Source organism: Paenibacillus jiangxiensis (genome assembly GCF_046098255.1).
GTDB lineage: Bacteria > Bacillota > Bacilli > Paenibacillales > Paenibacillaceae > Paenibacillus > Paenibacillus jiagnxiensis.
Genome location: NZ_JBJURI010000017.1, coordinates 57672 through 149964, shown reverse-complemented (window position 1 = coordinate 149964; position 92293 = coordinate 57672). Strand labels below are relative to the sequence as shown.

The 92293-nt window shown below is 48.1% G+C and carries 82 protein-coding genes and 3 pseudogenes (1 of these 85 running past the window's edge); 61 read left to right on the top strand and 24 right to left on the bottom strand.

What is annotated here, in order from left to right:
* Window positions 1-576 precede the first annotated feature (576 nt).
* On the bottom strand, window positions 577-2937 hold the full coding sequence (locus ACI1P2_RS17450; RefSeq protein ID WP_355321127.1) for a helix-turn-helix domain-containing protein: 2361 nt from the start codon (window positions 2935-2937) through the stop codon (window positions 577-579).
* A gap of 274 nt (window positions 2938-3211) precedes the next feature.
* Here ACI1P2_RS17450 and ACI1P2_RS17445 point away from each other — a divergent pair, with 274 nt between their 5' ends.
* The gene (locus ACI1P2_RS17445; protein ID WP_355321126.1) at window positions 3212-4216 is read left to right on the top strand and encodes an ABC transporter substrate-binding protein; all 1005 of its coding nucleotides are present in this window, start codon (window positions 3212-3214) and stop codon (window positions 4214-4216) included.
* 2 nt (window positions 4217-4218) lie between these two features.
* The gene (gene fhuB, locus ACI1P2_RS17440) at window positions 4219-6303 is read left to right on the top strand and encodes a Fe(3+)-hydroxamate ABC transporter permease FhuB (RefSeq protein WP_355321125.1); all 2085 of its coding nucleotides are present in this window, start codon (window positions 4219-4221) and stop codon (window positions 6301-6303) included.
* A gap of 25 nt (window positions 6304-6328) precedes the next feature.
* On the opposite strand, the gene ACI1P2_RS17435 is transcribed toward fhuB, so the two are convergent.
* Complete coding sequence (locus tag ACI1P2_RS17435; protein WP_355321124.1) at window positions 6329-7453, bottom strand: VanZ family protein; 1125 nt, start codon at window positions 7451-7453, stop codon at window positions 6329-6331.
* Between the two features lie 307 nt (window positions 7454-7760).
* Between ACI1P2_RS17435 and thrC the strand changes: the two genes are divergently transcribed.
* A complete protein-coding gene (thrC, locus tag ACI1P2_RS17430) occupies window positions 7761-9155 on the top strand; it encodes a threonine synthase (RefSeq protein WP_355321123.1) in 1395 nt (464 codons plus the stop codon).
* A 568-nt stretch (window positions 9156-9723) separates the two neighbouring features.
* On the top strand, window positions 9724-10740 hold the full coding sequence (locus ACI1P2_RS17425; RefSeq protein WP_355321122.1) for an ABC transporter substrate-binding protein: 1017 nt from the start codon (window positions 9724-9726) through the stop codon (window positions 10738-10740).
* A gap of 121 nt (window positions 10741-10861) precedes the next feature.
* Here ACI1P2_RS17425 and ACI1P2_RS17420 read toward each other — a convergent pair whose 3' ends face one another.
* The 7 genes from ACI1P2_RS17420 to ACI1P2_RS17390 all read right to left on the bottom strand — a co-directional run bounded on the left by ACI1P2_RS17420 (window position 10862) and on the right by ACI1P2_RS17390 (window position 17753).
* Entirely contained in the window at window positions 10862-12145 is a 1284-nt protein-coding gene (locus ACI1P2_RS17420; RefSeq protein ID WP_355321121.1) for an MFS transporter, read from the bottom strand.
* Between the two features lie 22 nt (window positions 12146-12167).
* Entirely contained in the window at window positions 12168-13316 is a 1149-nt protein-coding gene (gene dgoD, locus ACI1P2_RS17415) for a galactonate dehydratase (RefSeq protein ID WP_355321120.1), read from the bottom strand.
* An 18-nt stretch (window positions 13317-13334) separates the two neighbouring features.
* Entirely contained in the window at window positions 13335-13967 is a 633-nt protein-coding gene (locus ACI1P2_RS17410; protein WP_355321119.1) for a bifunctional 4-hydroxy-2-oxoglutarate aldolase/2-dehydro-3-deoxy-phosphogluconate aldolase, read from the bottom strand.
* A 32-nt stretch (window positions 13968-13999) separates the two neighbouring features.
* Window positions 14000-14953 carry a sugar kinase gene (locus ACI1P2_RS17405; protein WP_355321118.1) on the bottom strand — a complete coding sequence of 318 codons (954 nt, stop codon included), beginning with the start codon at window positions 14951-14953 and terminating at the stop codon, window positions 14000-14002.
* Between the two features lie 24 nt (window positions 14954-14977).
* The gene (locus ACI1P2_RS17400) at window positions 14978-15730 is read right to left on the bottom strand and encodes an IclR family transcriptional regulator (protein WP_355321117.1); all 753 of its coding nucleotides are present in this window, start codon (window positions 15728-15730) and stop codon (window positions 14978-14980) included.
* A gap of 254 nt (window positions 15731-15984) precedes the next feature.
* The gene (locus tag ACI1P2_RS17395; RefSeq protein WP_355321116.1) at window positions 15985-16308 is read right to left on the bottom strand and encodes a DUF3817 domain-containing protein; all 324 of its coding nucleotides are present in this window, start codon (window positions 16306-16308) and stop codon (window positions 15985-15987) included.
* 89 nt (window positions 16309-16397) lie between these two features.
* Entirely contained in the window at window positions 16398-17753 is a 1356-nt protein-coding gene (locus tag ACI1P2_RS17390; protein WP_355321115.1) for an amino acid permease, read from the bottom strand.
* Between the two features lie 195 nt (window positions 17754-17948).
* Here ACI1P2_RS17390 and ACI1P2_RS17385 point away from each other — a divergent pair, with 195 nt between their 5' ends.
* From ACI1P2_RS17385 to ACI1P2_RS17335, 11 genes are all read left to right on the top strand, one after another.
* A complete protein-coding gene (locus ACI1P2_RS17385; protein WP_355321114.1) occupies window positions 17949-18608 on the top strand; it encodes an alpha/beta hydrolase in 660 nt (219 codons plus the stop codon).
* 87 nt (window positions 18609-18695) lie between these two features.
* Window positions 18696-19454 (top strand): exodeoxyribonuclease III, encoded by a 759-nt coding sequence (locus ACI1P2_RS17380; RefSeq protein WP_355321113.1) that lies wholly within the window; start codon window positions 18696-18698, stop codon window positions 19452-19454.
* 77 nt (window positions 19455-19531) lie between these two features.
* Complete coding sequence (locus ACI1P2_RS17375; protein WP_355321112.1) at window positions 19532-20548, top strand: LacI family DNA-binding transcriptional regulator; 1017 nt, start codon at window positions 19532-19534, stop codon at window positions 20546-20548.
* A 56-nt stretch (window positions 20549-20604) separates the two neighbouring features.
* Window positions 20605-22698: an amylo-alpha-1,6-glucosidase gene (locus ACI1P2_RS17370; protein WP_355321111.1), complete on the top strand. Its 2094-nt coding sequence runs from the start codon at window positions 20605-20607 to the stop codon at window positions 22696-22698.
* A gap of 34 nt (window positions 22699-22732) precedes the next feature.
* Window positions 22733-23986, top strand: coding sequence for an ABC transporter substrate-binding protein (locus ACI1P2_RS17365; protein ID WP_355321110.1), 1254 nt, complete (start codon window positions 22733-22735; stop codon window positions 23984-23986).
* A 23-nt stretch (window positions 23987-24009) separates the two neighbouring features.
* Window positions 24010-24909, top strand: a complete 900-nt coding sequence (locus ACI1P2_RS17360; protein WP_355321109.1) for a carbohydrate ABC transporter permease — start codon at window positions 24010-24012, stop codon at window positions 24907-24909.
* 13 nt (window positions 24910-24922) lie between these two features.
* Window positions 24923-25750, top strand: coding sequence for a carbohydrate ABC transporter permease (locus tag ACI1P2_RS17355; protein WP_355321108.1), 828 nt, complete (start codon window positions 24923-24925; stop codon window positions 25748-25750).
* 185 nt (window positions 25751-25935) lie between these two features.
* On the top strand, window positions 25936-27774 hold the full coding sequence (locus tag ACI1P2_RS17350) for an HSP90 family protein (RefSeq protein WP_355321107.1): 1839 nt from the start codon (window positions 25936-25938) through the stop codon (window positions 27772-27774).
* A 2-nt stretch (window positions 27775-27776) separates the two neighbouring features.
* Window positions 27777-28829, top strand: a complete 1053-nt coding sequence (locus ACI1P2_RS17345; protein WP_355321129.1) for a hypothetical protein — start codon at window positions 27777-27779, stop codon at window positions 28827-28829.
* Between the two features lie 186 nt (window positions 28830-29015).
* Window positions 29016-30035 (top strand): SPFH domain-containing protein, encoded by a 1020-nt coding sequence (locus ACI1P2_RS17340; RefSeq protein WP_355321106.1) that lies wholly within the window; start codon window positions 29016-29018, stop codon window positions 30033-30035.
* Window positions 30036-30056: 21 nt separating this feature from the next.
* Window positions 30057-31007, top strand: coding sequence for a diacylglycerol kinase catalytic domain-containing protein (locus ACI1P2_RS17335; protein WP_355321105.1), 951 nt, complete (start codon window positions 30057-30059; stop codon window positions 31005-31007).
* 125 nt (window positions 31008-31132) lie between these two features.
* Here the strand turns inward: ACI1P2_RS17335 and ACI1P2_RS17330 are convergent, their stop codons facing one another.
* Window positions 31133-31870: an SDR family oxidoreductase gene (locus tag ACI1P2_RS17330; RefSeq protein WP_355321104.1), complete on the bottom strand. Its 738-nt coding sequence runs from the start codon at window positions 31868-31870 to the stop codon at window positions 31133-31135.
* Between the two features lie 250 nt (window positions 31871-32120).
* Here ACI1P2_RS17330 and ACI1P2_RS17325 point away from each other — a divergent pair, with 250 nt between their 5' ends.
* A complete protein-coding gene (locus tag ACI1P2_RS17325; protein ID WP_355321103.1) occupies window positions 32121-32765 on the top strand; it encodes a VC0807 family protein in 645 nt (214 codons plus the stop codon).
* A 124-nt stretch (window positions 32766-32889) separates the two neighbouring features.
* Here the strand turns inward: ACI1P2_RS17325 and ACI1P2_RS17320 are convergent, their stop codons facing one another.
* Complete coding sequence (locus ACI1P2_RS17320; protein ID WP_355321102.1) at window positions 32890-33069, bottom strand: hypothetical protein; 180 nt, start codon at window positions 33067-33069, stop codon at window positions 32890-32892.
* Between the two features lie 155 nt (window positions 33070-33224).
* Window positions 33225-33896: an O-methyltransferase gene (locus ACI1P2_RS17315; protein WP_355321101.1), complete on the bottom strand. Its 672-nt coding sequence runs from the start codon at window positions 33894-33896 to the stop codon at window positions 33225-33227.
* Between the two features lie 130 nt (window positions 33897-34026).
* On the opposite strand from ACI1P2_RS17315, the gene ACI1P2_RS17310 reads away from it, so the two are divergent.
* The 19 genes and pseudogenes from ACI1P2_RS17310 (at window position 34027) to ACI1P2_RS17220 (ending at window position 55517) form a co-directional block, all read left to right on the top strand.
* Window positions 34027-34923, top strand: a complete 897-nt coding sequence (locus tag ACI1P2_RS17310; protein ID WP_355321100.1) for a LysR family transcriptional regulator — start codon at window positions 34027-34029, stop codon at window positions 34921-34923.
* A gap of 296 nt (window positions 34924-35219) precedes the next feature.
* Window positions 35220-35807: an RNA polymerase sigma factor gene (locus ACI1P2_RS17305; protein ID WP_355321099.1), complete on the top strand. Its 588-nt coding sequence runs from the start codon at window positions 35220-35222 to the stop codon at window positions 35805-35807.
* The gene (locus tag ACI1P2_RS17300; protein ID WP_408976259.1) at window positions 35788-36528 is read left to right on the top strand and encodes a DUF4367 domain-containing protein; all 741 of its coding nucleotides are present in this window, start codon (window positions 35788-35790) and stop codon (window positions 36526-36528) included. The genes ACI1P2_RS17305 and ACI1P2_RS17300 overlap by 20 nt, the downstream gene beginning before the upstream one ends.
* Window positions 36529-36599: 71 nt before the next feature.
* Window positions 36600-37028 (top strand): hypothetical protein, encoded by a 429-nt coding sequence (locus ACI1P2_RS17295; RefSeq protein ID WP_355321097.1) that lies wholly within the window; start codon window positions 36600-36602, stop codon window positions 37026-37028.
* Between the two features lie 400 nt (window positions 37029-37428).
* Window positions 37429-37941 carry a hypothetical protein gene (locus ACI1P2_RS17290; protein WP_355321096.1) on the top strand — a complete coding sequence of 171 codons (513 nt, stop codon included), beginning with the start codon at window positions 37429-37431 and terminating at the stop codon, window positions 37939-37941.
* Window positions 37942-38070: 129 nt separating this feature from the next.
* Window positions 38071-38481, top strand: a complete 411-nt coding sequence (locus ACI1P2_RS17285) for a BlaI/MecI/CopY family transcriptional regulator (protein ID WP_408976258.1) — start codon at window positions 38071-38073, stop codon at window positions 38479-38481.
* The gene (locus ACI1P2_RS17280; RefSeq protein WP_355321094.1) at window positions 38474-40294 is read left to right on the top strand and encodes a M56 family metallopeptidase; all 1821 of its coding nucleotides are present in this window, start codon (window positions 38474-38476) and stop codon (window positions 40292-40294) included. The genes ACI1P2_RS17285 and ACI1P2_RS17280 overlap by 8 nt, the downstream gene beginning before the upstream one ends.
* A gap of 363 nt (window positions 40295-40657) precedes the next feature.
* Window positions 40658-41758: an amidohydrolase/deacetylase family metallohydrolase gene (locus tag ACI1P2_RS17275; RefSeq protein ID WP_355321093.1), complete on the top strand. Its 1101-nt coding sequence runs from the start codon at window positions 40658-40660 to the stop codon at window positions 41756-41758.
* Complete coding sequence (locus ACI1P2_RS17270; protein ID WP_355321092.1) at window positions 41736-42839, top strand: DgaE family pyridoxal phosphate-dependent ammonia lyase; 1104 nt, start codon at window positions 41736-41738, stop codon at window positions 42837-42839. The genes ACI1P2_RS17275 and ACI1P2_RS17270 overlap by 23 nt, the downstream gene beginning before the upstream one ends.
* Before the next feature lies 1 nt (window position 42840).
* Window positions 42841-43596 (top strand): 2-dehydro-3-deoxy-phosphogluconate aldolase, encoded by a 756-nt coding sequence (dagF, locus tag ACI1P2_RS17265; RefSeq protein WP_355321091.1) that lies wholly within the window; start codon window positions 42841-42843, stop codon window positions 43594-43596.
* On the top strand, window positions 43589-44605 hold the full coding sequence (locus ACI1P2_RS17260; protein WP_355321090.1) for a sugar kinase: 1017 nt from the start codon (window positions 43589-43591) through the stop codon (window positions 44603-44605). The genes dagF and ACI1P2_RS17260 overlap by 8 nt, the downstream gene beginning before the upstream one ends.
* Window positions 44606-44614: 9 nt before the next feature.
* Window positions 44615-45334 carry a GntR family transcriptional regulator gene (locus ACI1P2_RS17255; protein WP_355321089.1) on the top strand — a complete coding sequence of 240 codons (720 nt, stop codon included), beginning with the start codon at window positions 44615-44617 and terminating at the stop codon, window positions 45332-45334.
* Window positions 45335-45538: 204 nt separating this feature from the next.
* Window positions 45539-46507, top strand: coding sequence for a LacI family DNA-binding transcriptional regulator (locus tag ACI1P2_RS17250; protein ID WP_355321088.1), 969 nt, complete (start codon window positions 45539-45541; stop codon window positions 46505-46507).
* Window positions 46508-46683: 176 nt separating this feature from the next.
* Window positions 46684-47634 carry an ABC transporter permease gene (locus ACI1P2_RS17245; protein WP_355321087.1) on the top strand — a complete coding sequence of 317 codons (951 nt, stop codon included), beginning with the start codon at window positions 46684-46686 and terminating at the stop codon, window positions 47632-47634.
* Between the two features lie 12 nt (window positions 47635-47646).
* Window positions 47647-48543 (top strand): carbohydrate ABC transporter permease, encoded by an 897-nt coding sequence (locus tag ACI1P2_RS17240; protein WP_355321086.1) that lies wholly within the window; start codon window positions 47647-47649, stop codon window positions 48541-48543.
* 120 nt (window positions 48544-48663) lie between these two features.
* Window positions 48664-50286: an ABC transporter substrate-binding protein gene (locus ACI1P2_RS17235; protein ID WP_355321085.1), complete on the top strand. Its 1623-nt coding sequence runs from the start codon at window positions 48664-48666 to the stop codon at window positions 50284-50286.
* Window positions 50287-50333: 47 nt separating this feature from the next.
* A pseudogene (locus ACI1P2_RS17230) lies at window positions 50334-51830 on the top strand (glycoside hydrolase family 32 protein); the annotation flags it as partial.
* A gap of 26 nt (window positions 51831-51856) precedes the next feature.
* Entirely contained in the window at window positions 51857-54079 is a 2223-nt protein-coding gene (locus ACI1P2_RS17225) for a GH32 C-terminal domain-containing protein (RefSeq protein WP_408976260.1), read from the top strand.
* A 13-nt stretch (window positions 54080-54092) separates the two neighbouring features.
* On the top strand, window positions 54093-55517 hold the full coding sequence (locus ACI1P2_RS17220) for a glycoside hydrolase family 32 protein (protein ID WP_355321083.1): 1425 nt from the start codon (window positions 54093-54095) through the stop codon (window positions 55515-55517).
* Window positions 55518-55842: 325 nt separating this feature from the next.
* Here the strand turns inward: ACI1P2_RS17220 and ACI1P2_RS17215 are convergent, their stop codons facing one another.
* The 6 genes from ACI1P2_RS17215 to ACI1P2_RS17190 form a co-directional block, all read right to left on the bottom strand.
* A complete protein-coding gene (locus ACI1P2_RS17215; protein ID WP_355321082.1) occupies window positions 55843-56841 on the bottom strand; it encodes a LacI family DNA-binding transcriptional regulator in 999 nt (332 codons plus the stop codon).
* A gap of 44 nt (window positions 56842-56885) precedes the next feature.
* Window positions 56886-57974 (bottom strand): glycoside hydrolase family 172 protein, encoded by a 1089-nt coding sequence (locus ACI1P2_RS17210; RefSeq protein WP_355321081.1) that lies wholly within the window; start codon window positions 57972-57974, stop codon window positions 56886-56888.
* A 23-nt stretch (window positions 57975-57997) separates the two neighbouring features.
* The gene (locus tag ACI1P2_RS17205) at window positions 57998-58831 is read right to left on the bottom strand and encodes a carbohydrate ABC transporter permease (RefSeq protein WP_355321080.1); all 834 of its coding nucleotides are present in this window, start codon (window positions 58829-58831) and stop codon (window positions 57998-58000) included.
* 1 nt (window position 58832) lies between these two features.
* Window positions 58833-59708: a carbohydrate ABC transporter permease gene (locus tag ACI1P2_RS17200; protein ID WP_355321079.1), complete on the bottom strand. Its 876-nt coding sequence runs from the start codon at window positions 59706-59708 to the stop codon at window positions 58833-58835.
* A gap of 99 nt (window positions 59709-59807) precedes the next feature.
* Window positions 59808-61142, bottom strand: a complete 1335-nt coding sequence (locus ACI1P2_RS17195) for an ABC transporter substrate-binding protein (protein ID WP_355321078.1) — start codon at window positions 61140-61142, stop codon at window positions 59808-59810.
* Between the two features lie 24 nt (window positions 61143-61166).
* Window positions 61167-62630, bottom strand: coding sequence for a glycoside hydrolase family 32 protein (locus tag ACI1P2_RS17190; RefSeq protein ID WP_355321077.1), 1464 nt, complete (start codon window positions 62628-62630; stop codon window positions 61167-61169).
* Between the two features lie 190 nt (window positions 62631-62820).
* Here ACI1P2_RS17190 and ACI1P2_RS17185 point away from each other — a divergent pair, with 190 nt between their 5' ends.
* The 6 genes from ACI1P2_RS17185 to ACI1P2_RS17160 all read left to right on the top strand — a co-directional run bounded on the left by ACI1P2_RS17185 (window position 62821) and on the right by ACI1P2_RS17160 (window position 68214).
* Window positions 62821-63693 carry an ROK family protein gene (locus ACI1P2_RS17185; RefSeq protein ID WP_355321076.1) on the top strand — a complete coding sequence of 291 codons (873 nt, stop codon included), beginning with the start codon at window positions 62821-62823 and terminating at the stop codon, window positions 63691-63693.
* Window positions 63694-64030: 337 nt separating this feature from the next.
* Complete coding sequence (locus tag ACI1P2_RS17180; protein WP_408976257.1) at window positions 64031-65389, top strand: collagen-like domain-containing protein; 1359 nt, start codon at window positions 64031-64033, stop codon at window positions 65387-65389.
* A 229-nt stretch (window positions 65390-65618) separates the two neighbouring features.
* The gene (locus ACI1P2_RS17175) at window positions 65619-66200 is read left to right on the top strand and encodes a hypothetical protein (protein WP_355321074.1); all 582 of its coding nucleotides are present in this window, start codon (window positions 65619-65621) and stop codon (window positions 66198-66200) included.
* A 268-nt stretch (window positions 66201-66468) separates the two neighbouring features.
* A complete protein-coding gene (locus ACI1P2_RS17170; protein ID WP_355321073.1) occupies window positions 66469-66921 on the top strand; it encodes a hypothetical protein in 453 nt (150 codons plus the stop codon).
* A gap of 339 nt (window positions 66922-67260) precedes the next feature.
* Window positions 67261-67578 (top strand): hypothetical protein, encoded by a 318-nt coding sequence (locus tag ACI1P2_RS17165; protein ID WP_355321072.1) that lies wholly within the window; start codon window positions 67261-67263, stop codon window positions 67576-67578.
* Window positions 67579-67791: 213 nt separating this feature from the next.
* On the top strand, window positions 67792-68214 hold the full coding sequence (locus ACI1P2_RS17160; RefSeq protein ID WP_355321071.1) for a hypothetical protein: 423 nt from the start codon (window positions 67792-67794) through the stop codon (window positions 68212-68214).
* A gap of 696 nt (window positions 68215-68910) precedes the next feature.
* On the opposite strand, the gene ACI1P2_RS17155 is transcribed toward ACI1P2_RS17160, so the two are convergent.
* Window positions 68911-69243 (bottom strand): helix-turn-helix domain-containing protein, encoded by a 333-nt coding sequence (locus ACI1P2_RS17155; protein WP_355321070.1) that lies wholly within the window; start codon window positions 69241-69243, stop codon window positions 68911-68913.
* Window positions 69244-69412: 169 nt separating this feature from the next.
* Here ACI1P2_RS17155 and ACI1P2_RS17150 point away from each other — a divergent pair, with 169 nt between their 5' ends.
* From ACI1P2_RS17150 to ACI1P2_RS17130, 5 genes are all read left to right on the top strand, one after another.
* The gene (locus ACI1P2_RS17150; protein ID WP_355321069.1) at window positions 69413-69589 is read left to right on the top strand and encodes an aspartyl-phosphate phosphatase Spo0E family protein; all 177 of its coding nucleotides are present in this window, start codon (window positions 69413-69415) and stop codon (window positions 69587-69589) included.
* 26 nt (window positions 69590-69615) lie between these two features.
* Complete coding sequence (locus ACI1P2_RS17145) at window positions 69616-69933, top strand: hypothetical protein (RefSeq protein ID WP_355321068.1); 318 nt, start codon at window positions 69616-69618, stop codon at window positions 69931-69933.
* Window positions 69934-70882: 949 nt separating this feature from the next.
* Complete coding sequence (locus ACI1P2_RS17140; protein WP_355321067.1) at window positions 70883-71560, top strand: hypothetical protein; 678 nt, start codon at window positions 70883-70885, stop codon at window positions 71558-71560.
* Between the two features lie 255 nt (window positions 71561-71815).
* The gene (locus ACI1P2_RS17135; RefSeq protein ID WP_355321066.1) at window positions 71816-72232 is read left to right on the top strand and encodes a hypothetical protein; all 417 of its coding nucleotides are present in this window, start codon (window positions 71816-71818) and stop codon (window positions 72230-72232) included.
* Window positions 72233-72512: 280 nt separating this feature from the next.
* Window positions 72513-73007, top strand: coding sequence for a hypothetical protein (locus ACI1P2_RS17130; protein ID WP_355321065.1), 495 nt, complete (start codon window positions 72513-72515; stop codon window positions 73005-73007).
* A 347-nt stretch (window positions 73008-73354) separates the two neighbouring features.
* On the opposite strand, the gene ACI1P2_RS17125 is transcribed toward ACI1P2_RS17130, so the two are convergent.
* A complete protein-coding gene (locus ACI1P2_RS17125) occupies window positions 73355-74911 on the bottom strand; it encodes a recombinase family protein (protein ID WP_355321064.1) in 1557 nt (518 codons plus the stop codon).
* Between the two features lie 293 nt (window positions 74912-75204).
* On the opposite strand from ACI1P2_RS17125, the pseudogene ACI1P2_RS17120 reads away from it, so the two are divergent.
* Window positions 75205-75314: pseudogene (locus ACI1P2_RS17120) on the top strand (helix-turn-helix domain-containing protein); the annotation flags it as partial.
* Window positions 75315-75429: 115 nt separating this feature from the next.
* On the opposite strand, the gene ACI1P2_RS17115 reads toward ACI1P2_RS17120, so the two are convergent.
* Window positions 75430-76833 carry a helix-turn-helix domain-containing protein gene (locus tag ACI1P2_RS17115; RefSeq protein ID WP_355321063.1) on the bottom strand — a complete coding sequence of 468 codons (1404 nt, stop codon included), beginning with the start codon at window positions 76831-76833 and terminating at the stop codon, window positions 75430-75432.
* 277 nt (window positions 76834-77110) lie between these two features.
* On the opposite strand from ACI1P2_RS17115, the gene ACI1P2_RS17110 reads away from it, so the two are divergent.
* The 4 genes from ACI1P2_RS17110 to ACI1P2_RS17095 all read left to right on the top strand — a co-directional run bounded on the left by ACI1P2_RS17110 (window position 77111) and on the right by ACI1P2_RS17095 (window position 79536).
* Complete coding sequence (locus tag ACI1P2_RS17110) at window positions 77111-77608, top strand: hypothetical protein (RefSeq protein ID WP_355321062.1); 498 nt, start codon at window positions 77111-77113, stop codon at window positions 77606-77608.
* A gap of 17 nt (window positions 77609-77625) precedes the next feature.
* Complete coding sequence (locus ACI1P2_RS17105; RefSeq protein ID WP_408976256.1) at window positions 77626-77994, top strand: hypothetical protein; 369 nt, start codon at window positions 77626-77628, stop codon at window positions 77992-77994.
* A gap of 162 nt (window positions 77995-78156) precedes the next feature.
* The gene (locus ACI1P2_RS17100) at window positions 78157-78735 is read left to right on the top strand and encodes a GNAT family N-acetyltransferase (protein ID WP_355321060.1); all 579 of its coding nucleotides are present in this window, start codon (window positions 78157-78159) and stop codon (window positions 78733-78735) included.
* A 171-nt stretch (window positions 78736-78906) separates the two neighbouring features.
* Window positions 78907-79536: a YfbR-like 5'-deoxynucleotidase gene (locus ACI1P2_RS17095; protein WP_355321059.1), complete on the top strand. Its 630-nt coding sequence runs from the start codon at window positions 78907-78909 to the stop codon at window positions 79534-79536.
* A 27-nt stretch (window positions 79537-79563) separates the two neighbouring features.
* Here ACI1P2_RS17095 and ACI1P2_RS17090 read toward each other — a convergent pair whose 3' ends face one another.
* A complete protein-coding gene (locus tag ACI1P2_RS17090; protein WP_355321058.1) occupies window positions 79564-80169 on the bottom strand; it encodes a YjgB family protein in 606 nt (201 codons plus the stop codon).
* A 766-nt stretch (window positions 80170-80935) separates the two neighbouring features.
* On the opposite strand from ACI1P2_RS17090, the gene ACI1P2_RS17085 reads away from it, so the two are divergent.
* From ACI1P2_RS17085 to ACI1P2_RS17060, 6 genes are all read left to right on the top strand, one after another.
* Window positions 80936-81946 (top strand): ABC transporter permease, encoded by a 1011-nt coding sequence (locus ACI1P2_RS17085; protein WP_355321057.1) that lies wholly within the window; start codon window positions 80936-80938, stop codon window positions 81944-81946.
* 28 nt (window positions 81947-81974) lie between these two features.
* A complete protein-coding gene (locus tag ACI1P2_RS17080; protein WP_355321056.1) occupies window positions 81975-82880 on the top strand; it encodes an ABC transporter permease in 906 nt (301 codons plus the stop codon).
* A 37-nt stretch (window positions 82881-82917) separates the two neighbouring features.
* Window positions 82918-84507 carry an ABC transporter substrate-binding protein gene (locus tag ACI1P2_RS17075; protein ID WP_355321055.1) on the top strand — a complete coding sequence of 530 codons (1590 nt, stop codon included), beginning with the start codon at window positions 82918-82920 and terminating at the stop codon, window positions 84505-84507.
* Window positions 84508-84658: 151 nt separating this feature from the next.
* Window positions 84659-85921, top strand: a complete 1263-nt coding sequence (locus tag ACI1P2_RS17070; protein ID WP_355321054.1) for a M20 family metallopeptidase — start codon at window positions 84659-84661, stop codon at window positions 85919-85921.
* A gap of 93 nt (window positions 85922-86014) precedes the next feature.
* On the top strand, window positions 86015-87004 hold the full coding sequence (locus ACI1P2_RS17065; protein WP_355321053.1) for an ABC transporter ATP-binding protein: 990 nt from the start codon (window positions 86015-86017) through the stop codon (window positions 87002-87004).
* Window positions 86988-87968: an ABC transporter ATP-binding protein gene (locus ACI1P2_RS17060; RefSeq protein WP_355321052.1), complete on the top strand. Its 981-nt coding sequence runs from the start codon at window positions 86988-86990 to the stop codon at window positions 87966-87968. The genes ACI1P2_RS17065 and ACI1P2_RS17060 overlap by 17 nt, the downstream gene beginning before the upstream one ends.
* A 122-nt stretch (window positions 87969-88090) precedes the next feature.
* Here ACI1P2_RS17060 and ACI1P2_RS17055 read toward each other — a convergent pair whose 3' ends face one another.
* Window positions 88091-88810 carry a hypothetical protein gene (locus ACI1P2_RS17055; RefSeq protein ID WP_355321051.1) on the bottom strand — a complete coding sequence of 240 codons (720 nt, stop codon included), beginning with the start codon at window positions 88808-88810 and terminating at the stop codon, window positions 88091-88093.
* Between the two features lie 68 nt (window positions 88811-88878).
* On the opposite strand from ACI1P2_RS17055, the gene ACI1P2_RS17050 reads away from it, so the two are divergent.
* Window positions 88879-89145, top strand: coding sequence for a hypothetical protein (locus ACI1P2_RS17050; RefSeq protein WP_355321050.1), 267 nt, complete (start codon window positions 88879-88881; stop codon window positions 89143-89145).
* 831 nt (window positions 89146-89976) lie between these two features.
* On the opposite strand, the gene ACI1P2_RS17045 is transcribed toward ACI1P2_RS17050, so the two are convergent.
* Window positions 89977-90696 (bottom strand): hypothetical protein, encoded by a 720-nt coding sequence (locus tag ACI1P2_RS17045; protein ID WP_355321049.1) that lies wholly within the window; start codon window positions 90694-90696, stop codon window positions 89977-89979.
* A 92-nt stretch (window positions 90697-90788) separates the two neighbouring features.
* On the opposite strand from ACI1P2_RS17045, the gene ACI1P2_RS17040 reads away from it, so the two are divergent.
* The 3 genes and pseudogenes from ACI1P2_RS17040 to ACI1P2_RS17030 all read left to right on the top strand — a co-directional run.
* Entirely contained in the window at window positions 90789-91187 is a 399-nt protein-coding gene (locus tag ACI1P2_RS17040; RefSeq protein ID WP_408976255.1) for a hypothetical protein, read from the top strand.
* 162 nt (window positions 91188-91349) lie between these two features.
* Window positions 91350-91637 (top strand): annotated as a pseudogene (locus ACI1P2_RS17035) (manganese catalase family protein); the annotation flags it as partial.
* A gap of 277 nt (window positions 91638-91914) precedes the next feature.
* Window positions 91915-92293 carry the beginning of a dockerin gene (locus tag ACI1P2_RS17030; protein ID WP_355321047.1) on the top strand. It continues 545 nt past the right edge of the window, so 379 of the gene's 924 nt are visible here — the first part of the coding sequence; it begins with the start codon at window positions 91915-91917; the stop codon falls past the right edge of the window.

Below are 92293 nucleotides of genomic sequence, written 5' to 3'. Positions count from 1 at the left end.
GTGAAGGAATACATGGATTTTTACAACAACCGGAGGATGCACCGAAGTCTCGGTAAACGATCTCCCGCTTCGTTTATAGAGTGGGCCAGGGAAGCACCGGCTGAATTAAAAAAATACGAATGTGCCGTGTGAACGAGCAAAGTCGAGCTATTCTACGGCTGAGCATCTTTTTTTCGGCATCTCTCCAAAATTAGGGGGTCTGACCGAATAGACGGATTTTTCAGCAATAAGAACTTTCCAGTCCGAACTTCATACACACACTGGACTATGGAATAGGGGAGGGGAACAGGGGGATATCCTGTCCCTAGCCAAACGGGAAATTGTGGAGATTGGTGATTTCTTTCCGATCATTTTGAAGTAGGGTTAAGCACGGAGCAGCGGAGAGAACGAAGCAATTCCGGAAAAGCGGCAGCGCTCGCCTTTGACCCCGGATTTTTACCACTAAAATTATAATAATATGAAATTCGGGGTCAACAGCGATTGTAGGAATGGTTCGTTTTCGGAGCGTCTCATAACACACAAAGAAGTGCCCCAGATTCAATGGTTTTTTGGGTCACTCTCGTGTTATCGACTCTCCTATTTTGTCCCTGAGTGGGCCGAGCCTGAGGCGGTGTGATCCGTGTCCGGATACGTGTCCGCATACAGCTTCCGGTATTGGCCCGGTGTGCAGCCGGTTTCTTTTTTGAACTTGCGGATGAAATTTGGGGTGTCCAGATAGCCGACCCGCTCGATAATGTCCTTTAGAGGATCGTTGGTGGTGAGCAGCAGTCTGATCACTTCATTCATGCGCAGATGCCAAATGTACTGTGAAAAGGTAGAGCCCGTTTTTTCTTTAAAGCAGCGGCTCAAATAGGAAGTGGATATGGAATACTTTAACGCCAACTGCTCCAGACTCAGCGTGTAATCGGCGAACTGCCGGTCAACATAGCTGACAATATCGTCCACCAGCGAGCTCTGCTGCTGCTCCGCCTTGCGTTCGACCTGCGCGCAAATCTGCATGGCCAGCATTTCCAGAGTGCTTTCCAGTTCTTCGAGCGTTTCGAAGGAGGTAAATCTGGGAATATCGCGGATGACACTGGTCATGCCGGACTCGGATGCAATTTTGAGCAGGGAATTCAGCAGGTCAAAGCAGATGCACCGCAGCAGCGCCGCCGATACCGGTTGGTTGCGGATGTCCGCGATAATGGAATCGATCATCTGCACGGCCACGGATTCGTTCCCCTGTTTAAGGCTCTGCTCCAGCTTGAGCAGCGACTTTTTGGAAATCCAGAAGGCTTCGGGCGATGAACTGGTCAGATTTTCAAAGAAAGTAATGCTCCCCTGTCCTCCCAGCATGCGGAATTCCAGAGCAGTGGCCGCTTCAATGAACGACTGGTTGATTTCTCCCAGAGAACTGTAAGGTGTTCCCACTCCGATGGAAGGATGGAGGGAGAAGGATTCAACCACCTTTGCCCGTACCGAATCGGCGGTCCCCTGGATTCTTTCGTGCAGCGTAGCGCCTTCATCTTCCGCAATGCTGACGATCAGCGCGAAGGGATCGGCAGGTGAAAATTCAATGCCATACACACGGGCTTTCACTTCCGGAAGCTCCAGGTCGCTGAACAGCTTGTAAATCATTCTGCGGTCCAGTCCCGACTTGGAGGAGGCTGCCGGGAATTCGTCCCAGGTGAGCAGCATGACAAAATAACTGCCTTTCGTCTGTGGGAACTGCAAGCCCATGGAGCGGATAATGGAGTCCAGTCCTTCGTCACTCGGATTTCCGTGCTTGAGCAGTGTCAGCAGGAAGTGGTTGCGCACATAGGGCTCTTGAATATCAATGCGCACGCTGTAGTCATGAATGGTCTGGCGAATCCACTCCCATTCTCCGCCGGATTTAACCGTATCCAGGGATTTGGTGCCAGTTTTCACCCTTGCAAATTCGAGCAGATCCTGAATCGGGTGATACTGTCGTCTTGCAAGCATAATGGCGGCGGTGACTCCGGTCAGCGCTACGGCAGCGAATACGATCAGAATCAGAGTCTGCACGTGAACGATCCGGCTGAAAAATTGGCTGCTCGGCATGGTGGTCATGTAGGTCCACCCATTTTCCTCAGACCGCACAGCCACAATGGACTGCTGCTCATCATTCAGCGTCAGGCTGTGAATGCCTGGCCCCAGAGCGACCAGTTTATCCAGTTCATCTGCGGGAATGGCTGCCCCGTGGCTGTTGGACGTCAGGATCTGCCCTTTTTCATTGAAAATATAGCTGTTGCCTGAAAAGTTGTTCAAAATGGAATCCATCATGCCCGTAAGCTTGGATTCCTCCATCAGGTAGATTACTGTGGCATAAGGATAAGGATCATTTGGTTTGATCGGGATAAGGAGCGAGAGGACCGATTCCTGCCTGGAATTTACACTTACCCGTTCTGCTGGGCGCATCAGCGGATGTATCACTTCGTTCAGGTCGCGGCGCAGCTCCTCCGGGCTCCAGTTGCTGAACTTGTATTTTTGATTAAAGACAACCTCAAGATTCGTATGACCGGTAGAGGAATAAATCACAGGGTCGCCGCGAAAATAGAGAAACAGATCGTCCAGGATTTGACTGTTCGCTTTGTAATTGGCCAGTGCGTTGATGGCTTCACGGCTGTAATATGGGTGACGCGCCATATAATGGGTCAGATGCTCGTCATAGGCGATGCGTCCGGCGATATCCTGCAGCTCCGCCATACGGCTGTCTATGGTCATGCGCACCTGATTCAGTTGATTGACGTTGGACTGCTCGATTTCCGAGCGCAGGCTCGCAATCGCGCTGTTGTAGACGAGCACGGTAACGCCAGTGAGCGGGATCAGAAAAATAAGGATATAAGACAAGGTATACCTCAGCAACAGCTTTGATTTGAAATCATTCCAGTTCATTCTGCCCGGAACGAGCTTCGGCAGCTTGGAAATTCTGTTCATGATGCTCCCTGCCCCCAATCTTTATTTTTTATGCAATTACATCAAGTGTAAGCTTTGAAAGCGTTTTAATTTCGTTTTTCTCATTATGCACTAAAATTTGACGATGGGGAAGGAAATAGCAGGAATTTGCGAAATTGAACAAAAAAACAACAGAGAATGAATTGACAGCCTTAATGAGAACGATTATCATAAAACGGATATATGATAATGATAATCTTTATCATTAATCAATGCGGGGCTTTTTTATTACATACAGCTTAAGGGGGAAGTATCATTGCGTATTGTAAAATCTTCTGCTTTTTTGATCATGTTATTGTTCGCTGTCATTCTATCCGCTTGCGGCGCTCAGAACACCGCTACTGAAGGAGGAGGGACGGCTGCGGAGGCATCGAATGGCACGCCGCAGGAAACACGTACCTTCAAGGATGCCATGGGAGATATATCGGTGACAGGTGTTCCCAAACGCGTGGTCGTGCTGGATTGGACGGCTGCGGAGGATGTGCTGGCGCTCGGCATGCAGCCCGTAGGCATTACCGATATCGAAGGAATGAAAAAATGGGTTGACATACCGGTGGAAATAAGCGCGGACGTCACGGACATTGGCGACCGCAGCGCTCCCAACATGGAATTAATCGCTTCCCTGAAGCCGGATTTAATCCTGGGCTTGAAATCCCTGAATGAGGCAAACTACGACGCATTAAAAGCGATTGCGCCAACACTGCTGTTCAATCCTTACCCGGAAGAGGGGCAGGGAGACCAGTACGAAAATATGGAAACAACGTTCCGGACCATCGCCGATGTGCTGGACAAGAATACGGAAGCGCAGGCTGTGCTGGATGATCTGCATCAGACGTATGAAACGGCCAAAAAGCGGATCGCGGAAGCCGGCGCGGATCAGAAGCCGTTTATTCTTGCCATGGCCTTTACCAACCAGAATGCTGTCACGTTCCGTATATCTACGGATAACTCCCTGTCTGTCAAGACATTGGAGCATCTCGGTCTTAAAAATGCGTACAAATCGAAACAATTTGAGATTTACGGATTCACAACTGCAGACGTTGAGGCACTGCCCGCGCTGCAGGATGCCAATTTCATTCATATTACCCAGAATGACGACAATGTCTTTGAAAATCAGCTGAAGGATAATCCGGTCTGGAACGGCCTTAATTTTGTAAAAGAAAACCGCATCTATGCATTGGGCGGAGATACCTGGCCGTACGGAGGCCCGCTGGGAGCCAAGGTCATGGCTGAGAAGGCTGCCGATCTGCTGACCAAGTAACCATGGGCATCTTCAACAGAAATCTAACACCTTTACAGCCGGAACAAGCCGCACGAACCGGGACAGGCCTGCGTACCATCGGGATGCTGCTCTTAGGGCTTGCGGCTGTGCTCGTCATTTCGTTTATCAGCCTCACTCAAGGGCTGGCTAACATCTCTCTGACGACCGTCCTTCAAGCCATTACGGCTCCGCAGGATCTGCCCGATCACCATCTCATCCGTGGCGTGCGCATGCCGCGGACCGTGATCGGACTGCTGTCCGGTGCGGCGCTTGCCGCAGCCGGTGTGCTCATGCAGACGGTCACCCGCAATCCACTCGCTTCGGAGTCAACTCTTGGTGTCAATGCGGGCGCTTATTTGGCGGTTGTATGCGGGATGCTCTTTTGGCCGGTATTGCAGGGACACTACTCCCTTCTCTTTGCTGTCATCGGCGGGACGGCAGCTGCACTCGCTGTTCATGCGCTGGCAGGCGGATCCAAGGGCACTCCGCTGCGCATCGCCCTGTCGGGGATGATTGTGACGCTTATCCTTTCCTCCGTAACAAGCGCATTGGTGCTGCTGAATGAGCAAACCACCCAGGGCATATTTCTGTGGGGCTCGGGATCGCTTATTCAGAACGACTGGGACGGTGTCGTTTTTGCCTGGCCGTGGGTTGCCGCCGGACTGCTCGCTGCGATGCTCTTTGCCCGCCAACTGGACATGCTGCTGCTCTCGGAAGAGACTGCCCGTTCGCTGGGCCAGCGTGTAGGGCTGGCAAGATCCGCTGCAATGGCGGCGGCCGTTCTGTTAGCCTGTGTGACCGTCAGTGTCGTAGGGCCCATCGGTTTTATCGGCCTGGTTGCGCCCCATCTGGTCCGTTTAACAGGCATTACGAAACATGCCGGACTTGTGCCGCTTGCTGCCGTATGGGGGGCCGCCCTCCTGACAGGCGCCGATACGATCGCCCGGATATTCGTCAATTCGTACGGTGAACTGCCGGCAGGCGCCATTACGGCCATGATCGGCGGGCCCTGGCTGATCTGGCTTGCCATGCGCGTCTCGCGCAGGATCGAAGGCGGGCCGACCACTTCCATGGCTGCTGGGGGTAGACTCAGTTGGGGATCTTTCCGCCTGTGGGTCGTCCTTTTCAGTCTCCTGCTGCTCGCCGTGTGGACGCTCAGCCTGATGAGCGGAACGCTCCAGATTCCCTTTACAGAGGTCATAGCGGTATTATCCGGCGGGGGAGAAGACATGTACCGGCAGATTTTGCTGGAATTCCGCCTGCCTCGTCTGCTTACAGCCGGCCTGGCTGGAATCGCACTGGCGGTTAGCGGCAGCCTTCTGCAGAGCGCTGTCCGTAATCCGCTCGGTGACCCGCATATCGTGGGCGTTACGAGCGGCGCGGGAGCGGGAGCCCTCTTCCTGATGATCCTGCTGCCGCAGCTGCCTGTGAGCTGGGTGCCGGCTGGAGCCGTCATCGGCGGGATTGCCGCCGCAGCGCTGGTCTATGCAGTCTCCTGGAAAAGGGGGCTGAACCCGACCATTTTGACACTTGTCGGGATTGCCGTGGCCGCCGCGGGCTCGGCGTTGATCAATCTTATGATCATCCACGCCAAGCTGGCCGTCGCCCCCGCACTGGCATGGATGGCCGGCAGCACCTACGGCCGCGGCTGGGCGGAGGTGCTGCAGCTTGCGCCAGCCCTCGTCCTGCTGCTGCCCTTGGCCTGGTGGCTTGGCCGCAGAGTCGATCTGCTGGCGTTCGGCGACGAAAGCGCGGCCGGTGTCGGCCTGCATGTCCGCAATACCCGGCTGTATACCGGCATCATTGCCGTTCTGCTGGCCTCCATCGCAGCAGCCAGCGTTGGCTCGGTCGGTTTTATCGGACTGCTGGCTCCCCATGCCGCACGTTTGCTTACAGGTTCGAATCACCGGCAGAACATGGTGCTTGCCGCCCTCATTGGCGGCGTGCTGCTGGCCGCTGCAGATTGGCTCGGCAGAATTGTAATCATGCCCAAGGAGCTTCCGGCCGGCATCGTAACCGCTCTGCTCGGAGCGCCTTATCTGTTGTTCCTGATGTGGCGCTCATCCAGAATGACCAGGATGAATTAGAGACGGCGGCAAGAAAGCCTGCAAACTACATCGGTGTAGTCTGCAGGCTTTTATTGTTGCGGTGCTTGTCCGGCCAGGTGATGGCATGGGAGGTTCTGCTCAGCTTCTCGTAGAACAGAAGCGGGTCCTTTTTCAGGATACGGGTCATGATATGGACGACAAATGCCACCATCACAACGAATACTACAAATGCGGCCATGACAAAGGTCAGATCGGAGACCCGCAGGGATAAGACGGGAAACCAAATACTGATTCCACCTAATATCCAATAGAGAATACCGTAGCGGACGATCAGCGCCGGCAGGGAGACCCTGCCGCTTGCACCAACCACCTTAATGCGGACCGTCCATTTGCCCACTGTTCGTCCGCCCGTCAGAAAGGGAAGGAGCATAAAATACAACCCGCTGGATATCCAATAAGCTGCTGTTGTATGGTAGTTCATCAACAGGGCATAAATGATCAGCCATACCCCAAGGTCGATCAGCCAGGCGACGCCCCGCCTTGTGTAGGATACGCGTTTGGCGGACAGGTCGACCTTCTCATCCAGGCGGTCCATGCGGGGAAGGTGGGCTGCAGGCCAGCCTGCGAGCAGGAAGCCGGTGATGCCGCCAAGCGTATTGGCAATCAAATCATCCACATCAGCCACTCTGTAGGGATTGTCATAATACCCGAAATTGGCCGACAGCTGAATCCCCTCAAACGTGAGCGAGAGCAGCAGAGACAGGAAGATGCACAGCAGCCACCCTGTACGGAAATAGTAGCGCAGAAACATGCCAAATGGCACCGTCAGCGCGATGTTCAGCACAACCTGCAAGAAGGCGCGTTCCTGCAGCAGATGCCAATAGGTTGAAGGTTCATCCGCAACGACTTTGGTTTCCCGGATAATATCCTGAATAAAATGGAGCGGAACCAATTGTAAATTGCCGCCCGCGAGCGGCGCATTATGCCGTGTTTCGGGAAAGGGCAGCAGAATAAGATAAAATATATTCATCAGATACAGCAAAAAAAGATACAGCATAAATGCTCTTGCCTTGTGGATATAGCCGTGTCTGCGGTACTGCACAATAAGAAACGGCAGTGTGAACAGCAGTGCGGCGATCGGGAAGGTCAAAAACGCATATGAGATCGGAAACAAGTAGAATTTCAGCATGTTTTATATCACCTGTAGTTTGAGCCTATCGTTCCATACTATTGTAGCATCCAGCCTTGCCATTGTATCATTTTAAGAGGTTCTATGCTCCCCTGGAGCTGCGATTTGTTCAGTTCCTGGAGGTATATTTTGCGAAAACAAAAATAATGCTTGGTTACAGCCACATGTCAGGTTAATATAGACAATAATTAAAAAAAAGTATACCGATGTACATTTAAGCAAAGAGTCCACGTCCGGTGGATTTTTTTCTAAAATCGTTTTTTCTTAACAGATTAAAATATTTACGTTTAATGGGGGAAAGTGGACAATGCAGTATATTAGCACAAGAGGACAAGTGGAACCCAAAGGATTCATTGACACGGTACTAATGGGCCTGGCAGATGACGGGGGACTGATGGTGCCTGTTGAAGCTCCGGTCGTTACGGAGGAGACGCTGCAGAAATGGAAGCAGCTCAACTACGAGGAACTGTTCCTGGAAATTTTCTCATTGTATATCAATGATGAGATTCCGCAAGAGGACCTGCGGGAACTGGTCCGCCGCAGCTATTCCAGCTTCCGGACGCCGGAAGTGACACCTGTGCATCAGCTGAATGACTCCTTGTATATTCTGGAGCTGTTCCACGGACCTACTTTTGCATTCAAGGACGTTGCCCTGCAGTTTATGGGTGAATTCTATTCTTATGTATCGAAGAAACAGAACAAGATCATCCATATCCTTGGAGCGACCTCCGGTGATACCGGCGCGGCGGCCATTCAGGGTGTGCGCGGCAAGGAAGGCATCAAGATCTGCATCCTGCATCCGCATCAAAAGGTGAGCAAGGTGCAGGAGCTGCAGATGACGACGGTGGATGATGAGAATGTGCTGAACCTGTCCGTCAAAGGCAACTTTGACGATTGCCAGAAGGTCATCAAGGAGCTGTTTGCAGATCTGGATTTTAAGAGCAAATACCATTTGCGCGCCATTAACTCCATTAACTTTGTGCGGATTTTGGCCCAAACCGTATATTATTTTTATGCATACCTGCAAATCAACAAGGGAGAGAAGCTTCCGAAAATCAATTTCTGTGTGCCTTCCGGCAACTTCGGCAATATTTTCTCCGGTTATTTGGCCAAACGAATGGGGCTTCCGGTCAATAAACTGATCATTGCCACCAACGAGAATAATATTCTGGAGCGCTTTGTGAAGACGGGAGAATATAAGCCGGGTGATTTCAAAATGACCCACAGCCCGTCGATGGACATTCAAGTGGCCAGCAACTTCGAGAGATACCTGTACTATTTCCTGGGCGAGGATTCAGAGAAGGTGTCCGCATATATGAAGGAACTGCAGCAAAACGGCAAGATTACAGTCAGCCCTGAGGATCTGGTCAAGGTGCAGCAGGACTTCGCGGCCCATGGAGCCAGCAATGAGCAGTGCCTGGAAGTCATCGTAGCTTACAAGAAAGATTATGACTACCTTCTCGATCCGCATACAGCCTGCGGCATTGCGGCATACGAGGCAGAGGCCGGTGAAGGGGAAGTCACAGTAACCTTTGCAACGGCGCATCCGGCGAAATTTGATGAAGCGGTGCGGCTGGTGGATATCAAGCAGCAATTCCCGCCACAAATCGAGCAGCTGTTCACGCTGCCGCAGCATCAGAAGGTTGTCGAGCATGATAAAGCTGAAATCGTGCGGGAGCTGGAGGTTTTTTATAAACTATAAGGCAGGCTGAGCCTTCCTTACACTCAAGCAGACCAAGGAGTGAACTAACCTTGTGTCTGCTTTTTTTTCTTAAAGCCCAAATGTCTTCTGAGTGTAAAAAAGGAGTGGTAACTTCGCCGGTTGGGTATATAATATGTAGTAAGCGGTACCAAAAGATCAATCGTGAGGAGGAATTCCCATGAGACATGAAGGAGATTTTCGGGTAGGCCTGTTGTGGGCAACGCTGCTCAGCATTCCGTTGTATCTCTCGATATGGGGGTGGATCCAGTTGGTAAGCGATTTGTTTTAAAGTAAATTGTAAGCGCATTCACAAAGAAAATATATGTAAAACTCAATTCTAACAGGAGGTATTACTCTTGCGGTCAATGCAGCACAATACGGAAATGGTTCATCTTTAAACGGGCGGGTCACACTTCAGTGGACTTGGCCCGTTTTGTGTTTCCGGAATTCCTCTCAGGAAGTCGTTAAAAAAGGCTGGACGGCAGGGAAATGTCTTGCTATTATCATTTATATGATAATGATTTTCATTATCATATATTTAGTGCTAACTGTAGGGGGATACAGGAAAATGAGGCGGAAAAAAGAATTGCCTGCAATCAGCATTCTGCTGCTTATGTTTACGATGATTCTGTCTGGATGCGGGGCGGTGGGCGGCTCTGGAAACACGGCGGCAGGAAAAACGGAAGAGAGCACGGGTAGCACTGGAACTGCTGCAAATGAAACGCGGGTTTTCGAAACAGACAAAGGACCGATCGAGATTCCTGCCAAGCCGCAGCGGATCATAACCGATTATTATACAGGCGCGCTGCTGTCCGTCGAGACGACTGTAGTGGGCTCAGGAAGTGATGCTTTCAAAAATCCTTATATAGAAGACCAAATGAAGGACATCAAGGATGTGGGAACGCCGATTAACGCGGAATCCGTTTTGGAGCTGCAGCCTGATCTGATCGTGGTCATGTACGATGATCAATATGAGCAGCTGTCCAAAATCGCGCCGACTGTACATATTCCGTTTGATGCGGAAAGAGACATTTATAAAACGGTCGAGCTGTTTGCGGATTTAACGGGCCATCCGGAGAAAGGTAAGCAGTTTATCAGCAAATATGAAGAAAAAGCGGCCGCCGGACGTGAAAAAATCAAAGGTATTATCGACGAAAACGCAACCTTCGGCATATACGAGCTGACCCCGAAGAATGAATTGTATGCATTCGGGGACAATGCCGGTCGCGGCGGGCAGGCCCTCTATAGTGCCTTGGGGCTTAAAGCGCCAGCGTCCATACAGAAGGAACTGTTGCAGGGAGGCGAAGGAACCAAGCTGCTTTCCCTGGAGGCGCTGCCTCAATATGCGTCGGATTATATATTTTTGACCAACTATGATCCGGACGGGTCAAGCGAAAGCCTTGAAAAGCTGAAGAAATCCGGTGTCTGGAGGAATCTTGATGCCGTGAAGAACAACCGGTTTTTCTCGAATGATTTTGATACGTTTTACCCTTACGACCCGATCGCGATCAGCGAGCAGATCGACCTGTTTGCCGACATGCTTATTCAACGGGAAGAAGAGAACAAGAGCGGATCAGATAAGTGAAAAAATGAGCCAGGGACCTACATCCCCGGCTCTCTTTTTTTTGCGCGCACCTAACCAAGTTAGGCGCAACTAGCCGATGCGAGTTCGGTCGAGGTGAGAGCCAACTTGTTTAATTATTCATTTAACGGTCAGGCACTCTCTCTATTTTCCCAACCAAGAAGATATAAGATAGTGCCCCGGCTAAAGTTACACAAGCAATAAATGTAAGTGCTGGTGCAAAATCACCGCCTTTTGCTAATACACCAATCACGATAGGAATAATAATAGACGCTGTACCACCTATGAAGTTAAACACACCTCCAGCGATACCAATAAGTCTTTTTGGTGCCAGCAGGGAAACAAATACCCAAGTGATGGACGCGAAACCGTTTCCAAAAAACGCAATGGACATAAATAGAACGACCAAATTAGTACTTTCAACATAGTTAGCCCCGATGATTGATGTGGCTAATAATAAACCAGTAATAACAGGGACTTTCCTTGCAATGTCTGCTGAGACGCCTTTTTTTGCAAGGTAATCCGAAAGGAAGCCGGCTGATATAACCCCTACAAATGCTGCTAAGAACGGTAAAGAAGCCAGAAAACCGGTCTTAATAAATCCTAACCCTCTGTATTGAACAAGATAAGTGGGAAACCATGTTAAGAAGAACCATAACGTAGAAGCTACTGAAAATTGTCCAATGTATATTCCCCATAACTTTCTGCTTTTTAATACGACTGCAAAATCTTTTAATCCTGTTTTAGGTTTTGCAACTTTTTCAGCAGCAGCTGAATCAAAAATGGCTCCACCCTCACGAATATAGTCTAATTCTTCTTTATTCGCACGTTTACTGTGTTGAGGATCTCTGTATAAAATGTACCAGAGCATAGCCCATGCAATTCCAATAATACCTGTAAGAATAAATAGTCCTCTCCATCCCAACCATTGCTGGAGCGCTATTAATGTAGGCGTTAAAAATGCCAATCCAACGAACTGTCCTGATGTATAAAGGGATACTGCTCTAGCTCTTTCATTTTCCGGGAACCAGGCAGCTGCAACTTTACTGTTCGTTGGAAATGCTGGTGCCTCGAAAGCTCCCAGACCAACTCGCAGAAAGAATAACCCTGAAAAACCACTAACAAACCCTTGTAACAGTGTTGCAACAGAGAAACCAGTAATTCCAAGAGCATGCGTCTTTCTATTTCCTAACTTATCTAAAAGCCATCCGCCAGGAATTTGCAGAGCACAATAGGTCCAACCAAAAGCCGAGAAGATTAAACCCATTTTTACTGGATCTAAACCTAAGTCTTTAGTAATAAGAGGGGCTGCTATTGAAATATTACTTCGATCCATGTAATTAATGATTACTGTAATAAACAAAAGTATCACTACACCATAACGAACACTTGTTGCTTTCTGGTTCATATTACTTCTCCTCTTTTGTTTTTTACCACTCTGCTATACTTCCATCTGCATGGCGCCATATCGGGTTTTGCCATTGATGTCCAACCTTTGCCATTTTGCGTACATGCTCTTCGTTAATTTCAATGCCCAGTCCTGGTCCTTGTGGGATTTTGACATAACCATTATTGTAATCAAACACACTTGCATCTTTTACATAATCCAATAAATCGCTGCCTTGGTTATAATGAATCCCTAAGCTTTGTTCTTGGATAAATGCATTATGTGCAGTTGCATCTACCTGTAAGCAAGCAGCTAATGCAATCGGCCCCAGCGGACAATGTGGAGCTGCTGCGACATCAAATGCTTCTGCCATGCTAATAATTTTCTTACACTCTGTAATACCACCCGCATGCGAAAGATCAGGTTGAATAATATCAACATATCCTCCAACTAATAATGGTTTGAAGTCCCATCTTGAGAACATGCGCTCACCAGTTGCAATTGGAATAGAAGTTAATTGAGCGATCTCTTTTAAAGCTTCGTTATTTTGTGGTAATACCGGTTCTTCAATAAACATAGGATTGAATTCTTCAAGTGCTTTCGCTAAAATTTTAGCCATTGGTTTATGCACGCGTCCGTGGAAATCCAATCCAATTCCGACATGTTTACCAACTGCCTCTCGAACAGCTGCTACATTTTCTAATATTTTTTCTACTTTTTCAAAAGAATCTACGTAGTGCAGTTCTTCTGAACCGTTCATTTTGACTGCTTTAAATCCTCTATCAACAGTTGCTTTAGCTGCCTCAGCCACATCGCTGGGACGATCACCGCCTATCCAGGAGTACACTTGAATCGAATCACGGCAAGCGCCGCCTAAGAGCTGATACACAGGTGCGTTAAAATATTTACCTTTGATATCCCATAGTGCCTGGTCAATACCTGAAATTGCACTCATTAGGATAGGGCCTCCTCTATAGAAGCCTCCTCTGTACATTAAATTCCAGTTATCTTCAATTCTTAATGGATCTTTCCCGATTAAATACGTCATTAATTCTTCAACCGCAGTTTTTACGGTTGCTGCTTTTCCTTCTATTACAGGTTCTCCCCAGCCAACAATCCCTTCATCTGTCTCAATCTTGAGAAATAGCCAACGAGGCGGTACTATAAATAATTCATAATTAGTAATCTTCATTACGGGATCGCTCCTTTTTTAATGATTAGTTTTGACAGCTGAAATAAATTGCTTTGCTTTTTCCGTTAATTGAACCAAATACTCTTCTGTGATCTCTTCTTTTGTATTTACAAGAGAACTCCCGATTCCAAATCCAACTGCTCCTGCAGCCATAAAGTCCTTGATATTATCCAGCCCTACACCGCCTGTTGGCAGTAACGGAATTTGCGGAAGTGGCCCCCGTATATCCTTTATATAGCCAGGTCCCAGTGTTGCAGGAAATACTTTAATAATATCTCCGCCATTTTCATAAGCCTCCAAGATTTCTGTAGGGGTAAAAGCACCCGGGATGCTTACTGCTCCATACCTTTTTGTCATTTTAATGGTTTCGACCTTAATGGTAGGGGATAGAATGAACTCAGCTCCGGCGAGTATAGCGCTGCGGGCAGTTTCAGGATCGAGGACAGTGCCTGCTCCTATGGTCACTTTTCCGCCAAACTCGTCTGCCGCTTTTTCAATAACAGATAGAACTTTCGGAGAATTCATTGTAATTTCTACTATTTTTACTCCGCCCTCATAAAGTGCTTTTATAATTTTTGGAACATCCTCAGGCTTAGCATTACGTATAATTGCGATCACTTTATGTTCTAAAATTTCAGATAATGTACTCATGTTCTTACCCTCCTAAGTAATAATGGGGAAATTCATCGGGAAACCTCATCAGATGAAGACGATCGAATAAATGCTTCTAACGCATCTCGATCAGGCAGACCTTCTACATCACCATTCACAGTTGTGACCATAGCTCCGACTGCACATGCTCTTGCAACTGCTTGCTCCATTTGTAAATTGTCAAGAAGCCCTGAAAGAAGCCCTGCTGCAAATCCATCACCAGCCCCAACTGGATCCACAACATGTTCGATTTTCACTGCTTGAATGAGACCGTTTTCATGATCGGTCGAATAATATGCGCCTTGTTCTCCAAGTTTAACGACAACCACTTTTGCACCAAGCTGATGAAATAATTGGGCAATCTCTTTATGATGATTTACGTTAAATAAAAATTCACCTTCGCTAATGCCCGGCAGGATAATATCAGATTTTTCAGCAATTCTTAGTAATGTCTTTCTGGCTAATTCATCATCCCACAGTTTACGGCGAACGTTTGGATCAAATACAATTTGTACACCATTTTTCTTTGCAATATCCATTGCATAGAATGTCATATTCCTGCATGATTCACTTAAAGCCGGTGTGATGCCTGTGATGTATAAATATTTTGATTGTGCAATGTAATCTTCATCAATATCTTGAGGAGCCAATAAACTTGCTGCCGAATCTTTCCGATAATAATGAATACGTACATTCTTTTCACTAACGATTTCTTTAAAAAAGATCCCGGTAGAGGCATCAGTAGTTTGTTTCACTCGAGAAATGTCTACTCCCTCACCACGGACAAATGAAAGAATGGACGAGCCAAATTCATCCTTTCCAACTCGACTAATCCAGCCTGCTTGATGCCCGAGTTTGGCCAGACCGATTAGGGTGTTTGTTTCTGCCCCTGCAATTCTGGAAGAAAATTGTTTGGCATATCTCATTTGGCCAGTTGTTTCGGGAGTAAACAAAACCATCGTTTCTCCAACACTTACAACATCCATATTGTTCCTCCCTTTTCTCTCTAACTAGTTGGATGTGTGTCCAATGCTTTCTGAGATTTGTTTTGATGTGCGAAGTAATTTGTCAGTAATAAAATCCTTACGTGTAAGCATCCTTTCTTTCGGACCAGCTACACTGATGGCCGCTTGAATCGTTCCATCCGCTCCAAATACGGGTGCTGCAAGACAAAACAACCCTTCTTCGTTCTCCTCATCATCAATGGAATATCCTGCATCAATAAATCTTTCCAGCTCCTTCTCCAACTTCTGTCTATCTGTAATGGTTTTATCCGTAATCGAAATGAGCGGTGTTTTATCCAATATCTCGCTTCGCTTTTCTCCTGGTAAGAAAGCTAAAAATGCTTTTCCTAATCCTGTACAATATAACGGTTTTCGATAACCTGGCTGAGCAGTTGTGCGAATCGAACGATTGTTATCTATTTTTGCAACGTATACCAACTCATCATCAGATAGTAAAGCCATAAAAACGGTTTCTTGCACTTCTTCCATTAATTTTTTAAGGAAAGGCTGTCCTTGAGAGGAAATATCCAACGATTCCATGGCAACCGTTCCAATCTGAATTAACTTAGGTCCTAATTTATATTTCTTAAGAGCATCTTGACTTAAATATCCTTCTTCAAACAAAGTCTTAACAAGAGTGGATGTGCTGCTTTGAGGAAATGAAAGCAGTTCACTAACTTCTTTTATCGTTAATCCTTCTTTATGAAGAGCTAACAACTCAAATACCCTTAAAACACGCTCAGCAGATTTAACTGACATTTGGCTCCTTTCCATCAAAATCACATATGTGATTTTGATTCATATATATGATTTTTAGATCTGACTTTATTATATTCATTATTTCATTTTAATCAATAGTCTTATGGGAAGAAGAACATCGGAAAGCCGAACGAGGGAAAACCGCACGTAAGTTTTGATGAAGGGGGAGCTGAAAAAGAAAAAGGAGGGCATGCGCCCTCCCAAATGAAATTTCAGTTCTACATTCGATTATGTGTTTTGGATTGAATATGTTCTTATGCTTTGGGATTGACAGGCTCGGCAGGGATACCGCCTTTGTTCAGCACTTTGCGGTCGAATACGAAAGGACCGAAAGGCAGCAGTGAGGCGATGAAGCCGAGAACGGCCTGCTTGAATGTCAATTTCCGCACCAGCAGTGCCGCGAGAATGGCCACCACATACAGGATGAATAAAACGCCGTGAATCATGCCGACCACGCTGACCATGGAAGGCTGATCCGCCAAATATTTGAGGGGCATTGCGATAAAAACGAGCAGCAGATACGATACCGCTTCAAAATTACCGACGATGCGCAGCAGCTGTAAGACGCGTCCGGACAAGTGGATACCCTCCTACTAATAGTTTTATTTTAATATAGCTGAAATAAAGCATTTGCAGTCATTCGGGAAGTTACAAAAAATTGAATATTTCAATTTTGATTCGCTTTAAATCTGATCAGCGACCAAACCGCCAGCAATGCAAGTACGGCAAGACATGCACCGATGCTGATGCGGTTCTGGGCATCAAACAGAAAAACGACTGCAATGATGCACAGACACAGGACCGTCAATCCGGTGATGTATGGGAAACCCCATACGGTGAAAAACGGCTTCTTTGGATAAAGCCTGCGCAGCTTCAACTGCGCGAGACAGATCGTGATCCAGACGATGAGCACGACAAAGCCGGGCACTGCCATCAGCACCCGAAACAGGCTGTCCTGTGCGGCATAAGCCAGCATGGAGCCTCCGAGAAGCACGAGGGCGCACAGCAGCAGGCTGTTCCGTGGAACGCCGCGGCCTGTGGTACGAACGAGCAGATGCGGCGCTTCACCGTTCATGGCCATCGAGTGCAGCATGCGGGTAGCGCCGTAAATGCCAGAATTGGCGGCTGACAGAACGGCGGTGATCAGGATGAAGTTCATGACATGCGCCGAACCGGCAAGACCGGCCGCTGACAACACCTGAACGAACGGGCTGGATTGATCGCTTAGCTGATTCCATGGAATCAAGCCGCAAATCACGAGAATCGGCAGAGTATAAAAGAGCACGACTCGCAAAATGAAGTTTTTCACGATACGCGGCATGACCTGGGCGGCGTTCTCCGTTTCCGTCAGGGTAAGGCCGATCAGCTCGGACCCGCCGTACGAGAAGGTGACGACGAGCAGCGCCGGGAAAATGGCCGTCCACCCGTTCGGAAAGAAACCGCCGTGCTGAACATAGTTGGACAGATAGGGCGTATGTGCCGAAGGCAGGATGCCGAACAAAAGGCAGGCCCCCAGAATAATAAACACCACGATCATTGTAATTTTGATGCCTGCCAGCCAAAACTCCAGCTCACCGAAACGCCCGACACTCATCATATTCACCGCAATAATAAAAGCAGCGCAGATCAGACTCAGCAGCCACAAGGGAACATCCGGCAACCAGTACTGCAGGAAGCTGCCGGCGGCGAGCACTTCTATGACACAGACAGTAAGCCACATAAAGCAGTACATCCATCCGATAATAAAGGAAATGCGTTCTCCTAAGGCTGTGCGGATAAAATCCTTCATATTGTGGTTGGGATATACGGTAGCCATTTCCGCGATAACTCCCATAACGACGAGCAGCAGGAGTCCCGCTAATATATAGGAGAAAATAACGCCTGGGCCGGCCAGGCTGATCGTTTCCGCACTCCCCTTAAAAATGCCCGTCCCAATGACCCCGCCCATCGCCATAAAGGTAATATGGCGGGGGAGCAATTTTTTCTGCAAGGACGGTTGTTCCGCTTCTTTCACTGTAATCATATCCTCCTTCGCAGAGCGTCTGGATATATAGTCTTCCTATTCATGCTTCCGTATTTTTGGCAGTCTCATACTACCGGAGAATGAAGAGGGAAGCAAGCTTTGATGAAGAATAGGCAGGGTGAGCCCATTTGGTTATACCCAGGGCCATGCTTTAAAATGATATGTACAAATAGACAACACAGGAGCTGAGCCGCGATGACCGTTTGTTTGCTGATTCATGGCTTTACCGGAGGGGAGCATGAGGTTGCGCCTTTGGCCGATTATTTGCGGCAGCATGGCTGTACGGCACGTACTTTTACCTTGAAAGGTCTCACGGGAACGCGTGAGGAAATGCTCGCAGCCGGAAGAAGGGACTGGATCAGCCGCGCGGAGGAGGAACTGGCGGGCCTGCTGGCACAGCACTCAACGGTCCACTTGATCGGCTTTTCGACAGGTGCGCTGATTGCTGTTCACTTGGCGGCCAAATATGGTGAAAGGATCGGCAGGCTGATCCTCCTGTCCACTCCCGTATTTCCCTTGAACCCGCGCGAAATTATGAAGACACTGCTTCGCGCCGAAATGCTGAAGGCTTATATCAGAAACGCGATTAAGACACCGCCATGGGCTACGCGTGAATATTATCGGCTGGTGCGCGAAACGTTTGAGATTTATGGGCAGGTCAGGCAGCCGGCGCTTATTGTGCAGGGCACGAACGATCATCTGGTCAGAGACCGCAGCGCATCTTACTTGGTTGCTCATCTCGGGTCACCGGATAAAAAGCTGCTGATGATCGAGAATAGCGGCCATCTGGTGTGCCATTGCAGCGAAAAGGAGCTGCTCTTCCGCGAAGCATTGGATTGGATCTGCAATCCGTGAAGATTGCATGAAACCGGGAAGCAGACAGGCCAAATTCGGCTCGGTATGTTAAACTGGGTCACAGGAAACAGGTGAGGGGAGTTTGACATGAAGCTGGTATCTTGGAATGTAAACGGATTGAGAGCATGCGTGAACAAAGGTTTTACGGATTATTTTCATGCGTCGGGTGCGGATATTTTTTGCGTGCAGGAAACGAAGCTGCAGGAGGGACAAATCAGTCTGGAGCTTGGCAGCGAAGTATATTCATATTGGAACTATGCCGAGAAGAAAGGATACTCCGGAACCGCCGTATTTACGAAAATCAAACCTTTGGCGGTAACGTACGGGCTGGGGGAGACGGATGCCGATTCCGAAGGACGCGTGATCACACTGGAATTTGACGGCTTTTATCTGGTCAATGTGTACACCCCCAATGCGCGGCGCGATTTGTCCAGATTGGAGCATCGGCTGCAATGGGAGGAGCAGTTCAGGGCATATCTGGTTGGACTTGATCAGGACAAGCCTGTCATCGTTTGCGGTGATATGAATGTCGCCCACCAGGAGATTGATCTGAAAAATGCGAAGTCCAATATGGGCAATTCAGGTTTTACTATAGAGGAGCGGGACAAGTTCACAAAACTGCTGGAATCCGGCTTTACGGACACGTTCCGTTATTTTTACCCTGACCGTAAAGAGGTGTACAGCTGGTGGTCCTACATGCCCAAGGTGAGGGAACGGAATATCGGATGGCGAATCGATTATTTTCTCGTCTCTTCGCGGCTTGAGCCGCAGTTAAAGGATGCCGGGATCGATTGCCATATCATGGGGAGCGACCATTGCCCCGTAGGGCTGGAACTTAATGCTTGATATCGTTTTCAATATCGGTTATACTCGCTTCATCATCATCCGAAACGTTTTGGATAGAACGATAAGGAGAAAAGGGTATGACGACAATTAAAGACATTGCCCGAGTTGCCGGCGTATCCGTAACTACCGTATCGAGGGCTTTGAATGGTTATGGGGATGTGAATGAAAACACTCGCCAAAAAATCATTCAGGTGTCCAAGGATTTGAACTACAGCCCGAATACGCTGGCAAGAGGGCTCGTTATGAATAAATCCAGGACGATCGGCTTGCTCGTATCCGGCATGAATCGGCAAAATGCGAAGGATCAGTTTACTTTTGAAGTATTGTCCGGGATCAACGAATATGCCTCGGAGCAGGACTATGATCTGATCCTATTCAGCACGAACTCCACCAAACAAAGGGAGAAAACGTATTCCCAGCTTTGCAAGGAGCGAAGAGTGGACGGCGTCATTCTGTCAGGCATTAAAACAGATGACCCTTATCTGCAGGAAGTGGTTGAAAGCGATATTCCTTGTATTCTGATTGACATCCCCATGAAGTCGGACACCGTCGGGTATGTAACAACAGATAATGTGTTGGGGGCGAGCACGGCGGTAAGTCATTTGATCGGGCTCGGACACCGCAATATCGCCATGGTCAATGGCCATGATCAGGCTTTTGTCAGCCCACAGCGTCTGCAGGGATATAAGGAAGCGCTGGAGACCCGCCATCTGCCATTCAGACCGGAATGGGTCGTGAATGGTGCATATGATGAAGAGACTGCAAGGCAGGAGGCGGAGAAGCTGTTGGCCCGTTGTCCTGAGATTACCGCCGTCTTTTGCGCGAGCGATCTAATGGCACTCGGGGTACTGAAGGCGGCGGTCAGCTTGGGCAGGCGTGTTCCCGAGCAGCTGTCGGTCGTCGGTTATGACGACATCCTGCTTGCATCGTATGCCAACCCGCCGCTAACCACGATATCGCAAAATAAATTTCAGCTTGGTTATGAGGCAGCAACCATGCTGATCCATATGCTGGAGGGCAGCCGCGAGCCGCATGAGATGTATCTGGATACCCAACTTGTCATACGCCATTCCACATCTGAAAACCACAATTAGTGGTTTTTCAATTACGCAAAATCCGAAACGTTTCGGATACATCAGGAGGATGATTTATGGATTACAGAGTGATTAAGGAAAATGATTTGTTCATGCTCACCGACAAAAAGGGCAACATTCCGCAGGATCATCCGTACGGATTGGGTCTTTATATGAAGGACACCCGTTTTCTCAGCAAGCTGGATCTTCAAGTGAATGGACAGGATCTGGTGCTTCTTTCATCGGATGGAGCAGACAGCTATTTATCCACCATATTAATGACCAATGTTCATATGGAAACAGAGGGCAAGCTTGAGCTGTGGCGGGAATCGGTCGAGATTGAGAGAAAACGCTTTATTTATGATGATGTTTTGTATGAAAGCATCAAGATGACCAATTATTATCCCAAGCCAGTCACATTCCAATTGAGCGTGTATATGGATGCGGATTTTGTGGATATGTTCGTGGTCAGAGGTTTTCAGCATGGTGAATTAGGCAGACGAACGGGGAATATTAACGGACCCCGAACGGTTAGCTTCCACTATGAAGGTGCAGACCATATCAAGCGGGCCACGGTCATTTCCTGGGACCGTCAGGAGGAAACCGCCAACGATGGCGATGTCATGTTTAACGTGAGTTTGTCTCACGGGCAGGCGGAGACGATTACCTTCACGATACAGCCACAAATTGGAGAGGTGAAGCACAAGCATGTTTCATCTCCGCAAGCCGCAGTGGAACTGCTGCAGCAATCCTATAATGCCTGGGCCAACAGGATTACGAAAGTGCAGACAGATTATAAGCCATTGCAGAGTCTGATTGATCGGGGATTGACCGATTTGCGGATTTTGCTGACCGATCTGGGATATGGGTCTTTTCCGGTGGCCGGCCTGCCGTGGTTCGGTGTTCCTTTTGGCAGGGACAGTCTGATCGCAGCTTTGCAGATGCTGCCTTTTGCTCCTGAAGTGGCGAAGGGCACGATTCGAACGCTGGCCTCCACGCAAGGAAAAGCCGTTGATCCGTGGCGGGATGAGCAGCCGGGTAAAATCATGCATGAAATCCGTTACGGAGAACTGGCGAATACGAATCAGGTTCCATTCACGCCTTATTATGGCACGATTGATGCGACTCCGTTATTTCTGGTGCTCATTGCGGAGTACGTGAAGTGGACAGGAGATTTGTCCCTTGTCCGGGAACTGGAGCAGTCTATTGACGATGCGCTGCTGTGGATTGACCGCTATGGCGACAGGGATGGGGATCAGTTTGTCGAGTACCATCAGGAATCGAGCAAAGGCATCGCGAACCAAGGATGGAAAGATTCAGCCGATTCCGTCGTACACCGCAATGGCGACTATGCCCAGACACCGATTGCCCTGAGTGAGGTTCAAGGATATGTCTATCAGGCAAAGCGGGGGGTTGCGGAGCTGTATGAGGCGCTCGGGCGCACCGGGGAAGCCGATCAGCTGCGTAAGGAAGCCGAGGTATTGAAGGTGAAATTTGATGAACAGTTTTGGATGGAAGATGTACAGTATTATGCCATTGCTCTGGATGGAAACAAGCAGCAGGTTGGCACCATTACCTCCAATCCGGGACATGTTTTATGGACAGGTATGCTGGATGAAGCAAAAGCCGAAGCCGTTGCGAGGATGCTGGTATCCCCCGCCATGTTCTCCGGTTACGGAATTCGTACGATGGGGGCGGGGGAGGCTGGCTACAATCCGATGAGCTATCATGACGGAAGCATTTGGCCGCATGATAACAGCCTGAGCCTTCTCGGTCTTAGCAAGACCGGTCATCAAGAGGAGGCGAATGCAGTGATGACAGGATTGATCGCTGCTGCCGAACATTTTGAATACAACCGTCTGCCGGAGCTGTTCTGCGGGTATGACCGATCCATCGGCAAAGCGGTCCTTTACCCTGTGGCTTGTTCTCCCCAGGCATGGGCTGCCGGTACGCCTCTGACCTTTGTACAGGCACTGCTCGGTTTATTCCCGGACGGAATCCACCGCAAAATCCATTTGTCGCCGACTCTTCTGCCAGACATGAACGAACTTTCCGTGTCAAATATCGCCATCGGCGACGGTGTACTTTCGGTCAGGGTTGAAAGAGCCGGGGCAGAATTGAATTGGAGCATCACGGAAAATACGACCGGTTATGAGATTGTGACAAAATGACCGAAGCCTTCGATACGGAAAGGAGATGACCCGTATGAACGTGTTCAGACAGATCGTGGCCCTGGCGGTCACGATCACAGCTATCGCCGGGCTCTTGACCGGCTGCGGCGGAAATGAGAAAAGTGCCGACGGAAAAGTCGAAATTACCTTTGCCGGATGGGGTTCCACTCCGGAAGAGAGCAAACTTCTGGAGGAGCTTCTCGCCGATTTTGAGAAACAGCACCCGAATATTAAGGTCAAGCATGAAGTCATCGCCGATCAGTATATGGATGTGATCAAAACAAGGCTGATTGGGGGCAAGGGGCCTGACGTATTTTATCTGGACGCGATTGAGGCTCCGGCTCTGATCGAAACAGGGGTACTTGAGCCGCTCGACCGTTTCATAACGGATGACTTCGATGTTGATGATTTTGAACAACCGATGATTCAGGCTTTCCAGCAGGGCAATCAAACATTCGGGCTTCCGAAAGGCTATTCGACGCTAGCGCTGTTCTACAATAAGAAAATGCTGAATAAAGCCGGGGTGCAGGTCCCCCAGACATGGGATGAGCTGCGTGAAGCCTCCAAGAAACTGACGGAAGGGAATAAAGTTTACGGCTTCGGGCAAAATCCGGAGCTTGCACGTACCTTTTTCATTGCGCAATCGCTGGGAGGTCATGTGGTTAAGGACGGAAGGGCCAATTTTACGGAATCGGCGGTGCTGAACGCACTCCAGCCTTATGTTGATCAGCATTTGAAAGACAAGACGGCCGCGCAGCCAAGCGATGTGGGGGCGGGCTGGACAGGCGAAATGTTCGGGCAGGGAAAAGCGGCGATGGTGCTGGAAGGCAACTGGGCTATTCCCTTCTTGCAAAGTACATTCCCGAATACCGATTTCGGGACGGCGGAAGTGCCGACAATTCATGGTAAAAAGGGGACGATGGCTTTTACCGTCGCTTATGTCATGAATGCGGCATCCGAGAAGAAGCAGGCTTCCTGGGAACTGATTTCCTACCTTACGGGTAAGCAGGGGATGAAAGCATGGGCAAGCAAAAAGTTTGAACTTCCGACGCGGAAATCGGTCGCCGCAGAGCTGGGTTATGATAAGGACCCTCTGCTGGGACCGCTTGTCAAGGGAGCGCCCTACGCCACAGTATGGTCTGCAGGCTCGACACTGCCGACGATATTCAATAACTTCAATAACCAATTTGTAAGCGCTTATATCGGAGAGCGTTCGTTACGGGAAGCGCTTGCGGATGCGCAGGCTCAGGCTAACGAGGAAATCGAATTTCAGCTCTATGATCAGTAAACCGGAATGGGGGGGATCCAGGCATGGGAATCAAGCTTTCGCGAAGAGCGCTTAAAGAGGCGATACAGGGGTATCTGTTCCTGCTGCCGACTTTGTTTGTTTTGCTGACTTTTATCGTGGGCCCGATTTTTTACGCATTATTCCTTGCTTTTCACAAGGTTCAGCTCCTTGGGGGGCAAGGCTTCGATTTTGTCGGTCTTCGAAATTTCTCCCGCATTACGGTGGATCAGCGGGCGCATATTGCGATTTGGAACACCTTGAAATATGTCGTTATCGTTGTACCGGTACAGACCATTTTAGCGATGGTGCTGGCGGCTGTGCTGAATGCGGGGCTGAAAGGCCAGAAGCTGTTCCGTATTATTTATTTTCTGCCGACACTGACATCATCAGCCGTTTTAACCCTGATCTTCATGTGGATGTTCAATCAGAGCGGATTGATTAACGAAATGCTGAGCTCTATCGGCCTGCCCACGTATAACTGGCTGGGGGACCCGCGCGTGGCACTGAACGCCATTATGGGTATGAACATCTGGTCTACGGCGCCATTTTACATGATCATCTATTTGGCGGCGCTTCAGGATATTCCGGATTCACTGTATGAGGCTGCCGAGCTGGACGGGGCGAACGCCTTCAAGAAATTTATGAGCATTACGGTGCCCAGCCTAAAGCCGGTTACTTCCTTTGTGGTCATCATGGGACTGATTGGAACCTTTCAGCTGTTTGACCAGTCTTATATTTTCTCGGCCGGGTCCGGGGGTCCGAATAACTCGACGCTCACCGTCGTTTTGCTGATCTATCAATATGCCTTCAAAAATATAGGAACGATGGGTTATGCCGCCGCGCTGGCCATGACGCTGGCCGTCATTATTATGATTGCGACATGGCTGCAGCGTAAATTTGCACAAGAAGAATCTTTAAATTAGGGAGAGGTGCATCATGATCAATCGCCAAAAAATCGGCAACGTGTTGCTGTACATGATTTTGGCCGCGTATGCGGTGGTGACGCTCGTCCCGTTCTTCTGGGCGCTGTCATCGTCTTTTAAAACATTGGAAGAAATCGTGAGCGGCAGCTTCAGCTTCCTGCCGAAAGTATTTACGCTGGATAACTACAAAACGATATTCATTCAGGAGCCTTTATTCGGGCGCTGGCTGTTTAACAGTGTCGTGATCGGCGTCGTCGTTACCGGGTTGAATCTATTGTTCAATTCGATGGCGGGTTATGCGCTCGCAAGGTTAAACTTTCCGGGGAGGAATCTGCTGTTTATCGTTATTCTCGGGGTGCTGATGATTCCGACGCAGGTTACGATGATTCCCAACTTTTTAATTCTGAAAGGATTTGGCTGGCTGGATACGTATCAGGGCATGATCATTCCTTCCATGATCAGCGCGACTTATATCTTTATGATGCGCCAGTTCTTCGTCAGCTTTCCGAAAGAGCTGGAGGAGGCGGCCGAGATTGATGGATTGGGCCGGATGGGAGCTTTTTTCCGGATCGTGCTGCCGCTCGCCCGGCCGGCGATGGCCGCGCAAATTATTTTCGTGTTCATGGGCTCCTGGAATGATTTCATGAAACCGTTGATCGTTATGTCGAGTCCGGAAATGTTCACGCTGCCGCTCGGCTTGAACACGTTCAAAGGCCAGTATATCAGCTACTGGAACTATATCATGGCCGCATCCATGATCTGTACAGTTCCGGTATTGATCATTTATGCCTTTTTCAATCGTTATTTCATCAAAGGCATTACGTTTACAGGCAGCAAATAGAGGATATGATGGTGTGTCTTTCATATTCTCGCAAAAAATATACGGAAGCAGGCCGCTTAATAATCACAAGGGCCTGCTTTTTGCATTAAGCAGGTCCTATTGTTCGGGCCAGGATGTGTAGTTATACTTTTATCTGGAGGTATTTAACAACAGGTGAGATAGACTTGAGGATTGGAGCGAGGAATATGAAGCAGCAGGACAATTACCGCTTTCAGGTGAATTTAAGCGGAATGATCAATATTTTATCCAATCATTTGTACAGCAGTCCTAAAGTGTTCTTGCGGGAGCTGCTGCAAAATGCTGTCGATGCCGTGACCGCCCGCAAAGGGATGGAGCATGACTATGAAGGAAGAATTCATATTGAGCTTGCAGGTACGGGAAGCGGAGCGACTTTAATGATGGAGGATAACGGTATCGGACTGACCGAGGATGATGTGCATCAGTTTCTTGCCATGATCGGGCAGTCCTCCAAGAGAGGGAAGGACCTTATGATGGAGGAGACTTCCTTTATCGGCAGGTTTGGAATAGGATTGCTGTCCTGCTTTATGGTCAGTGATGAAATCGTCATGCTTACGCAATCTGCTAAAGGCGGACCTTCGCTCGAGTGGAAAGGGAAGCCGGATGGTACGTACAGCATTCGCGAGCTTGAAACAGCCCTTTCACCGGGGACGAGGGTGTATTTACGCTGCAAGCCCGGTTGTGAGATTTATTATGAAACGGAGAACGTGGAAAAATGGCTTTATGATTACGGGGCGCTGCTTCCTTATCCGATTGAGCTGCGGACAGAACGGTTTGAACAAGTGGTGAACCCGTCGGTCCCGGCCTGGATTGCACAGCCTGAGCTGGCGCGCGGACAGCGTAACGAGGTGCTCCGCTTTGGAGAAAGGCTTCACGGCGAGCGGTTTGGCGACTTCATTCCGCTGCGTACGTCTTCCGGCAGAACAGGCGGCATTGCTTATGTTCTGCCGCAGGCTGTCAATCTGCACGCGAAAAAGAATCACCGTGTCTATTTGAAGCATATGCTGGTGTCTGATCAAGCGGAGAACATATTGCCGGTATGGGCCTTCTTTGTGAAAGGAGTCATCTGGAGCGATGAGCTGCAGCCAACGGCTTCCCGCGAACATTTTTATGAGAACGAGAAGCTTGAGGAGGTTCGCGCCGAGCTTGGTGAATCCATCCGCGCCGAGCTTATGCGAATGGCGGAATATGATCCCGACCGGCTGCGTCATATGATCCAACTGCACGCATTATCCATGAAGGCGCTGGCGGTGGAGGACGGGAATTTTTATCGCATGATTCACCGTTGGCTGCCGTTTGAAAGCACTTATGGGCGGCGCGAGCTGGGTGAGCTGATCGATGATAACCCAAATTTATACTTTACGGCGACACTGGATGAATACCGTCAGATCACACACGTGGCGGCGGCACAATCGTTATTGGTCGTAAACGGAGGTTATATTTACGACGCGGAGCTGATGGCGAGTCTGCCTGCCATTAACGCGAAGGTGCGTACCGAGCGTCTCCTTCCGGAGGACGTGTCGCTGGCATTTACGGACATCACTGCCGAAGAAAGAATGAGGTACTACGAACTGACACGTATGGCGGATGCCGCATTGCAGCGCTTCCGCTGCCGGGTTCAGCTGAAACGGTTCAAGCCTGTGGAGCTCCCGGCCCTCTTCACCCTGTCGAAGGAATCTTCCGAGCTCCGTTCCTTAAAAGCAGCGGAAGAGGCAAGCCCTGATGTGCTGTCGTCGGTGCTTCATTCGCTGGGCTCCTCGTTCAATCCGGAAGCAGCCTATTCGACGCTGTATTTGAATCTGGACAATCCGGTAGTGGCCCGCATCTTCATGCCGGTGAATGCCGGGGGCCTGGTCAATACGGTTGAAATGTTGTACGTGAACGCCCTGATGATGGGGCATTACCCTTTAAACAGGCAAGAGATGAGTGTGCTGAACCAGGGAATTCTGCGCTTGATCGAAGCCGGCCTGGCGGCTGATGCGCAAAAAGGAGGCGGTCCGCAGTGACAATGAATATGGATTTTGATGATTTAATGTTCGAGGCGTACGATCTGCCCGGCGGCAGAGCAAAAATTGAACTGCTGGAGGAAGCTGTTAAATTAGCGGACAGTACCGGCAATGTTGAACAGGGATTTGAAGCCCGTTTTGAGCTGGTTGAAGCGGCGACCTTTAACGGTTATCCCAAGAAAGCCCTGGTGAACTTTTCCTGGCTGCTGGGGCAGTTCGATAAAGACCCGGACAGCTATGACGGGTACAATTTGCTGTGGTCGTACAAGTGGATTATTGATAAGATTGCCTGCTTCCCGGAAATCAGCCGCACGCAGATTGACGGCCTGTTGGAGGACATGAAGAAACGCTACCGCGAACATGGCTATAATGACCGTACATATTATTATTACCGGATGACTTTGGCCCTCCAGTATGGCGAGCTTGAGGAAGCGGGGCGTTTCTTCAGGGAAATTCAAGCCATGGACCGTGATGAGATGAGTGATTGTGCAGCGTGCGAGCAGGATCAGTTTGTCAAATACTATGTCCTGGCAGGAGACGATCAGCGGGCGATTGAAACGGCGGAGCCGATCCTGTCAGACCGGATGAGCTGTGCCGAGGTTCCACATGTCACTTACCCGCAGGTTTTGCTGCCGCTGTACCGGCAGGGCCGCTTGCAGGAAGCCGAGAAGTACCAACGGCAGGGATATCGTCTTATCAAGGGAGAGCGGGATTTCGTACTGCAAATCAGCCAGCATATCGCCTATTTAACGAAAACGGACCCCGTTAAAGGGCTTGAGCTCTTTGAACTGCATGCGCCGCTCGCTCTGGATCATGAGAATCCGCATGACCGGATGATGTTCAACGCCCATGCCTCCACCTTGTTCAAGCGACTGGCAGCCGAGCCGATGAATTTTGAGGTCAGATTGCCGGCGGACTTTCCTTATGCTGATGAATCAACGGATGTTGAACGTTTGTCGGAGCGATTCAGGGATATGGCCGTTACGGCAGCCCGGCAGTTTGATGAGCGCAACGGAAATCGCCATTATGAAAGTTTTATAGATAGCTTCCAATAAAAACGTAGACTCGGAAACCAAGGATGTCAGGGCTTGTAGCTCCTGGCATCCTTTTTCTTTGGGAAGATAAGGGAGAATTGTTCATGATAAATTGTAAATGTCATATTGAAATTATCAATTTAACATGTTATCCTTTGGATATTCATAACCGGGTTGACCCGGAAAAACGGAAGCGAGGGATCGCCTATGTTCGGCTTCAAATTTGTTAAATTTCAGCCCAGCGAGTATGTGATGAAGATGAAAAACGGAAAGGTAGTCAGGGAAGGTGTCGGTTTGTCCTTTTATTATTATGAGCCGACCACTTCGGTGGCCGTTGTGCCGGTGTCGTCGATTGATGTTCCGTTTATGTTCGAGGAAATGACGAATGATTACCAGAAGGTCACCGTGCAAGGACAGCTGACTTATCGAATCGCCGGTTACCGGAAAATGACGGAAATTTTGAACTATACCTATGATCTGAAGCATAAACGGTATTTGTCCGATGATCCGGGAAAGCTTGACCAGCGGGTGATCAACATTGCGAAGGTGCGATTAAAAAAGTACCTGGAACGGATGCCGCTGCGTGAAGCGCTTCAATCCAGTGAACAGCTGGCGTTTAACGTCAGAAAGGAAGTGGCCCAGGACGAGGAGCTTGAAAATCTCGGTCTGCAGCTGCTGGGTCTGTCGATTCTGGCCGTTCTGCCGAACAAGGAAACGATGCGTGCGCTGGAGGCAAGAGCGAGAGAGGAGATTTTGCAAAGCGCGGATGAAGCGCTGTATGAGCGGCGGAACGCGTCTATTGAGCAGGAGAGACGGGTCAAAGAGAATGAACTGAACACGGAAATTGCGGTTGAGACGAAGAAGCAGCAAATCCGGGAAACGGAGCTTGCCGCAGAGCGTGCGATTTTGCTGAAAAGGAATGAAATGAAGGAGGAGCAGCTCCGGTTTGATACCGAGATGGAGGAGAAAAAGCGGGCGCTGATTGAGCTTACCGTCTCCAACCGCAAAGCAGAATCCGACGCCAAAGCCTATGAGCTTGCCGCCGTCATGAAGTCGCTGGAAGGGGTCAACCCGAATGTGCTGCAGTCGATGACCAATATAGACATGAGTCCAGACAAGCTGATTGCGATCGCATTCCAGGAGCTGGCGGAGAAGGCCGAGAAAATCGGGCAGCTGAACATTACTCCAGACCTGCTGCAGGGCTTGATGGATAACCGAATGAGATGAGTTGAAAAGGAGGGTTACCCGATGAAGCAGCGGATGACGGAGGAGAAGATTGTGCTGATCAAGCGCAGGACACGGCTGGAGGAGCTTGTGGCACGTTATAACACGATCAGCCAGGCGGAATTTTATATCCGGCGGCTTGGAGCGGACTTCAGCGATTATGCGGCTGAGGATCAGACCTACCAAAAGGCGGTAAGTCAGGCTCTGACCGGGCTGGAGAGTCTGGGGCGGGTGCAGGTCATTGACCGGGAACATGTACCGAACTTTATTTTTGGGGAACAGGATATCGTGGTTGTGCTGGGGCAGGATGGGCTTGTGGCCAACACGATGAAGTACCTGGAGGAGCAGCCGCTCATCGGCGTCAATCCCGATCCGCTGCGGTGGGACGGTGTGCTGCTGCCCTTTTCAGTCAAAGATCTGGGTAGTATTGTCCGCGATGTTATGGCAGAGCGGCGGCTGGTCAAGGAAGTTGTGCTTGCCAAAGCGGAGCTCAATGACGGACAGACGCTGTACGGGGTAAACGATCTCTTCATCGGCCGTAAAACGCATGTATCCGCACGATACGAGCTGACGCTTGCCAATCATACAGAGCGGCAGTCCTCAAGCGGGATTATCGTATCAACAGGGCTTGGTGCAACTGGCTGGCTGAAGAGCGTTTTGGCGGGGGCTACCGGCATTGCCGGCAGTCTGGCCTATTCCGAAGCTGCTGTTGTGCCCGGCCTGGACCTCGGACATTTTCATTGTGATTCGTCTTATCTGCTGTTCACGGTTCGAGAGCCTTTTCCGAGCAGGTCAACGGAAGCAGGACTCGTCTTCGGGAAAATAGATGCCGGAAATCCGCTGCGAATCGTTTCACAAATGCCGGAAAATGGCGTCATTTTCAGTGACGGTGTTGAGGATGATTTTCTTGAATTCAATTCGGGTGTGGAGGTGAGGATTGGTCTTGCGGAACGGAAGGGACGACTGATTGTATGAAAAGAGGAAAGCCCCAGTTCCATTGAACCAGGGACTTCCCTTCGTTTGTTGGGAGGTGCTCCGGGAACGAAGCATTCCTCCCTTCGTAGTTCAAAAGGAATTTCTTGTCCCCATTTTGAAAAAGATTAATATGGACTCGCCGCTGGTCTCACGATGATCTCGCTTACGTCTACCTCGGCAGGCTGCTCGACAGCGTACTGAATAGAACGGGCGATAGCGGACGCGGGAATGGCAATCCGGCGGTACTCCTTCATGAACTCGCGAGATTGCTCATCCGAAATGCTGTCGGCAAGCTCGGATTCCGTGACTCCCGGTGAAATCAGGGTGACGCGAATATCACTGCCGACCTCCATTCGCAACCCGTCGGTAATGGCGCGGACGGCATATTTGGTGGCACAGTATACCGCAGCGGTCGGCGTTACGCTGTACGCTCCGACGGATGCGACATTAATGAACTGGCCGAAGCCCTGCTGCTTCATGAGAGGCAGTCCGGCGGCAATGCCGTGCAGCACTCCTCTGATATTGACGTCAATCATCCGGTTCCATTCATCGATTTTCAAGGCTTCCAGCGGTGAAAGGGGCATTACGCCCGCGTTATTCACCAGCACATCCACACGGCCGAACTTGCTCTTCGCGAAGCTGATAAACTCATCCATCTGCTCCTTGCTGGTGACATCCAGGGCGCAATATTCTGCAGTTCCTCCTTTGGAACGGATTTCGGCCGCGAGTGCTTCCAGCCTTTCCGTCCGTCTCGCTCCCAGGACGATACTGGCTCCCTGCTCGGCCAGCAGGCGGGCTGTCGCTTCACCGATTCCGCTGCTTGCACCTGTAATAACAACAACTTTTCCCTTAACATTGGACATTTGCGAATCTCTCCTTTGTTTTAAGCTTGTGTTCATTATGGAACATCCGGCTTTGCAGCCGATAGAAGATTCATCCCAAATCATTGCAGAATCCTCTCAAGGCAGCTGACAAAGGAGAATATTTTTGTTGTCCATTTACAAACCGACCGTCCGGAGCAGCAGCATACGGCACCACAGGAAGTTATGAAGCTGATGATTGAAGCATTAAAACCGCGTGATCGTTAAATATGGCAGAAAGGGGCCTTTCATCATGAACCGCAAAAAGGTGTTTAAAGGAGTAGTTATAGCGTTCGTTATTAATGGGGTACTGCCCTTGCTCATTTACAAGCTGCTGGAAGGAAGGACATCCAATACAACAGCTTTGATGATTGCCATGCTTATTCCTCTTGGTGATACGCTGTATCATCTTATTGTGCGCAGAAAGCTCGATATTTTCGCGGCATTTATGGCTGCTGGTTTTATTCTGAGTCTTCTGGCAACGCTGCTTGGGGGCAGCGAGAAGCTGATTCTGCTGCGAGAATCCTTTGTAACGGGAATTATGGGGATGTTCTTTTTAGGCTCTTTGCTCCTGGAAAAACCGTTAATTTATCATTTCGCGCTGCGGTTTACCGTTGGAGACAACCCGGATCGGCAGTCCTCCTTTGCAGAGAATTGGAAGCTGTCCTATATTCGCAAAGTATTCCGTATCATGACGCTAGGCTGGGGGATTGCGTTGGTGGCAGAGGCTGCGGTAAAAGGGGTGCTGGTATATACGCTTTCCATCACCTCGTTTCTGGCCGTTTCAAGTCTGGTGATGTACGGTTTTATAGGCATGGCCATCTTGTGGACTTCCTTGTACCGCAAATCCGCACGCCGTTATCTGCAGTCCATTCGAGCCGGGATGCAAGCTGAATAGAGACATAAGGCCAGTCATTCTGCGGCTGGCCCGTTTCAATGCAGAATCGCAGAAAAACAAGTTGGCCGCTGAGACAGCGGCCCTTTTTGGTATCTCGGAAATATAAGATTTCAGGAACGAGGTATCAGGACTTGAACTTGCGGGTCAGCCGTTTCTTATCCCGGTACATCCTGATCCATCTCTTGAGTCTGTTCTCTTCCTTGCGTTCCTGCAGCGCAGCTTTCATGCCTCTGATAAGCAGCTCGGAACGCTGTTTGTCGTTACGACCGGTCTTGCGGAGCTGCTTAATAAAGTTGTCATCCATGTCCGTATCTCCATAGAAAGAAATTCTTCATTTATCCCAAGTTTGCTAAAGTAATTATACAGAACATATGTTCTCATTTCAAGTCATTACTTCATAAATCGGAACAATCTGCGGAATATGGAGACAGGCAAAGAGATGGATTTGTGAAGCTAGTGTCAGCCGGTTACAAGTCCCAGCACAAAGCCGTCATAGCCTTTGCTTCCAACCGTCTGCATGGCCGTGGCATTGATTCGGGGTTCATCCGCCAGGAGGTCATAAAAGGCACGCACCCCGTGAATTCTGGGGTCAGTGCTGTGCTTATTTATAATTTCGCCTTCCCGGATGACATTGTCGCCGATGATTACCGTGCCAGGATGTGAAAAATGGAGTGCCCACCGCAGATAAGCCGGATTGTTGGGTTTGTCGGCATCAATGAAGATCAGATCAAAGGGTTCAGTGCCTTCCTGATCCAACTGAGCAAGCTGCTCCAAGGCATTGCCCAGGCGCAAATCCACCTTTTCCTCCAGGCCTGCAAGGGCGAAATTGGCTCTGGCCACCTGCGCATGGCGCGGGTCCAGCTCCAGTGTCACAATTTTCCCGTCAGCAGGAAGCGTTCTGGCCATCCAGATGGTACTGTAGCCCCCCAGAGTGCCGATTTCCAGAATTCGTTTGGCACCTGCCATTTGCGCCAGCAGGGACAGCAGCTTTCCCTGGCATGGAGATACATCGATTGCCGGCAGATCAGCCTGCCGATTGGCCTCAAGCACCTGTTCCAGAATGGGGTCATGCGCAATCAGTTTCTCTCCAATATACTCGTCTACCTTAGACCATGTGTTTGACTGGCTCATATCGACCACTGCTCCTTATTTGATTTTTCCTTTCGAATTCATTATATTTCCGTTAAAGTTATAAATATAATATATGTTTTTGCTCTTACTATACATTTATTATATAAATCGAGGAAACGGAGTTGTCTACATGAATTTGCACGCATTGCGCCTTTTTCACGTCATTGCCGCTACAGGGAGCGTTACGCGCGCCTCTGACGCGCTTAATATCAGCCAGCCTGCGATAACAGCCCAGATCAAGAAATTTGAAAAGGAGCTGTCCCTCACGCTCATCCAGCCTCAGGGTAGAGGGATTGCCCTGACAGATGCCGGTGAGCAGCTATCTGTCCTGGCCAAGAGATTGTTCGCGGTCGAACAGCAAATGGAGCGTTTTGTGCAGGAATATCGCAGCGGGACTGTTGGCTCGATTCGAATCGCTGCTACTTATTTGCCTGCACATTTTCTCATGCCCGCCTGGCTTGCCCAATTCAAAAAGCAGTATGAACAGGTAGAAATGAAGATCACCACAACGAACTCCAGCGGCGCTTTGGAGCAGCTTCTGAACCTGGAGGCGGACATCGCCGTTTACGGTGGAAGACCTGAGGAATATCCGGATACGGTACAGGCGGAGGAGCTTTTTCAGGATGAGCTGTGGTTCGTGGTCGCCCCCAATCATCGCTATGCCAACCGGAAGGTGTCTTTGACCGAAATGATGAAGGAGCCCTTTGTCATGCGGGAGGAAGGTAGCTCGACGCGGGAGCGATTATTTTCCCTATGCCGTACATACAATGCGCCCGCTCCTACCATTTCCCTGCAATTTAACGGGCTGCATGAGGCGATTACGGCCGTGATTGCCGGGTACGGTGCGAACTTTGTGTCGTCCCTGGTCGTCAGGGATTATGTGGAGCGCGGGGAGCTGTGCCGGGTTGAGGTGGAAGGGGTGCACATGAAGAATACGATCGCTGTGTGTACACGTAAACATGAGGAATTACCTGCCGCAGCGCAGAATTTTATCCAGATGGTCCGGGAGCATCCGTTTAGAGCTTGAGAGCAAGAGGGTGAGTAAAATCCAAAGGAGAGCCTGAGCCGGACCTTCGACAGAAGCCCCTTTTCATCATTAATTTATAAATAGCAGAGTTTGAATAAAGTAATACTGAATCTAGTATTGCAGTTTACAATATGAGGTAAATAGTCTATGATTAAGGTGAACTGGTAGGTAAATATTACTAAAATTTTATGATTCGAGTTTCATTTTTAAGGTGGTGAGGTAGTTTTTGAAACTATGTGATTTTTCTATGTGATTTTATACCATTAAGCTTTGTTGTATGAAGAGGAGGAGGAGCTGTGTTTTTCTTCATTATATCTACTACTGAAAGTAAAGAGGATGAGGTATTTTTAACCGAGTTGTATGAAAAATATTATCCTATAATGAAAAGGAAAGCGTTTGAAATCTCACATGATTACAACATTGTAGATGATTTAATACAGGAAGCGTTCGTGAGGTTGATCGATAAAGTTCAAACTTTAAAGTCTTTAGAACCTCGTAAACAAGTTTCTTACCTTGTACAGACAGTTCAGAACATTACTCTCAACTACATAAAACAACGAAAGAGGAAAACTGACAGAACTGTTCTAAATACAAAAGATGACGGTGTTGAATGGATCGTTGATGATCAGCCTAGTCTTGAAGAAATGTACAACCTTAAGGAGGAATATCGGCAAATTGGGCTAGCCATTAGAGGATTGTCTGAACGTGATCGACTCTTATTATACAATAAGTATATTTTGGAGCTAAGCGATAAAGAGATAGCAGTCACTTTAGGGATTCAAACAGCAAATGTTCGCTCTTATTTAACAAGAGCAAGACGCAGAGCGATGAAACTACTTCTAAAAAAAGGGCCGGAGGCAGCAAATGAAATTACATACGGATAGAAGGAAAATGAAAGAAGAGTATGAGGAACTTATTATCCGGATGGCCCTGGATAGATATGCAGAAGAGCATGGAGAGAATTTACTTAAGGAAAATGAATTGCTCAAAAAGGATAAATCTCATCTTCCTTCGGAAGCCAGTAGAAAGGCATTTAAAAGAAAATTGGACTTCCAATATAATAGGAAACGACTGATGAAAACATTGAATAAAAAGGTAGGTACTAGGATTGCCATAGTTTTTTTACTCTTTGTTGCAACTTTCTCTGTTTCTGTAGTTTCTGTAGAGGCCTTCAGAATAAAGCTATATAACTTTTTTGTTGATATAAAAGTTGACCATGCTGAAGTACGTTTAGTAAAAATGAGAGATAATGAAACCAGTAAATTTCGTGAAGGGGAATTCATCATTGAAGTACCTTTCGAATATGAACTGTACCAAGTGCAGAGAATTAAGAGTTCCTTAACCGCAACTTACAAGAACCGCAAGAATGAGATCATTATCTTTGAACAATCTACTGGACATGTGATAACAAACGTTGATTCGGAGGAGACTGATGTGGTAAGTGATGTCTCTGTCCAAGGGCACAAAGGTTTTTATAGTAAAAAAGTCAATATCATTTCGTTAATTTGGAGTAATAATGAACGAGTTTTTTATATTAGTTCAAACTCAAATTCGATTTCTAAAAATGATTTAATCCGTATCGGAGAAAGTATTAAAGTTAAATAGAAAAAGATGTTGCAACACCTTAATGAGAGTTGTCCTTTATATAAGAACAACTTATATGAGGAGGAATTTGCTTGAAAAAACAACTTATTGCTACACTATGTTTATCTTTTGTTTCTGTATTAATACTAGGGACATCTATTGTTGCGGCAGGGGATGATGAGAAAATTATTATTCCATATTATGATTATATTTCAGCAACAACAGTCTCGTTATCTATTGAAAATAATGGTCTAGCATACAGTAGTGGGTCTTTAAAAATATATGAGGATTACGATACTTCCATAACTCTAATATTGCAACGAAAGGAAAGCGGTAGTAATACATGGACAGATGTAAAGTCGTGGACTCAATCTTTTTCAGGGATCGGTTCGCATGTTTTTGAGAAGAAATATTATGTAAGCTCAGGATATACGTATAGGGTTATAAATACCACTAAAGTATTAAGGAATGGTTCGGTCATTGAAACGATTCATTCTTACTCTCATGAAGAGAGGTATTGAGTTCCTAAACCAGCTATAAAAAATTCACTAAGATGCTCTCTTTCTTAAGGAAAGTGAGCATTGTTTTTTACCAAGCCAATCAATACTTTGTTCAGAAAAAAATTCCGAAAACCTGTTGCAATTAATAGATTGGGGGTGTCAATTATAGTGAAAGGAAAAGTTAAGTTGCAGGCTATAATAGCTGATGGTTTGAGACTTATTAATCGAGGTGCTAACTGTTCTTAATACTTAACAATTACGCTACATAGGATTTGATGTGAACAGTTATCATAAATCAGAAATTCATAAGGGGGGGATTATAGCTAAAAAGAGTTGGAAATATGCATAGCTTCTGCCGTTATTAAGTCGATTAAAACTATTGGTTAACTGAACGAAAAATCAGAAAAGGAGAGTTCTAAAAATGAAAATTAGAAATGTGTTTACTCTAATGTTATCTTTGGTGCTACTCTTTGCTTTGTCTGTGAGTGCGTTTGCTTCAGAAACGGACAGACAAGACAGAGAAGGAGTGCTTCCCAACGGATTAAAGTATAAGATTCATTATTTGACTGATGAAGAAATTGCAGACAGAGAGAATGCAGTTAAACCATTTTCCTATTCCTGGTCAGGGAATGTTAACGTTCCAATCTCGAATGCAGCCGGTACGAATGGCAAACAACTCGGCAAGGATTTTGTAATTGGTCCGGATACAACAGCCATTATTACTGTGGGGAGCCTGCCAAGTACTATGCCTACTGTAAATGTTGCTGCGGCAGCGACAAATGGAATGTGGACGGATTGGATTCCTAATGTAGGTGGAAACTCGGAAATTACTTTTGAACCCGGCGATGGTTATGAATACTATAGCTATGCAGTTAAAGTCAGCACTTCAGAAAATGCTTCGAAATCAGCAAGCTTCTCTATCGAAACAGAATAATTTTTATTCCAAGCGAGTTGTACTTATACGGACAAAACATTCCAGAGGGCCTCAAGCTTCACTAATTGTGAAGCCGGGGCCTTTTTTTGTCGAAATAAAAAAATTGATTTCGTTTCAATGATGTGTATAATGAAAAACATAACGTTGAAACGAAAGGGGATGGAGATAATTCATATTACGGCTGCGGAGATGGAAATTATGCGTGTAATTTGGGATAGTGGGCGAAGAATGACAACCAAAGACATTGTTGAGAAGCTGCCCAATAAAAAGGTTACGACTGTTGTCACCCTTGCTGGACGCTTAATTGACAAAGGTGTGTTGAGCTCTGTCAAGCTTGGCCGCTCCCACGCACACGAATACTGGGCGAAAATCAGCGAGGAAGAATATCAAAAGATGCAAACTAAGCAGTTTATCCATTCGATTCACAAAGGATCGGCACTAAGCTTAATTAATACTTTGTTTAAAGACGAAGAATTAACAAAGGAAGACATAGAAGAACTTAAAAAGTTTATTAACAAGAAGGCGATTGAGAATGATTAACTGGTTGGTCTCTACGTCTGTTACAGGGAGTCTGGTGGCTCTTTTTCTAATCCTGTTTAAAAGATTATGGATTAGAAGGCTGGGTGGAAGTGGCTATTACTTAGTATGTACAATGACTTTGTTGTTGTTTGTCCTGCCTATACGGATTTCAATCCCTTACCATTTTTCCAACGATATAATTCACAATGTTCTTTTGGAAAATGAATCGAGGGATACGATCCGTCAGACAGAAATAGAATCATACAAAGCATCTCCTGCTCCAAAACCTGACCATGAGCATATGCTTTCGTTTTTAAGCCAAAGTATATCCATAATTTCTCTCGAAAACTGGATTAAGTTTATTTGGGCTTGTGGTTTTATATTTATGTTGTCTCGCAGTTTGATAAGTTACTTTCGATTTAAACGACAGGTGATCCATCAAAGCCCAATAGATCATGCGGATTGTTTGAATGTTATAAAAAGTCATCGTGTTTACTCCCCCATGTTAATTGGATTTATTAAACCTGCCATTGTCATCCCAGATCAGCATATAGATGAAGAAGACTACAAGTTAGCTATCCTGCATGAATTGAACCATTATAAGCAGGGCGACGTATGGATTAAATTATTAGCCGTTCTAATCAATTCGTTGCATTGGTTTAATCCTATAACTTACTTAATTGTTACAAACTTAAACGAAGCTTGTGAATACTCTTGTGACGAGAAGTTAACAAAACAAATGAAAATGAGCGAGAAAAAAAAATACAGTGAAATGATATTATCCTTTGCTTCACGAGCAACACCATTTTTAAGCAACAATTTGGTCAAGAATAAAAAGCAATTGTATAGGAGGTTTGAGCTAATCATGGGATCATCCTCAAGTGAAAGGAAATTATTAGGTATTTTAATGATATGTGCCATAGTATTGGCCTCTATTTCAGCGACTTCTCTCGTCTTTGCAGAAACACCAAAACAGCTCACTGAAAATGCAGGTGCCCTTAAAACTTACTACAATCCTTCTAAAACGCTTGAACAAAACGTTCGTAGTACTCTTGGAAAACAACAATCTTCAGAAAAGGTTCAAGTTCGTGTCAAGGAAGCTCCTTTTTTTATCGATGCCGATGGATTAAAGGTTGATTTATTCAACCGCAGCGAGTCCTATTATAAGATCACTCGTGAATGGAGATCAAAAAATGCAGGATTGAAACAGAAGACTTTAGCTATTGAAGGGAAAACCGTTACTGTTGCCTTTTCTCCAGAAGCAGCTTCCTACAAGGACGATCCAGTCATTGAGCGAATGGTTCGCAATCAGATCTCATTTGAATTAAAGTTTAAGAGCACGAAATATGACCATACAGCTTTTATTAATGAACTTATAAAGGAGGGAGCGATTATTATCCAGAGTGTTACAGAGGCAAAGAATTTTCAATTTGAATTCAGGACCAATAATAATGGGGACCAGTTGGGCGAGAAACCATTAACCCGTTATGACAAAAGGGACAAAATAGTAAATATCTTCAATCAAAAAGTTAAGCTTAATAGAAATATAGACGGGGGACAAGGTAAACAGATAGGGAAAAGTTTCATTGTCAAGAACGGAGAAACCTTGGCCATTGATATTAAGGAACTTACTGATAAAATGCCAACCATAAACTGGACTATTATAAATGTGACAACGGGTGAGGCGGTTGAGGAGAGGTCTGGTGCTCCTGGTGGATATAGATATATATTTACTCCTGGGAAATTAAACGCGAATAATACATTTAAAATAATTATGAGCGGTGAAGATAGTGATAGTGCAGGTGTAGAAATTTTCACCTTCAAAGAATCGTAAGGTAATGAAAATGTCAAATTAGCCATGTATGCGAGAACACATATGCATGGCTTTTTTTTTATCTAGAATTGCTGTTCCCACATTTCATCGTTTTTTGAAAGTCCGATTTTTCCTGTCTTAAATAATAAATAGACTGTCCCTTCACGCTCAACGTCAGTATAGACGAGGCATTAATGATGGGAAGATAATAATGGTTGAACGGGCGCATAAAAAAATTCACCTAAACATTATAACGTTATATTCTTTTCTCGCTCAAGATGTGGTATTGTTGATCTATAAAGAGCGGCTGCTCCGGTAAGAGAGGGAGCCAAACAAGCTATCGCCTTATGAAGGATGGGAGGCCGTTCGGGAAGGAAGGAGTACATGTCTGAACGTTTGGTCATTCGCAATGTGAAATTTGTCAATGGACAGACCGCCGATATTGCTGTCGAGAACGGGATGATTGCGGAGATTGCCCAGGGAGGCTCGCTGCCGGGAAGCGATGGTTTTGACGGCACTGGGCTGTACGTATCCAGCGGCTGGATCGACATGCATGTGCATGCTTTTCCGGAGTTTGATCCGTATGGGGACGAGATCGACGAGATTGGCGTCAAGCAGGGAGTGACGACGATCATCGATGCAGGGAGCTGCGGCGCTGACCGGATCGGGGAGCTGCAAGCAAGCGCGGCAGCAGCGAACACCCGCTGTTTTGCATTTCTGAATATCTCGCACATCGGATTGCAGCGGGTGGATGAGCTGTCCCAGCTGGAGTGGATCGACAAGGAAAAGGTCAGGGAGGCTGTCACTCTGTATCCGGACTTCATTGTCGGCCTGAAGGCGCGTATCAGCCGCAGTGTGGTGAAGGACAGCGGTATTCGGCCGCTGCAGCTGGCGCGTGAGCTGTCGGAGGAAAACGGACTGCACCTGATGGTGCATATCGGCTCGGCTCCGCCGCAAATCGAAGAGGTGATCCCTCTGCTCGCCAAAGGGGACGTGGTCACCCACTATCTGAACGGCAAGCCGAACAATCTGTTCGATGAAGCCGGTAAGCCGCTGTCTGTGCTGGTGGATGCGGTCAAGCGGGGAGTACATCTGGATGTCGGCCACGGCTCGGCGAGCTTCTCATTCCGGGTCGCCGAGCACGCCAAGCAAAACGGCATTCAGCCTGACACGATCAGCACCGACATTTACCGGGGCAACCGTCTGAACGGACCGGTCTACAGTATGGCGAACGTGCTGTCCAAGTTTTTGTATCTGGGCTACAGCCTGGAAGAGGTTATTCATGCCGTCACCGTCAAAGCGGCAGACTGGCTGGGCAGGCCCGAGCTCGGCCGCATTCAGGTCGGGGACGATGCCAACCTGACGCTGTTTGCCGTCAAGCAGGAGCCGATTGTGCTTGTCGATTCTGAAGGCGAGGAACGAACTGCGGACCAATATATTGAAGCTAAAGGAGCTGTCATTCATGGATCATTCTTTACTTGCTAAATACGGATTGAAACGGGTCATTAACGCCAGCGGCCGCATGAGTATTCTGGGCGTCTCAGCACCTACGGATACGGTAATGGAAGCGATGAAGACCGGCGGGCAGCAGTATGTGGAGATTGCTGACCTGGTGAATAAAGCCGGCGACCATATCGCGCAAATTTTGGGCTCAGAGGCGGCTGTCGTCGTCAACTCGGCTTCCAGTGGCATTGCACTGTCGGTTGCGGCCATAGTGACCCAGGGCAACAAACGCCTGAGCGAACGGCTTCACCAGGACCCCATTGCCAAGAATGAAATCATTATCCTGAAGGGACATAACGTACAGTATGGCGCTCCTGTGGAGACGATGGTGTATCTGGGCGGAGGAAAGCTCGTCGAAGTGGGCTATGCCAATGAAGGCCGGAAGGAGCATATCGAAGACGCCATAAACTATCAGACGGCCGCTATTTTATATGTAAAATCCCATCACAGTGTGCAAAAGAACATGATCTCCGTGGAGGAAGCCTGGGAAGTCGCGCAGCGGCGGGGTGTACCGCTCATCGTGGATGCGGCGGCGGAAGAGGATATTTATAAATATGTCAAGGTATCCGATCTGGCCATTTACAGCGGCTCCAAAGCCATTGAAGGACCGACCTCCGGCATTGTCGCCGGCAAGCGCCAATATATTGAGTGGCTGAAGGTGCAGCTGCACGGCATCGGGCGCAGCATGAAGGTTGGCAAGGAATCGACATTTGGCCTGCTGCAGGCGCTCGACGAATATATCCGCAAGGAGGATAAGAGCGAGCAGGAGAAAGAATCGCTTCAGGCCTTGATGGTATTGAATGAGCTGCCGGGTGTCCGCGTGGGCATCGTGCAGGACGAGGCAGGCAGAGCGATTTTCCGCGGACGGATCCAGATTAACGCAGCCGAGGCCGGCATCGATGCCAAGCAGATGAATGATCAATTGCGTGAAGGGCAGATTGCCATCTATACACGCGACTATGGAGTACGGCAGGGATACTTCGATCTGGATGCGCGCTCCTTCCAAGGGGATGACATCCAGGTGATCGTATCGAGAATTCAGGAAATTGTGGGAGGAAAATAATATGTCTTTGATGGAAAAACGTCTTTACAAAAACCGCGCTGCGCTTAATGTGCTGGCAGGAAGCATTGAGAACGCCCGTGAAGTGTACGAAGCCGCTGAAGGCCATGTCATTGTCGGTGTATTGTCCAAAAACTATCCGGATGCGGAGACGGCTGTCGCTGCCATGAAGGAATATGGAGCGGCCATCGAGGACGCCGTGTCCATCGGCCTTGGGGCCGGGGACAACCGGCAGGCGGCTGTCGTGGCGGAAATTGCGAAAAGTTATGGCGGCACACACATCAACCAGGTGTTCACAGCCGTTGGAGCTACCCGCGCCAATCTGGGAAACCGTGACAGCTGGATTAACAGTCTTGTATCTCCATGCGGCCGTCCCGGCTATGTGAATATTTCGACAGGCCCTGTCAGTGCGGCTTTGTCCGAACACGCCATCGTGCCTGTGAAAGCAGCGATTGCGCTCGTGCGCGATATGGGCGGCAATGCGCTGAAATATTTCCCGATGCAGGGGCTGAAGCTGGAGGATGAATTCCGGGCGGTGGCGCAGGCATGCGGCGAGGAAGGTTTTGCCCTCGAGCCGACAGGCGGCATCGATCTGGACAATTTCGAAGAGATCCTGCGTATTGCGCTTGAAGCTGGTGTTCCGCAGGTGATCCCGCATGTGTATTCATCCATCATCGATAAGGACACTGGCAGCACAAACGTCAAGGACGTACAGTTCCTGTACGAAACGATGAAAAAGCTGGTGGATCAATATGAATAAACGTGTAGCCGCATTTGGGGAAGTGATGATGCGGCTGCAGGTGCCCGGGTATGACACACTGGCACAGGCGGATGCGCTCCGGTATACCTTTTCGGGAACGGGAGTCAATATTGTGTCCGCCCTGGCACGTTTTGGCCATACGGGTTACCTGGTCACGACGCTGCCTGACAATCCGCTGGGGGAAGCGGCCATGGCGTATTTGCGCAAGCTGGGGGTGTCCACCTCGCTGATCCGGCGGGGCGGAAGATTTGTTGGCATGTATTTTCTGGAGAACGGATTCGGCATGCGCCCGAGCAGAGTGACGTATACGGACCGGCTGGGCAGCAGCTTTAACCAGGCTCTCGCGGACAACTACGATCCGGTGGACATTGCCGGGAACGTGGATATCATGCATTTCTGCGGAATTACGCTGGCGATGAACGACACGGTACGTGGGCATATGAAAAAACTGGCCGCAGCAGTGAAGCAGGCGGGCGGCAAGGTCGTCTTCGACTGTAATTACCGCCCATCCCTGTGGGGTGACGGTGGTTATGCGCTGGCCAAACCTCATTATGAGGAGATGCTCGCTTTGGCAGATGTCGTCATGATGAATGAAAAAGATGCGCTGCATATTCTCGGGCTGGAAACACATGCTACTGAGCGGAAGGAGCAGCTGCTGGACTTGATCCCGCAGGTTGCAAGCAAATTCGGTATTTCAGTGGCCGCGGGGACACACCGGTCCATTAACCGGGATAACAGCCACTCCCTGCAGGGGTATATTTATAAAGACGGACAGTTTGAATTTTCGGACACGCTCACCTTTATGGTGTATGATCGTATAGGGGCGGGAGATGCATATGCGAGCGGCATCATTCACGGAGAAATTCAGAACTTCTCCGCGAAGCACACTGTTGACTTTGCCGCAGCCGCCGCGGCGCTGGCACATACCGTGTCCGGAGATACGCCGAATGCATCCGAGGCCGAAGTCTTGAAGGCTATGACTCAAATGATGCCTGACGTGGAAAGGTAGTGACGCGGATTGTCCATTACGCGCAAAAATGGGCCGTTATATCTGCAAATCAAGAAAATCGTGAAAGACCGGATATTGCACGGCATTTACCCCCTGGGAACGATCATTCCGTCCGAGCCGCAGCTGGAAAAAGAGTTTGGCGTCAGCAAGGTGACAGTCCGCAATGCGGTGCAGGAATTATGCCAGGAGGGTTATCTGGAAAAACGAAGCGGTGTAGGCACGACAGTGATCCGGAACCGCTCCCTGTCCCGGTTGTCCAAAGGAAAAAGGTTCACGGAAATTCTCGTTGACGAAGGCCATCGGATGGAGAAGAAGCTGCTCGGTTCGGAAATGGTAACCAATGATGCGCAATCCGAGCCGTTCCAGCTTTTCGGGGAGCGCTGCCTGCGTATTGAGAGGTTATATCTGTTAGATGGTAAACCATATATTCATTATGTGCATTACCTTGATCCCTCTGCCGTTGCTGTTACAGGGGATGAACATGCAGATATGCAGTCACTGTATGACCTGATTGAAGAAAATGATATCAGCCTGGAGCGGTTTCGTGATGCGTTTACCGTCGGTACGGCAAGCGTTGAAACCGGGCAATTGCTTGGCATTCCGGAAGGAGCTTCTACGCTTAAGCGTATCCGATACTCCTACAGTGCCGACGGCCAGGTCGTTGAATATAGCATCGGTCATTACAATACCGAGCTTCAGCCTTATCTTGTGAGCTATGATGCTCCTTGATAAACTGGGCATCTTGACCTTCTGATTTTGTATTGCCTGTGAAAAGGCGGCCTCCTTGGTTATGACCAGGAGAGCCGCCTTTTCGTGATTGATTGTGATTATGCGCGTCCACAAAAAAATGAAACGTTTCCAAATTAACTGTTGAAACGTTTCCAATTTAGTATTATTATGATTGTCATAAGAGATGCTCAAGTGGAGGGTTAGATGTCAAGTATTAAAGATGTAGCTAACTTGGCTGGTGTAGCTGTGGGAACTGTATCCCGAGTCATTAACAATTCGGGCTCTGTAAAACCCGCTACACGCAAAAAAGTGGAGAAAGCCATACAAGAATTGAATTATATCCCTAATGAGGTTGCCCGCAACTTCAAAATGCGGAAATCCAAGATGGTTGCCCTGCTGCTCCCAAGTATCTGGCACCCTTTCTTTTCTGAATTGGCATATTACATTGAAGATGAGTTGGACCGGGAAGGTTTTAAGCTCATGCTGTGCAATAGCGGTGGCAAACCTGAAAAGGAATTGTATTATCTCGATATGCTGCAGCAAAACAAAGTGGCAGGTATTGTTGGTATTACGTACAACGATATTGAAAATAACGTAAGCAATGACATTCCGATTGTCAGTATCGACAGACACTTTAACAAGAAAATCACATGCGTCACTTCGGACAATTATGAAGGGGGGCGCCTGGCGCTAAGGGAACTTGTCAAAGCAGGTGCCAAAAAAATGGCTTTTTTGGGCAGCGTCACCTCCGTTTTCAGTGAAACCATGAATCGGAGAGAAGGTTTCATACATGAGGCGAAAACAATGGGAGTCGACTATGTTGTATACGAGAAGCCGGACCCTGTTTTGGACGACGATGCCTATTTTGACGAGTTTCTGGATAAGTACCACGATGTGGACGGAATTTTTGCCATTACTGATATGTTCGCCGCCAAATATATAGATAAAGCAGGCAAGCAGGGGATTCGTGTTCCAGAGGATGTAAAGGTTATCGGATATGACGGTATTCAGGATCATTCATATTTCCATCCGATATTGTCAACGATCAGGCAACCTGTAGAGGAGATGGCTCGTATGACGATCAGACTGCTCTACAAAAAGATAGAAGGAGAAACCTTGGACCGGGAAGTTTATCGTCTTCCGGTCATATTTAGACGAGGTGAAACTACTTAGTTTCACCTAAAAAAAAAGGAGTCTCCTTTTCAACGGTTATTAGAAAAACATCAACCGCTTCAGTCGCTACACCAATGAACTTGCGGTTGGCGTTCTTCTTAAACTAAATTGGAAACGTTTCAAATAAAGTGGAAACGTTTCAATTACAAAAATTATATAGGAAAGGGAGTATTAGGATGAACCCAAGAGATTCCGGAGAATATCGACTCGTTATCAAAGAAAATCGTAAAACTTGGGACCGAATCAAACGCAACTATGAACTGTATCTGTTTCTGCTGCCGATTGTTTTGATTTATCTCGTATTCAAGTACTACCCGATGTACGGAGTGCAAATTGCATTTAAGGATTTTTCACCGAGCAAGGGGATATGGGGCAGCGAATGGGTAGGCTTTCAGCATTTTATTGAGTTTTTCGATTCATATAACTTCTGGACGATCATGTTCAATACGCTGACACTCAGTTTCCTGTCACTTTTGTTCAGCTTCCCGGCTCCGATTATTATAGCGGTTATGTTGAATCAAATATTAGGCAAGCGATACAAGAAATTTATTCAGACGGTCATTTATGCGCCCCATTTTATCTCCACCGTTGTACTCGTCGGTATGCTCCATGTTTTTTTATCGCCAAACAGCGGGCTCGTAAACCACATGATTACCTGGTTCGGAGGAGAACCCATTCTGTTTATGGCTGACGAAGGCTGGTTCCGTCCTTTATATATTTTGTCAGGGATATGGCAAGAGACCGGTTTCTCCACGATTATTTACCTGGCAGCGCTTGCAGGAGTCAATCCTGAACTGCATGAAGCCGCCATTATGGATGGTGCGAGTAAGTGGAAGCGGGTGTGGCATGTGGATATTCCCGGTATTCTCCCGACAATTATCATTCTGCTGATTCTCGCACTCGGAAACATTATGGGCATCGGTTTCGAGAAGGCTTTTTTGATGCAAAGTGATCTGAACTATGGAACCTCCAATATTATTCCAACCTATGTATACGAATTAGGGATTCAGAAGGCGCAATACAGCTTTTCGACGGCGGTTGGATTGTTTAATTCCGTTATCAACATCATCCTGATTGTCGCCGTTAACCGGATCGCCAAAAAATTGACGGAAACCAGTCTGTGGTAAGGGGGATTTACTTTGAACAATCTTTTGAAGAGAAAGAGCAGAGGGGACGCCTGGTTTGACGCCATTAACTATTTCGTGTTGACCGTAGTCATGCTGCTCATATTATTTCCGTTGTATTTTGTATTGATTGCTTCATTCAGTGATCCCAATCTGATTTATTCAGGAGAAGTATGGTTATATCCGAGGGGTTTTACACTCGATGGCTATCTACGAATTTTTAATGACTCCTCTATTTGGATCGGATATGCAAATTCCCTTCTTTACGCGGGTTTGGGAACTTTGATTGGAGTAGCTGTTACCGTATTTGCGTCCTATCCGTTAGCCCGCAAGGATCTGGTCGGAAGATCAGTAATGATGTGGTTTTTACTGATCCCCATGTTTTTTAGCGGCGGGTTGATTCCCACATATTTGTTGATCAAGGATCTGCACATGTTAAATACGATTTGGGCGCTGGTTATTCCTGGGGCTGGCGGTATATTCAATGTTATCATCGTTCGGACATTCTTTCAGTCGTCCATTCCGGATGAAATGTGGGAAGCCGCTTCAATCGACGGTTGCTCCAACACCAGATTTTTTTGGAGTATTGTCTTGCCTCTGTCCAAGTCCATCATTGCAGTTATGGTGTTGTATCATGTCGTCGGCTTTTGGAATGGCTTTTTCGATGCTTTGATCTACTTGAATGACGAGAGCAAGTATCCTCTTCAATTGGTGCTGCGCAACATTCTCGTTCAAAATCAGGTCAACTCCGGGATGATGGTGGATGTGGAATCCTATGCAGCGAAGATGAGGGTTACTGAACTTATCAAGTACGGTGTTATTATCGTGTCCAGCTTGCCACTGCTGATTTTGTATCCATTTCTGCAAAAGTACTTTGTCAAAGGGGTAATGATTGGCTCGATCAAGGGCTGATGCTGACAATTTCCTGAAGGGAGGGGATATATAGCAACCAACCATGGTGCATCCAGATAAAGCTGGAATGGGGAATAAAATTGTGATTTTAATGGATCAACTAAAGGGAGGTTAGGTACGATGAAATCTTTATTCAAAAACGCAGGAATTCTCGTGCTGGCCGGAGCCCTTGCGCTGAGCGGATGTTCGGGAGAAGACGGCTCCAAAAATCAGGTGAAAAATCCGGAACAGGATACGAATTTCAATAAAATCGGTCTGCCGATTGTTAAAGAAGCAGTGACGCTAAAGATGGTATCCCCAAAAGCAGCGTTAGCGCCGGAGTATTCCGAAATGGAAATTTTCAAACGGTTGGAAGAACAAACAAATGTAAAGATCGAGTGGGAGAACATTCCGGACACAGACTACGCAGAGAAGAAAAATTTGCTGCTGGCCAGCGGAAATTTGCCGGACGCTTTTTACGCAGCCGGATTTTCGGATTACGAGCTCATCAATTACGGTAAAGACGGAACGATCATTCCACTGGAGGATTTGATCGATCAGTACGCGCCTAATTTGAAAGCGCTTTTGGAGCGCAGGCCTGACATTAAGTTAGCGATCACGGCGCCCGATGGGCACATTTATGGGCTGCCGTCGTGGGAAGAGAATAACCTGGGAACCAACCCTTTCTTTCATGTCATCAATAAAAAGTGGCTCGATAAGCTCGGTCTGAAAATGCCGCAAACGCTCGATGAATACACGGAAGCCTTAATTTCCTTTAAAACGCAGGATCCGAATGGCAACGGCAAGGCCGATGAAATTCCGTTAAGCTTCATGCACATGCAATGGTGTATGGACATTGGCGGCATATTCGGAGCTTTCGGACTTCCGGATAACATGGAACATCGGATCGTCCGCGATGGAAAAGTGATCTTTACGGCGACGCAACCCCAGTACAAGGAAGCTTTGAAGTATTTTCATGAAAAATGGTATAAGCAGGGCCTGATTGACCCCGAATCCTTCACCCAGGACGCTGCTCAGTATCTGGCAAAAGGCAAAACGAAGGACGAAACACTTGGCTCCTACATCTGGTGGGAAGCCGAAGAAGTTGTCGGACCGGAGCGAAGCCAGGATTATGCTTTACTGTCTCCGCTTAAAGGACCGAACGGTGACCAATTGATCGGCCGCGGCAATGGAGGGGGGCCGGGACGCGGCGCCTTTGTGATAACAAAAGCGAACCGCTATCCCGAAATCACGATGCGCTGGATCGATCAGCAGTATGAACCGTATATGGCGGCTCAGATCCACTGGGGTCCGCTGGATGTTGTATTCAAGAAAGACGAAAATAGCAAGCTGGTGAACCTGCCGCTCCCTGCTGGAACCTCTGCAGGTGAATTCCGGCAAAAAGTGGCTCCAGGCGCAGGCGGCCCTGGCGTTATTACCATCGAAGACCTTGGAAAAGTTGTTGATCTGGAGCCACGGGCCCAGCAGCGTGTTAAAGATTTGGAGCAATATTACAATCCATATATGGAGAAGGAAAACTATCCAAATATATTCTTTGAAAAGGAAGAGCTGGACAAAATCAATAGAATTGAACCGGAACTGATTAAATATGTAAATGCCCAACGAGGTAAATTCATTGTTAATGGCGGCGTGGATGAACAGTGGGATAAATATGTGAAGACACTGGAGAAGATGGGCCTGAACGAATTGATGGAAATCTATCAAACAGGATTGGACCGTTATCATGCAAATTTACAAAAATAAATAAACTTAAACGATTGGTGGGAGAAATTGTGCTAGATGTATTTTATGAGAGATTCAGACCCGGCTTTCATTTTTCGCCTCCATCCCATTGGATGAATGATCCGAACGGATTAGTCTATTACGAGGGAGAATATCATCTGTTTTATCAGCATCATCCTCACGGCAACAAATGGGGGCCCATGCATTGGGGACATGCGGTAAGTCCGGACTTGATCCATTGGCAGCACATGCCGATCGCTTTGTTCCCGGATGAGCTTGGAGCCATTTTCTCCGGCTGCTGCGTAGTGGACTGGAATAACAGCAGCGGACTGTTCGAAGGTTCGCATGGATTGGTCGCCATCTTTACTCATGCGGACACCTGTCCTAAGACCGGGCAGCCGCGCCAGCGGCAAAGCGTGGCTTACAGCAGCGACAAAGGCCGAACTTGGCACAAATATGAGGGGAACCCGGTTCTCGCCGAGGATGATCTGATCGACTTTCGAGATCCGAAAGTGTTCTGGCATCCGCAGAGTGAGCGGTGGGTGATGGTGCTTGTGGCGGGAGACCATGCTCGTTTTTATGGATCGAAAAATTTGCGTGAATGGTCGCTAACAGGAGAATTCGGCAAAGGGGAAGGCTCGCATGACGGCGTTTGGGAATGCCCGGATCTTTTTAAATTGCCGATTGATGACAGCGGGCGCTCCAAATGGGTGCTTATCATAAGCATTGGGGATAATCCCGACTGTCCTGAAGGCTCACGCACGCAATACTTTATCGGAGAGTTCGACGGAAATACGTTCATCAATGACCATTCGGCCGATCATATCCTCTGGCTGGATCATGGTAGGGATAATTACGCGGGTGTCACTTGGTCGGATATACCAGAGCAAGACGGACGGCGTGTGATGATCGGATGGATGAGCAACTGGAAATATGCCAACCAGACGCCAACCGGTGACTGGAGAGGCGCCATGACTCTGCCCCGTGCCTTGTCATTGACCAGCCGGGACGAAGGCATAGTTCTGACCCAAATGCCTGTCCGGGAAGTTGAACGGCTGCGAAAAACATCGATGAGCTGGAATGATGTCACGCTGGCGCAGGACGTACCGTTTAAACAGCAGACGAACGATGGTCTGCTGGAGATAGAAGCGGATATTGACATCCGGTCCGGGAACGAGGTGCATATAAAATTCAAATCCTCCGGGCAGAACGAGACGATTATTGGATATGATCCTGTGTTTCAACGTCTATCTATCGACCGTTCCAAATCGGGTCTGACTGACTTTCATCCGGAGTTTGCATGCAATCACGGTGCAAGCCTGGTTCCGGAGGATGGAAAGATCAGGTTGCATATCTGGCTAGACCGCAATGCTGTTGAAGTGTATGGGAATGGGGGACTGGTTGTGCTGACGGATCAAATATTCCCGGATGCTCCGATCGAGAATGTTTGGATAAGCACGAATTCGGGGCAGGTTGTATTGAACTCGCTTCATATTCATGCTCTTAAATCCATTTCTATTCCTAATGGTGCCGTCGAGCAGACTTCAAGGGGGAATGACGCGTGAACCAAGTACCCGACAATCGGGGACTGATGATGTATTGGGCTTTCGACGAAGGAACCGGAGCAAGAGCTTTGGAGAGCGTATCCAAAACTCATGATGATATTCAATACGTATTTAAGCAAGCGGAGTTTACGGAACCGCGCGATCCGCAGTGGAGACAGGGCATCTTGGGCAGCGGACTCCTGTTCGATGGGTACTCGACATACGTTGCCCATTGGGTCAATACGGGAGAGTCGAATGGCGAGCCAGGGTTTCTGACGGCGCTCAGCATCGGAGTATGGGTAGCGCCCCGCTCCTACGAATGGGGGGAGGGTGGTAAATTGGCTTCCATCGTGAACCGCTACAACATGGACCGCAAGCAGGGCTATTTGCTGGGCATGTTTCGCCACGGATCATGGTCTTTCCAGGTTGGGCTTAAAGGAGGGGCTTGGGCGGAGATTTGGTCGCCGGACGGCTGTGAACTGCCAAAAAATGAATGGTCTTACGTAAGTGCGGTGTTCGATGGGAACCAGGGAGAAATGAAGCTTTATTTGAACGGCAGCGAAATCGCTTCGACTTCCTTGCCACACGGTTCCCGCTTGGCCGAGGCTGTGGATAGCGATTTGCTTATCGGAAAGAACAATCACAGCAGCCGTCTGGCAAAGGTGTTCAGCCTGCACATGTTCAGTGGTATCATCGATGAGCTCAAGATATATAATCGGGCCCTGAGCGCGGAAGAGGTGGCTGTTGCTTATCACCATGTGCTGGACTCCGCTCATGGAGGTGTCCGACCGTCTTTAAAATATGATGAGATCAAGCTGGACCGGACGCCCCTGCTGTCGGACCGGCATAGACCCCAATATCATGTCAGCCCGCCGGCCCATTGGATGAATGAACCTCATGCGCCGATCTATTTTGATGGGAAATATCATTTATTCTATCAGCACAACCCGCTAGGGCCTTTCTTTCATCAGATCCATTGGGGACATTGGGTAAGCGATGATCTGGTGCATTGGCGCGACCTTCCCGTGGCGCTGGCGCCGGAGAAGGATCAGCTTGCACCGGACGGGATCTGGTCGGGAAGCGCTACCTATGATGCGGACGGTCTGCCTGTCTTGTTCTTTACGGCAGGCAATGACAGTGTTTCGCCGAATCAGAGCGTTGCGCTTGCCCGCAGCACTTATACTCGGGATGGAGACCCGGATCTGGTTCACTGGGTCAAACATCCGGAGCCGCTCATCGTGCAGAAGAAGGGCATGGGTGCATTCGGCGATTTCCGGGATCCCTTTGTTTGGAAGGACGATGCCGGCTGGTATGCTTTGGTCGGGTCGGGGATGGAAGGCGAAGGAGGCGCGGCGCTGGCATTTGCGTCCAAGGATATGCTGAATTGGACTTACAAGGGTCCATTGTATCAAGCGGATCTTCAGAAGTTCCCTTATCTTGGCCCGATCTGGGAGCTCCCCGTGCTGCTTCCGCTTGTCAGCCCTGTGGGAAAAGGGGCGGATGTCGAGGTGTTCTATTGGATCGGGCAGCTTGACAGGGGAAATCTGTCATTCATTCCCGATCAAGAGGAGCCGCAACTGATTGACGTCGGCGATTTCCATTTTACCGGCCCGAGCGGAATGGTGGATCCGAGAACCGGCAGAAAGATCATCTTTACGATAGCCCAAGGGGAGCGGACGCCCGAATTGGAATATCAATCGGGTTGGGCCCATAACGGCGGGTTGCCGCTAAGCGTCTATTTGCGGGATGACGGACAGCTGGGAATCGAACCAATTGAGGAGCTGCAATCGCTGCGGGGGGAGAAGCGGATATCGCTTCGGAACGAGTCACTGGCCGAGACGAATGTACGGCTCCGGGAGGTTCAAGGCGACATGCTTGAGATTCAACTGGAAATCGAGCCGTGCAGCGCCCAACGATTCGGAATCAAGATCCGGCGCACCCCGGACGGGGAAGAAGAAACGCTGCTGTATTATGATGTGATTCAATCGATGCTCTTGGTCGACCGGACGAAAACGACACTGCATCCGGGAGAAAAATGCGGAGGGATCCAGGGCGGCAAGCTGAAGCTGCCAGGCGAGAACCTGAAGCTTCACCTTTATTTGGACCGCTCCATGGTCGAAGCCTATGCCAACGGTTTGAAAAGCCTTACGACCCGTGTGTATCCGAGCCGCATGGATGCTCTGGGGCTTGAGATTTGGGGAGACGGGGAACTAACGGTTAAATCCCTGGATATATGGGAGATGCAAGCCATTTGGCAAAGTGAATCTTAGGGGGAATCATAGGATGAGGGAATTTTTCTATCGGCCGGAGAACGCCTGGGTAGGGGACGTGATTCCCTATTATGAAGACGGAGAATTTAAATTATTCTATCTGCACGGCTGGCGGGAGAACTACCGGGATGGTCTTGACCATGGCTGGTATCTGATCGAAACGAAGGATTTCGTGAATTATCGGGCAGAAGGAGCCTGCAAAATCGAAGGCGGCACTGGCCATATTTTGAAAGTAGACGGTATCTATCATATGTTCTACTGCATATTCCCTCCAGGCGAGCAGCTCGTCTGCCATGCGATCAGCAGCGACTTGAAGACCTGGGAGCCTATTCCCGAACATACCTTTGCCGCTGACGACCGTATCTATGAGCTATCAGATTGGCGCGATCCTTTTGTATTCTGGAATGAAGAGGAGGGTCAATACTGGATGTTGCTTGCCGCGATGGCGAAAGGGCCAACCAACCGAAAAGGGTGCACCGCGCTGCTGTCATCCAAAGACCTTAAAACTTGGGAGTACCGCGAGCCTCTGTACGCGCCGAATTTGCACGTAGGGGCCCATGAATGTCCCGACTTATTCCGGATCGGGGATTGGTGGTATTTGATCTACTCCTCCTATACTGGACGTTTTGCAACATTTTACCGGATGAGCCGTTCCCTGGATGGCCCGTGGCTGACTCCTCAGGAGGACACCTTCGACGGTAGGGCTTTCTATGCGGCCAAATCCGCGACAGATGGACGAAGACGCTATCTGTTCGGTTGGAATCCCACGAAAAACGACGATTTATTCGGCTGGAATCCGCCGAAATCCCGAGGTAAGGACTACAATACCTGGGATTGGGGAGGAAATCTGATCGTCCATGAAATCGTTCAGCGCCCTGACGGCACGCTCGGCGTAAAAGTGCCGGATACGGTTGATGCGGCATTTTCGCACCCGCTGCCCGTACATTATCAGAGTATTACGGGAGATTGGCTGATTACGGATCGCACGCTCTCCTGCGTGTCGCCGTACGGTTTTGCCGGCAGCACGAGTCGGGAGGAGCTGCCTGATCCATGCAAGATTTCCGCCAGCGTCTCATTCTCCGAGCAAACGCAAGGGGTTGGGTTCATGCTGCGAACAGAAGATACGTTAGATGAGGCCTATTACGTTACCCTGGAACCGCAGCGGAATCGTCTTACCTTCCGGGGGGCGATCATGCAGTCGGAAGAGGGCGGGAAGACCTTCCCTTATGAGGTAGAGCTGGAGCGTCCGATAGAGCTGATTCCTGATCGTCCTTACGAAATTAAAGTGTTTATGGACGGATCGATTTGTGAAATTTACGTGGATGAGAACATAGCGATGAGCGCCAGAATGTATGATATCCCGCGAGGGAAGCTTGGCTTGTTTGTCAGCCAAGGCTACGCTGAGTTTAGCGATGTGCGAATCAAGGGTAGAGGATAAAGCAAAAAAAACGAGCAGGGAATCAACGAACCCCTTACTCGATTTTTTGAATGATCTGTTTGAAGTTTGGCTCAACCTAGAAATCAATTCTTGACGGCTTGGCAGGCCGGTGGGTTGGGTGGTAGATCAATCAACACTCGCAAGTCCGGACGCTTTGCATGATTATCCCGTTTGATCAGAAACAGAGAAACAGACGAATACCTACCCTAGCCCCACCTATTCCCTGAGCGAGAGGGATAATCGTACAAAGCAGCGTGCAGGGGCATCAAGACACGAACACAATAGACAGCCACCTCAGTCTGGGAGTCTGAAGTTTATTTGGAAATTAGCTGGTTCGCCGCACCATCAGTTCCGTCGGAAACACTTGTTCGACAGGATCGGGCCACTGGCTATCGGATTCGATGGATTCGATCATCAGCTTGGAAGCTGCCTCGGCTAATTCATTGATCGGATGCCGAATGGTTGATAAGCTCAGCAGCTCGGAGACGGTAGGCATATCATCGACACCCAACACGGCCAGTTGTTCCGGAACGGAAAGGTTCAAATCCTTGCAGGCCTTCAACGCCCCAACAGCGGAGATGTCATTTAAACAAAACAACGCTTGCGGCAGCTGATTATTTTTGGTCAGATTTATCACGGTCTCGTATCCGAAGGTTTCCGTCATATCGCCCGTGATGACGGTCGGCAGCTTGCCGTTTTGCTGCAAAGTCTCGCTGGCTCCGTTCAACCGGTCATCGAAGCCAGGGACGTGGCCGTGCGGATAAGTCAAAATGACCAGCTTGTCATAGCCGCGGGATAACAAGTGGTTTACCCCAAGTTGGCCGCTCTGATAGTCGTTGACGCGCAGGACATGCGCTCCATAGGATAAATTGTGGCGGCCAACCGTAATGACCGGTACTTTGAGATCCATTAATTTTGACATGAATTTTTCCGTGTCCATCGTTGCTTTGACGATAATCCCGTCGACCATCTGGATATTCATAAAGATTTCTTCAAAGTCCAGCAGGATGATTTTATATCCCAAAGACTTTAACTGCTGCTTGATGACTTTGGCAAAATGGAGAAAGTATAAGTCCTCAAAGTAACCGTCACCGTCATAGGTGCTATCGGATAAAACAAGCCCAATGGTATGCATTCTGCCAGTAATAAGACTTTTGGCAACCGGGTTCACTTGGTAACCTAATTTCTCGATCGAGAGACTGATTTTTCCCTTCGTCTCCGCGCCCATCTTCTGAAAGTTGCCGTTTAGAAAATGGGAGACCGTCGCGGGTGATACGCCCGCGTCTTTTGCGACTTGAACTAAAGTAACCCTTTTCTTTGCCATTTTCGAACCTCTGCTTCTTTTGGATTGCGACTATTTCGTCTTGATTAGCGCGGCCGTCTTTCCACTACGCCGGGAAGGGCGGGGAATGCTTGATGCGGCTCGGTCTGATACCAGTAACATACGGAACTTATGTCATCGCTTCTTTCGAACAACGCCTTTCCGTCATGCCCGATCTGTTGAACTGTGACCCTTAAATCCTCTTCAAACAAAATGGGGTCAAGCATATGCCAACGATAGAAGCCGCGCATCGGACAAGCGGCGCCGTCGTAAATATGCGCTCTCGTCGTATCTTTTACTGCAAAATACGGGAAACCCATAAATGGGGTGGAGTACGTCTGCTCCTCAACGGGGTTGCCGTTGTCATAGTTCACGAAGCCCCAGGCTCCGCCGAAGTAATCCTCCGTTCCCGTTCCGCAGATCGTCGGCCAGTCCCGATCGCCGTCGAGATAAAATTTAACTTCCCCTTCGCCGTACCAGTAGCGGGACAGCGAGGTCCAGGCCATATAGGTACCGACATATTTTCCTCTTCCTTTAATTCCATCAATAATCGTATAATCCTGCTTAAGCTGGGTCGGATTTTCCCGGCGGAATTGGGCGTGAAAATACTCCGTATCCTCCGGGAGCTCATCGACCAGCATATAATCAAACTGATAGAAAAACGCTTCGATCTCTTGGGGATGCTCATTCGTGACGGTGACTTTGGCGGATTTCCTGAAAGGCATCGTAAAGTAACTGTTCATGCCGCCTACCGGATTGACTACGATAGGCAGGGAATTCACGACCGCTCTGGCGCCGAAGCCATTGCAGAAGAAATCGCCCAGCGGAACTTCAACGGACGGGGACTCTTCACCATCCCAATACATTCGCAGCACCAGGTCACGCAGCACGAACCAGCCGGTCTCGGTTTGGTCGGTCACAGTCATCCAGATATGCTGGATAATACCGGGGCCTTCGATATCGACGAGTGTGGCGGTTTCGCCTTGGGCTAACGAGATAAAAGCTTTGCCTTTCCGTGCAACTCCCAGAGGACCTTCTGCTTTTCCGCCTTCCCCTTTCAGGCCACGGGGATTCTCCGCCGTGATCGATCTGCTTTTCCCTTTCATTCTGCCGAAAAGTTGATTCATGGATAACATGGTTCATCTCTCCTTATCTTTTTTCATCCTTTAACTGCTCCATCAGAAACGCCAGCCATCAAGTATTTGTTTAGAAATAAATAGATGATAATGATCGGGATGATACTGATACAGATGGCCGCAAACGTCTGTCCCCAATCTGTCGCCCCGAATGCCCCGATGAACTCCTGAAGACCAACGGCGATTGTTTTGTATTGCTTGTCGTTCGTAAAGGTGTTGGAAAAAATAAAATCATTCCAAATGAGAACGAAATTGATCGATGCGACCGTGATGGTTGTGTTGATGGTAAGCGGAGAAATGATTTTATAGAACACCTGATAAATATTGCATCCGTCAATGACAGCAGCTTCGATCAATTCGTTGGGCACATAACTGTAAAAGCTGGTGAAGATCAAAATGGATAAGGGCAAAGCAAATCCGACTTGAGGAAGGATTAGCGCCAGGTATGAATTCAGCAGCCCGAAGTCCTTGTACATAATAAACAACGGGATTAGGGTTACTTGAATGGGGATCATGATCCCGACCGTAAAGAACAGCAGCAGCTTCGAATTCAGCTTAAAATTCATTTTGACGAGGGCAAAGCCGGCCGTTGAGCTTAAGAAGATGATCAGCAGCAGGCAGCTGAACGTTACAATGGCGGTATTTTTGATATAAAGTAACAGATCGCTTCCCTTGAATACGGCTGCATAGTTGTCGAACGACCATACTGTCGGCAGCGAAAAGGGCTTTGTCGTTAGTTCGATGCTCGATTTAAAGCTGGACAGCATCAACCAGATCACCGGGTAGATCTGCACGATTAGGATTGCGATAACGATAAAATACAGCAGAAAGGATAAGGCCGCTTTTTTGGATTGCATGTTACGCTTCTCCTTTCCTGGAATTGAATATGGCCCGAATAATAAGAACGGCAATAAGGCTTTCAATGACGATAAATACGGCGATTGAGCTTCCGTATCCAAATTGGTTGGTAGCAAACGCTTTTTTGTACATATAAGTGGTAACCAGCTCAGTCGTCGAACCCGGCACGCCGATGATATAAGGAATATCGAAGCCTCTCAGCGCGCCGGTGGTGCACATGATAAGGGCCAAACTCAGCACATGTTTAATACTTGGCAACTTGATATGCCGGATCAGCTGCCATCCATTAACGCCGTCTATAGTTGCAGCCTCCTCGACTTCTTTCGGAATCGCGATCAGTGCTGCGTAAAAAATAACCATGTACATCCCCGTAAAGCGCCAGCCTTCGGGAATGGATACCGCAATCAATGCGGTGTGCGGATCGGATAACCAGGCGGTTTGCAAATGGCCCAGTCCGATCCAATCCAGGAACATGTTCAGCAAACCAAGCGGCTGCAGGGAATAGAAGTTCCGAAACATCTGCGCGATGGCGACGGTGACCACAACGGCCGGCAAATAATACAGCGTTCTGAAAATGCCGGCTCCTTTCTTGACATACGAGAGCAGCAATGCAAAAAACAAGCCGATGAACACCTGCATGAGTACCACGATTACGACATATACCAAGTTGTTTTTCACGGAATTCCAGAAGTAGGGGTCATGAAACATCTTGATATAGTTGCCCAGCCCAATATACTCGGCATCTTTTATTCCATTCCAATCCTGGAAGCCGTAGTTCAGCGACTGAATGATCGGGACAAAGACAGTTCCTAAATAAAACAGCAAGGCTGGCGTGATGAATATTAACCATGCCTTCTTGTCCTTGAGCACATTCATATAAATCTCTCCATAAAGTTTATTTTAAAAAGTTCACTGAAGGCTGCCACCCGGACCTTGTATGGCCGGGTGGGTGGCAGTGTTCTGAACGTTAACGAGCTAGTTGGTGACGTTTTGGGCAATCGTATCGTCGATTTGTTTGGCAAACTCTTCTGGCGTCATGGCACCCATCATCAATTTGATGATTAAATCGCTCATGACGGAGTTCGTATTAGGGTCCAGTAAGGTATCCCAAGGCTTAGCAAATTCTGATCCGTAGTTATCCATATCCTTTTTAATACGCAAGTATAAATCGGAGAACTGGGATTCATCTTTAATCTCAAACTTGAGCGGAGACATCTGTTGTTTGGCTACATAGATGTCACTGTAATTTTTTAAGACGAAACTCAGGAAGTCTTTGGTGGTTGCGTCGAATTTGTCAGCCGTTGCGGCAAGACCGATGCCGCTGTTTCCGAAAAACTCATTATTCGGCGTTTTGGCGTTGTTGATGGTAGGCAGATAGAAATAGTCAACGTTGCCTTTGAGGTTTTCCGGAAGATTGTCCTCTGTAAAGGACGGAATTTCCCAGGTACCCATGGTATACATGGCAGCTTCACCATTGAGGAACATGTTCTTGGCTGTCGTATAATCCGTAGTGGCAAACCCCTCCTGGAAGGATTGAGCGATCTCCTGTGCAAAGTTCGCAGCTTGCATTCCGACTTCGTCGCTCATTTTGGCCTTGCCTTCGCTCAGATTGCGGGCAAATTCATTTCCGGTCGCCCGGAACGGAATCATGGCTGCATAGCGCAGCAAGGGCCAAACGTCAACACCGTCAACGGCGATCGGGGTAATGCCCTTGTCCTTTAGCGCCTTGCTAACTGTTAGCATGTCATCGATGGTTTTGGGAACGGTTAGGTTATTTTCCTTGAATATTTGCTTGTTATACCAGGTCATTTCCAGCTGATACTCCAAAGGGAGAAGGTACAGGCTGCCATCGGGCAGTTCCTGGTATTTCAGCGCAGGTTCGTAGAATTGGTCGTACAGTCCTTGTTCATCCAGAAACTGCTTCATGTCAACCAGCATTCCGGCTTCCGCCAATTGCTGGGCGTACGGATCGGCGTCCATATCGATCAATTCCGGAGCTTCGCCGGAAGCGACGAGCGTGCGCAGCTTGGTCAAATAGGAAGGTCTATCGGAAGTCACTTGAATATCCAGCTTGAAACCGGGATGATCTTTCGCATACCGGTCCGCCAGCTCACGCATCGTTTGCACGATCGGGCCGTCCGCAGGGCGGGCCGACAGCCATGTAATCGTTTTGCCGGCGGAGCCATCAGAAGAAGTTTCCTGTTTGTTGGCATCCTTCGCCGATCCGCCGCAGCCCGCGAGAGCGGTTGCAATGAATGCAAAGATAGTGAGAAGCGAGATGACCTTCGACAGTTTTCTCTTTTTTGCCATTTTAAAACCCCTCCATTATATAAATTAATCCTTTGCTCCCGTCTTGAGCTTGACGTTATGGACTTTGACGCAGCCCTCATTTGCAAAAAAACCGAGATGACCGGTTTTGAAGTTATAGACCCGCGTTGTCATCGCGATGGCATCGTTGACATATAGACACAGGATGTCATCTTCCAAAATCAGCTTTACTGTAATCCGGTCGTGCCGGCTGAACATAAATGGTCTTTCCAGTTCGATCATTTGCGGTTTATCGCCGGCAATTTGCCACTGGAAAAAACCGGGCTCGGTTCTTGGCCACATATCGAAAGCGATTCGATTGTGGAAGGGATCGAATTTAATGAAATAGCCTGTATCAAGAGCTTGGTCGGTTCGCAGCGCGATCCCGAAATCTTTCGCCTCATTCCAGTCCGTAAACTCAGCCTCGATCAGGACTTGGGAAGGCAGTTTATTGAAGACGCAGTAAGCGAGTCCGTCGGGAGAGTCCAGTTCAAAGCGGCTTCCGTCGTGACGGCAATTTTTCTCCGCTTCGTGAATGACGTCCATTCCGGTATTAAAATGCTCATAGATTGCTTGAGGTATCCTTACCAGCAGATCGCCGTTGCCATTTTGATAAATCTCATGAACGACCAGCGTTCCGGCCCATTCCCAGTCACCGTAATCGCTTGCACCTTGTTTAGAAGGAACCCAGCCAAAGGCAAATCTTTGTTGACCGTCTGATGCCGTTTTCGCCGCATAAAACCCTCTGCCGTCAAAGGTGTCGGGAATTGGGGAGGTGTATACCCCTTCGATGCTTTTGCTTTTTTTGTAATGCGTTACAAACTTTTCGCTGAACGTCGAGTAGATCAAGTAGTGCCAGTCTCCCATTTGGAAATAATCCGGGCATTCCATCGTGATGTACTTGTCCGGGCTGTAAAACGGCTCCCGATAATGCCAATGCTCCAGGTCATCGGAAGTGAGCAGAGCAATGCACCCGCCTCTTTTTTCGGAGGAGTTCATTTGCCTTGATGTGACGAGCATCCAGTACTCTTGTCGCTCTTCGTTGAAAAACACAAACGGATCGCGCCAATCGAACTTCTCGTAAATCACGCCGTCCCCATAAAGCTTGAAATTTACATCCTTCGTCCAATGGATACCGTCGGTGCCGGTTGCCTTCAAAACGACTTGTAAGGGCTTTCCGTTAATGCAAAATTCGGCGTTGGGATTGTGCCCGGTGTAGAACAGGTGATACGTGCCGTTCGGGTCCTTAATCACCGAACCGGTGTAAGCGTTGCGGTCGGGATCGCTTTCGTTTCCGTTGGGCAAAGAAACTCCATAATCTTCAAAATCCAGGCCATTTTTAGTTGTGATAAGGTTCCACGTTGTATGATTTCCATAATCTCCATCAACTCTTTGATCATGGAGATAGTAGAGCTTGTACTCTCCATTGTCGTAGAACGGGATCACATCGCCGACCCATCCGCCTTTCGGTTTGTAAAATACTTTTTTCATCGCGTCATCTCCATTTAGTAAAACGTTTTACAAACACATAATAACATAAGTTTTTTTGTTGTCAACGTTTACAATGGTTATTTATTGAGGATTAATTAATAATTTTAAAAACCAGAAAATCAATATGGTAAAACGTTTGTCAAAAATATAAAATGAGAGTGGAAACACTTTTATTTTAGGAGGAGCAAGAATGCGAATAGGTGCAATTGAAGCAGGAGGCACGAAATTTATATGCGGGGTCGGGAATGAAAAGGGTGAAATCGAGAATCGGATCAGCTATGCAACGGAGGAGCCGGAAAGAACGCTCGAGCAAGCGTTGACGTTTTTTCGGGACCAAGATGTTGAGGCGATCGGAATCGGGTCTTTCGGGCCGATCGATCTGAATCGCTCCAGCCCAAATTACGGGCGTGTTACTACGACACCTAAGCCGGGATGGAGCGGGTTTGACTTCGTAGGGTATTTGAAACGTTCTTACCCCGTACCGATTGGCTTCGATACCGATGTGAATGCTGCGGTCTTTGGCGAGGCGAAGTGGGGTGCAGCCAGAGGGCTGGATAGCTGCGTATATTATACGATCGGAACAGGCGTCGGCGTTGGAGTGTACGCGGAAGGGAGGCTGGTTCACGGACTGGTCCATCCGGAAGGGGGGCATGTATTGACCCGGCGGCATCAGGAGGATGGCTTTGGTGGTTTGTGTCATTATCATGGCGATTGCCTGGAGGGCATGGCCAGCGGACCCGCGATTGAGAAACGCTGGGGAGTGAAGGGAAGCGAACTGCCCTCAGATCATCCGGCTTGGGAGATGGAAGCTTATTATCTGGCGCAGGCCATTTCCGGAGTTATTCTGCTGTTATCGCCGAAAAAAGTGATTCTGGGCGGTGGGGTTATGCATCAGAAACAGTTGTTTCCGCTCATCCGTAAGGAAGTTGCTCAAAACTTAAACGGTTATGTCGCATCCCCGCTGCTCCTTAACCATATGGACAGTTATATCGTGCCGCCAGGCCTGGGTGACAATGCCGGATTGTGCGGTGCCCTTGCGCTTGGAATCGAGGCTGCCCGCTAGTTCGAAAAACAAAATGTCCCGGTTGTCCAGCCGTGTCGTTGAATACAGCATCGGGCATTACAATACGTAGCTCCAGCCTTATCTTGTCAGCTATGCTGCTCCTTGATGAATTCGGCGGTTTGTTCTTCTGATTGTGCAAAGCCACTGAAACGGCGGTTCCCCTGATGATGCAACCGGGGGTCGCCGTTTCATGCCTGGTAAAACCTTAATGTTGCAAGTACATTGTGACATGTTGCCTATTTTTTGAATAGACTGCAGAAAACAGACGATTGTCCCGACACTATCGAAGCAAAGACGAATAGATTGGGAGTATTCCAAGCGAAAGGAGAGATTGTTATTGTCTCAATCCAATTTGCCTAATATTACACCAACGATCACCATTACAAGAGACGACGCCATATCTTTAATCGTAGCTTCTATAGCACTGGAGGAACTCGGGCTTAGCCACATTCTGAATGCCGAAGGGGAAAAGCTGCAATATGTCCTGGGAACGCTTCCTGGGGTAACATCGCCACCAGCAACGATCAGTGATTTGTTGGCAGTAAATGAAAGCATTCGTAAAACGCTGCAAGAAACGGTTAATAAAGACTTTGTACTGAGCAACAAATTAGAAACAGCCCTGGATGCTACCAATCTTGTGGGGCCAACCGGTCCTCCAGGGCCAACAGGACCAGCAGGAGGACCACCGGGAGCAACAGGTCCGGCAGGAGCGACAGGAGTGCAGGGTCCGGCAGGGCCGCCAGGAACGTGTCCAACATGTCCGCCAGGTCCAACAGGACCCACAGGTCCAAGCGGAGCCACAGGCTCAAGCGGCGCGACAGGAGCAACGGGCTCGACAGGTTCGACGGGAGCAACGGGCTCGACAGGAGCGACAGGCTCGACAGGAGCAACGGGCTCGACAGGAGCAACGGGCTCAACGGGCTCGACGGGAGCAACAGGGTCGACGGGAGCAACAGGGTCGACGGGAGCAACAGGGTCGACGGGAGCAACGGGTTCAACGGGAGCAACGGGCTCAACGGGCTCGACAGGAGCAACAGGGTCGACGGGAGCAACAGGGTCGACGGGAGCAACGGGTTCAACGGGAGCAACAGGGTCGACGGGAGCAACAGGGTCGACGGGAGCAACAGGGTCGACGGGAGCAACGGGTTCAACGGGAGCAACGGGGTCGACAGGTTCGACAGGAGCAACAGGCTCGACAGGAGCAACGGGCTCGACAGGAGCAACGGGCTCGACAGGAGCAACAGGGTCGACGGGAGCAACAGGGTCGACGGGAGCAACAGGGTCGACGGGAGCAACGGGTTCAACGGGAGCAACGGGGTCGACGGGAGCAACGGGGTTGACGGGAGCAACAGGGTCGACGGGAGCAACAGGGTCGACGGGAGCAACGGGCTCGACGGGAGCAACAGGTACTACAGGCGATACAGGAGCCACCGGAGCAACTGGGGCGACGGGTGCAACTGGGCCCACGTTTGTTCTTTTCAGGACGTGTGAGAACTATCAAATACTCGAAAATCCGATAGAAATCAAAGAAATTAATAAATATCATATCCCAAATTATTGTTGGGAATTAGGTTGCCTTGAATTACATAGTCATCAAATTAGCTTGAGGGAGCGTGTTGCTGACAGGCGGATCAAATGCCCAGGCTCCATGAAGATTTTCAAACGGAATAGGCTGGCTGGAGCTTTCAGCCGATAAGATCATCAGTAAAAGAGCGAGATTATTGAATCGGTTAATAATTCCCCCTTTCTGGTGGTGTGGACAGGGTGTTGGTCCTCACTAGCATGAGTGCTAATCGTACGTGTTGCCAATCAAGTCCATCTTTTATTAATAGAGAATCGTTGTGAAATAGACTTTGGTTGAAGGAAATTTGTTTGCAGCCTGTCCAACCATTCAAACCCGCGCTAGCTAAGGGAAAATTAGTTTATTGAAAATTTTACGCATCAGCTGCGTAAATGACATCCCCACGGGTGCATCCGGCGCCACGGGGGCCACCGGAGCGACAGGCTTGACAGGTGCAACGGGAGCAACAGGCGCTACAGGAGAGACTGGAGCTACTGGGATGACGGGGGTGACTGGACCTACAGGCCCGACAGTCACGGCCAATTACTTGTCAACAGGTAATAATGGAAATAATGTTGTAGCTCAAAACACGCCACTTGACCTTGGCACTACCGTTACTCAAAACGGAACGGCTATACAGCGGTCAGGTACTACTGATATAACTCTAGCCGCCAACCAGACGTATTCTGTATGTTATAGTACGAATACGATATTGGCACCTATAGCGGGTATTGGACAGTCCTCTGCAGTTCTTACCGTAAGCGGAGTCGTTATTCCCGGAACACAAAGCAGTGCTTCGGGTACTGCAGGAGACCAGGCAAACCTCAGCACTTGTACGATCACCTCTACAACAATGACAAGCACTTTAGAATTGAGAAACGCTAATAATGCTCCCGGGAATACGACGTTTTATAATACGGTAGTCAGTGTTTTCAAGCTGGCTTGACAAACAGATGAGTGACCTGGTGCATTGAACACCAAAATGCAACAGAATCGCATATGTACAGAAAGTGGCGCAGCTATTACTCATTTCCCCTGTTAAGTGGAAGGAAAAGGGAAAAAATAGGGGCAAACAACTTCGCCACTCTTTAGGCACTTATACAGTCCTGAAGGGTGGCTATAAGTCAATAATCTGAACATAAGCCTTAAGAAACTTCACGAAATACATCCTGGTGACTAAGGAAATAAGGTTTTCAAACCAAAGGATGATCCGAATGAAAGGTCATAATGGACATAAAGAATACGTGGAGCAGTTGAATAAAATCCAAAGCATGATGGAATGTATGATGATGAACATGGATAAGAACGAAAATGGAACGAATCATGGTCGTACTGAGGAAATTGCAAGTAAGCGTATTGACTTTACCATCGAAAACGAATTGAGGTTGCAAAGAATATATAAGCAACTGAATCAGTTGAAAGAGGAGGTTAAAGTGTTTGTCCACCAAGTCGATCACCCGGGTAAAATTCGAAAGAAGCCTGGCCCGGAACCAGGAGGAATAAAACGACACTATACATTGACGATGCCGCAAGAAGATTGGGACATCATCGATCATCTGATCAAGGGAGGCCGTTTTAGATATGTTGCAGATTACTTTCGGTTTCTGCACCGATCCTTCACCCAGAGCCCCGCATCTTCTAAAAGGGGCTATCAATCCCGCCCTTAATAATAGAGAGACTACATGAAATATCTCCTGGTTGAATCAGGAAATTTGTAAACCCCTTGTCCGTTCATTCAAGCCCACCCATACCGAAAACCCGGGCCAGCTAAGGAGATCATTATTTTATCGAAAATTTTACGCATCAGCTGCGTAAATGACATCCCCACGGGTGCATCCGGCGCCACGGGAGCAAGCGGAGCGACCGGTCCGACAGGAGCAACAGGCGTAACGGGGGCTACAGGCACAACAGGACCGACAGTGACGGCTAATAATTTGACTGCAGCTACTAATATACCACAGAATGTGGGGCAAGGTGCAGCTCTTAACTTGGGATCTACCCAAGTAGTGAATGGTACCTCAATTACGCACACAAATGGTAGCACGAATGTTACCTTGGCCCCTAACCAAACTTACTATGCCCAATATAATGTTGTGGGTGTGAATAATGCAAATGGCTTTTCGTCTGCCGGGCTTGCTCTTAATGGAACGGGAATTGGCGGATCAGGGGGAACCTCGTCTGGAACTCCGGGAGCACTTAGCAATATTGCTGGTGGCGGTGTTTTCAACACTGGTTCGGGATCTAACATTCTGACCGTATTTAATACCAATACAACCGCTGCGACGTATTTAGATGCAACTGTTAGCGTCGTCAAGCTGGCCTGACGGACAGAAGAATTACCTGATGACTAACGTGTACCGCCTTCTGTTCGTAATAGCACAATGATAACAGCAGTGTCAGTGTAAATAAGTTGGATTAATTTGAATAACATCGGCTGCCTATCATGCATGGTGTAGAGCCTGATGATAGAAAAATGCCACCCTTCAGAAAGATTAATCAGTTCTGAAGGGTGGGTATATAATCAAAGGATGATTTGAATGAATGGTCAAACTGATTACAAAGAATACGTGGAGCAGTTGAGTAAAATACAAAGCATGGTGGAACGTATGATGACGAATATGGATAAAAATGAAAAGGGAACGAATCATGGTCGTACGGAGGAAATTGCAAGTAAACGTATTGACTTCAATTTCGAAAATGAATTGAGGCTGCAAAGCATATATAAACAACTGAATCATCTGAAAGAGGAGGTCGAAGTGTTAGTACACCAAGTCGATCACCAAGGTAAAGTTCGAAAGAAGCCTGGCCCGAAACCAAGCAGAATAAAAAGACACTACACATTAACCATGCCGCAAGAAGAATGGGATATCATCGATTATCTGATCAAGGAAGGCCGTTTTAGATACGCAGCAGATTATTTTCGCTTTCTGCACCGCTCCTTCACCAAGAGCCCCAAATAAGGCCGATGTACTTTCTGCTGAAAACACTACCCATCCACTTTACTTCTAATGCCATGTACATATGGACCGAGGTTATTGTCATCATGTTTTGTGAACGGCTGCATGAATGAGGTCCCTGGCTCACCAGAGACCTCAACTTTTAGTATCCATAGTGGTGCGTGCACCTTGTCTCCCCGAGCGAAAGCGAATCTAAAAACGTCGACACTACTTTATACCCAACTCGGTGCTGAATAAATTCAGCGGTTAAAAGACACGACAGGTCTGCAAGACCTTCACACCCACTGGTACGACCCGGCATGGACCGCTTTATGGGCGGGGATACGTATCAGGGAGGGGTAATCGATCCGCTGAGTTTGAATTGAATACGTATGATGGCAACAATCCGTTGATCTATGTTGATCCTACTGTACATATGGAAGCCTATCTCGCGTAACGACGAGTACGCAAGACAGTTTCAGAATTCCCAACGGCAAGTGGCATCGGTGGTCACGAGGAATTGGTTGCTGTTCCGCCGCACCTGGAGCAGTATGTTCGTCGGTGCATTTGGAATTTCTGAGCCTTATTTGCAAGGCATTCCGAGCTGTTCGCGATTCGCGGAACTACTAAAACACGGAATATGCCATTGGGGGAGAAAATGGCGGACCGGATCGTGCGGGAAATGATGGGGCTGTAAATTAAACCGGGGAAGATACAAGGTTATTGTATCGAGTTTAAAAATAGCTTCAAAAGAGCCAATGCATCCCTACGTTGTTTCTCTGTACAGTTATGGAGTGCTGCCATGATCAATTCGGATTCATCACTTGTCGCGCCTCCCTCTTGATCCATCAATAAATCATTAGGAGAAAGCTTAAGCAAATTACAGATGCCTAGCATCGTTTCAATGGACATGCCAACTTTTCCGCGTTCAATATCGCCACAGAATCGGGGCACACGTCCAATGTGCTCAGCCATTTGCTCTCGGGAAATTTCCAGAGCTTCGCGCTGTTTCCGTATGCGTTTCCCCACCTTCTTTTTATCGTAAAAAAACATCAGAGTGGCCTCTTTTCATTCGAGTATCATTTTATAACTCTTATTATGTAGGAGTATACAGTTGACTTAAATGAGTTATTAAATTACCATTAAGGTGGTTTTTAAACATACATTGTATCCATTTTTTCTAGATTTCATAACTCGGAATGGAGGGGGAGGAAATAAACGAATGCTGAGAAAGATCGAGGAGGAGCGGCGCAAGCTGAACGCATTGGACGAAAAGGCTGTGGTACAGTTCATGCCTTTGTCCGTCAGTCAAGAAATTCAGGAGCAAAGCCGCAAAACAGATGAACTGTTGGTGTGCTATCAGCGTATAAAAGCCACACGGCCTGAACAGGCGCGATAAAAAGAAGTATAGGGGGAAGCAGGGCGATGAAACTTCCGCTGTGGTTTCGGCAAGCGATTCAAGAGAGACTGGATGAAGTATCTGCCAGAATTGAGCAAGATCCTGAATTGAAGCATATTCGTAAACAAGCAGACCATGCATTTGAAGCTTTGTTTGCAGGCAAGGATATTGGAAGGATGCCGGAATTTTCTGAATGGGAGGACTGGCATCATTATAAGCAAGGGATATTCAATGAAAGGCTGTACTTGCAGGGCATGAGGGATGGCATTCAGCTTGCCGTTACAGTTCTGAATCATTCGATTTGGTCAGATGATGACGTAATATCCAATGAGAATAAATCGTAATGTTCTAATGGTGCAAGTTCTTTATTCGGGAGGATGAGATTGGAAGTGAAATTAACCGGGAAAATCCGGGAGTATACGGAAAGCCTGTTTTTTGGACTGTCCTTGCGGCAGTTCTTTTTTTTCTGTCTTAGCCTTGGGGAGTCGCGATTGCCCTTTACTTTGTGATGCGAAATCTTTTTGAATCGGGACGCTTGAGCCTATATGTTTTATCGAAAATTTTACGCGTCAGATGCGTACATGACGTTCCTACAGGTGCATCCGGCGCCACGGGAGCCACCGGAGCAGATGGAGCCACAGGAACTACCGGTGTAGGTGTCACTGGTGCAACGGGAGCAACCGGGGTAACCGGCCCTACCGTAACCGCAAATAATGCAAGCTTCGTAATTGATGGGGAACAATTTCGGGGTTTAGGTGTACCAGTAAGATTGAACACCAGAGTCCTCAATGGAACAGCAATCACTCACACGGACCCATCACCCAGTATTGTATTGGCCCCTAATCAGACGTATTATGTTTCCTGGAACGCAGATGTTGTTGCTGGGTCACAGACGGGGAATTCAGCGGCATATCTAGAATTGGGGGGGAATGCCATAACCTGGTCGTTATCGAGAGGTTCGAATCCATCAGGAATAGCTCCAGCAAATGGGAATAATCTCATTCCATTGGGAGCGGCTGGCGTTATAAACACTGGCGCGACTGCGCAAGCCCTCCAATTGGTAAACCGGACTACTGGGGGGACTACCTTCGATAACGCAAATGTACACGTCATTAAGCTTTCTTGATGTCCTGAGGAACACCACTCAATCAAGCTGGCTTAAACAGTAAGAATCTCGCCCACCTTTCAGGAGTTCATTCAAATTCTGAAAGGTGGCCTACATCAAAGCACAATAACCTTGACCTGTAAAACTCCATGAATAGGCATCCAGATGATAAGGGGTTAAATTAGGAATTGTCAAATCAAAGCCTAGCGGTGATATGTCCGGCCGATAAGTGGAACGAGCAATCTTCTTTTTATCAACAGCCTGTTCGACCATTCCAACCCACGTTAGCTAAGGAGATCATTGTTTTATCGAAAATTTTACGCGTCATCTGCGTACATGACGTTCCAACAGGTGCATCTGGCGCCACGGGAGCGACCGGCGCAACTGGGGTTACAGGCCCGACGGGTCCTACTTTTGCAACTAGTTCAGGAACGTTTAGTGCGAGCAACTTAACCGATGTAGATGTTGGGGCAAATTTCCCATTAAACCAAGTTGTAAATAATGGAACGGCATTTACCTTAAGTGGCGGAGATACAATCAATATTAGTGAACCTGGAAGCTATTTGGTTAATTATTGGGCGCAAGGTGATGCTACAGGCCCACCGCAGCTTATCGCTGTAGCTTTACGTGTAAATGGGGCAATAGTATCAGCTACATCACGCATGACTCAACAAGTCGATACAGGGTGGAACTATTTGCAAGTGAATGGATCATATATATTGAATGTAACTACTACACCAACAACACTAAATCTCGTGAATCGTTCTAATTCTATTTTGAAATATAGCCTCGCTGATACAACTAATAATCAAATAACAGCTAGGAATATCCAAACAAACGGTATTACTATTGTTAAAATAAGTTAAGCTTGTACTTGCTCAAATTCACTTTAAAAAAATGTAAACAGGTTACCAGTACCTCAAGTGCCATTCGCAGCCACCTATCGGGAAATGGCTGTAAACAGATGGTGAATCATCACGCCACCCTTCAGACATATTTGGGTTCTGGAGGGTGGTATATACAGAGCGTTGGTCTTCATCTAAGTCTGTTTCTAGCCGTCCGGATGAACTGGAAATTGACTTGAAATGAATTTCTACAACGATTATATGAGGATGATCAGAATGAACAGTCAAGACGAGCATAAGAGAGATTTGAAACAACTGAGAAAAATTCAAATCGAGGTAGAACGTATATTGATTAACATGAACAAAAATGAAATGGAAACAAGTCATGACCGTAAGGAGGAAAGGGAACAGATTGACAGTACCTTCGAAAATGAATTGAAACTGCACAGCATTTATAAACAACTGAACGACTTGGAGAAGGAAGTCAGAGGATTGGTAAGTCAGGTCGATAACCGAGGTAAGGGGCGAAAGAAGCCTGGCCCGAAACCGAGAGGAATAAAACGTCACTATACCTTGACGATGCCGCAGGAAGATTGGGACATCATCGATCAACTGATCCAGGAAGGCCGTTTTAGATATGCCGCCGATTATTTTCGCTTTTTGCACCGATCCTTCACCCAGAGTTCAAGATAAGGCCAATGTACCTTTTGCTGAAAACCCAGCCTAGGCCCTTCACCTCAAATACCATGTACATATGGACCGGAGAATATATTGGGACTATCAATCACGCTCTCTTAATAATAGAGAAGCTTCATGAAATATACCCTGGTTGAAGGAAATTGGTCAACAGCCTGTCCTGCCATTCAAACCCGCGCCAGCTAAGGAGATATTTGTTTTATCGAAAATTTTACGCGTCATCTGCGTACATGACGTTCCAATAGGTGCATCTGGCGCCACGGGAGCAACGGGTTCCATGGGAGCAACGGGATCTACTGGCGCGACAGGAGCTACTGGAGCCACAGGATCTACAGGAGTCACAGGATCTACAGGAGTCACAGGACCGACGGTGACTGCGAATAATTTGAGCACTGCTAGCGGACCAGCAACGTCTGTGCCGGTGTTTTCAGCAATTCCGCTGGGTCCCAATAATGTACTAAATGGTACAGCCATTACGCACACTGCGGGTTCTACCGACATCGGATTAGCTCCTAATCAAACTTACTCTGTCCAGTATAATGCTAATGGATTTCCCTCCCCTTCGGGTACTTTATCCGCGGGACTTGCGCTTAATGGAACAAGAATACAAAGCTCACAGGGAAACCAGAATGGGACGGTCGGCAACCAGCTTTCTGTTTCTGGTGGCACGATCATCAGCACTACAATGGCGAGCACTTTAACCCTTGTCAACACGGGAGATGGCGCTACGATTTTTGCAGCAACTTCTGTCAACGTTGTCAAACTGGCATGATAAAGACCACGATTAACGTGTATCGCCTTCTGTTCGTATGGCATTATGATAACAAAATTTCCAGTATAATCAATTTGGATTACCCACAATGAACGGCTGCTTATCGGCCAATGGTGGGGCTTGATAGGCAAATAACTTGCCACCCTTCAGAAGTTCTGAAGGGTGGATATATAATCAAGGGATGATCTGAATGAGTGGTCAAAATGAATACAAATGGACCGGGGTGTTGTCATCATATTTTGTGAACGGTTGCATGAATGAGGTCTCTGATGAACCAGAAACCTCATTTTTTGTATTTAATAGCGGTGCTTATGATTCCTGAGTTGTTGGTCGAAGCCATTTGGGGATTAAAAGTATTCAATGTTAAAGCTGAAGGGATAGGCTTGACGTTCCTGGTTCCTGGTGGACCGCCTCCGAATACCCGCCGGCATGACTCTTTTATAGTGGATTCGTTTTACAAACTGCTTCAAGGTTACATTCTGCTCTTCTGGCGTCAGGTTCTGGAACTCCTCAAACAGTTCGATCATTTGCGTTAACTGGTCTATGGAGGGGACAGCCTCTATGGACTGGATTTGCTGCATGATTTCCTTCTTGGATTCTTCTAACAATTGGCCTTGTTCCAGCAAGGCATGTGCCTTCATTTTGAATTTTTCGGACGAAAAGGATTCTGTCAACGCCAGGTCCAGCAGCTTCTCCTGCAGGCGCTCGTTCTCCTGCAGCTGCTTTTCCATGAGAGCCAAGCGTTCATGAAGATCCATAAGGATGGTGTCCGTTTCTTGCTGCACCAGAAGCTGCAGCTGAGCAGCCAGCCGCTGCTTGTAAGCCTGCAGTTTCAGCACCACTTCTTCTTCCAGAAACTTTAGTCTCATGCCTTGGTTGTAACATTTCGTATTGCTGCCTGGCAGCAAATTGTCGCAAGGCTTAATTGTGAAAACACCGTTTTTTTCTTTACGGATGACAAGCTTTCTTCCACATACGCCGCAGAACAGCAGATCTTTCAGCATCGTGGTTCCTGTTTTGACGGCTTGCCTTTCGTAGGTGCGCATGGTCTCTGTCCTGCGTTCCGCCTGTTTCTGACGGGTTTGCTCCCATTCATCCGGCTGAATGATGGCAGGGTGGGCGTGATCTGTTATGATCGATTTCAGCGTTTTGTATCTGTACTCTCCGTTTTCCTTGACTCGCTTGCGATGCTGGTACACCACACTTCCCTTGTATACGGGATTCCGCAGAATCCTCCTGATGGTAGAGGGACGGAAGGCATTGGCTAGCCGCGTCTTGAAGCCTTCACGGTTCAGTATGTCTGCAATCTTGCGGCTGCCCAATCCATCCTTATAAAGCTTGAAGATGTACCGTACCACCTCTGCCTCGGGCTGGTAAATTTCAAGCTTTTTGCTTTCCCGGCTCCGTCTGTAGCCGTAGGCAGGTCTTCCGCTTACGTACTCCCCGCGTCTTGCACGCTGCATTTTATTGACCTTGTTTCTGCGGCCGATCATCTCATACTCCAGCGCGGCGAACAAAGAACTCACATCATACATGAGACGGTCTTCCAGCGAGCCCGCCAGGTCAAATGTCTGGGAAGGCGTAATGATTTTAATTTCATGATCGATACAAAGCTGCTTGATCTGCTGCGACACCAGTCCATTCCGTGAAAGACGGTCCAGAGACACTGTAAAAATGGCTTGGTATCGTTCAATATTGTCGATTAGCTTCTGCAACTCAGGGCGTGCTCCCAGATTATGCTTCCCCCCGCTCACAATTTCTTCATAAACCTCAGATGTGTAATGGTTCTCGCCACAGAATTCCTCCATAAGCTCCCGGTGATTCTGCAACGTATCCTCATTTTCTCCCTTGTCCATTGAAATTCGCAAGTAAGTTGCTCCAAATGCCCCGGTTATTTCATTCATAATGATTTCCCCCATCTTGGTACCAGTTTCCCCTTGTCCCCTCTTATTACATGAATAGATGTAAAATGATACATCAGAACATAATTTCTAATATTTTACAACAAAATGATTCGGATACCTTTATTTATGTAATATAGAAGGGGGTGATGACTTATTTAAGTGCTGTGCTTTTGTACAAAATGTGGGTGGCGGACAGTATTTGAAGACACCATATGAAATCAAAGATAACGAATGGCGGCGATGTATAAAAAAAGAGAGCTCTTCGGCTCTCGGTAAGAAATAGGAACTGTTGAAAAAAGATCAGGATTTCCTATGCAACGATGGCTAACTGAACACCAATGAATATGTATCACTGGAAGTGGCCGATAAGCTTTGTTCAGCATTAACATGTCCCTGTTTGTAGTATTCTTGTTGACCTTAGTTCTCCTGAGGTGCGTTGCTCCCTTTATCCACCTCCGTGGATCGAGGCTAACTGAATAGACTGGATAATATAGTTCAACATCACTAATAATATTGAACTAGTTACGAACAGTAATGATATTACTTTCTTCATTCTTTCCTCCCATTTCCAAGATGTCGTGATACACCAGCTTTGCTTCAACTGATGCAAATTTCCGTAAACGTTCAAACAGTCGGATAAAACGAAGCATAGAGCTTTCATCATTAATGACAGCGGATGTTTTCAAACCGTCTAACAAATGACGAAATCCCTTTTCGTAATGGCCTCTGGATAAATAATATTGCGCAAGCTCCGTCAGGAGACCAATATGCTGGTCGGCTGTATTTTGATCGTTATATATTTCGTTGCCTTTTTCCTCATGGAGGCTGGATATTTCTGCTTCAAATTTGGCGAGAATATGATCTACATCAACGCTGAAGCGATTTGCCACGATCATGATATTCCACAAGCCACGGATCACTTCGATTTTCTTCGGTTCAATGAATTCAACATATTCCGGGAGTAATTTTGTCTCTCCGGACATTAACCTGGCTAAAAAAATATTTGCTCTTGCCCACTCTTGAAACAGACCTTTCCAATGCAGTGTGTCTTCATCTGTCTCCTTTACCCACTTTAAATCTGCATATTCATTAGCCTTTTTGAATGCGAGGTCATAGTTCCCTTGGTCATGGTAAAATCCCCCAATGAGCAGGCTGCTATATGCCACATAAAAAAATAGAGGCCTTAACGGCTTCTTTTGATTTGCTCTCAGATTCCGGTTGGATGAACTTGACAAGGAGTATTGCACTTTTGCCAGATGGTTCAGCTTCATTGCCGTTGTATATACCTTATCCCACCGGTGCAACGAACGAAAGGTATTGGCCAAATCCTTCAATGCATCCAGTTGATCAATCTCATGAAGACGCTCTGCGTAAGGTTCAAACCGGATGGCTGCCTGGTAATTCTGTTCAAGATCATTTCCCTGTCTGATAGAAAACAATCTGTATTGACAAAAAGCCAACCGCTCTGAATGTTGATTTTTCTCGCTTAAAGCGATGCTCTCGTAAAGTATTGCAGCTGCAGCACGTTTGCCTTGACCAAAAAAATCCTCTGCTGCTTCAAGCAGAGGAGACAAATATAACAGGTTATCCATCAACAGATTTACAGTCAGCTTGACGCATTCCAGCTTGTCCAACTCTGTGCAGCGGTATAAGAAGGGTCTGATTCTGCGCCAATTTGGGGCAGCTTCATTTAGACACTCTTGCAGGTACTGCTCGTAAAAATGCCCGTGGGGCAGATTCATCGTTACAGTAATCCGATCCAACTGATCCACGGCAAGCACTCTTTTATTGTTCAGGATGGAACTCACAGTACCCGGATTCATTCCGCACTGTCTCGCCAATTGACTGATATTTAGTCCGTTCTTCTTTATGAATTGCTCTATCTCTTCGAGAATCGTGGTTGTATAATTCAAACGAACCACCTCTAAATATGATTGTTAATATGTTGCAAATATAACCATTATTTGAGTGGAGGTCAATAGATGCTCATTTTACGTGATTCAATCGTTAGGCATGAGCGTATATCATAATTTTTACCTATTTTTTGCAGCAGGATACTACTTTACAGATAAAGAGTAAATAATAATAAAAGGAGAAAAACTAGTTGATATAAGAACTTTTAATTCAAATAAAATGATATTATAATAGAAATGCTTGGAAGAGGTATCAAATAGTTTTTATTTACGAGGTGGGAGAAAAATGCCCAGACAAATAAAGATGTCAATTGAAGAATTTGAGAACTTCGCAAAAGACGTTTCTGAACATTTATATGAATCAATGTACGATAAATTTTTAATGCAGAATGGTTTGATTCAAGAGTCCTCATTAAGCAATAAGATGATAGAGTATCAAAGTAAATTTACCAAAAGTATATACTCTCAAGAATTTTCCGATACTGATTCACATACTCATCAATTGGGTGGTGAAAATCGTATGGAGACAAAATCAATTGTAGATAAATTTTACGCTGATTCGAACATTAAAAGCATCTATGTTTATGAGGAGAACGAGGATATTTATTTATTGCTCATATTGAATGATGATGATGTCGAAGATTTAGCATTGAATTTAGCAAAAATACAAAATGAAGCTGCATGGGAATACCCGAACTTAAATATAGAAATTGATTATATTCCAGCCGAATATTTTACTGAAGATTATATACCGGATGGAGCAGTTTCCTTTCCAAGGAGTTGATTTTTTTGTCTCCTGAAATGAGAATTATACAATACGAAAGAAATAAAAAATCATTAAATCAAATTATGTCTATAGAAGACTACCCTTGTGATTGGGCAATCACAATTGCGTTTTATAGTGCTCTTCATTTAGTTGAGTACCATTTATTCAAAGTAGACCAAAAAAATAGAATCCGCAGATCAAACGAAAAAGAAAATCATACAGAAAGAAATCGTGAAGTTGTAAAAGAGTTGAAACTTGGCCATGAAGTTGCTCATGCATATCGTGCTCTCTATAATGAAAGCAGGGCAGCTAGGTATGATTGCATTCCTATTAAAAAAAGCAGAGTGCAGACCGCTTTGAAAAATTTAGATATCATTGTGCATCAGTTGGAGTCTGTAAATTAGTTGTATAACAGTGATTTTGCTACTCCTGTCTTTAATGACAGGACCTTTTGTATATTGGGTTAAAAGGAATGCATGTGTTTTAGGACGATAATATAAGCTGACAGATCCATCATGGTTAATAAAAGTAAGAATCAGAAAAACCATCATAGGATGTGAGGCATTATGGAAAAAGATCCTTTGCTGCAGGATTTTCCGGAGCAGTTTGAAACCGAAAGATTGGCGGTTCGGGCCCCACGCTGGGGAGACGGAGCTCCGCTGAATGCAGCGATTCGGGAAAGTCTCAAGGAACTCCGGCCCTTTTTGCCGTTTGCCCGTGTGACTCCCGAGCCTGAGGAAACGGAGAGGGTTGTACGCCGCAGCAGACTCCGCTTCCTGGAACGGACAGATATGATGATGCTGATGTGCGATAAAGAGAGCGGCGGAGTGCTCGGCGCATGTGGTCTGCACCGGATCGACTGGAACGTCCGCAGATTTGAAATCGGCTACTGGATCAGAACGTCCCGCTCCGGGGAAGGGCTTGTCACGGAAGCTGTTCATGGCATAACGGATTTTGCCGTCAGGCAGCTTGGCGCAAACCGACTGGAAATCCGCTGTGATGATCGCAACGCGCGCAGTGCCGCTGTCGCGAGGCGGGCGGGATTTACGCTGGAAGGCGTTCTGCGCAGCTGGGAGCGCGAAGATGATGGTACACTTGTGAATCAGATGGTGTTTGCCAAGGTGCGGGGAATCGATTTTACATAGTTTATCTAAATTGCCATTTGGGAATAATAGTTAATCCGCAGGCCATAACGGTCTGCGGATTTTGATATTGGAGAAATTAGGGAACCTCAATTAATTTTCTATTAACATATGTAATTTATACTGATTCTGGTATATCGACGATCCATACACTAGACAAAGGATGGCTAATTCATGGGAATCCATACGTATTTTCGGTCACTGAACGATCTGGAACGGATTATCCGCTGCCCCGGAAAGTTTAAATTTGAGGAGCACAGCGTGGCCGCCCACTCCTGGAAGGTTGTGCAGTACGCCAAAACGCTGGCGGATATTGAAGAACAGCATGGTGTAACAGTAGATTGGAAGAAGCTGTACGAGATTACAAGCAGTCATGATTATGGCGAAATCTTCATTGGAGACATCAAGACGCCAGTCAAGCATTACTCACTGGAGCTCCGCTCCATGCTGCAGCATGTTGAAGAAGCTATGGTGGAGCATTTTATCGAGGAAAATATCCCGGAGGAGTTTAAGACCATTTTCCGCGGACAACTGCGTGAGGGCAAGGATCAGTCCGTTGAGGGCTTGATTCTGGAGGTTGCCGACAAGCTGGACCAGGTGTATGAGGCTTTTGCCGAGCTGCAAAGGGGCAACAGCGAGAGGGAATTTGTGGTCATGTACCGCAATGCGCTCATTAAAATCAAGGACATCCGGCTGCACTGTGTAGATTATTTTCTGCAGAACATTTTGCCAGATATCGTGCAGGATGGAATGAGCTCCACCATTGATATCAGAAAAATTACGGAGGAAGCGCTGGCTCTGTAAGCTTCGCTCCTCCGCAGCTTTCGTGAATTATGCTTTGGTCAAATTGATATGATCAAGGTCGGTCTTGGAGTTGAAAATAAAGTCCAGCTTGTAATCGCCTCTAAGGTAAGTTACCTTGATTTGCTGTTTACCGCCGCTATGGATGATTGTGCTGTGCTCGGGCTTGAACCACTGCTGCCACAGCATGCTGATCGTGATTCCGCCGATATTGGTCTGCCGCTCTACGTTTGTGCCGAAATAACGCATTTCGTTGATCACCCCGGATTTATAGGCAAAAGCGTAACCGGGATTCCCCATATTGGCGGTATAAAATTCAAAGCCCCCGCTTTTTTCCATAGGCTCCCCGAACTTTTTGATCACTTCGGTCCGTTTGGTCTTACCCATGGTAAAGCCGCTGACGGCTCCCGGAAATTGTCCCTTCAAAGCAGGTTTATAGAAAGAATTTAGCGTATCGATGGCCATTTGCTTCTGCTCGGCGCTTATGCTATCGCTAGTGGCTGCAGCTGCTGCGGCGCTGGAAGCGGATATGAGCGGAGTGGGAGTGGAGACCGTTGTACCGAAAACCGCCGCACCCATGATCCCCATGGCTATAACCGTTTTTGCAGCTGACTCTCTTCTGAATTTCATGCTCATGCTGTGCAGCTCCTCTCAGGAAAAAAAGAATTTTATGACGATCTCGTCTGTCATTTAACCAATATACAGGATATAAAACGAGGAAAAGTAACAGAAAATCTTAAAGTTTTGTTACGGGTCAAAGGAAGGCCTGTTTATGTACCGATGATTCTGAAGCTGCTGCTCAGCGGAGATAAGTACGGGTATGACATATCAAAGCTAATCCACTCGAGCTCTGGTGGTAACTGCTAGGCTTCCGGATGAATGAGGGAGATTGTATAGCATCGCTACGGATATACAATAAGAAACGAGCGGGCGGGAAAATATGAAGATACTGTATGGCAGACATGCAGTACAAAAAAAAGGTCGAGATTAGGAGCAAGTATCTCCTGTTCTCGACCTCTTTGCTTTATTTGAAATCATATGAGAATGATGATTTCTTCTGAAAAATAATTCAAAAAATTCGGGGGCAACAGCGATTGTAGGAATGCTTCGTTCTTGGAGCGTCTCAGAGCAGCAAAAGGTAGCCGCAGCTCAATAGGTCATTTTGTTATATAAATTTACATATTTGTCTAATAAGCTTGTTTGATAAATTACATTAAATGTTCCATTTGTGCTCAAACGACAAAGAGAAGAGCGTATTTTTATTTGCAGGGCACATAGGAAGCAATGCGTTCATTACAGTACAATTGAAAAAATCGCAAGCGGGAGAACAAACATAACACGAGGGGAATGCAAACATGACAAGAGAGGATGCGCTGCATCCGTATAAAAAGGGGGGAAAGCAGTGGTTATCTACACCATTCGCAGGCTGATTCAAATGATCCCGGCGCTGCTGGGGATTGTTGTCATTACCTTTATTATTTCAAGGGTTCTGCCCGGCGATCCTGCCGTCATGCTTGCGGGAGAACAGGCAACATCGGAAACGATAGAAAATATCCGCAAAAGCATGGGGCTTGATCAGCCGCTGTACATTCAGTTCTTTCATTATATAAGCGGCTTGCTGCAGGGCAATCTCGGCGAGGCCTATCATACGGGACAATCGGTAGCCAGTGATTTTGCGACACGGTTTCCGGCGACGATTGAGCTGGCCCTGGCCAGTCTCATTGTGGCGATTCTGGTGGCGATCCCGGTGGGCATTCTTGCAGCCACACGCAAGGAATCGATCGTCGATCATATTTCGCGGGTGTTCTCCTTGATCGGGGCGTGTATGCCGATTTTCTGGATCGGGCTTTTGTTTATCTACATCTTTTATGCAACCTTGGGCATTGCCCCCGCCCCGATGGGCCGGATCAGCAATGATTTGAATCCGCCGACGCATATTACCGGGCTTTATGTGCTGGACAGCTTGCTGAGCGGGGATTTCGTGGCATTGAAGAGCAGCATTTCTCATTTGATTCTGCCTGCCATTTGTCTTAGCACAGGCACGATGGCCATCGTGGCCAGAATGATGCGCTCCAGCATGCTTGAGGTCATTGGCCAGGATTTTGTCCGCACCGCGCGGGCCAAGGGGCTTGGGGAACGGATCGTCATTTACAAGCATGCGCTGATTAATGCTTTTATTCCGACACTGACAGTGCTTGGCCTGCAGGTTGGCTATTTGATCGGGGGCGCGGTGATCACGGAAACGATTTTCACCTGGCCGGGGGTAGGCAGCTACGTAACGGATTCCATCCTGGCGGCGGATTATGCGCCGATTCAGGCTTTCACACTGGTCAGCGCGCTAATCTATAGTTTTATCAACCTGGCTGTGGATCTGATTTACGGGTGGCTCGATCCGCGCATCCGCTATGAGTAAATAGAAGAGAGAGACAGGGGGGACTGAAATGAGCAGTGCTAGTGATGCAGCGGTCAAAACGGCTGTCGGACAGCCGCAGGCTTCCGCGGGGAAGCGAACGACCTTTTGGCGGCTGCTGGTTCGCAACAAACTGGCTGTAATCGGACTGATATTCATCCTGGGCTGGATGCTGACGGCAATTCTGTCCGCATGGATTGCTCCGCATGATCCGTATGGCACCGATCCGGTCAACAAGCTGCTGCCTCCAAGCGCGGAGCATTGGTTTGGTACGGATAATTACGGCCGCGATATATTCAGTCGAGTCGTGTATGGAGCGAGAATCAGCATATGGACAGGCATGATCGCCGTATCCATCTCCTTTGTGATCGGGGTTCCGCTTGGAGCGATTGCCGGGTATTACGGCGGACGGACAGGCAGCATTATCATGCGCTGTATGGACATCCTGCTTGCTTTTCCTTCGCTGGTGCTGGCCATGGCTATCGCGGCCGCGATGGGCCCGGGGCTGCTCAGCGCGCTGATTGCTGTGGGTATCGTGGGCATTCCCGAATTCGCCAGACTCATTCACGGACAGACCATTTCTCTGAGGGAAAAGGAGTTTGTGGAAGCCAGCCGGGCGATTGGGGTGAAGGATTCCACCATTTTATTCAGACATATTTTCCCGAACGCGCTTGCTCCGCTGTTGGTCAATGCCACGCTGGGCATGGGGTTTGCCATTCTCACCTCCGCGAGCTTGAGCTTCCTTGGCCTTGGGGTCAAGCCGCCGACGGCAGAGTGGGGGGCCATGATTTCGGAAGGACGCGCTTATATCATATCGGGAGAATGGTGGATTGTTACTTTTCCCGGACTCGCAATTGCTACAGCTATCTTAGGGTTCAATTTGCTTGGGGACGGTCTGCGGGATGTGCTTGATCCAAGGCTGCGCTCCAGCAAATAACTAATATAAAGCACAAGTTAGCAAGGGGGAAAATGCAATGCTCAGAAAAAGTCTTTATTTACTCATCGCCATGTCCATGGTTCTATGGCTGGCAGGCTGCGCGAGCAACGCCAATCAGGCGGCCTCTAACGGCGGGGGAAGTGCGGAAGGTTCATCCGCACCCAAAGCAGTCACCATTGCTTATTCGGAAGGCGGTTCGACGATGGATCCGGCCGAAGCCAGCGATCTGACGTCCGACACACTGGTGCTTGCCCTGTATGATCAGCTTGTCACCTATGGCACAAAATCGTCCGAAGGCGGCGAAATCGCCAATACCGAGGACATTCAGCCGATGCTGGCGGAAAGCTGGGATGTGTCCGATGACAAACTGACCTATACGTTCCATCTGCGTGAAGGTGTCAAGTTTCACAGCGGCAACCCGCTAACAGCCAATTCCGTACTGTTTTCATTTGAGCGCTTGAAAAATTCGGACTCCGGCAGCTTTCTGTACGGGATGAGCGCCATCGATACGGTGACCGCCGTGGACGATCACACGGTTGAAGTCAAGCTGTCCAAGCCGAACCATATGTTCCTGCAGATGATTTCCCTGTATAACTTCTCCATTGTCGATGATGTGCTTGTGAAGGAAAAAGGCGACGGAGACTTCCTGAAAACGAACGAAGCGGGCTCCGGACCGTTCCTCCTGGAAAAATGGGACCCGGCTACAGAAGCGGTGTTTAACGCAAACCCGGACTACTGGCAGGGGGCGCCAAAGGTCAGCAAGGTCAACATGAAGTTTACGAAAGAGGCTTCCAACCGTGTGCTGCTGCTGAATAAAGGCGATGTGGATATGGCCATTGAAATTCCGCCTAAGGACGTTGCCACCCTGGAAAGCAATGAGAAGCTGAAGGTCCAATCCAACGCAAGTAACCGGATTTTGTATTTTGCCATGAACAACAACGTGAAGCCATTCGACAATCCGAAGGTGCGTCAGGCCATCTCTTATGCGATTCCTTACGATCAGCTGATCAATAATGTCATGTACGGACAGGCGAAGCAGATGAAGAGCGCGGTTGCAAGCAACACACCGGGTTATACGGATGCAGGAAATAATTACACCTACGATCTGGAAAAAGCAAAACAACTGCTTGCCGAAGCGGGATATCCTGACGGCTTTACCTTCGATCTGACCCTTGGCTCCGGGTTCCAGGATTGGGCGGACGATGCCGTGCTGATTCAGGCTGAACTCGCCAAAATCGGGGTAACGATGAACATCGTTAACGTCGCGCGTGCGCAATTTCTGGAACAGCAGCGCGAAGGCAACCTGACAGCCTACATCTCCAAATGGACTTCTTTCGTTAATGATCCGGGCTATCATCTCGGCTTCCTGATGTACAGCAAGGGCTCCTCCAACTATATGCACTACAACAATGCTGAAGTGGATAAGCTGTGGGAGCAGGCCAGCACGGAGCAGGATGAAAATGCCCGCAAGGAGCTGTATGGCAAAGCACAGGAAATCATCACTTCCGAAGCGCCATGGGCCTACCTCTATGAATACAACCGGATTGTGGGCATGAACAAAAATATCAGCGGATATGTGTACTATCCTGATGAAGTCATCCGTTTCTATTCGTTGAACAAGCAATAATTCAGAAGCCCGCCATGACGCCCCCGGTCAATGCACAGCCGGGGGCTGTCATATTCGTGATCGTGCAGTTACACGATGTTTCTCTAACAAGGCGGATAGTGCCTCTTGCGAAAAAACAGACCGTTGGTAAATGCAAAGGAGATGGACCGATATGACAGATTGGAAAAAGCTTGTGCTCGAAGAAATTGATAAACGGCAGGATGAACTGCTGGAGCTCTGCTCGCGGTTAATTCAGTTCCCTTCCGAAAATCCTCCCGGGGACTCGCGGGACATCAGCCAGTTCATCATGAACTATCTGAAGGAGGCCGGCATCGAAACGACCGTCTATGAAGCTGAGCCCAAGATGTGGAATCTCGTCTCTGATTACGGTTCACCGGAAGCTGGCGGAAAACGGCTCATTTTCTGCGGCCATACGGACGTCGTGCCTGCGGGGGATCTGTCCCGCTGGGATTTTGACCCGTTCTGCGGTGAGATTCGCGACGGCTATCTGTTGGGGCGCGGCGCATCGGATATGAAGGCAGGCCTTGGGGGGCTGATCTTTACAGTCGCCCTGCTGTCCAAGCTGGGGGTTCCGCTGGATGGCTGCCTGTCACTGCTGGTCGTGCCAGACGAGGAAACCGGCGGCCATCTCGGTGTGCCGTGGATGCTGGAACGCAAGCATATCGATGGGACGGCGGCTGTCATTGCCGAGCCGTCAGGTCCGCAAAATCCGACGATTGGCCAGAAGGGCAGCTGCTGGTTTGAGTTTACGGTGGAAGGTACGCCCGGACATGGCAGCCTGCAGCCAATCGCGGGCGAAAGCGCGATTCTGAAAGCGGCCCGGGGCATCGAAGCCCTGCAGCAGCTCTGGGAGATCAAACCCGACATTCCGGAGGAGGTCAAGGAAATGATTGAAATCTCCAAACGGTATGTAGCCGAGGAAAGAACACCGGAATACGGGCAGGCTTTTGACCATGTGACGGTTAACATCGGAACGATCCAGGGCGGAACCAAAGTGAATGTGGTGGCGGACCGCTGCACCGTGCAGGTTGATTCGCGCGTGCCGTTCGGCGTGGACTACCTGGATGTATTGGCCAGAGCGAAGGAACTGCTGGCAGGTGTGGGCATTCATAGCGAACTGAAGCAGTTTGGCTTCTTCGGCAATGCGAACTGGACGCCGCCGACCACGGACATCGTGCATGATCTGGTGCAATCGATTGCCGAAGTGAGCGGCAAGGAGGCGTATGGCGTGCTGCAGTGGGCGACCAGCGATGCGCGCGCATTCCGCAAGTACGACATCCCTGTCCTGCAGTATGGCCCGGCCGAGCTTCCAACGATTCATAACTTTAATGAACGCGCACCAGTATGGCAGATCATTCAATCGGCCAAAGTATACGCGCTGACCGCGCTGAAATACTTGGATGCCGGTAAATAAACAACTGGAGCTTGAATATCGAATGAGCATCAGGCTAACGGGAACGGAGTATCCCAAATATTTAGATTATATTGGAACAGGAGGGACGGAGATATGACCAAGCTGCTTGAGGTGACCGGCCTTCGCACGGAGTTCAAAACAGCCGCTGGCCTGATCAGGGCGGTGGATGGCGTGGATCTGGCGGTGGATAAAGGAGAGACCCTCGGGATCGTCGGCGAATCCGGCTGCGGAAAAAGCATCACATCCTTGTCCATTATGCAGCTTCTCCCCAAAGGGCTTGGAAAGGTGGCCGCCGGGGAGATTCGTCTGGAGGGTGAGAACATGCTCGCCTTTTCGGAGCGAAAAATGCGCCAAATCCGCGGCAACCGCATTGCCATGATCTTTCAGGAGCCGATGACCTCGCTCAATCCGGTATTCCGGGTGGGCAAGCAAATTGCTGAGGCTGTGAGATATCATCAGGGCGTGAGCAGGAAGGAAGCGATGTCACGGGCCGTGGAAATGCTGACCAAGGTCGGAATTCCCCGTCCCGAAAAGGTGGCCGTCTCCTATCCCCACGAACTGTCCGGCGGGATGCGGCAGCGGGTAATGATCGCGATGGCCATGGTCTGCAACCCGAAGCTGCTTATCGCGGATGAGCCGACAACGGCGCTGGATGTGACCATCCAGGCGCAGATTCTGGATCTGATGAGAGAGCTGCAGCGAACGGAAGGCACGTCCATCCTGATGATTACGCATGATCTTGGCGTAGTTGCGGAAATGTGCGACAGGGTGGTCATTATGTACGCCGGACAGGTCGTGGAGGAGACGGATGTGAAGACTCTTTTCAAAAATCCGAAGCATCCTTATACCAAAAGTCTGCTGGCATCCCTGCCGCAGCTCAACAGCGAGCAGGACCGGCTGGCCTCCATCCCCGGGCAGGTACCAAATCCGTTGGAAATGCCGGAAGGCTGCAGATTCGCGCCGCGCTGTCAATTTGCCCAGGACATCTGCCGTGCCAATGCGCCTGAGCTGGAAGAAGTGGAAGCAGGGCATAAATGCCGCTGCTTGCTGCAGCAGGAGGGATATCATGAGCACACTGCTTGAGGTTCGTAACTTGAAGAAGCATTATCCGATCAAAAAAGGCTTATTTTCCAAACAGGTAGGAGCAGTCCGGGCTGTCGACGGTGTGAGCCTGACGGTGCAGAAGGGGGAAACGCTGGCTATTGTGGGTGAATCCGGGTGCGGCAAATCCACGACAGGCCGGGCGATCCTCAGACTGATTGAGCCTACGGACGGCGAAATTCTATTCAACGGCACGGACGTGCGCAGTCTAAATCCTGAGCAATTGCGCAAATTCCGGACAGATATGCAAATGGTGTTCCAGGACCCTTTCGCTTCGCTTGATCCCAGATGGACGGTGCAGCAGGTGCTGGAAGAACCCCTGATCACCCATGAAAATTTGAGCAAAACGGAGCTTAAGCAGCGGGTTGACCAACTGCTGGAGGTCGTCGGACTGTCGTCCTACCATGCCGGGCGTTATCCTCATGAGTTTTCCGGAGGACAGCGGCAGCGGATCGGCATTGCAAGAGCGCTCGCCCTGAATCCGAAATTCATCGTCTGCGATGAACCGGTATCCGCGCTGGACGTATCCATTCAGGCGCAGGTGCTGAACCTGATGAAGGATCTGCAGGAGAAGTACGACCTGACATATATGTTCATCTCCCATGATCTTTCTGTCGTGAAATTCATCAGCGACCGGGTCGGGGTTATGTATCTTGGAAAACTGGTGGAGCTGGCGCCGACAAAGGAGATTTTCCAGGAACCCTTGCACCCGTATACCAAAGCGCTGATGTCCGCTGTTCCGGTCGCCGACCCGGAAGCGGATCTGCAGCGCATCGTCCTGAAGGGCGACGTGCCAAGCCCCGAGAACCCGCCAAGCGGCTGTGCGTTCCATAACCGCTGCCCGGCGGCCATGGACATTTGCAGCAAGATCCAGCCCGTGTTTGCCGAGGCGGCCCGCGGACGCCAGGTTGCGTGTCACTTGTATCCTTCTTCCAATTCGGAATAGGAGGCAAATCGTATAAAACAAAAAGACTGGTCTTTGCTGAACTGCACCCCAATTGTTAGATACAACAAACAATGGAGTTGCAGTTCACAGGAGGACCTGTCTTTTTGCGTTCTGGATCTGTTCTATTTAAATGTAACTGAGTCGATAATCTTTTGTACTACAGCCTGACTTTCGTCATCATAAGAGACAGTGAGAATATTAAAAATGTAATCATCCAAAAGGATGGTGTAAGTATATTCCGTAACGGTTTCGTTGTCATCCAAATCAGCAGTGATCTTCATTACGTCAAAGGTCTTGCCTCCTACAGCTGCAGATGTAATTGGCCCAAACTCATAGGGAAGCTCTGCTTCCATAAATCCTCTTTTGACCGCCTCCAAATTATCGGCTCCAGAGTAGTTGTCCCGAGGCCCGTTGATTCTTTGTGCCAGTACCATAATTGACGCATTTGTATCGCTCTCCCCCATAGGGAATTGGGACGCCCCAAACAGATTCAGCGCTCTTTGTTGTACTCTTTCCAAGGCTTTCTTCTTTGATGTACTGTCCGAGTGAATTGTATCTGCGCCTGCCTCCATTACTCCATTAAGGGCTTCCGTGTCCATTACAAGCCATTCTTCAGGAAAGTTGAGAGAGATACCGAAATAATCGTTAGAATAAGTGCCATTTTCAACTTTTCCCGGATCGATGGTTTGGTACTCTTCATTTACTTGCTGATCTGTTTCAGCTTGGGAGGGTATCAAGCCAGCGGGCTCAGCGCTGTCCTTGTTCTGTTCACCGCTGCAGGCGGTCAGTAATACTGCGATCAGAAGTGTTGCACCATAGGTAAACCATATTTTTATAAACATATTTCCCCCTCTGAAAGATTCTTTTTAATAATGATCAATTTAGAATAGCACACTCGGCTGCAGCGGGCATGGATTGGTATGCTGCACCCAGGACAGCATGGCATGGGGGGATGCTGGTTGCGGGACTTGGAGGCGTTACAGGGAGAACGGACAAGCCGAACCGAATGCCGGAAGCGGACTACCTGAGAGAGCTGCAAGGGCTGCTGCGCAAGGGCCCGCGTGTATTAATGCTGCATCAGGGGCCGGACGTGCCGATACAGACGCTTCCCGGTCACGGCGGAATCCGCATTAATAGAGAGATTTCTTATGCTTTAAGACATGCCCCCTGGGAGTAAATTAGAACTAGTACTCCGTAGCGAAAGAAATTTGAGCAGCAAAGGAATAAGGCTTTTCGGCTCTTGCCTTCATTATTTCAAAACCCAGGACAGCTTATTACGCTGTCTGGAGAGGAGAAATGATATGTCGAAGCTGCGGCGAGAGCTTGAAGGGTCGCTCCTTACGCAGGAGCTTGGATTGAAATTGACTAAAAATTGAAATCTGTGATTTCAAAGCCGATTTTTGCATAGAGGAACTAAGCCGTTATCTGGAGGAATAACATTCAAGAATTCCGGCTCAAAACCGAGATCAGTGCTTGACAAAATAAATTATGACTTTGGCTCTGAGGTGGCTGTTTTTATAGCGTTCGTGTCTGGGTATCCCTGCATGCTGCTTTGCACGATTATCCCTTTTGTTCAGGGGGAGAGGGTGGAGGGCTAATCATGGTCCTTTCGTTTTCCCCGGTGTCTTGCCCCTTCCTCCCGTCAGGTCTGCTTCACTTTTCCTAAACCTTCTTCTCACAAACCTATCTAACGATCTCGAACATGTATGCTTCTCCCAAACATATTTTCTTCGCCTGAATTTATCTTGCTCTCTGCTTCCGGATCAAACGGGATAATCGTGCAAAGCGTCCGGACAGTGGATGTTGATCTGCCGACCAACCACCGGCCTTCCCTGTCTTCAAGCTTTCAACGCCCTTCCGATATTTCTTGCCATGATCGGTTACCGGCTTGACTGTCAAGCGCTGATTGTTAGGCTGAGCCAGAATTCAACTCCGAAATAAGATCACCGTATAAAGCAAAAGACAGGTCTCGGCCGGGGGACCTGTCTTTTTAAGCTCTGCCTTTTTTCTATTTAAATGTAACTGAGTCGATAATCTTTTGCACTACAGCCTGACTTTCGTCATCGTAAGAGGTCGTGATGATATTAAAAGTATAATTATCCAAAAGGATGCTGTAGTAATATTGCGTAATGATTTCATTGCCGCCAAAATCTATAGACGCCTTCATCACGTCGAAAGTCTTGCCGCCTACAGTTACAGGTATAATAGGTTCAAACTCATAGGGAAGCTCTGACTTCATAAGTATTTTTTTTGATGCTTCCAAATATTCGGCGCCTGAGTTGATGTTCTGCAGCTTGAGGATTTTTTCCGCTACCACCATAACTGACGTATTTGGAGTGCTTTCGCTCAAAGGGAACTGGGACGCTTCGAACAGATTCAGCACTCTTTTTTGTGCCCACTTCAGGGACATCTTCTCTAATGCACTGTCCGTTTGAATCATATCCGAGCCGACCTCCACCACCTCATTGAGGGCTTCAGCGTCCAGCACATGCCATTCTTCAGGATAGCTGAACGAAACGCCAAAGTAGTCGTTGATGTAGGTTCCCTTTTCTGCTTTTCCAAGATCGATGGATCTTGGCTCTTCGCTTGCTTGTTGATTGCTTTCTGTCTTGGCAGGAACGGTGTTAACAGGTTCGGAGCTGCTGTTATTCCGGTCACTGCTGCATGCTGCCATCAATCCTGCGAGGAGTGTGATTACGCCATAAGTAAACCATATTTTTCTAAGCATATTTCCCCCTGTATAAATCTTCTTTATAATGCCTGTATAGAGTAGCACATTCGGCAAAAAATTCCTCTCTGAGCAGATTCCTATTTTTTTATGTGACTAAAGGCATCCATTTGCAGAAAAGTGCAGCCTTTGTTTGCCGAAGTGATTCCCGAAAGGAAAACAAATATGAAAGCGGGAGGATTATCATCTATAAACATGTTTTGCTATTAACTTCATTGATATTGTTGTTTAGCTTGCTCGTCGGGTGTAACAGTGAACAAAAATCAGAGCCATTTACCCCTGAATCCGCTACTAACTCCAACACCCCAACTTCCAATGAACGAATTACTTCATGGGAGATTTCTAGCGCATTCCCTAAATCTGCTCTTACAGCTTCGCTTGCTATTGATTCTGTGAATGAGGACCAATCGATCCGGGCGGAGCAACAAACGGATAAAGGCAAGGGTATGTATTTGCAATTGATAAGCAAAGCGGGGATGCATTTCCTTTAGAAATTGTTGTTGATGGAAATACCCATAAAACTCTTTTATATTCTGAAGCTGAACCGATGCCAGCTGTTGAAGATGATACATTGGTAGTTCATCCGCCTATTGGAGCAGGCACTCCGGAAGAAGATGCTAAAGATGTACATTACAAATTAGATTTAAAGAACTATTCCTTCACTAGATAACAGAAAGTTCAGCGAAGCGAGAAAGTATGAGGAGAAGGGCGTTCATACCAAGCTCTACACTTATAGTGACAGCGACTTCAAGATGATTGACCAAATCTGGAAGGGGCCTCATCCGGAGGACGGTCAGCCGCTTGAAGTGATACATGGGGTTCCGAAAGGCGTGCCAGTGCCTGAGTATCCGGAGGTAGAGGAAGAATTCGCTCCAGGCATTTCAGAAGAGGATTTCGCTGAGATTGCACGCCGATTGAAAAGTGCGGCAAATGCCAGATAATTCGTGTGAAACGGCGATCTGAGTGCAATAAACCAACGATAAAGCGGCCGTTCAGGGAAGCTCCCTGGATGGCCTTTTTCTATCGGATTTTTATACTAATTTTTCTAATAAAAGAAATTTTATATAAAATGTCACTACAATTTATTGAATGTTAATGTTAGAATTTGATCATCCAATTTATTCTATTTAATTGGAAATAACCCCTTTTTGATAGATTGGAGGTTCGCCGCTGGTCATTGTCTGCATGCATTTTCAATGACAAGAAGGAGGTAATTCCATGTTCAAGATGATAGGGATCCGCACGTTATTCATTTCCATAATAGCTTCCACATTGCTTCTAACAACGACAGGAGCCTCGTTAACCGCTAATGCCGGTGAAAACTCTGAAAATACTTCCCCTTCAGTTTCAGCCTTAACGCCTGCGGATATGCCGTCTGCTTACAGATCGTCTATTGAATGGGTTTGGAATAATAGAATGGTCAGGGAAGGTTCTACCGTCAGAAGGAATCTGATATTTGATCAGATTTTTGCGGGGAAAGGGACCATAAATTATGTGGTACGCTGGCAGTCTGACAAAGCGGTTACACTTCAGCAGCGTAGAGATATCGCGGCCATGCTTCAGCGCCAAATGGATAACTGGACCAAGCATCTTCAAG

Excerpts from the sequence above, each read along its gene's own strand:
- dagF (WP_355321091.1), top strand. The coding sequence starts at position 42,841 with ATGTCTTTGATGGAAAAACGTCTTTACAAAAACCGCGCTGCGCTTAAT.
- ACI1P2_RS17080 (WP_355321056.1), top strand. The coding sequence starts at position 81,975 with ATGAGCAGTGCTAGTGATGCAGCGGTCAAAACGGCTGTCGGACAGCCG.
- ACI1P2_RS17090 (WP_355321058.1), bottom strand. The coding sequence starts at position 80,169 with ATGAGCATGAAATTCAGAAGAGAGTCAGCTGCAAAAACGGTTATAGCC.
- ACI1P2_RS17345 (WP_355321129.1), top strand. The coding sequence starts at position 27,777 with ATGAATATGGATTTTGATGATTTAATGTTCGAGGCGTACGATCTGCCC.
- fhuB (WP_355321125.1), top strand. The coding sequence starts at position 4,219 with ATGGGCATCTTCAACAGAAATCTAACACCTTTACAGCCGGAACAAGCC.
- ACI1P2_RS17310 (WP_355321100.1), top strand. The coding sequence starts at position 34,027 with ATGAATTTGCACGCATTGCGCCTTTTTCACGTCATTGCCGCTACAGGG.
- ACI1P2_RS17105 (WP_408976256.1), top strand. The coding sequence starts at position 77,626 with ATGAGAATTATACAATACGAAAGAAATAAAAAATCATTAAATCAAATT.
- ACI1P2_RS17330 (WP_355321104.1), bottom strand. The coding sequence starts at position 31,870 with ATGTCCAATGTTAAGGGAAAAGTTGTTGTTATTACAGGTGCAAGCAGC.
- ACI1P2_RS17260 (WP_355321090.1), top strand. The coding sequence starts at position 43,589 with ATGAATAAACGTGTAGCCGCATTTGGGGAAGTGATGATGCGGCTGCAG.
- ACI1P2_RS17160 (WP_355321071.1), top strand. The coding sequence starts at position 67,792 with ATGAATGGTCAAACTGATTACAAAGAATACGTGGAGCAGTTGAGTAAA.
- ACI1P2_RS17065 (WP_355321053.1), top strand. The coding sequence starts at position 86,015 with ATGACCAAGCTGCTTGAGGTGACCGGCCTTCGCACGGAGTTCAAAACA.
- ACI1P2_RS17045 (WP_355321049.1), bottom strand. The coding sequence starts at position 90,696 with ATGCTTAGAAAAATATGGTTTACTTATGGCGTAATCACACTCCTCGCA.
- ACI1P2_RS17365 (WP_355321110.1), top strand. The coding sequence starts at position 22,733 with ATGAACGTGTTCAGACAGATCGTGGCCCTGGCGGTCACGATCACAGCT.
- ACI1P2_RS17210 (WP_355321081.1), bottom strand. The coding sequence starts at position 57,974 with ATGTTATCCATGAATCAACTTTTCGGCAGAATGAAAGGGAAAAGCAGA.
- ACI1P2_RS17315 (WP_355321101.1), bottom strand. The coding sequence starts at position 33,896 with ATGAGCCAGTCAAACACATGGTCTAAGGTAGACGAGTATATTGGAGAG.
- ACI1P2_RS17095 (WP_355321059.1), top strand. The coding sequence starts at position 78,907 with ATGGGAATCCATACGTATTTTCGGTCACTGAACGATCTGGAACGGATT.
- ACI1P2_RS17410 (WP_355321119.1), bottom strand. The coding sequence starts at position 13,967 with ATGAGTACATTATCTGAAATTTTAGAACATAAAGTGATCGCAATTATA.
- ACI1P2_RS17170 (WP_355321073.1), top strand. The coding sequence starts at position 66,469 with ATGAAAGGTCATAATGGACATAAAGAATACGTGGAGCAGTTGAATAAA.
- ACI1P2_RS17215 (WP_355321082.1), bottom strand. The coding sequence starts at position 56,841 with ATGGCAAAGAAAAGGGTTACTTTAGTTCAAGTCGCAAAAGACGCGGGC.
- ACI1P2_RS17195 (WP_355321078.1), bottom strand. The coding sequence starts at position 61,142 with ATGGCAAAAAAGAGAAAACTGTCGAAGGTCATCTCGCTTCTCACTATC.
- ACI1P2_RS17250 (WP_355321088.1), top strand. The coding sequence starts at position 45,539 with ATGTCAAGTATTAAAGATGTAGCTAACTTGGCTGGTGTAGCTGTGGGA.
- ACI1P2_RS17290 (WP_355321096.1), top strand. The coding sequence starts at position 37,429 with ATGAAAATTAGAAATGTGTTTACTCTAATGTTATCTTTGGTGCTACTC.
- ACI1P2_RS17070 (WP_355321054.1), top strand. The coding sequence starts at position 84,659 with ATGACAGATTGGAAAAAGCTTGTGCTCGAAGAAATTGATAAACGGCAG.
- ACI1P2_RS17130 (WP_355321065.1), top strand. The coding sequence starts at position 72,513 with ATGGGAGCAACGGGATCTACTGGCGCGACAGGAGCTACTGGAGCCACA.
- ACI1P2_RS17425 (WP_355321122.1), top strand. The coding sequence starts at position 9,724 with ATGAGGCGGAAAAAAGAATTGCCTGCAATCAGCATTCTGCTGCTTATG.
- ACI1P2_RS17450 (WP_355321127.1), bottom strand. The coding sequence starts at position 2,937 with ATGAACAGAATTTCCAAGCTGCCGAAGCTCGTTCCGGGCAGAATGAAC.
- ACI1P2_RS17400 (WP_355321117.1), bottom strand. The coding sequence starts at position 15,730 with ATGTCAGTTAAATCTGCTGAGCGTGTTTTAAGGGTATTTGAGTTGTTA.
- ACI1P2_RS17155 (WP_355321070.1), bottom strand. The coding sequence starts at position 69,243 with ATGTTTTTTTACGATAAAAAGAAGGTGGGGAAACGCATACGGAAACAG.
- ACI1P2_RS17270 (WP_355321092.1), top strand. The coding sequence starts at position 41,736 with ATGGATCATTCTTTACTTGCTAAATACGGATTGAAACGGGTCATTAAC.
- ACI1P2_RS17200 (WP_355321079.1), bottom strand. The coding sequence starts at position 59,708 with ATGAATGTGCTCAAGGACAAGAAGGCATGGTTAATATTCATCACGCCA.
- ACI1P2_RS17420 (WP_355321121.1), bottom strand. The coding sequence starts at position 12,145 with ATGAACCAGAAAGCAACAAGTGTTCGTTATGGTGTAGTGATACTTTTG.
- ACI1P2_RS17150 (WP_355321069.1), top strand. The coding sequence starts at position 69,413 with ATGCTGAGAAAGATCGAGGAGGAGCGGCGCAAGCTGAACGCATTGGAC.
- ACI1P2_RS17190 (WP_355321077.1), bottom strand. The coding sequence starts at position 62,630 with ATGAAAAAAGTATTTTACAAACCGAAAGGCGGATGGGTCGGCGATGTG.
- ACI1P2_RS17220 (WP_355321083.1), top strand. The coding sequence starts at position 54,093 with ATGAGGGAATTTTTCTATCGGCCGGAGAACGCCTGGGTAGGGGACGTG.
- ACI1P2_RS17100 (WP_355321060.1), top strand. The coding sequence starts at position 78,157 with ATGGAAAAAGATCCTTTGCTGCAGGATTTTCCGGAGCAGTTTGAAACC.
- ACI1P2_RS17390 (WP_355321115.1), bottom strand. The coding sequence starts at position 17,753 with ATGATTACAGTGAAAGAAGCGGAACAACCGTCCTTGCAGAAAAAATTG.
- ACI1P2_RS17325 (WP_355321103.1), top strand. The coding sequence starts at position 32,121 with ATGAACCGCAAAAAGGTGTTTAAAGGAGTAGTTATAGCGTTCGTTATT.
- ACI1P2_RS17320 (WP_355321102.1), bottom strand. The coding sequence starts at position 33,069 with ATGGATGACAACTTTATTAAGCAGCTCCGCAAGACCGGTCGTAACGAC.
- ACI1P2_RS17350 (WP_355321107.1), top strand. The coding sequence starts at position 25,936 with ATGAAGCAGCAGGACAATTACCGCTTTCAGGTGAATTTAAGCGGAATG.
- ACI1P2_RS17110 (WP_355321062.1), top strand. The coding sequence starts at position 77,111 with ATGCCCAGACAAATAAAGATGTCAATTGAAGAATTTGAGAACTTCGCA.
- ACI1P2_RS17380 (WP_355321113.1), top strand. The coding sequence starts at position 18,696 with ATGAAGCTGGTATCTTGGAATGTAAACGGATTGAGAGCATGCGTGAAC.
- ACI1P2_RS17360 (WP_355321109.1), top strand. The coding sequence starts at position 24,010 with ATGGGAATCAAGCTTTCGCGAAGAGCGCTTAAAGAGGCGATACAGGGG.
- ACI1P2_RS17060 (WP_355321052.1), top strand. The coding sequence starts at position 86,988 with ATGAGCACACTGCTTGAGGTTCGTAACTTGAAGAAGCATTATCCGATC.
- dgoD (WP_355321120.1), bottom strand. The coding sequence starts at position 13,316 with ATGAAGATTACTAATTATGAATTATTTATAGTACCGCCTCGTTGGCTA.
- ACI1P2_RS17185 (WP_355321076.1), top strand. The coding sequence starts at position 62,821 with ATGCGAATAGGTGCAATTGAAGCAGGAGGCACGAAATTTATATGCGGG.
- ACI1P2_RS17055 (WP_355321051.1), bottom strand. The coding sequence starts at position 88,810 with ATGTTTATAAAAATATGGTTTACCTATGGTGCAACACTTCTGATCGCA.
- ACI1P2_RS17275 (WP_355321093.1), top strand. The coding sequence starts at position 40,658 with ATGTCTGAACGTTTGGTCATTCGCAATGTGAAATTTGTCAATGGACAG.
- ACI1P2_RS17285 (WP_408976258.1), top strand. The coding sequence starts at position 38,071 with ATGAAAAACATAACGTTGAAACGAAAGGGGATGGAGATAATTCATATT.
- ACI1P2_RS17405 (WP_355321118.1), bottom strand. The coding sequence starts at position 14,953 with ATGGATGTTGTAAGTGTTGGAGAAACGATGGTTTTGTTTACTCCCGAA.
- ACI1P2_RS17245 (WP_355321087.1), top strand. The coding sequence starts at position 46,684 with ATGAACCCAAGAGATTCCGGAGAATATCGACTCGTTATCAAAGAAAAT.
- ACI1P2_RS17340 (WP_355321106.1), top strand. The coding sequence starts at position 29,016 with ATGTTCGGCTTCAAATTTGTTAAATTTCAGCCCAGCGAGTATGTGATG.
- ACI1P2_RS17205 (WP_355321080.1), bottom strand. The coding sequence starts at position 58,831 with ATGCAATCCAAAAAAGCGGCCTTATCCTTTCTGCTGTATTTTATCGTT.
- ACI1P2_RS17235 (WP_355321085.1), top strand. The coding sequence starts at position 48,664 with ATGAAATCTTTATTCAAAAACGCAGGAATTCTCGTGCTGGCCGGAGCC.
- thrC (WP_355321123.1), top strand. The coding sequence starts at position 7,761 with ATGCAGTATATTAGCACAAGAGGACAAGTGGAACCCAAAGGATTCATT.
- ACI1P2_RS17050 (WP_355321050.1), top strand. The coding sequence starts at position 88,879 with ATGGATTGGTATGCTGCACCCAGGACAGCATGGCATGGGGGGATGCTG.
- ACI1P2_RS17370 (WP_355321111.1), top strand. The coding sequence starts at position 20,605 with ATGGATTACAGAGTGATTAAGGAAAATGATTTGTTCATGCTCACCGAC.
- ACI1P2_RS17375 (WP_355321112.1), top strand. The coding sequence starts at position 19,532 with ATGACGACAATTAAAGACATTGCCCGAGTTGCCGGCGTATCCGTAACT.
- ACI1P2_RS17145 (WP_355321068.1), top strand. The coding sequence starts at position 69,616 with ATGAAACTTCCGCTGTGGTTTCGGCAAGCGATTCAAGAGAGACTGGAT.
- ACI1P2_RS17135 (WP_355321066.1), top strand. The coding sequence starts at position 71,816 with ATGAACAGTCAAGACGAGCATAAGAGAGATTTGAAACAACTGAGAAAA.
- ACI1P2_RS17385 (WP_355321114.1), top strand. The coding sequence starts at position 17,949 with ATGACCGTTTGTTTGCTGATTCATGGCTTTACCGGAGGGGAGCATGAG.
- ACI1P2_RS17435 (WP_355321124.1), bottom strand. The coding sequence starts at position 7,453 with ATGCTGAAATTCTACTTGTTTCCGATCTCATATGCGTTTTTGACCTTC.
- ACI1P2_RS17335 (WP_355321105.1), top strand. The coding sequence starts at position 30,057 with ATGAAGCAGCGGATGACGGAGGAGAAGATTGTGCTGATCAAGCGCAGG.
- ACI1P2_RS17125 (WP_355321064.1), bottom strand. The coding sequence starts at position 74,911 with ATGAATGAAATAACCGGGGCATTTGGAGCAACTTACTTGCGAATTTCA.
- ACI1P2_RS17300 (WP_408976259.1), top strand. The coding sequence starts at position 35,788 with ATGAAATTACATACGGATAGAAGGAAAATGAAAGAAGAGTATGAGGAA.
- ACI1P2_RS17075 (WP_355321055.1), top strand. The coding sequence starts at position 82,918 with ATGCTCAGAAAAAGTCTTTATTTACTCATCGCCATGTCCATGGTTCTA.
- ACI1P2_RS17280 (WP_355321094.1), top strand. The coding sequence starts at position 38,474 with ATGATTAACTGGTTGGTCTCTACGTCTGTTACAGGGAGTCTGGTGGCT.
- ACI1P2_RS17355 (WP_355321108.1), top strand. The coding sequence starts at position 24,923 with ATGATCAATCGCCAAAAAATCGGCAACGTGTTGCTGTACATGATTTTG.
- ACI1P2_RS17225 (WP_408976260.1), top strand. The coding sequence starts at position 51,857 with ATGATGTATTGGGCTTTCGACGAAGGAACCGGAGCAAGAGCTTTGGAG.